The following is a 93,913-nucleotide window of genomic DNA, read 5'->3' on the forward strand; positions in this document are numbered from 1 at the left end:
ATAGTCGATCAGGTCCGGATCGCAGTTCGAATCAATGATCGCAACGACCGGGATACCCAGGCGCTTGGCTTCATCGATCGCGATCTTTTCCTTGTTCGTGTCGATGATGAACATCAGGTCCGGAGTGCCGCCCATATCGCGGATACCGCCGAGAGCCTTGTCGAGCTTCTCGCGCTCGCGCTCCAGATTCAGGCGCTCCTTCTTGGTGAAGCCCTGGGCTTCGCTGCTCAGAATCTCGTCGAGCTTGCGCAGACGCTGGATCGAGTTCGAGATCGTCTTCCAGTTCGTCATCATGCCGCCGAGCCAACGGGAATTGACGTAGTACTGGGCGGAACGCTTGGCGGAATCGGCAATGATTTCCGAAGCCTGGCGCTTGGTGCCGACGAAGAGCACACGGCCACCGCTGGCAACCGTATCGCTGACAGTCTGCAGCGCACGGCTCAGCATTGGAACCGTCTGAGCAAGGTCGATGATGTGAATGTTGTTACGATCGCCGAAAATGTACGGCTTCATCTTCGGGTTCCAGCGATGTGTCTGGTGACCGAAGTGAACGCCAGCTTCCAGAAGCTGACGCATAGAAAAATCAGGCAATGCCATGCCTCTTTACTCCTTTTCCGGTTAAACCTCCGTAGGGCGAACAGCATCTTCCCTGAAGATGCCACCGGCGGAATTGCCCGGATTTCTCCCGGACGATCCCATGCCCTGCGTGTGGAATGGGGCTGCCCTTACCCTTCCTTTCCCGAAAAATCAAGGCTTCGGCCGAAAATATCGAACCACTGACGGGATGCAAGCCGATGAGCAGCATCTCGGCCCTTAGAGAGGCTGTCTTTCATTCAGCCTCTCATTACCTCAAACGGTCAGGTTGAAGCTCATCTCATTGGCCAACTTAAATGGAATCGCCCGAACCGCTAGGCTTCGCGAGGCTTTCATCACGGAATGTGGAGTATCTGGAAGTGGGTGCTGTTCGCCGGGCATTTTTCATGGCTGCAATCGAGCAATATTCGCAGGTGGCCGTGAGTATCGCGATGATTGCCGTTCTGTCGCGTCTATTGGGCAGCAACGAAATCGGTATTGCTGTCATCGGTCTCGGAATCGGCACGCTTGCCTTCAACTTTCGAGAGTTCGTGACGTCGGAATATCTGATTCAGCGCCACAGTGTTTCACGAGAGGACGTACGCACCGCCTTCACGCTGATGTTCGGCTTTTCCGCGGTTATCGGGTGCCTGCTGTTCCTGTCCTCCTCATGGCTTGCGAACTTTTACGCGCAGCCAGGCCTTCACACCTTCATTCGCATCCTCGCATTGACGGGAATCATTGATGCATCGGTCTGCACGATCACGGCACTCCTGCGGCGAGACATGGAATTCGGGCGCGTCGCTCGTATCAATGCGCTCGGTATTATGACAAATGCTGCAGTCACGATGAGCCTGGCCTTTTTCCATTTCGGTTACATGAGCTATGCATGGGGATCTCTCGCGGCCGCAATCGTCAAATTGCTTCTTGGCTTCCACGCCCGGCCGATATTCTGGATGTGCCGTCCATGCCTTGTCGGATGGCGTACAATGATCAATTTTAGCGGCTTTAAGGGAGCCTCGACCGTTCTCGACCGCGCCTACGAAACAGTACCGCAGCTCATACTTGGTCGCTTCATGCCGCTGACCGCGGTGGGCACTTTCAATCGGGCTAACCTAGTATGCGGCATTCCAGATAAGTTTTTTCTGTCTGCTATCTTTTCAGTCGCCTTCCCGGCATTCGCCGCGGAGGTTAGGGCACAGAGAAGCGTCAAAGAAGCTTATCTGCGAACGATAAGCTATATCACGGCTCTCTACTGGCCGTGTCTTCTCTGCATGGCCGTCCTCGCCTACCCTGTTGTCGATATTGCTCTCGGCAGGGCCTGGGATGAGGTTGCACCAATCCTGCAGATATTGTGCGTCGCTGCGATATTCTGGTTTCCGAATATCCTGACATATCCGGTACTGGTCGCGTTCGGGGCCAATAGGGAGGCTTTCGAGGCAAACTTCATCGGACGCGGCATTTCGATCTTCATCATATGTGGCGCAAGCTTCTTCGGATTATACGCCTTGTCGCTCAGCCAGTTTATCGTGCTGCCGTATCAGATGACGCTTTCCCTGATCTACGTTCGACGGCATATATCGTTCTCCTGGAGTGAATTGCGGGCGATCCTCTACAAGAGCGGTCTGGTCACATTGGGCGCCATCCTGGGCCCTCTCACCGTGCTGGCAGCGAATGACCTTCAGTTCGACCTCTCGATCCTGCAGGCCTGCTTCGCCGGATTACTGTCGGCGATCGGCTGGCTCGCTGTGCTGATCCTGACCAGACATCCGCTCCTGGAAGAGTTGACGAGAATTGCCAATCTCGTTCTGCCCAAACTCCCACTGCTCAGAGGCAAGGCGACGGTCAAGGAATTTCCATGAAGTCTGTGGATGTCGTCATTCCCAATTATAACTACGGCCACTATCTGCGTGATTGCGCCGGCAGCGTTCTGTCGCAGGGTGTCGACCGATTGCGGGTGCTCATCATCGACAATGCCTCTACAGACGATAGTGCTCGCATCGCGAGCGAGATCGCGGCTTCGGATCCGAGGATCGAATTGCGATTGCGAGAGGTCAATATGGGGCCGCACGCCTCCTTCAATGAAGGCATCGACTGGGCTCGATCAGACTATTTTCTCATTCTTTGTTCTGACGATTTCCTGGCGCCAGGGGCCCTTGGCAGTGCTATCGATCTGATGGAGCAGCGGCCGGACGTGCATTTGACCCATGGGGCAACCAGCTTTCTTCTGGGAGACGCAAGCTTCGAGGAGACGTCCGCGCAGCCAGCCGCCTGGCAGGTGATGGACGGCCCATCATTCCTGAAGGATATTTGTCGCAGCGGCCGGAACTATATCAGCGGCCCTACTGCCGTCGTGCGCACCTCGGTGCAGAAGCGGATCGGCCACTACAATCCGGAGCTAACGCACACGGACGATCTGGAAATGTGGCTGCGTTTCGGACTTCACGGGTCGATCGCAGCGACCACCAGGGTTCAGGCGGCTGCCAGGGTTCACCCCTTCAGTCAATCGGCGACAGTGAGCAATCTGCGACAATGGAGCGTCGAGTTCGAGGCCGCCTTCACTTCCTTCCTGACGAAAGATGGCGCTTCGCTTCCGAATTCTGCGGAACTGCTGCAGTCCGCGCGCCGGACGCTGAGTGACAGAGCTTACTGGTCGGCAATTTCCCTATTGTGCCGAGGCGATCCTGGTTGGCGCAAGCTGTTTTGGCGCGCCCTGCAGCTCCGCCCGTCCGCGACCATTCTCCCGCCTCTCAGCTACCTCATCTATCGCAAGGATGCGACCTCACTGGTGAAATCCAGCCTGTCGGCCCTGGGGCGACGCATTACGAGGGCCGCCTGATCATGTCTCCGGACTGCCTTCGAATACGTTCGCGCCGCGGACTGATAACCCTGTCGAGCAAAAGCGCTTCCTGCTCGGACAGCTTCTCTTGCAGCGCACGATTGCAATTGTCGATCTGCAGTCTCACCGCGTCTATGTTTTCCATCACCGACTGCGTTTGGCGCTTCAGCTCTTCGACGTCGAATGTCTCAATGTTCTGGCAGTAGTGTTGCTGACCAAACTGCGCAAGCAGATAATCATTCTTCTTGTTATAGCTAAGCGAAATCGTCGGGCGGCCTAGCTTGAGAGCGCTGACGACATTGTGATACCGCGAAACGATCACGAAATCGGTCTGCGCAATGGTATCCATCAATTCGTGCAGCGATTGGCTACAGGTGCTAGTGATGCGTTCAGGAGAGACGTCCGATCCAGTTGCGGCAATCTTGTCCAGCACTTTTTTCACCGCCTTGCCGTCACGCAGATCCCCGGTCAGTAATCGGACATTATAGCCCTGCTCAAGCAGCCAGCCGATATAAGCTGCCAGCTTGCCGGTATAATTCTGATGGATGGCGTCCGCATCGGTGTCCGTCTTGGACCAGCCGTGATAGTCCATGACGCCAACACCGACGGTAATATGTGTGTCATTCTTGACGGGCAAGGGATCTGGCACGGGCAACCGGAAAGCGATGTCCGGATATCGCCAATCGCGGCTCACGTCTACCCCGATGCTCTCGACATATTGGAGCGAGTAATCGTCGCGATAGGAGCGATATTGCGCCATCTGCGCAGCCGCCTTCAGGAACCATCGGCTCAGGGGATGTTCAATCGGTCCGGCCCCGATGCTGACGAAAGCGATCCGAATTCTCCGCAAACGCGCCGCAAGGCACCATCTGAATACCACAAAAGGCCATCCAAAGGGATTTTCCTGGAAATCATCGAGAATTCCAGTCCCGGGAATGATCAACAGCGTCAAACCATCCAGTTGACCAAAAAGCGAGTAGAGCGTGAGAAAACGCCGGGGCACACCCGCGAGAACTCCGTTGATGCGCTGAAACCATCGTCCCTGCGCGATCGTCCCACCAATGCCAATCGCCTTTATCTTATATTGCTTTGCAATGGCGTCCGGATTGGAGCAGATGCACAGAAGTTCAGCGTCGCTCCTAGTTTTGCGCAGGAAATTCACCATGGCTTCGAGAGAGCCATCATTGCCGGTGTTCCCGCTGCCAAATTGACCCAACAAGCCGATCTTCATCCAAAGCCCCTCAATCGCCCTTTTTCCAAGCCGACGCAGGAATGCTTCGAAACACTCACCCCGTCTGGCTCAAGCCCGGGACGCCTCTCAAGCCCGCGCCCTTGAGAAGAGATGCCGACCCTCATGCGGACCCTTACCTCGAAATAACACAGGCCATCTGAACATGCGCGATGGACGAACGACGGGGGTACTCCTCCAAAAGGCTGTGCTGCTCACCCTTCTCTGCGAATTTTTCCCTGTTGCACTCTGCAGCTATGATCTCAGGAGAGGACCGGCGCCGCAGGGGTCAGAGATTCATGAGATTCGCCTATTTCGTTCGCCCCCATATCGGCGGCACCTATACCGTGTTCAAACAACTGCGCGCCGGTCTGGCCGACTTCGGGATCGATGTGCGCTGGCTTGCCATGGGGCGCAGCGAAACCTTCGGCGACCCGCAATGGTTTCCCGAATTTGCACTTGGTTCCGCCGTACCGACCGACCAGCTGCCGACGGAACGGGAACAGGCAAGGGCGCTGGCGGCAGCCCTGGATTGCGAGGGATACGACGGCGTTTTCGTCAATGTCCTAAGCGGCCGGATCGAGACCAATATCGCCCGTTACCTTCCGGAACGAATCCTGCGCGTCATGATCGTTCACAACATCACCCCCGGCACCTATGCCGCCGCTCGGTCGATCAAGGACCACGTTCATGCAACCGTCGGCGTCTCCGATCGCATCCGCAGCGACCTCGTTCAGGTCCTTAGTTTCCCGAAGGACAGGACCTTTGCGATCCCGCACGCTGCGGACACGCGGTTCGTGCCGGACCTGCCGCGCATGCCCGGCACGGCGGGGCAGCTACGTCTGCTTTTCCTCGGGCGGATCGAGGACGCCTCCAAGGGCGTATTCTGGCTGCCGGAAATCCTCGACAAACTGCCTCCTACGGTCCGATTGACCGTCGCCGGCGACGGACCGGATCTTGCAGCACTTCGATCCAAGCTCGCACGCCATTCGAGCCGCGTGTCGATCCTTGGAGCGGCGCATCCCAACGACGTCCCGGGGTTGCTGCTTCAGCACGATGTCATGATAATGCCATCTCGTTTTGAAGGCTTCGGCTTGACCCTGACCGAAGCTATGGCGGCCGGCTGCGTCCCCGTGGTATCACGTATTCGCGGCGTGACCGACAAGATCGTGGATGACGGCCTGAACGGGTTTTTGTTTTCGATCGGCAACAGCGAAGAGGCCGCCAGCATCATCACGAACATTGTAGCCAAGCCCGAAGCGCTGCGATCCTTGTCGAATGCTGCACTGCGCAAGGTAAGAGACGAATTCACGATCGATAAAATGGCTTCTGCCTACGCGACAGTGATAGAACAACTCGGTGTTCGCCCGCCTATGATCGCCCCACCGCTCGATATCGAGCGGTGGGCGCTGCCAAGCGGTCTGCGGCCCGGGCTGAGAACCTTCCTGCCAGCTCCAATCAAGAATTGGCTTCGCGTGATAAGAGAGCGGCGCCAGGCCTAGATGCAGGAAACCGAGAATATATTTATTGGCAGGGCTTCGGCTTGGCGTCGAGCAACTCAAGCTTGGTCAGCTTGCCGGTCAGGACGAAGTCACCGTAGTCCATCGTCAGATCGCGGGTGATGCCATTCTCATAGAGCTTGAAGGACATGCGATAGACGGGCAACGTGTCACCCATCGAACTGTCGTTGAAATAGGCGATCGTCACCGGCCAGAAGGCCGTTTTCGAAAATGCACCCGCCTTGTCGGCATCGATATCATTCGGCCCCGGCATCTCCTGCTTGCCGACGACGGTCGACGTCACCAGCGTCTTGTCGCCGTTGTCCGAGCCGTCGAAGACACGGGTTTCGAAGAAATTCCGGCCGCTCTTGGCGTTCTCAATGACATCCAGCATGTGTTCCGTCGGAAACCGGCTCTCAGCCAGATCGATCTGCTTGTTCGCAGGCTGATTGAGATCGACCTTGACGCCAGCGGGTACGTCCTGCGCTTCGCCTTCGACCTCCTTGTCGAGCTGCTCGTCGGTGAAGGATTTCGTCTCGAACCGGAATTTACGGGATCCAATATTCTCGAAAGTCTTTGTCTGCTGATCGCTGATACGTACCGTGTCACCGGTATCCACCTGCGTCACAAAGCGGAAGTTCGTGGTGAAGCCGTCACAATAGGAGCCATCGAATTCATAGACCATCCGTCCGTACATTCCGGTGATGCCAGAACGTTCCGTGGCATCCTTGAGTTCGAGATCATAGACGGCGCGGTGCGGAACAAGTCCGCTGGCGGTCGTCGCATTGGCTGTGGCAGCCGACAGGCTGGTCGCACTCGCACCGGCCAATAGAGCTGCGGCAAGACTCGAACGGAACATTCATTATCTCCTGTTGGACTCGCACGCGATGTTATAAGAACGCATTCGGCCAAATCGAGGCTATTTGCCCCAAACGGCAATTTTAGCCTTGATGCAAAATTTTTGAAGATTTTACAACAAACCGGAGACGAAAATGTCTGACGCCATCGAAGAGCGCCTCAAGGAAATGGGTATCGCCCTGCCGCAGGCCGCCGCCCCGGCTGCGAATTACGTTCCCTACGTCATCAGCGGCAATCTGCTCTATCTTTCCGGTCAGCTTTCTATCGAAAACGGCAAGGTGGCCGTCACCGGACACCTCGGCAAGGAGGTCGATGTCGCGGCGGGAAGCCGCGCGGCGGAATTATGCGCCATCAACATTCTCGCTCAGGCCAAGGCGGCGCTCGGCGGTGATCTCGGCCGTATCCGCAGAATCCTCAAACTCAACGGTTTCGTCGCCTCGACGCCGGAATTCGTCGAACAGCACCTTGTCATCAATGGTGCATCGAACCTGCTGGCGAACGTATTGGGCGACGCCGGCAAGCACGCCAGAGCCGCCGTCGGCATGGCTGCTCTGCCGCTCAATGCCGCAGTCGAAATCGATGCTATCATGGAAATTGCGTGATGAGCAAAGCTTCATGGATCATCGAGCGTCCAGTCGCGCATCGCGGCTACCACGACCTCAACAGGGAAATCTGGGAAAACACGCTTTCAGCCTTCGAGCGCGCGATAAAGGCGGGATTTGCGATCGAATGCGACCTGCATTATGCCGCAGATGGCGTGCCGGTCATTTTCCATGACGAGGATCTCGAACGGCTCTGCAGCATCAAGGGCGACGTGCGCGCACGCACTTCTGCGGAGCTCGGCCTGCTTGCGGTCGGAGGCACGAAGGATAGGATACCAAGCCTCAAACAGCTTCTGCAACTCTGCGGCGGCAGGGTGCCGCTCGTGCTCGAGCTCAAGGGTCGCGAGAAGGATGACGAGGGCTTCGCCGAAGCCGTGCTCGAAGTGCTGGAAGGCTATAAAGGCGACGTGGCGTTGATGAGCTTCGACCACTGGCTGCTCAAGGATCTGAAGACGCTCGAAAGCCCCTACCCGGTCGGATTGACTGCGGAAGGCAAGGACCCCGAGGCCTTCTTCAAACATGACGAGGCCATGCAACTCGGGCTCGACTTCATCTCCTATCACTATGGGCATCTGCCGAATTCGTTCATAACGGCGCAACGGAAGCGCGCTATTCCCATCATCACGTGGACGGTGCGCGACGAGGCGGCTCGCAAGCAGACATTTGCCAATGCCGATCAAATGACATTCGAAGGCTTCGATCCGCGTGCGCTCTGAAAGCATCGCTTTTTGGACAAGATCATGCGCAGAATAGAGGGCAGAATTTCATCAAATCCATAGATCCCGTTTTCGTTTAATGACAGACGAATTATCCATCCGGGTCGAGCGATCCTTCTCCGCGATTTCTCCGGCAAGCTGGTCAAAGCTCGCCGGTACTTCGCGGGGCGTTACATCCGAGATCTATAACCCGTTCATATCGCACGCGTTCCTTTCCGCTCTGGAAGAATCGGGCTCGGCCACCGCCGATACCGGATGGCTCGGCCATCATCTCCTTCTGGAAAACGATAAAGGCACATTGATCGGGGCAATACCCTGTTATCTGAAGAGCCATAGCCGGGGCGAATATGTTTTCGATCACGGTTGGGCCGACGCCTTCGAGCGCGCTGGAGGACGCTACTATCCGAAGCTGCAATGCTCGATACCGTTTACGCCCGCAACCGGACCGCGCCTGCTGGTCGCGGAAGGTTATGACCGGAAGGTTCTTCAGCCAGCGCTTGCGGAAAGCCTGAAAGAAGTGGCGCGCCGGATCGGCGTGTCTTCCGCGCATATCACTTTCCTGCCGGAAGCTGAAAGCTGCATCCTGGAGGCGGACGGCTATCTTCATCGCACGGACCAGCAATTCCACTTCATCAACGAGGGCTATGCGGATCACGACGCGTTTCTCGAAACGCTGGCATCGCGCAAGCGCAAGGCATTGAGGAAGGAGCGGCGTGTAGCGCTCGAGAACGGGATATCAATCGACTGGCTGACCGGCAGCGATCTCACCGAGCGCATCTGGGACGAGTTCTTCGCCTTCTACATGGATACCGGCAGCCGCAAGTGGGGTCGGCCCTATCTCACCCGGAAATTCTATTCGCTGATCGGCGAGCGCATGGCCGACGACATCCTGCTGGTCATGGCCAGGCATAACGGTCGCTATGTGGCCGGCGCAATCAACTTCATCGGTGGTGATACTCTTTATGGCCGCCATTGGGGATGTATCGAAGATCATCCCTTCCTGCATTTCGAAGTCTGCTATCATCAAGCCATCGATTTCGCGCTCGCCAAAAAATTGAAGCGGGTCGAAGCCGGGGCTCAAGGCGAGCACAAACTCGCGCGCGGCTATCTGCCGGTCGCCACCCATTCGGCGCATTTCATAGCTCATGCCGGGTTGCGGCGTGCTATTGCCGACTATCTCGAACACGAGCGCGCGGAAGTGGAGCAGATCGGCGAAATACTGAGCGAACACAGCCCCTTCCGCAAGGGCGAACGCCAGGAAGATTGACATCTTCGCGCGTCTGACCGATTCCATTTCCTAAAGCCTATCGCGTGAAAAGAGATTCACGCGATAGGCTTTAGGCTATTGTTTTCATGCATGTCGTTGCCGCAAAAACCGCTGCACACTTTTGCGCGACACGCATTAAGGGGAGATTTCCGAATGACCAATCCGGCCTACGACGACAACAATATCTTCGCAAAGATCCTGCGCGGCGAGATTCCGTCCTACAAAGTTTATGAAGATGAGCACACAATCGCCTTCATGGATGTCATGCCGCAGGCGCCGGGCCATGTGCTCGTGGTTTCAAAGGCGCCGTCGCGCAATCTGCTCGATGCCGATCCGGCAACTCTCGTCCGTATCATTCCCGTCGTCCAGAAGATGGCAGTCGCAGTCAAAGACGTCTTCGACGCGGATGGTGTCTTCATAGCGCAGTTCAACGAGCATGCTGCCGGACAGACGATCTTTCATCTGCATTTCCATGTCATTCCGCGTCATGAAGGCATGGCGCTGAAGCCGCACTCCGGAAAGATGGAAGACGGGTCTGTGCTTGCCGACAATGCCGAAAAGATAAAGGCTGCCCTCACCTAACGTCATGCACTTCGGCTTAATTGCTGAAAGCTCTGAAATGTAAATAAAAAAGGCCGCATCTGCGGCCTTTTTGGTTGCCTCAAGGCGAGCTCACTTCTTGCGCGGCACCTTGGGAACGGTGCTGCTCTTCTTCGGGACGCTCGTTGCTTTCGACTCGGCTTCCGCCGCTGCTTTCTTCATTGCCGCCTTCGTCTTCTTGGCAACGGTCTTCGTCTTCAATTCGCCGTCGTCACCGTCATCCGCTTCCGGATTGACGACCTCGGCCTCGGGCTTCGGCTTGATCGGCGCCGTTTCGGAAATGGCTTCGAGCAAGATGCCGGTCTTGCCATCTTCCTTCGTGCCGACGGTGACATTGACGACGCCGCCCTTCTTCAGCTTGCCGAAGAGGATTTCGTTCGCCAGCGGCTTCTTGATGTTTTCCTGGATGACGCGGGCGAGCGGACGTGCACCCATCTTCTCGTCATAGCCATGTTCAGCAAGCCATGCGATCGCATCCTCGTGCAGGTCGAAAGTGACATTGCGTTCGGAAAGCTGAGCTTCGAGCTGCATGATGAACTTCTGCACGACCTTGTGGATAACGACGGTCGGCAGCGACGCAAACGGAATGATCGCATCCAGGCGGTTGCGGAATTCCGGCGTGAAGAGACGGGTCAATGCCTCCTCGTCCTCGCCGGTACGCTTGGACGAGCCGAAGCCGATCGCAGCCTTGGCCATTTCCGACGCGCCCGCATTGGTCGTCATGATCAGAATGACGTTGCGGAAATCAATCTTCTTGCCGTTGTGGTCGGTCAGCGTGCCGTGATCCATGACCTGCAGCAGAATATTATAGATATCCGGATGCGCCTTCTCGATTTCATCGAGCAGAACCACGCAATGCGGATGCTGGTCGACGCCGTCGGTCAGAAGGCCGCCCTGATCGAAGCCGACATAGCCGGGAGGTGCACCGAGCAGACGGGAAACCGTATGGCGCTCCATATATTCCGACATGTCAAAACGCAGCAGTTCCACACCGAGCGAGGATGCAAGCTGCTTGGCGACCTCGGTCTTGCCGACGCCGGTCGGGCCGGAGAAGACATAGGCACCGATCGGCTTGTTCGGTTCGCGCAAACCGGCTCGTGCCAGCTTGATCGACGTTGCAAGCGCTTCGATGGCCGTATCCTGACCGTAGACGACCGAGCGCAATTCCTGCTCGAGATTGGCAAGAACCGCTTCGTCATCCTTGGAAACGGTCTTCGGCGGGATACGGGCCATGGTCGCAACCGTCGCTTCGATCTCCTTCTCGGTGATCAGCTTGCGGCGCTTGGACGGCGGCAACAGCATCTGGGCGGCACCGGTCTCGTCGATCACGTCGATCGCCTTGTCCGGCAGCTTACGGTCGGAGATATAACGGGCCGAGAGCTCGACCGCCGTCTTGATGGCGTCGTTCGAATAGCGCAGGTGGTGATACTCTTCGAAATAGGGCTTCAGACCCTTCATGATCTCGATAGCATCATCAATCGACGGCTCGTTGACGTCGATCTTCTGGAAGCGGCGGACCAGAGCCCTGTCCTTCTCGAAGAACTGGCGATACTCCTTATAGGTCGTCGAACCGATGCAGCGGATCGCACCGGAGGAAAGCGCCGGCTTCAAGAGGTTCGAGGCATCCATCGCACCGCCCGACGTCGCACCTGCGCCGATTACCGTGTGGATTTCGTCGATGAACAACACGGCGCCCGGATATTCCTCCAGCTCCTTGACGACCTGCTTCAGACGCTCTTCGAAATCGCCGCGATAGCGGGTACCTGCAAGCAACGTGCCCATATCGAGAGAAAAGATAGTGGCATCCGCCAGCGCCTCGGGCACCTTGCCTTCGACGATGCGCTTGGCAAGGCCTTCGGCAATCGCCGTCTTGCCGACACCGGGATCACCCACATAGAGCGGATTGTTCTTCGAGCGGCGGCACAACACCTGAATGGTGCGGCTGACCTCGGCGTGACGACCGATCAACGGATCGATCTTGCCGCTTCTGGCCTTCTCGTTCAGATTCACGCAGTAAGCCTTGAGCGCGTCCTGCTGCTTCTTGGCGCTTCCCTCCTCCTGCTCGTTGCGTGAAGACGGCTTGCTTTCGGCCTCGCCTTCTTCGGCGCCCCGCGGCGTGCGGACCTGGGAAGAGCCGGGGCGCTTGCCGATCCCATGCGAGATGTAGTTGACGGCGTCGTAGCGGGTCATCTCCTGCTCCTGCAGGAAATAGGCCGCGTGACTTTCCCGTTCGGCGAAAATCGCGACGAGAACATTGGCGCCGGTTACCTCTTCGCGACCGGACGATTGCACATGGATGACGGCACGTTGAATGACGCGCTGAAAGCCGGATGTCGGCTTCGAATCCTCGTCATAACCGGTGACCAAATTGGAAAGTTCATTATCGACATATTCAACGAGCGTCTTGCGAAGCGCATCGAGGTCGACGTTGCAGGCGCCCATAACGGCGGCTGCGTCTGCATCATCGATCAGCGCAAGTAACAGATGCTCGAGCGTTGCATATTCATGATGCCGCTCGTTAGCAAAGGTCAGTGCCTGGTGCAGCGCCTTCTCAAGACTAGGCGAAAATGTTGGCACGTTCAGTTCCTCACTTCTTTTCCATAACACATTGCAGCGGATGCTGGTGTTGTCGGGCAAAATCCATCACCTGACTCACCTTTGTTTCAGCTACTTCATATGTATATATGCCGCATTCGCCGACTCCATGATTGTGGACATGGAGCATGATGCGGGTGGCACTTTCATGATCCTTCTGGAAAAACCGTTCCAGAATATGAATGACGAATTCCATCGGCGTGTAGTCGTCATTCAAAAGCAGGACGCGATAGAGGTTGGGCTTCTTCGTTTTCGGCTTGACACGTGTAATGACCGAGGTGCCGCGATTTCCGTTGTCCCCATTCCTTTCGGTGTCGTTCTGCATTCGGATCGGCATTGCGATCATCTTCGTTGGTTCCTCAAATCATCCGGCCGGCGGTCGCATGCTACGGGGTTCGTCAGCCGGAAACCCGAACACTAACTTAGTTCATATTGGGCTGATTTTAAGCCCCCTGCTTCACACTGCAATCACTATTCGGCTTCCGCTCAGTGCAAACTATAAAAAAGTCCGAACGGAGACGTGACCTTTGCAAAATGAAAAGACCGGCTGCTTTCGCAGCCGGCCCTGATCTCTCTTGCCGACATATCGGCCCTGATTGCGAACCAATCGTTTATGCGGCTGCCGAAGCCACCGACGAGGAAGCCTTACCCGTCGCCTTTGCAATCGGAGCTTCGTAGGGCTTGTAAACCGTCTTGGCGAGATCGGCATACATCTCGCTCAGCTTGGTTGCCTCTGACACATAGCTCTCATAGGACGACTTCAGGAAATTCGACTGAAGCTCGAAGGCGGTTTCGAAACTCTTGACGCCGGAAAGCGTTTCCAGGTGCGTGACGACATCCTGGAAGGACTTCTTGGAATATTCGGCGGTTTCGGCAGCAATCGCCTGAAAACCCTTCGCCACATCGGAGTAGCTCTTCAGAGCCGCGTCCATCGCTTCCTTGCCCTTCTTGTTTGCTTCATCGAGATTGAACATCGGTACCCTTCCTCCTGTTGATCTCTGATGCGAAACTTAATTGCGATGCACAAAGAGTCAAGTAGTCTTGTGCGCCGCAATATTCCGCATAAGTTGTAATTTGAGGGGATCAGGGAAGATGGTTTCAGGAGGCACGTACCTCCTACTTTGATTTTTCAGACATATATCAGCGGACTGCAACCAGAGGCTTTTTCAGAAATATCCGAAAATCAGTATTTCAGGTTTGCCGCTTGAATGGGCAGACCGCCCAATAAAAAGCCGGCTTGCGCCGGCCTTCGCACTATCAAGGCGTTGAAACGCTTCAGAGATCGACGTCCAGGATTGCCATCGAGAAATTATAAGAGCGGTCACCGTCCTCATCATCGATATAGACGACGCCCAGAAACTCCTCACCCAGATAAACCTCCGCCGAATCGGTCTTGCGCGGACGTGCCTTGACCACGACCTGCGGGTTGAACGTGCGTTTGAAATAGGCGTCGAGCTTCTTGATTTCTTCAGGCTTCACAATTCGTCTCCGTGAGCGTTTCTCAAGCTGGCCGCTTCTCGCACAGGAAAAGCGGCGCTGTAAAGGTCGGATACGGAACGGCCGCCTCTCCACGGCATTGCCGCAACTCGCGCGTCGACAATCAATCCCACAGATTGTGGCTCAGATATCGGCGCCGATAACCTGATCCATAACACGTGACGGCTCTGAGCAACCGGCCTCGCCGACCACCTTGGCCGGAACGCCGGCAACCGTCGTTTTCGGCGGAACCGGCTTCAGCACGACGGAGCCAGCCGCAATACGAGAGCAATGTCCGATCTCGATGTTGCCGAGGATCTTGGCGCCCGCACCGATCAGCACGCCGCTGCCAATCTTCGGATGCCGGTCGGCGCCTTCCTTGCCCGTCCCGCCCAGCGTGACACCATGAAGGATCGAGACATTATCGCCGATGACGGCGGTTTCGCCAACCACCAAGCCGGTGGCATGGTCAAGAAAGATGCCTTTGCCGATGCGCGCGGCCGGATTGATATCCGTCTGGAAGACGCTGGAGGAGCGACTTTGCAGGTAAAGTGCGAAATCCCGTCGACCGCGATCAAGAAGCCAATGCGCAAGCCGATGCGTCTGCAATGCATGAAAGCCCTTGAAATAGAGAACGGCTTCCATGAAGCGCAGGCATGCCGGGTCGCGATCGTAGACGGCCTGGATATCGACGCGCAGAATGGAACTCCATTCCGGCCAATCGTCCATCATCTCTTCAAACGTCTGGCGCAGGAGATTTGCCTGCATGTCAGGGTGGTCGAGGCGTTCGCAGATCCGGTGAATGACACATTCTTCCAACGAGCGGTGATTGATGACCGTCAGATACAGAAACGCGGCGAGAAGGGGATCCTTTTCGGCAGCAGCGCGCGCTTCCTCGCGAAGGCTATCCCAGATCGGATCCATGATCTTGAGCTGGTTTTGCACTTCGACTGAGCGGACATCAGATTTTACGACCATTGGCGGTCTCCTCATTTCCCGTCGACAGGACATTATATAGATTAAAACGAACGCAACACAAATGGGTTGTCCGTCAATGGATCTTTGGCATGATTTTGCCGGCGGCATGCTCCGCGCACATTCCATAAACGCAATCGGAACGCTTTTCATCGACAATCCCACGCATAAAAATGCCATGACTGCGGCGATGTGGCGCGCCCTCCCGCAGGCGCTGCGCTGGTTGACAGATGAGACCCATGTCCGCGTGATCATCATTCGCGGCGCCGGTACCGGTGATTTCTGCGCCGGAGCCGATATCAGCGAATTCGAAACCGTCCGGAAGGATACAGCCTCTGCCCTCTTTTACGAGGGACAGAACAGCGATGCGTTCGAAGCAATACGACATTGCCGCGTACCGACGATCGCAGCGATCCGCGGCGTCTGCATCGGGGGCGGTTTCGGCATTGCGGCCGCCTGCGACCTGCGAATTGCCGATGAGAGCGCCCGCTTCGCGATCCCCGTAGCCAAGCTCGGCCTTACCTATCCCGCCGACGCCGTTCAGGACATCGTCAGCGCACTCGGCCCCCAGATGACGAAAATGGCGCTCTTTACCGGCGCTCCGGTTTCGGCAGGCAAAATGGCCGCAACCGGCTTTCTTCTCGAAACCGTTTCGGCCGACATGCTGGATGCGGAGGTCGCCGCGCTTGCCGAAACCATTGGCGCGAACGCGCCTATCTCGATCCAGGCGTCGAAAATCGCCGTGCGCGCCGTCACCGAGCAGGATAGCGACCTGCTGCGGGAGGCGGAAGTCATCGGCGCGAGCACCTTCGAAAGCGCGGATTACGCGGAGGGGCGTGCTGCTTTCGCGCAGAAGCGCAGACCACAATTCACCGGAAGGTGACAGTTAAATCCTGTTGGTGAGATTCTCGCCCAATACCGCTGCACAGTTTTGCGCGAGATGCGCTAGCATGACACACTGAGCCGCAAGTCACCGGTCGGCGACTTTTTCGTAGAATTCCAGAACCGCCTTCTTGAAGACCTTATCACCGACGGCGAGCATATGATCCCTGCCTGGTATGTCGAGCGCCTGGCCACGTGGCATGAGCTCCGCAAGCGCCTGCGGCGATCCGGCGATATCATCCTTCGTTCCAACTCCGATCAATGTTGGAGCGTCGATCTTGCCGATGTCCCGGCGGCTTATCAGGTCGCGTGAACCGCGGATACAGGCGGCAAGTGCCACGCGATCGCTTCTGGTTTGCTCGGCAAAAGCGCGGAACATACGGCCACGGGGGTGATCGACAAGATCGATTGACGGGGCCAGAAGCGCATCGGCGATGGGATCCCAGTCGCCGACGCCATCGGTCATGCCTATCCCCAGTCCGCCGAAGACGAGCGAGCGCACGCGCTCGGGACTGGCCATCGCCAGGAAAGCCGAAATACGCGCGCCCATCGAATAACCCATGATGTTCGCTTCAGCGATACCGAGATGATCAAGAAGGGCCACGGCGTCCGATGCCATGACCCAGGGCCGATAGGCTTCCGGGTCATGCGGCTTGTCACTGGCACCATGGCCGCGATTGTCAATGGCGATGACCCTATAGCCGGCATCACCGAGGGTCTTCAGCCAGCCTGGATGGACCCAGTTGACGTTGGCAGTCGAGGCAAATCCATGAACAAGAAGAACCGGTACACCGTTCGGATCCCCTTCGTCGAAAAACGCGAGGTTCACTCCGTCATGGACAAAGTTCGAGAAGGCAGGCGTATTCAGGTTCATGGCATCGGTCCTTTCGCGGCAGACCATATTTTATCGACCATCATCGGTGAACCCTGCGAGAGAGGAAAATCTGTGACTTGTCGCCGACTTTTCGCTCTACACATTTGAAGTGAAGAACTATAAAGTCCGCGCAAATTTCGGAAGCATTTGGAGAGCATCATGGCCGGCCATCACATTCCTCACTTTCAGAACGACGGCGGACATCGCGTTATCGAGATCGGAGTGAAGGAATTCATGTGCACCGGCGCGTCCGTGCCGTTTGATCATCCCCATATCTTCATCGATATGGGCGATGACAATGAGAAGGTCTGCTCCTACTGCTCGACTCTCTATCGCTTCAATTCTTCCCTGAAACCTGAGCAGACCAATCCGGCGGGCTGTGTCTTCCACATCAAGGCTGCCTGATCCTTCCCAGTCGCGATCGGATTTGCAGATGCCGGTCAAGAACACCGCGATCATCGGCGCCGGTGTGGCGGGCCTGACGACTGCGCTTGCGCTGGCCCGGCACGGTATCCGGTCCCATATCTTCGAGCAGGCCGCCGAGATGACGGAGGTCGGTGCCGGGTTGCAGATTTCGCCCAATGCGTCGCATATCCTTGACGAGCTGGGCATCCTTGAAACACTTGCTGGCATCTGGCTCGAACCGCGAGAGATCCGGCTCGTTTCCGGTATCTCGCTGCGGCAGATCGCTGCCGTTCCTTGCGGTGATTTTGCCAGAAGGCGTTGGCATGCACCCTACGGTGTCCTGCATCGCGCAACGCTGCAAAGGACGCTACTCGATGCAGTGGTCGCCAATCCGCTCTGCTCTTTGCATCTCGGACAACAAGTCGAAGCGGCTACCGCGAAATCTACCGCTGCGCGTTCGGGCAGCGAACCCGAGCTCATCATTGGCGCCGACGGCGTATGGTCGTCCATGCGCGATGCGGTGCCGGCGGCGCCCATGCCCCGGTTTTCGGGCAATGTTGCCTGGCGGTTCACTGTTTCGGAAGCGGCCGCGCCCGATTTTCTCGATCGGACCAGCGTCACCGCCTTTCTCGGTCCATCGGCACATCTCGTTTGCTATCCGCTCAAGGAAACGAACGGCTTCAACATCGTTGCAATAACCGCCGGCGGTGCAGCAGCGCATGAATGGGCGGCCATTGGGAGCCAGGCGCAGCGCGACCTCCTGATGCGATGCTTTTCAGACTGGGACAGGGCGGTCGCCACAGCAATGTCAGCGGTGGAGAATCCGACATTCTGGCCGCTCTACGAGGTCGGCGATGGCCGCTGGCACAATGGAAAGGATACCGTCCTCATCGGCGATGCGGCGCATGCCATGATGCCCTTTGCTGCGCAGGGCGCGGCGATGGCGATCGAAGACGCCTACGAGCTTGCGGGAGCACTGGCTCGAAGCCCCTTGCCTGAGGCCATCGAATTCTTTGAAAGGCACCGTGCGCCGCGCGTCGCGCGGCTGCGGCAGCGCGCCGCCTTCAACCGCTTCGCCTATCACGCCCGTGGCCCCTTCAAGCTCGGACGCGATCTGGTTCTGGCGTTTCGTCCGCCGCAAAGTCTTGCGGCGGATCTAGACTGGATCTACGGCTATCGCGCCGCCGTCTAATCAGACAGCGGCCGCCGCCGCAAAGCCCCTCTCGATGTCGGCCTTGATATCGGCCACATCTTCGAGACCGATCTGCAGACGGATGACCGGCCCCTCCTTGGGCGCCTTGCAGATGCGCCGGTCATTGAGATTCACATGGAGAGCAAGGCTCTCGAACCCGCCCCAGGAATACCCAAGGCCAAAGATCGAGAGCGCATCCAAGAAGGCGTGCGCCCTGGCTTTGAATTTTTCCGAGCTGTCGACCGCCAGGACGAAGGAGAAGATGCCGCTTGCTCCCGTGAAGTCCCGTTTCCAGATAGCGTGGCCGGGAAAGCTCGGCAGAGCCGGATGCAGCACGCGCGCGACCTCGTCCCTGCCCTCCAGCCATTGGGCGATTGCCAGCGCGCTTTCCTGATGACGTTCAAGGCGCACGCCCATGGTGCGCAATCCACGCAGGATCTGATAGGCATCGTCGGGCGCGCCGCAGATGCCGAGCGTGATGTTGGCCTCCCTGAGGCGATCCCAGTGCGCGGCATTGGCGGAGACCGTTCCCATAAGGATATCAGAATGGCCGGACGGATATTTGGTCGCCGCGTGGATCGAGATATCGACGCCATGGTCGAGGGGCCTGAAATAGACAGGTGTGGCCCAGGTGTTGTCCATTGTAACCACGCAGCCATGCCTGTGAGCCGCCGCCGAAATCGCCGCGATGTCCTGCATCTCGAAGGTGTTGGACCCCGGCGCCTCGGCGTGCACGAGCCTGGTGTTCGGCTTGATCAGGGCCTCGATTCCGGCGCCCACCAGTGGATCGTAGTAATCGATCTCGACACCCAGCCGCTTCAGCATCGCGTCACAGAAATGGCGTGTCGGCGCATAGACGGAATCGACGATCAACGCGTGGTCGCCGGCGGACAGGAACCCCAGAAACGGCACGGTCACCGCCGCCAGCCCCGTTGGAACGAGGATGGTTCCGGCGGAACCTTCCAACGCATCGATCGCTTCGCAAAGCGCATCGGTCGTCGGTGTGCCCCGGGTCCCGTAAGTATATTTCTGGGCGCGCGTTTCCATGGCGCGGGCATTCGGAAAGAGCACCGTGGACGCATGCACGACCGGCGGATTGATGAAGCCGTGGTAATCGGATGGGGTGTTTCCGATATGGGTCAGCCGGGTGTTGATGCCCGCGTTTTGCGGTGAAAACTTCTCGTCGTTCATTGTCGGATGTGCCTTTGGGCTATCGATACGAAAGTCGGATTTGCGACGATCCGGTGCAGCAGGTCAAGCCTGTCGATGGCCAGCCGTCTTTTGCCGATTCCTGAGGTGGAACAATGCGTTTGATGCGGCTTCCCTCAACCACGCGATTTTTTTTGGCAGAAGATTGCCTAGCTCATAGCCAAATGCCCATACCACCAGCGCTTTTTGGCAAAACATGGACTTATGCGATAATTATTAGGGGCCAACACTTGACCCTACGGAGATTTGCGACTGTGATAGGGTTTCTCGCGCCGGGAGGGTGTCGAGAAAACGGGGGTGCATATCGGTTTGCTTCAGCCAAATCCCCCTCAATAAAGACAACGGATAAAGATTGGGAAAAAAATGAAGAACACGCTTCTGTCGGCCGCAATCGGTGCAGCAATGTTTGCTCTGGGCGCATCGGCCGCTTCGGCGACCACGCTCGAAGATGTCAAAGCAAAGGGATTCCTCCAGTGCGGCGTAAACACCGGACTTCTGGGTTTTGCGCAGCCTGATGCCTCCGGCAACTGGGCCGGTTTTGACGTCGACTACTGCAAGGCAGTCGCCGCTGCGATCTTCGGCGACGCAACCAAGGTGAAATTTACCGGTCTCAACGCCACCAACCGCCTTCCGGCGCTGGAGTCGCGCGAAATCGACGTTCTCATCCGCAATACGACCTGGACCATCAATCGCGACACGGCTCACCCGCTCCTCTTCCGGGCGGTCAATTACTTCGACGGCCAGGGCTTCATGGTTCGCAAGAGCCTGAATGTGAAGTCGGCGCTCGAGCTTTCCGGCGCGGCAATTTGCGTTCAGGCCGGCACGACGACGGAGCTCAACCTGGCGGATTATTTCAAGGCGAACAACCTTCAGTATAATCCCGTCGTCTTCGAAAAGCTGGAAGAGGTGAATGCTGCCTATGAGTCGGGCCGCTGCGACGTCTACACCACCGACCAATCGGGCCTGTATTCGTTGCGTCTCACGCTGAAAAATCCTGACGAACACATGATCCTGCCGGAAATCATCTCGAAGGAGCCCCTTGGCCCGGTGGTCCGCCAAGGTGACGACCAGTGGTTCAACGTTGTGACCTGGACCGCCTTCGCGCTCATCAACGCCGAGGAATTCGGCATCACGCAGGCCAATGTCGACGAGATGAAGAACTCGACCAATCCGGACATAAAGCGCTTCCTCGGCACCGAGGCGAAGTCAACGATCGGTACCGATCTTGGTCTGACGAACGAGTGGGCCTATAATATCGTCAAGGCCGTCGGCAATTACGGTGAAGTTTTCGAGCGCAATCTCGGCCAGAGCAGCCCCTTGAAAATCTCCCGCGGCTTGAACGCACTCTGGAACAAGGGAGGCATCCAGTACGCGCCGCCGATCCGCTGAGACACTCAGCCATACCTGCGGAAAGGCGGCACTGCCGCCTTTCCGGCCAATACAAGAACAAGCCCAAAATGGGCGACAAGGGGAAATGGGCTACGCATGACACAAGAGGCCACCGCCACAACTGCGCCCGAAGCCGGCTGGAGCTTGCGCTCCCTTGCCTATGACCCGCAAGTCCGCGGCATCTTCTACCAAATTCTGACGATCGTACTTCTCGTGGCCTTCATATGGTGGGTCGGCAGCAATACGGCTGCACATCTTGCCATTGCCAATCAGAGTCTGGGTTACAATTTCATCAGCGGGAGGGCGGGTTTCAATATCGCCCAGTCGCTGATTCCCTATTCCAGTGATTCAACCTACGGAAGCGCCTTCCTCGTTGGAATCGTCAATACACTTTTCGTCGCGATTACGGGTATTATCGCTGCGACCATCATTGGCTTTATCGTGGGGATTGGGCGGCTTTCACACAATTGGCTGATCGCCAAGCTTTGCACCGTCTACGTCGAGGTGTTCCGGAACATTCCGCCGCTGCTCGTCATCTTCTTCTGGTATCTGGGCGTTCTGTCCGTTCTGCCGCAGCCACGCGATTCTGTGCACCTGCCTTTCAGCATGTTTCTCAACAATCGCGGTCTCGCTTTTCCACGCCCGATTTTCGGCGCCGGCATGTGGGCGGTGCTCGTCGCATTCGTCGTTGCAATCATCGCCGTCATCCTGCTTGCGCGCTGGTCATCCAAACGTCAGGCGCTGACCGGTAAGGCGTTTCCGACTATATGGACCGGGATTGCTGTTATCATCGGCCTGCCGATTCTCGCTTTCCTTCTCGCCGGCCTGCCGATCACTTTCGACTATCCGGTGGAGGGCAAATTCAACCTCACCGGCGGGTCGGTCATCGGCCCCGAATTCATGTCGCTTTTCCTGGCGCTCTCCTTCTATACCGCATCCTTCATCGCCGAGATCGTGCGCGGCGGCATCCGAGGCGTTCCAAAGGGGCAAACGGAAGCAGCCGGGGCACTCGGCCTGCACCCCTCCCGCATCACGCGGCTGGTGGTCATACCGCAGGCGCTGCGCATCATCATCCCGCCGCTTACGAGCCAGTATCTCAATCTCACCAAGAACTCGTCGCTCGCAATCGCCGTTGGCTACGCCGACATATTTGCGGTTGGCAGCACAATTCTCAACCAGACCGGCAAGGCGATAGAGGTCATCTCGATCACAATGATCATCTACCTCGTCATCAGCCTCGTTACCTCGCTGTTCATGAACTGGTTCAACGCCAAGATGGCCCTGGTGGAGAGATAAGATGTCGGTCGCAGAAAGGAATTTCGTCAGAACCGCCATGCTCGCACCGGAGCCCCCTCCGGCCAGCGAGAAAGGCGCCCTCCATTGGGTTCGAGCCAATCTTCTGGCCACTCCGCAGGATGTCGTGCTGACCTTGCTCGCCACCGTCTTCATCGTCTGGAGCCTGACACATCTCATCGACTGGCTTTTCGTAAAAGCCGTCTGGAGCGGAACGGACCGCAGCTTTTGCGCCACGAGAGCGCAAGGCGGAACGCAGCCTGACGGTTGGAGCGGAGCCTGCTGGGCCTTTGTCAATGCGAAGTTCGATCAATTCATGTTCGGACGCTATCCACCCGACGAGCGCTGGCGGCCGATCATGGTCGCCATCATGTTCGTCGCCCTGCTCGTTCCGATGCTCATACCATCGGTGCCGAGGAAGTCGCTCAACGCAATTCTGCTCTTTCTCGTGCTGCCATTCGTCTCTTTCTTTCTGCTTTACGGCGGATTCGGCCTGCAGATCGTCGAGACTCCGCTCTGGGGCGGGTTGATGGTGACGCTGATCCTGTCCTTCTTCGGCATCGTCGTCTCGCTTCCGATCGGCATTCTGCTGGCGCTCGGACGACGATCCAACATGCCGGTGATCCGCACCTTCTGCATTATATTCATCGAATTCATTCGCGGCATTCCGCTGATCACAGTGCTGTTCATGGCAAGCGTCATGCTGCCGCTCTTCCTGCCGACCGGCTGGACGGTGGACAAGCTCCTGCGCGCGCTTGTCGGTGTCTCGATCTTCGCCTCCGCCTATATGGCCGAAGTTATCCGCGGCGGCCTCCAGGCGATTCCAAGGGGACAATTCGAAGGCGCCGATTCGCTTGGCCTCAGCTATTGGCAGAAAATGCGGCTGATCGTTCTGCCGCAGGCCATCAAGCTGGTGATCCCCAGCATCGTCAACACCTTCATCGGAATGTTCAAGGATACCTCGCTGGTCTCGATTATCAGCATGTACGATCTGCTTGGCATCGTAAGGCAGAACTTCACCGACGCGAACTGGGCGAGCCCCGTGACGCCTATCACCGGCCTGATCTTCGCAGGCTTCGTTTTTTGGCTGTTCTGCTTCGGGATGTCACGCTATTCGAACTTCATGGAACGCCACCTCGACACTGGCCACAAACGATAAAAATGGGAAATGAGCATGGCTGACGTAAACCCCAAGAAAATGACCATTTCCGCGACTGATGTGGCAGTGGATATCATCAACATGAACAAGTGGTACGGCGATTTCCACGTGCTGCGCGACATCAATCTCAAGGTCATGCGCGGCGAGCGCATCGTCATCGCCGGCCCCTCGGGTTCGGGCAAGTCGACGATGATCCGCTGCATCAACCGCCTCGAAGAGCACCAGAAGGGCCGCATCGTCGTCGATGGGGTGGAACTGACGAATGATCTCAAGAAGATCGATGAAGTCCGGCGCGAAGTCGGTATGGTGTTCCAGCACTTCAACCTTTTCCCGCATCTGACGATCCTCGAAAACTGCACATTGGCGCCGATCTGGGTGCGCAAGATGCCTAAAAAGCAGGCCGAGGAAATCGCCATGCATTTCCTGAAGCGCGTGAAGATTCCGGAGCAGGCCAACAAGTATCCCGGCCAGCTTTCCGGCGGTCAGCAGCAGCGCGTGGCTATCGCCCGCTCGTTATGCATGAACCCGAAGATCATGCTCTTCGACGAGCCGACATCGGCGCTCGACCCGGAGATGATCAAGGAAGTGCTGGACACGATGGTCGGTCTTGCCGAGGAAGGCATGACGATGCTTTGTGTGACCCATGAAATGGGCTTTGCCCGCCAGGTCGCCAACCGGGTGATCTTCATGGACCAGGGCCAGATCGTCGAGCAGAACTCGCCGGCGGAATTCTTCGACAATCCGCAGCACGAGCGCACCAAGCTTTTCCTGAGCCAGATCCTGCACTAAGTCGCGCCGGCGCCGACGAGGCCTCTGTCGCGAGCGTTAAAGGCTTCTTTCGCCCCATCCCCTGCACGCCATCAGCATCTGCTGATGGCATTATTACCCTGCATTCCTCCAACGGCCACCGCGTCCGAGATGGCGTAACCGCCGCTCGCTGTCCGTCCGGCCGAATTCGGTCGCCTTCGAAGCCGCAAGCGGGCGAAAATCCAGTGAGGAAACGCAATTTTAGGAGTTGCAGGGCGAGTATGACTTGGTGTATCCCCGCACCGTTGTTGGCTCGGAGTGTAGCGCAGTCTGGTAGCGCATCTGGTTTGGGACCAGAGGGTCGGGAGTTCGAATCTCTCCACTCCGACCATTCTTCCTCGTGAAGAGGTGCACGCGGGAGAGCAGTTTTGATAGGCGAAAGGACGCTTTCGCCTCTATTTTGGAGCAGGTTCAGGCTATGTCTGCCAAGATCTATCGTCCCGCCAAGACCGCCATGCAGTCCGGCAAGGCAAAGACTCACCTCTGGGTTCTGGAATTCGACCAGGAAATACCGCGGAAGATCGATCCGATCATGGGGTATACTTCATCGGCTGACACCCGCCAGCAGGTGAAGCTGACCTTCGAGACCCAGGAGCAGGCAGAAGCTTACGCGCAGCGCAACGGCATCGAGTATCGTGTCATCGCGCCAAAGGAGCCAATCCGGCAGAACGTGTCCTACTCGGACAATTTCCGTTTCAACCGCATGCAGCCCTGGACACACTGACGGAGCGGTCATCTGCCCGTCACGCTTGCTGAAGACAATTGGAAACGGCGCGAATCGACAATAAGGCCCCTTAGCTCAGCTGGATAGAGCACCTGCCTTCTAAGCAGGTGGTCGCAGGTTCGAATCCTGCAGGGGTCGCCATCCTTCTATGGTCCGACCGGACACATAGGTAACGGAACGTACCTAAGACATCGGTAAACCGTCTGCAGGCCTCCTACAGGCGGCGTGAGCATTGGAACAAATCCGCGCGGTTGCAGTTTGCCCCACATGTCAACCATACAGGAGCAATGCCATGTTCACACGCATCCTTACGGCATCCCTTCTCGCGCTTGGTCTCGTAGCAGGCGGTGCCCTCGCTCAAGAAAACAACTCATCGGACCCGACGGGCAACCAGCGCGGCCAGACAAGTAATTGTCAGGGTCAAACCGACAACTCGGCATCACGCACGTCCGGAGGGGATGCAGCAAATTGCAACTGAATGCCTGTTTTAGGCCTCAGTCCCCTATATGCCCCGCCACAAGGCGGGGCGTGCTGTTCTCTCCCGATCCCAGATTCCTATGAGGCGATGCTTTAAAGCACGGCCCATGTCCTCTTGTCGTTATGCCCGACTTCCCAAAGCAACCGGTCGTGAACGAAGGCTGGCCGGAAATGCCGCAAACCGGGACATATACAGTGGATATTAACCTACTGTTATCCCTCTCCGATCATTCAAATGGAGCGCATCCCGTTAACGCTTCAGAAAGATATGGCCGTTTCGCTCACCCCAGCGGGCGGTGGGGTAGCTCGGTCGTTCCGCCCAGCCAACGCAGCGGCCGGCTGCCTCCCTACGAAGGGATCTCCGGAGAAAAAGGAAATGAACTTTGGGGACCTTCAGGACGTATTCGCAATGCGCCCAGACTGGTTGTCTATTGAGCCGCTCTTCGCATTGCCGGGCTGTCGACCCGGTCACCCGGTGCAATGCCGAGCTTGGCTGCCGTGCCCCCATTCAATTCGACGACGAACTTCACGTCGCCTTGCGAATCAATGATCGCCTCCGAAAACGGCTCGGCGTTTTTCTTGATATGGCGGATGGTTCCACCTGCATCGATGAACAGCATGTCCAAGGGCAGCGGTGTGTTCTTCATCCACATCATGACCGGCCGTGGATTGCCAAAGTCGAAGATCATGCCGCGATCGGGCGCCATGGTCTTGCGGAACATCAATCCCTGCGCCCGTTGATCGGCCGTGGCGGCAATCTCCACCGTGAATTCAAGCGTCTTTCCGCTGGCCGTCCGAACCGCAAGCGGGGCCGTGTCGAACTTCATTGTTTCCTGCGCCAGGGCTGGCGCGGCAAAGAAAAAAAGCGCCATGAGGGCGCTTTTGACGATGGTGAGCATCTCAACTCTCCGTATCAGTGGGACCGGCTCGCCGGGCTCGGAACATCGGGGTGAACCTCCGCCGCCATCAATCCCTTTTCACCAGTGCCGAAGCGCACCAGAACCACCTGTCCTGGCCGCAGTTCGGTCAGGCCGAACCGACGCAGCGTCTCCATGTGGACAAAAATATCCTCTGTTCCCTCGCCGCGCGTCAGGAAGCCGAAGCCCTTCGTGCGGTTGAACCATTTCACAAGTGCCCGCTCCAGCCCGCTCGTCGGCGTGACCTGCACATGGGTGCGTACCGGCGGAAGCTGCGAAGGATGGATAGCCGTCGACTGATCCATGGAAAGGATCTTGAAGGCCTGATAGCCGCGCTCGCGCCGCTGGACGAGGGCGACAATCCTCGTGCCTTCCAGAATCGTCTGGTAGCCGTCCCGGCGCAGGCAGGTCACGTGCAGCAGTACATCCTGCATGCCGTTATCCGGTACGATGAAGCCAAAACCCTTGGCAACGTCGAACCACTTTACCACGCCGGTAATTTCTATAAGGTCGACAGCATCGCCCGACAGCTCGTCAAGGTCGGTAAACTCCTTTGATGAAATCCTGTCAGCCATTTCGCCAGCCCCTTGATTACGCGTCACACTGTTACGGTTAACTGATTCTTGAAATCAAGATTAACATCTTGGTAACGCAAAAGCGCAAGTCCTAGTTTTCGATTATTCCCAGCTCTAGATTTTAGCGCGTTGACTTGCCTGAAGCTGACGTCTGCGCACATAACCCCGAGAAGGCAACATTGGAAGGAAACAGAATGCGTTACCTGCACACCATGGTTCGAGTGAAAGATCTGGACGCCTCGCTCCATTTTTACACAACCCTGTTCGGCCTCAAGGAAATCCGCCGCCATGAAAACGAGAAGGGCCGGTTCACACTGGTCTTCCTGGCGGCTAACGAAGATCTCGACGCTGCAACCAACAAAAAATCACCCTGCCTCGAGCTCACCTACAACTGGGACACAGAAGATTATACAGGCGGACGCAATTTTGGTCACCTCGCCTATGAGGTTGATGACATATACGCCATTTGTCAGCATCTGATGGACAATGGCATCACCATTAACCGCCCGCCGCGGGACGGTAACATGGCTTTCGTCCGCTCGCCCGACGGTATTTCGATCGAGCTTCTTCAGAAAGGCTCCAGTCTTCCGCCGGCCGAACCATGGACCTCGATGCCGAATACCGGCAGCTGGTAAAATCGAGGCTTTTCCGAAGCTTGCGGCATTTGCGAATTTCCGGCTCTCGGGTTTCTGCGCACTTGCCGCGCACGGTCTCATGACGACAATGACGGCTGACTCGTAGCATCTGATATGAATCCGGTGCGATCAGAATTGTCGGAGACCGGTCGTTGGAGAACTTGCCAAAACGAATGCCCTCGGCGGCCACAATGCTGGTCGCCGCTTCTTTGCTGGTCCTGCCGGGCTGCGTTACGGCAACCAAGCCCATCGCGGCAGCCGGTGCGACGGCATCGTCCGACACGCCGTCGGAGCAACAGACAGCCGACGCCGCGGTCCCTTCAACACCTTCCCGAAACAAGGCCTATCGCGATCCGCTCGTCAGGAACGTGTCGGCCGACGCAGCATCTCGGCCGAACACACAGGCCGCCGCCTCCGCCCCTTCCCCGTTGCCGGGCTCGGCAACGGGCGCACCGGCCAATATCGGCGGGCTGGCGCTGCAGCCAACCGCGATAAACGCACATACATTGAGCATCTACTCGGTCCCGAATTCGGCAATGCCTGCCCAGCCGGCCGCTGGGGATGCGACCGCCTATGCGCCGGGTCCTGGAATCAGCCCTGCTCGGGCGAGCGTCTTCAGCGCACCAGCGACACCATCCGCTCCGCCGCAATCCCAAAGCGATGCCGATGTCACGACGCCCGACCAGACATTGCAGAAACGTATCCCTCAGTCGCGGTCGCAGGCCGAAACCCAGCCTGCAACCATGCGATCAGCCAGCCTCCAGGGCGCGACTCGCAATGTCTTGTACAGCGCACCAAGGGTCCCTGCTGCAAATGGCCTGCTTAACCTCCTGCACAAGGTCGCCCTTCCCGGCCTGACGCGGACGGCACCGAACGGATTGCACGTTCAGAACGACACAATACAGGTCGGCTGCTTCCAGCCGGATCTCGTCAGGATGATCAAGAGCGCTGAGAACCATTTCGGCCGCCCGGTCGTTGTCACGTCCGGTTATCGTGACCCAAGCCATAATCGCCTCGTTGGCGGCGCGGACGAATCTCTTCACAAGTCGTGCGATGCGGCCGATCTGAAAGTGGAAGGCGTGTCCAAATGGGAACTTGCCTCCTATCTACGCAGCCTGCCCGGTCGCGGTGGTGTTGGAACCTATTGCCATACGGAATCGGTTCATCTCGATACCGGTTCGCAGCGCGACTGGAACTGGGCTTGCCGGGGTCCTGGTGCGTCTGAGACCGCCGAACAGGGTATTTGAGAAATGAACGAGATGTGAGCGCCCGTGTCGCCGCGCGCTCATGTGCTCTCGCGCAATGCGCCGGCCCGACTCTGATGAATGTTCAGCAGCTCATTGATTCTCCTCACCAATCCGCGTTGCAACGTCGGCTGTCGTTTTCTGTCATTTTTTTGAAAAAAAATCATCTTTCGCGCTTGCGAGATCCCAATCGCCTGACTATAAGGGCGCCACCACACGGCACGCGCCCTTCGTCTATCGGTTAGGACGACAGATTTTCATTCTGTAAAGAGGGGTTCGACTCCCCTAGGGCGTGCCATTTCCTTTCTTCGGATCTTGCGTCATAATGTTAGATGGCTTGTGGGATGTTCGTGCTTATCCTATCTAAGCGTTTGCCGGATGCGCCCTTCGTCTATCGGTTAGGACAACAGATTCTCATTCTGTAAAGAGGGGTTCGATTCCCCTAGGGCGTACCACCGGCTTCATCCCCTCGCATCATGCGTGGAGCGCTACGCGTTCGACAGGAACGCTCCATCATCCATGAAACTGCGCATGTACCCGAAGGTGATTGTTCTTTATTTTCAGGGAACAAGGCGAGGGCGTGATCCGCAAGGCTGCTTTTCCACAGTCGCCGAAGAAAATGTGTGGCACGACGACATTTTTTCTCGTTTTGCCGCTTGCGGCAACCAAAAGGCCTGACTATAAGGGCGCCACCACACGGCACGCGCCCTTCGTCTATCGGTTAGGACGACAGATTTTCATTCTGTAAAGAGGGGTTCGACTCCCCTAGGGCGTGCCACCTTCTGACCCGTACCGCCGACAAAGTTAATGCAACCGCTTCGAGCGGATTATCGCGTTGCGGCTGCATCCATGACACGCAGCTGCACCCGCCGTGCGCCTTGCCAGTGATCGGTATTGAGGCAGCCGGCGACGTGGAGCTGCGCGCCTCTGGAATTCAGCAGGAGATTGCCAAGCGGCGTCTCGGCGGCACGGAAGGCGATTCCGTCCAATCTGGCTCCATCCTGGGCCTCCAGGGTGATCTTCACGTGGGATTGCCCGACCATTCTGGAATCCCGCAGACGGTGAGACGGAATCGCAAAAATCGGCTGCGCGTGCCCCGATCCATAGGGCCCAGCGGTTTCAAGCCGGTCGACAAAGTCGATGGTGGCGCCGCTTGCGCCGACGGCGCCATCTATCTTCAGTACTTCGTTGGCGGTGAGCGCCATGACCGCCTTTTCTGCCTTCTCAGCAAAAAAGGTCCTAAGCTTGCCGAGATTGGCGCGTTCGACCGTGAGGCCTGCGGCCATGGCGTGACCTCCGCCCTTGACCAGGAGCCCCTCGTCGACCGCAGCCCGCACCATGCGACCCATGTCGAAGCCGTTGATCGAACGACCGGATCCGGTGCCTTTGCCGGAGGGATCGAATGCGATCGCGAAGGCAGGGCGCCGAAACTTCTCCTTCAACCGCGCCGCAATCAGACCAACGATGCCGGGATGCCAGTTCTCTCGCGCCGTAACGATAACCGAAGCTCCCTCGCCGTTGCCGTATTCGGCAAGCGCTTCTGCCTCGGCTTCCTGAAGCATGGCCGCCTCCATCGCCTGACGCTCACGGTTCAACTCGTCCAGACGCTCTGCTATCGCCTCGGCCTCTGCCGGATCATCGAGCGTCAGAAGGCGGCTGCCGAGCGCCGCATCGCCGATGCGTCCGCCGGCATTGATGCGCGGGCCGATGAGGAAACCGAAGTGATAGGGGGTGACAGGACCTCCAATTCCCGCCTTGCGGAACAGCGCGGCAAGACCGGCATTGCCCATATGGCGCGCCGCGATCAGCCCCTTGACCACATAGGCTCGGTTCAACCCCTTGAGCGGGACGACGTCGCAAACGGTCGCCAGGGCCACGATATCGAGCCAGGCGAGGAGATCGATCGTCGAGGCACGCCTGTTCCCCGTTTCGCGCAGCAACCGCAAGGTGGCGACCAGGACCAGTAGAACGACACCGGCCGCGCAGAGATGTCCCTGCCCTGACAGATCGTCTTCCCGGTTCGGATTGACCAGCGCGTGGGCGGACGGCAGCTCGTGAGCGACCTGATGGTGGTCGATGACGACGACATCGATGTTACGGCCGTTGGCGGCAGCGATCGATTCGTGGCTCGTCGAGCCGCAATCTACCGTAACGATCAGCTGGGCGCCGTTGTCGATGAGCTGGTTGATAGCCGCCGGGTTCGGGCCGTAGCCCTCGAATATGCGATCCGGAATGTAGATGTTGGCCTTGACGCCGAAATGCGTCAGAAAGCGATAAAGAAGTGCAGAAGAGGCCGCGCCGTCGACATCGTAATCGCCGAAAATGGCGACTTTCTCGCCGCTTCCGATCGCACGGGCGAGGCGCCTTGCCGCCTTCTCGCAATCCGTCAGCGTATGGGGATCGGGCATCAGGCTACGGATGGTCGGATCGAGAAAGGCCTGGGCATCGTCGACCGAAACGCCGCGGCCCGCCAGAACACGGGAAATAAGATCAGGCAACCCATGGATCTGCGACATGGCAAGCGCCCGGTTCTGCCCGGCCTGATCCAGTCGGGAGATCCATCGATTGCCAAGCGTCGATTTTTCCACGCCGAGGAACGCCCGCTGAACGGGATCGATCATGTCTGCCATGCCGCGAGTCCGCCCTTCTTCGTCTTCTTTTTCTACAGAAGCGGCGCAAATAGCAAAGCGGCAGATTCAGAAAATGGAGGTTTTACCCAAGTAATGCCCAGACAAGGAGGCCGACACCGATTATCTGAGCGAAGGCGATCGAAAGAAACACCAGAAACACCGCCCAATTGCGGTCTTCCCGCAGTTCGCCCTCAAGTGCCTCGTCAAGCTCGCGAAGCCGCTCGGCAACCCCGTTTACGCGACTATCATAGTCCTTTTCAGCATGGCTGTGTCCGAATACAGTGTTCATCACGCTCGGCTCCTAGAGCGCCATGCGTTCTAACGAAGGACGCTCTAACTATTTAATTCTAGAGCATCTTTCCGTGTTCAAACGTCTACTTGAACACCGGATGCTCCAGGGGCCCGTCTGGTCCCTTTCGCACAACATAACTGTATTTTCGAATTTGTTCATATAATATTTTAGGGGTAATTCAGACACGAAAAACCCGCCTTGAGTAACCAAGACGGGTTATGTCTGCGCTGCATGCTTTCCCGATTTTGCACAAGACCTTTGTAAAGATCGATCCGTTTCTGGAATATGTGCCGGATCAGGATTCCTCTTTCGGCCGTTCTATGCGAATGACCTGCGGTTCGCCGACGAGGTAGCCCTCCGTCGCGATGGCAGCGACCGCCTTGCGGACAGAATCCTCCATCGTCGCATGTGTCACCAGAATGATCGTCTGGTGATGCGAAGGTGCAAGGTGCTGCTTCGAACGCTGCACGATGGATTCAAGCGAGATATTGTTCTCGGCCATGTGGCTTGCGACATTGGCAAAAACACCGGTGCGGTCGAGAACCGTCAGACGAATGAAATAGCCGCCTTCGTGGCTCTGGATCTGCGCCTTCTTGTATGGCTTCAGCGCGGCAGCAGGATGGCCAAGCACCGGCACGCGTTGCGCTCCCGGCCGGCTCTTGGCGATATCGGCAATATCACCAAGGACAGCGGACGCCGTGGCATTGCCGCCCGCGCCCGGACCGACCATCAGGAGTTCGCCCAGCACATCTGATTCAATCGCCACGGCGTTCGTGACGCCGTCCACCTGCGCGATTACGGATTCGAGCGGCACCATGGTCGGATGGACCCGCTGTTCGATACCGGTCTCGGTGCGCTGGGCAACGCCCAGAAGCTTGATGCGGTAGCCGAGATCAGCGGCCGCGTGAATATCGTCGATCGAGATATTGCTAATGCCTTCCAGATAGATGTCATCGGCAGCGATCTGGTTTCCGAAGGCGAGCGTCGTCAGGATTGCGAGCTTGTGGGCCGTATCGTTACCCTCAATGTCAAAGGTCGGATCGGCTTCGGCGTAGCCGAGGCGCTGCGCCTCCTTCAGGCAGTCGGCGAAGGAGAGCCCCTCCTTCTCCATCCGCGTCAGGATATAATTGCAGGTGCCGTTCATGATGCCGTAGACACGCGAGACCGTGTTGCCCGTCAGCGATTCGCGAAGCGCCTTGATGACGGGAATACCACCGGCGACGGCCGCTTCGAAGTTGAGAAGCGAGCCCTTTTCCTCGGCAATCTGGGCAAGTTCCACGCCATGATAGGCAAGCAGCGCCTTGTTTGCGGTGACTACGTGAAGGCCACGGGCGAGTGCTGCGCGCACCGATGCATTGGCAGCCCCCTCGGCCCCGCCCATGAGCTCGACGAACACGTCGATATCAGCTCCATGGGCCAGGTCGACCGGCCCGCCGAACCATTCGATGCCCGTCAAGTCGATGCTGCGATCCTTGTTGCGGTCGCGCGCCGAAACGGCAACGATTTTGACCGGACGGCCGCAGGTGGCGGTGAGTTCGTCGCTGCGTTGCTGGATGATGCGGACAAGCGATGCACCAACGGTGCCCAAACCCGCAATGCCGATTCTGAGGGCATCTGTCATGAAACAATCCTGAGTGTTTGAGAACGGCAGCCGTGGTCGGCTGCCGCGAATTATCAGCGGTGGGCGTTCAGTGAAATCACGTTGTGCATCGTCTGCTCCGCCGTGGAGAGAAAGCGCTTGAGGTTGCGCGCCGCCTGACGGATCCGATGCTCGTTCTCGACGAGCGCGATGCGAACGTAGTCGTCACCCTGCTCGCCGAAGCCGATACCCGGCGCGACCGCGATATCGGCCTTCTCCACGAGGAGCTTGGAAAACTCCAGCGAGCCGAGGTGGCGGAACTTTTCCGGGATCTTCGCCCAGGCAAACATCGTCGCTGCCGGCGGCGGCACGTCAAAGCCGGCCTTGCCGAAGCTCTCAACCAGCACATCGCGGCGGCGCTTGTAGACGTTGCGGACCTCGGCAATATCCGAGCCGTCACCGTTCAGCGCGTGGGTGGCGGCGACCTGGATCGGCGTAAACGCGCCGTAATCGAGATAGGACTTGACCCGCGTCAAGGCCGCAATCAGCCGCTCGTTGCCGACGGCAAAGCCCATGCGCCAGCCGGGCATGGAAAAGGTCTTCGACATCGAAGTGAACTCGACCGTGACATCGATGGCGCCCGGCACTTCAAGCACCGACGGCGGCGGAAAATCATCGAAATAGATCTCGGAATAGGCAAGATCCGAGAGCACGATGATGTCATGCTTCTTGGCGAAGGCGATGACGTCCTTGTAGAAATCCAGCGTCGCCACATAGGCGGTCGGATTGGACGGGTAGTTCAGGATCAGCGCCAGCGGCTTCGGGATCGAATGCTTGACGGCGCGCTCGAGCGGCGGAAAGAAGTTCTCGTCCGGCTCGACCGGGATCGAACGGATGACGCCGCCGGCCATCAGGAAGCCGAAGGCGTGGATCGGATAGGTCGGATTCGGGCAAAGCACGACATCGCCCGGCGCCGTGATCGCCTGCGCCATGTTGGCGAAGCCTTCCTTAGAGCCAAGCGTTGCGACGACCTGCGTCTCGGGATTGAGTTTGACCCCGAAACGGCGGGCATAATAGGCGGCCTGCGCTCGGCGCAGTCCCGGAATGCCCTTCGAAGAGGAATAGCGGTGCGTGCGCGGATCCTGAACGACTTCGCAGAGCTTGTCCACGATCGCCTTCGGGGTAGGAAGGTCAGGGTTTCCCATGCCGAGATCGATGATATCGGCCCCGCCCGCTCGCGCGCTTGCTTTCAAACGGTTGACCTGTTCGAAAACATAGGGCGGCAAACGCCGGACTTTGTGAAACTCTTCCATCTCATTCCCCGTGGAATAGGCGGTCATTTCGACCATGATGAAGTTCGCTCCGTCTTCGGTCAGCCGCGACACGAACTCCAAAATCGCGGTGCCGTGATCATCTGTCCGAAGCGATGCGGTGAATCTTTGGCGAATCGCCGCAGTTTACGTCTCAGACCAGAGAAATATTCATTCCTTGAGATTTATCAGAACGCTTTGCGTCCAAATCCCCCGAAACGCAAGGCCTATCTGGAGATTTCGGAGAGCGTGTCGGGCCCATGCTGTGTAGCAAGGCGACGCATCTCTTCCATGCGCCGTTGATACTCGGCCTCGGAAATCGTGCCCGCGTGGCGCGCCGCCGTCAAACTGGTCAGCTGGTGCTGCTGATCGGCGGCCTGCTCATCGCTCATCTGCACGTTCGCAGCCGTGAGAGAACCTCCAAATGTCGGATAGCCGTCACGCGACTTCGGCAGCCCCTCCTGCACGGAAGTGGCGGCAGCATTCTGTTGCGTCATGACAACGGCCGTCGGCGCCGCGCGCCGCGCCGCGGCAGCCGCCTTCTCCTGCGGTGTCATTGCGCATCCCGTCAGCACGAGCGCCAAGGCGGCACAGGCCATCGCGCACCGGTTGATTCTTCCGATCCTGTTGTCGCCGTTCATTTCCATGCCCTGACTTCCATATTCGCCCCGCGCTACGACTGTTAAATTTGTCGCAGCGTCAAAGCAATAGCACCCTCAAGCTTCTCTGGAACTTGTATTCTCTTTCGGGCAGGATGTACAAACAGAAAACAAAAGAGTGCTGCCGCCGGAGGAAATCGCATTGACCGACGCCAAGCAGGAGGGCAAGGATCCCGGCAGAAACAAGCATGCCGGTTTTGATCCCGCATCGATGGAGCCCTACCTCGTCAAGGATCCCGAGAAGCTGGCGATGAATTTCGCCCGTGCTCTCGAGAATCTGGGCAAGGCTGCTTCCGCATGGATCGGTCCGCGCGAACGCGGCGAGATCGTGGACACGACCGCCGACCCCATGACCGACATGGTCAAGACACTCTCGAAAGTCACGGAATACTGGATTTCCGACCCACGCCGCACGTTCGAAGCTCAGACGCATCTGCTTTCCAGCTATTTCGGCATCTGGATGCGGACCATGCAGAAGATGAGCGGCGAAAATGCCGCCGCAGATGAGGCTGCAGATCAGAAGGCTGACAAGCGCTTCGCCGACGAGGATTGGCAAAAGAATCCCTTTTTTGATTTTCTGCGGCAGGCCTATCTCGTAACCACGGACTGGGCCGAAAAACTCGTGACCGATACCGAGGGGCTGGACGAGCACACGAAGCACAAGGCATCCTTCTACGTGAAGCAGATCACGGCGGCCCTTTCGCCGGCGAATTTCGTCATGACCAATCCTCAGCTCTACCGGGAGACCGTAGCGACGAGCGGAGAAAATCTCGTTCGCGGCATGAAGATGCTTGCCGAGGATATAGCTGCCGGCGGTGGCGATCTGCGCCTGCGCCAGACGGACATGACGAAATTTGCGATCGGCAAAAACCTCGCAATGACACCGGGCAAGGTGATCGCACAGAACGACATTTGCCAGATCCTTCAATATGAAGCAGCGACGGAAACGGTCCTCAAACGTCCGTTGCTGATTTGTCCACCGTGGATCAACAAATTCTACATTCTCGACCTCAATCCGCAGAAATCCTTCATCAAATGGTGTGTGGACCAGGGCCATACCGTCTTCGTGATATCCTGGGTCAACCCGGACGCACGTCATTCTAAAAAGGACTGGACCGCCTATGCGCGGGAAGGCATCGACTTCGCGCTCGAAACGATAGAGAAGGCGACCGGCGAGAAAGAGGTCAATGCCATCGGCTACTGCATCGGCGGGACGCTGCTTGCGGCGACGCTCGCTCTTCACGCCCAGGAAAAGAACAAACGCATCCGAACCGCCACGCTGTTTACCGCACAGGTGGATTTCACCTATGCGGGCGATCTGAAGGTGTTTGTCGATGAAGACCAGCTTGTTCCGCTCGAAGAGCAGATGAACGCCTTCGGCTATCTCGACGGCTCGAAGATGGCCTCCGCCTTCAACATGCTGCGCGCTTCCGAACTCATCTGGCCCTATTTCGTCAACAACTACCTGAAGGGACAGGAGCCCCTGCCCTTCGACCTGCTCTATTGGAACGCCGATTCGACGCGGATGGCAGCTGCCAATCACTCCTTCTATCTGCGCAACTGCTATCTCAACAACACGCTGAGCCGGGGGCAGATGGTGCTTGACGGCAAGACGATCTCGCTCAAGAACATCAAGATCCCGATCTACAATCTCGCGACCCGCGAGGATCATATCGCGCCAGCGAAATCGGTCTTTCTCGGCAGCAGCTTCTTCGGCGGGCCGGTCGAATTCGTGGTGACAGGCTCGGGCCATATTGCCGGCGTCGTCAATCCACCGGACAGACACAAATACCAGTTCTGGACAGGGGGGCCGGCGAAGGGCGATTACGATCAATGGCTTGTCGGTGCCACGGAGACTGCGGGCTCGTGGTGGCCGCATTGGCATGCGTGGATCGAGGCCCATAGCAACAAACGTGTGCCGAGTCGTATTCCCGGCGGCAACGCGCTCAATGCCCTCGAGGAAGCGCCGGGCTCCTTCGTGATGGAGCGTGCCTGACCGCCTTGAACAGGCGTCAGGCATCAACACGCTTGCCCAGCAAATCGAAAAACACGACAAGCTACCAATGATATTCGAGACACCCCTTGTCCCTGCCCGGCTGATTGCCCGCTACAAACGCTTCCTGTTCGACGCCCAACTGGAGAGCGGCGAAACCATAACCGGCTCATGTCCCAACACCGGATCGATGCGCGGCCTGACGACACCGGGCTCGCGGATATGGCTCTCCACTCATGACAGTCAAAAGCGGAAATATCGGCACGTGCTGGAACTTGTGGAGGCCGATGGCACGACGGTCGGTGTGAACACGGCCATGCCGAACCGCATCGCGGCAGAGGCAATCGCGGCCGGACACGTCGCCGACCTTGCGCATTATGCAACGGTGCGACGGGAACAGAGGTACGGACGCAACTCGCGCATCGACCTGCTGCTCGAAGATCCACTGAAAAAGACCGCCTACGTGGAGGTCAAGAACGTTCACTTCATGCGCCAAGCCGGGCTTGCGGAATTTCCCGACACGGTAACGGCGCGGGGCGCCAAGCACCTGGAAGAACTGGGCGACATGGCGGAAGCCGGCCACCGCGCGATCATGCTGTTTGTCGTTCAGCGGAGCGATTGCCGGTACTTCCGGATATGCGATGATCTCGACCCTTTCTATGCGGCAGCCTTCAAACGGGCGATCGGTCGCGGCGTGGAGGCTTTTGCCCTGACATGTACCATCTCGCCGGACGAAATAGCGCCATGTGCATTGATCCCGATGGAAGAACCCGGCATAGCTATATTATCTACAGACAAGACAATCCCCGCTTAAGGCTGATCCATGGTGAATTATATCGAAGCATCTTCCGCTCCCCTGAAGAATACCGGCGCCATAAGGCTTTACGGAGCGGATGACTTCGAGGGAATGCGCAAGGCCTGTCAGTTGACGGCGCGGTGCCTGGACGAGCTCGCTTCCGTCGTAAAGCCCGGCGTGCCAACCGACGTCATCGATCGTTTCGTCTTCGAGTTCGGCATGGACCACGGAGCCTATCCCGCCACGCTGAACTATCGTGGCTATACGAAATCGACTTGCACGTCGATCAATCATGTCGTCTGCCATGGAATTCCCAATGACAAGCCGCTGCGGGAAGGCGACATCGTCAATATCGACGTGACCTACGTGCTCGACGGCTGGCACGGCGATTCCAGCCGGATGTATCCGGTCGGAAGCGTCAAGCGTTCCGCCGAAAGACTCCTGGAAGTGACCTATGAATCGCTCATGCGCGGCATCGCGGCCGTTCATCCGGGGGCGCGCACGGGCGCGATCGGCGAGGCGATCCAGACATATGCGGAGGCAGAACGCTGCTCCGTCGTCCGCGACTTCTGCGGTCACGGCGTTGGCAGGCTTTTCCATGACTCCCCCAACATCCTGCATTACGGCCGCGCGAACGAGGGGCCGGAACTGCGCGAGGGCATGATCTTCACGATCGAACCGATGATCAATCTCGGGCGGCCGCATGTGAAGGTTCTGGGTGACGGCTGGACGGCAGTGACCAGGGACCGGTCCCTTTCAGCGCAGTACGAGCATACGGTCGGGGTAACGGCGACGGGCTGCGAAATCTTCACCTTGTCGCCGGCAGGGCTTGATCGCCCCGGTCTGCCATCACTCGACCGGTGACGATCCATGGCGAAGAGTCCCGCCCCTCACTTGGACAATGAAGAATCTTCATTAAAGGGAGAGGTTGACGCAGCGGAACGCGATGATGGCGCGCCGATCGACGAGAGGCTTCTTTTCCCCGTAATAGCTGCAAAGGCGGGCGCGCCGCGCAAATCCGCGCAGCTCAACCCGGAGGCTCACTATCACGGCCATCGCGAACGCCTGCGCCAACGGTTCCGCGACAATGGCGATACGGCGCTCGCGGACTACGAAATCCTCGAGCTCCTTCTTTTTCGCCTCATTCCGCGGCGTGATACAAAACCGATCGCCAAGGCCCTGATCGACCGCTTCGGAACGCTTGGGGGCGTCTTCGGCGCGCCGCCAGCGCTGCTTCAGGAGGTCAAAGGCGTCGGCGAATCCGTCGCCGTCGATCTCAAGCTGATTTCATCCGTCGCCCAGCGCATGCTGAAAAGCGAGATCAGAGGCAAACAGGTTCTTTCCTCCTGGTCGTCGGTGATCGCTTATTGCCATGCGGCGATGGCCCATGAAGCCCGGGAGCAATTCCGTATTCTTTTCCTCGACAAGCGCAACGCACTGATCGCAGACGAGGTCCAGGGATATGGTACGGTCGATCACACGCCTGTCTATCCGCGCGAAGTGGTCAAGCGCGCACTCGAGCTTTCGGCGACGGCCATCATTCTGGTGCACAACCATCCTTCCGGCGATCCATCGCCCTCGCGCGCCGACATCGACATGACGCAGACGATCATCTCCACGGCAAAGCCGCTCGGCATTGTCGTCCACGACCACATCATCATCGGCAAGGACGGTCATGCGAGCTTCAAGAGCCTGCGGCTGATGTGAAGTAGCGCCACGAGCCGCGGCTGGTACAGTCCCTGGTGGCACTATGAGAACGAGCCGGAGACGCGCGCGGTTATCGACCTGATCTTGTCCGGTCATTTCTCTCGTAACGAGCCTGCTATTGTCGATGCACTGCGCAACGTACTCCTTGATGGCGGTGACACATACATGCATCTGGCGGATCTCACCTCGTATCTCGAGGCGGCCTGCGCCTTCAATCACTCTATGACAATCCTCAGGCATGGACCCGAAAGGTAGTCCTCAACATCGCCAGCTCTGGCAAGTTTTCCAGCAATCGCACCATCGCCGAATATGCCAACGAGATCTGGAATGTCATGCCCTGTCCCGTGCCATAGAAAAAAATCGCACGGCTCGTCGTCCTTAACCAGCAACATAGTACGGAACAGGTAGATGATCGTACTCGATCTTATTCTTGAGATGATCGGCTATACGACGGCAAGGATCGTGTTGCCCCTCGTCACTTTTGGAAAGATGCGTGTGGAACGCATATCCTCCACCGAGGTCGGCTTCAGCTGGTTCGGATTCAAACGCGCCCCAGACGGCGCCCTGCTCTGCCAAGTTTCAATGGCGGGATGGATTGGATTGATTCCATGGATACTTGCAGTCGCAGTGATCGTAACTGTACCATCCATATTCTGACGGAAAACAAACTGTAACATTGACCCGCTACCTGTTCCCGCGCGACATTTGCCGCGTCGCAACATCGATTCCAATTGACTCATCGGAACTCTTTCAATGCACCAGTACGATCTCGTGGTTGTAGGCAGTGGGCCGGCAGGACGCCGAGGCGCAATCCAGGCCGCCAAGCTCGGCAAGAAGGTCCTCGTCATCGAACAGGGAAAGCGCGTTGGCGGGGTTTCTGTCCATACGGGGACAATTCCGTCGAAGACCCTGCGTGAAACCGCGCTGAACCTTTCCGGCTGGCGGGAGCGCGGCTTTTACGGCCAGGCCTATCGCGTCAAGCAGGAGATCAGCGCGGAAGATCTGCGCCGGCGTCTGCTTATCACGCTCGACCACGAGGTCGAGGTGCTCGAACATCAGTTTGCCCGTAATCGCGTGCAAAGCGTGCGCGGAAAAGCCAGCTTCATCAATCCAACCACGCTGCAGGTGGTCAAGGAAGACGGAGAGACCGTCGAAGTCACCGGAACGAGCATCCTGCTCGCCGTCGGCACGAAGCCATTCCGCCCCGATTACATCCCCTTTGACGGCAAGGTGATCCTCGACAGCGACGAGCTTCTGGAGATGGAGGAACTGCCGCGTTCGATGATCGTCATCGGCGCCGGGGTCATCGGCATCGAATATGCGACGATCTTCAGCGCGCTCGACACCCAAGTGACCGTTGTCGATCCGAAGGCGACGATGCTCGATTTCATCGACCGGGAGATCGTCGAGGATTTCACTTATCAGCTTCGCGACCGGAACATGAAGCTCAGCCTCGGCCAAAAGGCGGATAAGATCGAGAAATTGCCCGACGGCAAGGTCTCGGTCACTCTCGACAACGGGCGCCGCATCACGGCGGAAATGGTTCTCTTCGCCGCCGGGCGCATGGGGGCGACGGATACGCTCAATCTTCCGGTCGTTGGCCTGGAGGCCGATAGCCGCGGACGACTCAAGGTCAATCCGGAAACCTTCCAGACCTCGGTACCGCATATCTTCGCTGCAGGCGACGTCGTCGGCTTTCCAAGCCTCGCCTCGACCTCGATGGAACAGGGCCGCATTGCCGCGCGCGTCGCGATCGGCGCCATCGCCAAGGAACCGCAGAAATACTTTCCCTACGGCATCTATGCCGTTCCGGAAATCTCGACCTGCGGTCTCAGCGAAGAAGAGGTCAAGGAGCGGGGCATCCCCTATGAATGCGGAATCGCCCGCTTCCGCGAGACCTCGCGCGGCCATATCATGGGCTTGGATACCGGCTTGCTGAAGATGATCTTTTCGCTGAAGACGCGTCGCCTACTCGGCGTCCATATTGTCGGCGAAGGCGCGACCGAACTGGTGCATATCGGCCAAGCGGTGCTGAACCTCAAAGGAACCGTCGAATATTTCGTCGAGAACACCTTCAACTATCCGACACTGGCGGAAGCGTACAAGATCGCCGGGCTCGACGCCTGGAACCGTATGGGCGACATCAAGTCGGAACTATGAGAGATCCTGCACCGCGCCGTGCGTCTGAAAAGACGCAAGGCTAAAGCCTGTCGCGTGAAAAGGGATCCACGCGACAAGCTTTAGCCTATTATTTTCATGCATGTCGTTGCCGCAAAACCGCTGCACAGTTTTGCGCGACATGCATTAGACGATATCCGGCCGTCTTTGCTCGAGCAAAGAAAAAGGCCCCGCCACGAACGGCAGGGCCTCGATGGTCTCGAATGAGGGTCGAATTATTCGGCGCTGTCTTCGGAAGCCTTCTTCTTCGGAGCAGCCTTCTTCTTAGGAGCGGCAGCTTCTTCGCCCTCGCCTTCAGCAGCTTCAGCCTTGGCGGCCGCCTTCTTCTTCGGAGCCGCCTTCTTGGTCTCAGCCTTTTCAGCGCCTTCGGCTTCGTCGTCAGCCAGCAGTTCTTCCTTCGTCACGGTCTTGTCGGTAACGTTGACCTCGCCGAGCAGATGGTCGATCACCTTCTCTTCGAAGATCGGGGCGCGCAGCGATGCGGCAGCACCGGGCGTATTGCGGAAGAAGTCCAGGATCTGCTTTTCCTGACCCGGGAACTGGCGGAGTTGCTCATAGAGCGCGCGTTGCATCTCATCTTCGCTTACCTCGATGCCAGCCTTCTCGCCGATTTCGGAGAGAACGAGGCCCAGGCGAACGCGACGCTCGGCAAGCTGGCGATACTCTTCACTCGCCTTCTCTTCCGTGGTGCCTTCATCCTCGAAGGTCTTGCCGGACTGAGCAAGGTCGGTGCCGACCTGGCGCCAGATGTTGCTGTATTCCGCTTCGACCAGCGACGAGGGCGTGTCGAACTTGTACATCTCATCGAGCTGATCGAGGATCTGGCGCTTGACCTTCTGGCGGGTGACCGAACCATATTGCGACTCGATCTGGCCGCGGACGACCTCCTTCAGGCGATCGGCCGATTCGATGCCAAGCTTGGAGGCGAGCTCGTCGTTGATTTCAAGGTCGGCCGGAGCGGCGACATCCTTGACGGTAACGTCGAAGGTCGCTTCCTTGCCGGCAAGGTTCTTGGCCGGATATTCGGCCGGGAATGTCACCGTGATCGTCTTTTCATCGCCAGCCTTGGCGCCGACGAGCTGATCTTCGAAGCCCGGGATGAAACGGCCGGAGCCCAGAACCAGTTCCGCGTTCTGGTCGGTGCCGCCTTCGAAGGCTTCGCCGTCGACCTTGCCGACATAGTCCATCGTTACGCGATCGCCGTCGGCAGCCTTGCCGCTCTTGGTTTCGTAAGTGCGTGCGCTTTCGGCAATGCGCAGCACCTGCTCGTTGATTTCGTCCTCACCGATCTCGGCCACTTCGCGGATGACCTTGATGTCGTTGACCGGCTTCAGCTCGATCGGCGGGATCACTTCATAGGAGACGGTGAACTCGAAATCCGCCTGGGCGGTCAGAATCTTGTCGGCCTCGTCCTTGTCCTCCGTCATGGCGATTTCCGGCTGCGTCGCGGACTTTTCGCCACGGTCGCGCAGAATGGTCGTCGGCTGGTCGCGGACGATTTCATTGACCAGATCGGCCATGATGGACTTGCCATAGACCTTCTTCAGATGCGCGATCGGAACCTTGCCCGGACGGAAGCCGTTGATGCGGATCTTGTCCTTGACATCCACCAGACGCTCATTCATCCGGGTTTCCATGTCCTTGGCCGGGATCACGACCTTGATTTCGCGCTTCAGCCCTTCAGCGAGCGTTTCGATAACCTGCATCTCTTCTACCTCATTTCATGGCGGCCGTGCCCAGGCTGCCATTTGTTTCGATGAGCACGACGCCGGAACAACTTGCCGTGCGCGCCTTACTGCAATTCCTAAGCATTTTGCCAGGCAAAATGGCGCTGATCTCCCGGGTCATCAGGGAAAAATCGCAATCCGATCTCTCCCCGCTATACAGTCCTGGTGCGGGTAGAGAGACTTGAACTCCCACGCCTTGCGGCACCAGAACCTAAATCTGGCGTGTCTACCAATTTCACCATACCCGCATTCGCAGAACCGCATCGCAATGCCTGCGCATGAGGCCTTCCGGAGCGCGGCGTCTCTATATCATCCGTTTCAAACCGCGCAAAGGAAAAATGAACGGCCGATGACAGGGATCTTCGCGCTACAGCGCCGTGCGTCTTATCAGACGCACAAAGGACGCTGTAGCACTTTGTATCGCTGCATGTTTTTATCCTTAAATCGGCTCCGATTTAAGGAAACATGCAGTAGCGGCGCGATCTTCCGTCGGCTAGTAGAGCGGCTCCTCACAAACCGGCTGGCCGTCGAGAAGCAGGCTGCGGATCTGTGCCGAACCGTCCTCAGAAACGCGGGCTGCGATGGACACGCGACCATCGCTGCGGGCCGTTTCCAGCGCCCTGCCCTCACCCTCGGGTACGTAGTAGCGCTCGATGCCATAGTCGACGCGCGCAGTATCGTCGCGCTTCGTCGCGAAATTATAGAATGGCAGGCTGTGCAGGACAATGCTGTCCGGCGCAGGCGGAAGGTCGCCGAACGACGATTCGGCGACGGCCCAGAAGCCGTCATCCTGCTTTCTCAGGCGGACCGACAACACTTCTTCCCCAGGCTGTGCCGGAATTTCGCCTGTCAGCGTGCTGAGCGGTACCGAGGAAATATCGTAGTTCAGAGTGACGTAATCACCGCGCAGCAGATCGCGAGGATCGATGGGGGCGGTCTTGAGGAGTATCTCGGTGCCGTTCCTGAGGACAGCGGCGCGGCTTTCGATCATGTAGCCCAAGATCACCGTCTGCACTGCAGCGACGATGATTGCGCCCAGGAGATAGCGACGCGGACTGCCTTTGGCATTGCCGGTCATCCAGATCATGCCCCTGCCTCCTCTCGTCTCACAGAAAAGCGCCGCTCCATGCGCACGACGACCCAGGCGACAAGTGCGACGAACACGCCGGCACAAAGGAAGAAGCCTGATGTTCCGAGAATAGAGCCGATCGTGACGGAGGCCAGATAAAGAATTTCGGCTGCAAACACAGCATAGGCGAGATACCGGACTGCGCCGTTGTGCTTGCCTTGCAGCGCAATCGCAAGCACGGCGGCAGCAAGCGCGGCAATGGCGAGAACGATCAATCTCCAGCCTTTATCTATTTCCGTGTGAAGAAGGAAAAGGCCGATTGTGCTCAGGAGAAAAGCGTAAAAGGCCGGCGCAGGTCCTACATCCCGCATGAAGCGGCGAACCGAAGGGACGGGCAGACTGACCGCAATGAAGACCAGCATACCGACGACGAAGAAAGCCGCAGCGATCCGCGTGTCCTCATGCAGACTATAAAGCCATGTCAGCCAACCGATCAGCAGAAGATAGGCCAAATGCCGGGCACGCGCGGCATTGATGTAGCGGAGAAGGAGAAGCACGACGCCGGCCATCAAAGGCGCAGCCCAAGGCCCCAGGCCGACCCAGCGGATATCGTATCTCTGCAGGTACACGACGAAAGTCGCCCAGGACAGGAAGCCCGCCAATACGGTCAATGCCTCGGAGCGGAAAAGCAAAGCCGCAAGCACCGCAATGGCGAACCAGACGACCATCATCGTCAGCTCGTCCCCGGTCATATGATACATCTGAGCGACCAGCGATATGGCGGCGCCGAAGCTCAACGTCCCCAGAACCAGGAACGCAGTCGCTACCGCGAACTGGTTGCGTCGCAGAAGAGTAGCTGCGGCAAGATAGAAAGCCCAGATCAGGCCGATGATCCCTGCAACCCGCACAAGCCTCGGTATCGCCTCCCAGTTGGAAGCCACGAGCAACAGAATAGCCGTCGCAACAAGCAGCGCCGCTAGCACCATCAATACGCGGCTCAGGCTGAAACTTGCCGGCCGACTGTCATATTCGGCCAGCAGCGCCTCGGCAGACGCCGCATCCAGCATTCCCTTGCGAACCCAGAGCGTCAGGTCCCGCTCCAACCGGCCGCGATACATTCAGATCTCCCTCACCGCTCGGCACCATTGATCATCGTTATAAACGTCAGCGTCCGGTTCCGAAACGCCCTCCTTTTTCCATCGCTCCACCTGATCCGGCTCTATCGGCATCGGCAAAAACCTCCCACATTAACGCAGCATTTATCATTGTATGTTAGACATATAACACCAAAAGGCAACGCAACCGCCGAGACATGCACATCCCTCATACCTCGCATGAAATTATTGCACTGCAAAAATTAGAGGACCCATACTATCTAATTTTACAGACAAACGCAGGGATGGCAGCCTGCAGCGGCGGTTGCCGATAGCCTCGGGTCACACCGAAACGGAATTCGGAGCAGCATCCTCCTCCTCCCAATGCTGCCCGATCAGACTGACGATCCTCCTCCTCCCAATCGTCAGTCATTTTAAATGACGCCCACCGGATCCTCCCCCGGTGGGCGTTGTTTTTATAGCGGCGACTTAAACGTTTAGGCGCTTGGCTGTCCGGGAATTTCTTGAAAATGCACCGCTGGCTTTGCGGCACAGCCGACCTTCGCAAGGCGTGGAGGATGAAGGCGCCCAGCAAATCGGCAGTCACGCCAACTCTGCCTACTTTCGATAATTGGCGGCACGCAATGGGCACGCTCGCCAGCTCCGCAAGTTGCTTCCTTTTCGACCCAGCCACGTTTTCCCGGCAGATCTGAATTATTCGCATCCAATTAGATATGTTTTCTGCCTATTCATTGACCATCAAATGAAGGGGAACAGGGGCATTAAATCCATTAGAATTGCATAGAATGCATAGGTGGCATGAAACAATCACTCTGTTACTTTTCGCGCTGCAGCATATATTAGCAGCCATCAGATAGAAGTCAGCGCCGAGGAATGGCCGCTGGCACATCTCGAGCCCTAGGAAAGGGGAAAGAAAATGAACATCGCACGCTCTTTCAACAACTGGCGCAAGTACCGTCAGACCGTTACCGAACTCGGCCGCATGACCAACCGCGAGCTGCATGACCTCGGTATCGACCGTTCCGACATCCATCGCGTTGCTCGCGAAGCTGTCGCTCGCTAATCAAAGACGATCGCCTCCTCCCAAGCAGATCGTTCTGCCAAAACGCCCGTAGCTCACGCAGCGGGCGTTTTTCTTTGTGCGTTGCAAAGATTGCAGGGCGGCGACAAGCAAGCCGAGCGACAAGCTTAAGCGAACAAAAAATAGCTTATGTCCATAATTTCAGCATCATAATGCACAATTGCATAGCAGACGCCTTTTATTTGCACTGCAAAATATTCATCCGATCTCCTATATCAGCATCAAGCGTTGAAGCGGCAGTTCCGCCGCCCGCGATGGATATATCGAGGATAAGACCATGAACCCGATTCGCATTGCCAAGAGCTGGATCAGCTACCGCCGTACCATGAGTGAACTCGGCAGCCTCTCCAACCAGACCCTGTCGGACATCGGCATCAGCCGCTATGAGATCCGCAATATCGCAGCCCGTTCCTTCCGTTAATTACGGAACAGCGGCTGTTTTCAAAAGCGGCGCCCGCAAGGCGCCGTTTTGTTTTTTAAGCGTTTGATTTTTATTTATTTCCTCTCTCTGGCTTAATGGCCTTCGAAATTTTAGATGGTTGTGGCACATTCACCGATAACCTCGGCTTCATGGGCTCACCTCATGCCAAAGCGCAGCGCCGGCTTATTGATTTATCGCGGAAGCAGTAGCGATATCGAAGTTCTTCTCGTCCATCCCGGCGGACCGTTCTGGATGCGAAAGGACGAAGGCGCCTGGTCCATACCCAAGGGCCTGGTCGATCCCGGCGAGGATGAGCTAGAAGCTGCGAAGCGCGAAACGACGGAAGAACTCGGAATGGAGATTACCGGCCGCTTCGATCGCATCGGGGAATACCGGCAGCCAGGCGGTAAGATCGTCGTTGCTTGGTCTGTCGAGGCGGATATCAACGTCGACGCCGTAGTCAGCAACACCTTCACCCTGGAATGGCCGCCGAAGTCCGGCCTGTCGAAAGAATTCCCAGAAATCGACAAGGCAGGCTGGTTCAATCTGGCCGAGGCGGAGCGCAAAATCCTGAAAGGTCAATATCCGATCCTGCGCGACTTCGCCGCAAAGCGGGCCACCAAATGATCATTGCGCGATCGCTCCTTCGGGTGGCGGATTGCCTTTGCAAGGACTGAACCGGTGTCTTCGGGTACCTGACACATCAAACAGTCAGGTGGCGCCGCGCCTCCGGTGTGTCCAACGTCTCGGCAATGCCTTCATGCACGATCTCTCCGCGGTCCATGATGTAGACGTAGTCGGCGAGTTCGCGGCAGAAGTCCAGATATTGCTCGACCAGCAGGATCGCCATGCCGGTACTGTCGCGCAGATAGCGGATCGCCCGGCCGATATCCTTGATGATCGAGGGCTGAATGCCTTCCGTCGGTTCGTCGAGGATAAGGATCTTCGGCCGTGTCACCATTGCCCGGCCGATCGCCAACTGCTGCTGCTGTCCGCCCGAAAGATCGCCGCCGCGGCGCGACAGCATTGATTTCAGCACCGGAAACAGGCTGAAGATGTCATCGGGAATGCTCCGATCGCGACGGGTGAGAGGAGCAAAGCCGGTCTCTAGATTTTCCTTGACCGTCAGCAGGGGAAAGATTTCACGACCCTGGGGGACATAACCGATGCCCTTCTTGGCGCGAGCAAAGGGCGGCAGGCCGTCGAGCTTCGTATCGTTGAAGGCGATGGTTCCCGCCGAAAGCGGATGCTGGCCCGTAATGGCGCGCAACAGCGAGCTCTTGCCGACGCCGTTACGCCCCAGCACGCAGGTGATCTTTCCCATCTCCGCCCCGATCGAGATGCCGCGCAGCGCCTGTGCCGCTCCGTAGTGCAGGTTTGCGTTTTCGACTGTCAGCATCTCAGCGCCCCAGATAGTTCTCGATTACTTTCGGATCGTTGCTCACGAAATCGATCGACCCCTCGGCCAGTACGGATCCTTCCGCCAGGCAGGTGACCTTCACCCCGAGATCGCGGATGAAGCCCATGTCGTGCTCGACGACGACGACCGAGCGGGTCTTTGCTATCTCCTTGAGCAGGATCGCTGTTTCGGCCGTCTCCGCGTCCGTCATGCCGGCAACCGGCTCGTCGACAAGCAGCAGCTTCGGCTCCTGCGCCAGTAGCATGCCGATCTCCAGCCATTGTTTCTGACCGTGAGAAAGGTTGGCAGCCAGTTCATCACGGCGATGCGTCAGGCGCACGATGCCGAGAATTTCCTCTATGCGCGCCCTGTCTTCGGCTGAAAGCCGATAGAAGAGTGTCGAAAAGACGCTGCGCTTCCGGTTCAGTGCCAGTTCGAGATTGTCCCAGACCGTATGGCTTTCGAAGACGGTCGGCTTCTGGAATTTACGGCCAATGCCGAGCTGGGCGATATCGGACTCATCCTTCTTGGTGAGGTCGACTTGGCCATTGAAGAAAACCTCGCCCTCATCCGGCCGCGTCTTGCCGGTGATGATGTCCATCATGGTCGTCTTGCCAGCGCCGTTCGGACCGATAATGGCTCGAAGCTCTCCCGGCTCGATCACGATCGAAAGCGCGTTCAGCGCCTTGAAGCCATCGAAGGAGACTGAGACATTGTCGAGATAGAGCACGCTGTTGGGCTTTACGTCAGGGATCATGTCTCTACTCCGCTGCCTGGATTTTGACTTCGACACCCTCCTGCTCCGCAGACGGTGCGGCATTCGGGGCCGGCTTCTGCTTGCCGAGATATTGGGCAATGGTGCCGACGATGCCCTTCGGCAGGAACAGCGTGACGGCAACGAACAGGCCGCCGAGCGCGAAGAGCCAGAAGTCCGGGAAGAGACCGGTGAAGATCGTCTTGCCGCCATTGACGAGGATGGCACCTATGATCGGGCCGATCAGCGTCGCGCGGCCGCCGACCGCCGTCCAGATGACGACCTCGATCGAGTTTGCCGGTGCGAACTCGCCGGGATTGATGATGCCGACCTGCGGGACGTAGAGCGCGCCGGCAATGCCGGCCATCATCGCTGAAACGACGAAGGTGAAGAGCTTGTAGTGCTCTACGCGATATCCAAGGAAGCGCGTGCGGCTTTCGGCATCGCGCACGCCGACCAGGACCTTGCCGAATTTCGAGCGGACGATCGCCGAGGCGAGCAGAAGCGACAGAGCAAGGAAAATCGCGGTCGCGGCAAAGAGCGCAGCACGCGTTCCGTCGGCCTGCACGTTGTAACCGAGGATGTCCTTGAAATCGGTCATGCCGTTGTTGCCGCCGAAGCCCATATCGTTCCGGAAGAAGGCAAGCAGCAGCGCGTAGGTCATCGCCTGGGTGATGATCGAGAGATAGACACCGTTGACGCGCGAGCGGAAGGCGAACCAGCCGAAGACGAAAGCAAGCACGCCCGGCACCAGCAGCACCATCAGCGCCGCGAACCAGGATTGATCGAAGCCGTACCAGAACCAGGGCAATTCCTTCCAGTTCAGGAACACCATGAAATCCGGCAGGATCGGATCACCATAGACGCCGCGCGGGCCGATCTGACGCATCAGATACATGCCCATCGCATAGCCGCCGAGCGCGAAGAAGGCGCCATGGCCGAGCGAAAGGATGCCGCAGAAGCCCCAGACGAGATCGAGGGCCAACGCCAGCAGCGCATAGGTCAGATACTTGCCGAACAGCGACATAATATAGGTTGGGACATGAAGCGGGTTGTCCGCCGATGTCATGAGGTTCAGCATTGGAACCAGGACGGCGACCGCCAGAAGAATGGCGATGGCTATCGTAATCCTGCGATCGAGTGACCGGAGAAGGAAGGCCGTTATCATGCTTCCACCGCCCTTCCTTTGAGTGCGAAGAGCCCGCGGGGACGCTTCTGGATAAAGAGAATGATGAGGACGAGCACGAGGATCTTGCCAAGCACGGCGCCGGCGAAGGGTTCCAGGAACTTGTTGACGACGCCAAGCGACAGGGCGCCGACCAGCGTGCCCCAGAGATTGCCGACGCCGCCGAAGACGACGACCATGAAGCTGTCGATGATGTAGGACTGACCAAGGTTGGGCGAAACGTTGTCAATCTGGGACAGCGCGACGCCCGCCATGCCGGCAATACCCGAACCGAGCGCGAAGGTGAAGGCATCGACCCAGCCGGTGCGGATCCCCATCGAGGAGGCCATGCGGCGATTCTGCGTGACAGCGCGCATCTGCAGGCCGAAGGCGGAACGCTTCAGAAGCATAAGCAGAGCGACAAAGACAACCACCGCGAAGACGATGATCCAGAGGCGGTTCCAGGTGATCGAAAGCCCTCCAAATTCGAAGGCGCCGGACATCCAGCTTGGATTACGGACCTCACGGTTCGTCGGACCGAAAATGGTGCGCACCGCCTGCTGCAGGATCAGCGAGACGCCCCAGGTTGCCAGCAGCGTTTCCAACGGCCGGCCGTAGAGATAGCGGATGACGGCACCCTCGATCACGAGGCCGACGAAGCCGGTGAAGACAAAGGCCGCTGGAACCGAAAAGGCCAGGGAATAGTCGGCCATCCCCGGGAACGCGGAGCTTATGTATTCCTGGACGACATAGGTCGTATAGGCGCCGATCATCACCATTTCGCCATGCGCCATGTTGATCACGCCCATGACGCCGAAGGTGATGGCGAGGCCGATTGCGGCGAGCAGCAGGACGGAGCCCAGCGAGAGCCCGTACCAGACGTTCTGGGCGACGTCCCAAAGGGCAAGGTTCCGCTTGATCGAGGCGATATTCGACTGGATGCCAGGCTTCAGGTCATCCGGCGCCGTCGCCATTGCAGTGGTCAGAATGGTCAGCGCGTCGCGGTTGCCGCGCGCCGCAATCGTATCGATCGCTGCCTTCTTGTCCGCGACGCTGACATCGCTCTTCAGCATCATCACAGCACGCGCGGCCTCCATCGTATTCTTGATTTCGGCATCCCCTTCGTCCGCAAGCGCTGAGTTGAGGAGATCGAGGTTTGCCGGATCGGCGTCCTTCAGGAGGCCCTGCGCCGCCGCAAGCCGCACCGAACGATCCGAGCTCAACAGCGTCAGCTGGCTCATGGCGGTGGCGATGACGGTACGCACCGCATTGTTGATTTTGACCTTCGACATCATGTCGGGATCAACATCGTCGACCACCTCACCGGTGATCGGATCCGAATAGATCAGCTCGTCATCCGTGCCGCCCTGGAGCAGAACCGGGCCGCCCTCGGAATTGACGAAAAGCTGCCCATCGCTCAGCTGTTGCAGGAGTTGGCTGACATGCGGGTCCTTGGAAGCAACCAGCGCCCTGATGGCCGCTTCGCGCTCCGGAAAACCGCCGACGCCCAGAGCATCGACGAGGGCATGGACGTCGTCCTCAGCCCTCAGGCCAGTCGCGAGGCCTGTAATGCTCAGGCACAGCGTAAGAAGAAAAATCGTGATGGCGCGATACATCGGCTCTCTCGCCTGTTGGCACTGGAACAGAACTTCCGCCCGGATTCGGTCCGGACGGAAGCCTCAGGTACTCAACGGATGGGGTTCGTACTCAGGAGCCCTTGCCGCCGCACTTACCCGTTGCAACATTGAAGTTGCCGCAGGAAAGAGGCTTGCGCCAATCGGAGATCAGGTCCTTGGAGTCCGGCAGGTAATCGGACCATTCGTCACCGACAACCGCAGGCGTCTGCTGCACGATTTCGAACTGGCCGTCAGCCTGGATCTCGCCGATCAGCACCGGCTTGGTGATGTGATGGTTCGGCATGACGGTCGCGTAACCACCCGAAAGGTTCGGCACGGTAACGCCGATGATGGTGTCAAGGACGGCATTCGTATCAGTGGTGCCGGCGGCCTGAACGGCCTTGACCCACGCGTTGAAGGCGATATAGGCGGCCTCCATCGGGTCGTTGGTCACGCGCTTGTCGTTCTTCGTGAAGGCATGCCATTCCTTGATGAACTTCTTGTTGGCGGGGCTGTCGACCGACTCGAAGTAGTTCCACGCGGCGAGATGACCTACAAGCGGCTTGGTGTCGAGACCGGCAAGCTCCTCTTCGCCGACAGAGAAGGCGACGACGGGGATATCGGTTGCCTTGATGCCCTGGTTGCCGAGCTCCTTGTAGAAGGGAACGTTGGCGTCGCCGTTGATCGTCGAAACAACCGCGGTCTTCTTGCCGGCCGAACCGAATTCCTTGATCTTGGAGACTTCCGTCTGCCAGTCGGAGAAGCCGAACGGCGTGTAGTTGATCAGGATGTCTTCCTTCGGAATGCCCTTGGATTCGAGATAGGCTTCGAGGATCTTGTTGGTCGTGCGCGGATAGACGTAGTCGGTGCCTTCGAGCACGAAGCGCTTAACGCCTTCCGTGTTCATCAGATAGTCGACGGCCGGAATGGCCTGCTGGTTCGGAGCCGCACCCGTGTAGAAGATGTTGCGCGAAGATTCTTCGCCCTCGTATTGCACCGGATAGAACAGCAGCGAGTTCAGCTCTTCGAAGACCGGCAGGACCGACTTGCGTGAAGAAGACGTCCAGCAACCGAAGACGGCCGCGACCTTGTCCTTCTCGATCAGCTCACGCGCCTTTTCGGCAAAGAGCGGCCAGTCGGACGCCGGATCGACAACGACTGCTTCGAGCTTCTTGCCGAGAAGGCCACCCTTCTTGTTCTGCTCGTCGATGAGCATCAGCATGGCGTCCTTGAGCGTCGTCTCGGAGATCGCCATGGTGCCGGAGAGCGAATGCAGGACGCCAACCTTGATCGTGTCGTCGGCAGCAATCGCGCCATTGAATGCAGCAGACGCTGCCATGACGGCACCGAGTGCGGCGCCGCTGATATAGGATTTGAGATTCATCTGGTTGATCCCCTCTTCTTGTCCGCAACAGGCCGGAAGGGCGAAACTAACTGTTGCTTCGCGGACTATTCGTTGGTGCAGCGCGAAAACACATACGTAGTTTGACGTAGCCGATGGGGTGAAATGTGCAGCTTTGTGCACTGCGGCACTCTTAAGCCGCCGGACGATCCGTGTTACGAAAGCGTCATAAGGGGAACAAAAGGGCGAACAGGAAGGTATGGCAGCGCGGCAACGTATCATCCCGGTCAGGCGTGAGTATAATCGCTGGGTCGCCAATCAGACGCTTGAGGATTATGCGCTGCGCTTCACCGCCGAGAGCGCCCGGCGCTTTTCCTCGCAGCGCATCTCGCAGACGGCGATCGGCGCAATTTCCTTTCTGGCGCTGGAAGCGATCGGTGGCGCGATCACCCTTTCCTACGGCACGACGAACGCCTTCTATGCCATCATCGCCGCCAGCATTGCCATGCTCGCGATCGGCCTGCCGATCAGCCGTTACGCGATCCGCCACGGCGTCGATATTGATCTTCTGACGCGCGGTGCGAGTTTCGGCTATATCGGCTCGACCATCACCTCGCTGATCTATGCCAGCTTCACCTTCATGCTGTTTGCGATCGAGGCTTCGATCATGTCCGGGGCGCTGGAGCTGACGCTCGGTATTCCGCTCTGGATCGGCTACATCATCAGCGCCGTGATGGTGATCCCGCTGGTGACGCACGGCGTCAGGCTGATCAGCAAATTCCAGCTGATGACCCAGCCCTTCTGGATCATCCTTAACATCCTCCCCTTCATCTTCATCGCCTTTTTCGACTGGGAGAAATTCGATCTCTGGCGCGCCTTTGCCGGCATCCGCCATGCCTCCGGTCCGCCAGGCACGGTCGCCGATTTCAATCTCCTGGAATTCGGCGCTGCCTCTGCGGTCATTCTGGCGCTGATGTCGCAGATCGGCGAACAGGCCGATTTCCTGCGCTTTCTGCCACCCGATCCGCAGCGCAAATGGCAGCACCGGCTCGCCGTCTTCCTCGCGGGTCCCGGCTGGGTGATCATCGGCGCCCCGAAGCTGCTGGCCGGCTCGTTCCTCGTCGTGCTCACCTTCAGCGCCGGCGTGCCGGTCGACCGCGCCGCCGATCCGGCGCAAATGTACCTGACCGCATTCGGCTATATGATCCCCTCGCACAATGCAGCGCTTCTGCTGATGGCAGCCTTCGTGGTCGTCTCGCAGCTGAAGATCAACGTGATGAACGCCTATGCGGGCTCTCTCGCCTGGTCGAATTTTTTCTCGCGGCTGACCCACAGTCATCCGGGCCGCGTCATCTGGCTCGTTTTCAACGTCGCGATCGCCCTCCTCCTGATGGAACTCGGCATCTACCGCCTGCTCGAAGAGACACTAGGGGTCTTTTCGATCATCGCCATGGCATGGCTCTGCACGATCTCGGTCGATCTCTTCATCAACAAGCGGCTCGGGCTTGCTCCACCCGGCATAGAATTCAAACGCGCCCATCTCTATGACATCAATCCGGTCGGCGTCGGCGCCATGACGATCTCGGCGACGATCACGCTGATCGCCCATTTCGGCGCCTTTGGCGCAACCGCCGCCTCGCTTGCCCCCTACATCACGCTCGTCATCGCTCTCCTCGCCTCGCCTCTGATCGCCTGGGGCACGAACGGCAAATTCTATCTCGCCCGAAAGCCGCGCGCCAAATGGAAGGAGCAGGCGACGATAACCTGTTCCATCTGCGAACATCCCTTCGAGCCGGAGGATATGGCCTGGTGTCCTGCCTATGCCGCGCCGATCTGCTCGCTCTGCTGCTCGCTCGACAGCCGCTGCCATGACATGTGCAAACCGAAAGCGCGCTTCAACACACAGCTCGGCGTCGTCGCCAGGACACTGCTGCCGGAAACGATGGTCGAGCAATTGAAGACGCGCCTCGGCCGCTACGGCATCGCCGTTGCGCTGGCGTTAACGGCGATCGGCGCAATCCTCGCCATGATCGCTCATCAGGTTGCCTCGGCCTCGCCGGAAACGGCGGAGGTCGTCAATCGCACAATCCTTATCGTCTTCTTTGTCTTCTCGATCATCGCCGGTGTCGCCTGCTGGTTCTACGTGCTTGCCCATGACAGCCGCGTGGTCGCCGAGGAAGAATCCTCTCGCCAGAATACATTGCTGCTCAAGGAAATCGCTGCCCATAAGAAGACCGACGCAGCCCTTCAGAATGCCAAGGAAACCGCCGAAGCCGCCAATCGCGCCAAGAGCCGCTATGTCGTCGGTCTCAGCCACGAACTGCGCACGCCGCTCAATGCCGTCCTCGGCTACGCCCAGATCCTAGAGCGCGACGAAACGATCCCGCCGCCACGCCAGTCCTCCATCAAGGTCATCCGCCGCAGCGCAGAGCATCTTTCGGGCCTGATCGACGGCCTGCTCGACATTTCCAAGATTGAAGCCGGCCGCCTGCAGGTCTATTCCAACGAAATCAACATCCAGGATTTTCTCGACCAGATCGTTGACATGTTCCGACCGCAGGCGCAAGCAAAGGGGCTTGCCTTCAATCCTGATCGCTCGGTAGCCCTGCCCCAGTTCGTGCGAACGGACGAAAAGCGATTGCGTCAGATCCTCGTCAACCTGCTCTCCAACGCGATCAAGTTCACCGATGAGGGCAGCGTCACGTTCGATGTCGGCTATCGCAGCCAGGTTGCGACCTTCACCGTCTCCGATACCGGACGCGGCATCGCGGAAAAGGATCTGACACGTATTTACGAGCCCTTTCAGCGTGGAGAGGCGGACAACATCCGCCCCATGCCGGGGCTCGGCCTTGGCCTCACCATCACTCAGCTTCTGACGAATACGCTCGGCGGCGAGATTTCGGTCGCGAGCGAAAAGGACAAGGGCTCGACCTTCCGCGTTCGCCTGATGTTGTCGGCCGTGATGCGCGACATGGTGGCCCCGCCGCAGGAAAAGAAAATCGTCAGCTATGACGGCCCGCGGCGCACCATCGTCGTTGTCGACGACAATGAGGACCATCGCGACATGATGCGCGAAATCCTTGTACCGCTCGATTTCGTGGTGCTCACGGCGGCAAGCGGTACGGATTGTCTGACACTGATCGAAGGCATCCAGCCGGATCTTTTTCTGGTCGATATCTCGATGCCTGGCATGAACGGCTGGCAACTCGTCTCGCGCCTGCGAGAAGCCGGACAGGTGGCGCCGATTCTGATGCTATCGGCCAATATCGGCGATGCGGCCGCAGCAAGCGACAGCGACGACAGCCATAATGATGCGATCGGCAAGCCTGTTGACATCAAGCAACTTCGCGACAAGCTGGCGCTGCATCTTGGCCTGAAGTGGATCTATGCCGATTCGGCGCAAGTGGTGTTGCCTCAGGCTGAAGTGCCGATGCGGCATCCCGGTGCCGCCCATGTGCAGGAGCTACTGCGACTTGGCGAGATTGGCTATATCCGCGGCATCGAAGCCAAGCTTGCGGACCTGGCCAGAGACGAGGCCAATCGGCGGTTCACAGAGGAACTCCGCTCCTACGTTGCCGCCTTCGATCTGACCGGTTTCATGAATTTCCTGCACGATTTCGACAAAAAGGTAGAATCCATTGGCTGAACCGGCGCTTCCTCGGGATATCGTATTGCTGGTCGACGATTCGCCGGAGACGCTCGGGTTTCTGACCGACGCGCTCGAGCAATCCGGCTTTTCCGTGCTGATCGCCACGTCCGGAACGGGCGCACTGAGCATCGTCGAGCGCATCACGCCCGATCTCATCCTCCTCGATGCGATCATGCCCACGATGGACGGCTTCGAGACCTGCCGCAGGCTGAAGAGCAACGCGATCGTCGCTCAGGTGCCTGTGATCTTCATGACCGGCCTTACCGAAACGGAACATGTCGTCCATGCACTGGAATCTGGCGGCGTCGACTATCTGACCAAACCGATCAATATCGATGAATTGCGCGCACGCATCCGAGTGCATCTTCGCAATGCCCGCTCCGCCCAGAGCGCCCGCGTAGCGCTCGATGCCGCCGGACGTCACCTGCTCGCGGTCAAGGGCGACGGCAGCATTCTCTGGTCGACGCCGCAGGCAATGCGCCTGATCAATGCAGCGACCGGCAGCGAGGATGGGATCGACATCGTCGTCAGGCATATCGCCGGCTGGATGTCGACACGCGAAGGTTCCAAAGTGCTGCGCGAGAACACTTTTTCGGTCGACAGCGGCGGCCAGGCCGCCCTGCAAGTCGCCTTCCTTGGCATCATCGGCCCGGAGGAATATCTCTTCCGCTTGGCCGCCTCGGACCGGCGCAGCAACGAGGACGCCTTGCGGCAGCATTTCGCCCTGACGCAGCGTGAGTCCGAGGTGCTGCTGTGGATCGCCAAGGGCAAAGCCAACCGCGATATCGGCGAAATTCTTGGCCTTTCCGCCCGAACGGTGAACAAGCATCTGGAGCAAATCTACGTCAAGCTCGGCGTCGAGAACCGGGCGTCGGCAGCGGTCAAGGCTGCGCAGGTGCTGCATGAAATGTGAAGGCCGCCACGATCGGCGGGAAGGGCTGCATCAATAATTGAGCTCACCCAACGGCAGCTTACGTAGCGCGACCGAAAAAAGCGAAACGCGTTGGCGGCGACGATAGACGTGGCACGACGACGAGCTGCTTAATTTCGCCACGCTTGAAGGCGGCGAGGAAACGACGATAGTCTTTAAAGGATACGCAGCCATTCGAATCTCCACGCGGACCAAGCATGTAGGTGTGGGCAAGGAGGCCGTCTCGGCCATATATCTTACTCGCGTCGACGGGAAGAAGACGAATCGCTGCAACGCCATGGAACAGCTTTTCCCGCATGACGAGATCGTAGGTGTGAGGCGGCGTCGGTCCGCGGTTCTTCTGGTTGACATATCGCGGATTGTCGAGCATGCCGCCCAGCCCGGAATGCGCTTCCAGCCGCTCGCCATTCGGCAGGTAGACCATGTGCGCCGAAATGTCGTAGATGGCCGCGGCGCCACGGCTCCGGGGGCTGAACAGCGGCCGCGGACCTGGGTCATCCTCATCGTCGCCCAAAGGATTTTCCGGCCGCGCATAAGCGAGTGCCTGGCCAGCCGAAGGTTTCGCTTGTCCTTCCGGACCCTCCGTAATGATCTTGGGCAATCCGCGCGGGCGCGTTGTCGGCAGCGGCACATCGTCCGGCAGATCCAGGTCCAGCTCGGGTTCGATGCTTGCAAGTTCCGTCTCTGAAGGCCGATCTCCAGTATCTGCCGGAGCAGGAGAACGTTCGAGCGGTGCCGGAGTCGGCAGCGGCACCGCGATAGCTTCAGAGGTCTTCTCCGGCGAGACCTCCGCGGGTGCGGCAGCAGCAAGTTGAGCCGCAGCGGAGGGCGCCGGCAGCACGACGGGCGCATTCCTCACCTCCGCCGGCATGAAATGCATGGGCGGCGCCGAAGGATTGGTCGCAGGTAGCGCTATGCTAGCCACGGAGAGATCGGTCGAACCATCAGAGCCGAGGACGGGAACGGCATCCCTGCCGAATGAGGGCAGTCCGTTCTTAGGAGCAATCGGCCGTTTGGCAGGCCCAGCAGCTGACGTCGCACTGCGGTTTTCGTTGATCGATACCGTGGGATTTGCCAGCAAGCCGGTCTGCTGCTTGTCTGAAACCTCTGAAGGAGCGGGATGGCTTTCGAAGGAAGTCCCAGGGAGTGCACTTGCGGAAGCAATATTTACGGGCGCCGGTGGCGCACTTGCCTGAGCAGGGATCAGAGGCCTATTCGAGGAAGCATCGGCAAGCCGCGATGTGCTTTGACCAGCAGCAACGGCGCTGCCCTCAGGCGATTGCGCAGAACTCCCAACGCCAGGAACGATCGGCCGCTCTCTCGGTTCCGCGGCCGCGGATGCCTGTGCCACGATGCGATCCGTCTTTGCTGACGCCCGTGAGCCATGGAGGGAGGCGGTGTTCCTGAAATGCTCAACAAGAGCTGCAACCGACAACGCTGTCCCCATCGAAGGGGCATGCTCCAGCGGAGCGGCGGCGAAACGTCCGGTATCCGCGATTGGGCTGCTCTTCCAAACACGACCGCCCTTCGTTAACGCAGAACTAAAGAAAGTCCCGGTAGGCAGCTGCTTTTCATAGAAGTTTGTCAGCGCAATGTCCTTCGCGCCGAACGCAGTGTGCGAAGAAATGGCAGAACCCGAGCCGATCGACATACCCATCGTCTGCATCGTGACAAACGTTGCCACCATCCATGAGAAGGCAACGGTTCCGAGACCGACCAGAGCGGCCCCGGCTATGACGCCGCGCGTGGCGGCTGGGCGAAAGCGAAATCGTACAAGGGGATTGACGTCACTGAACGTCTCGGTCGCAAACGCCATGCTACTCGTCTTCCAAACTGTGACTCAACCCGGCGGCTGGTACGGTACGCGTCGCTCGTCGGACCGGGAAAATGACGACGACGCGCCGAATCTGATCGCGTCTCGACATCTGCCGATGTTCGGAAGAATGAAGAACTATGGTAACTAATTCCTTTACGTGCGCTCGATTTGGAGCATGAGGCGCGCAGAAGCCAAGTTCGACAGCATCAAACTACGTACTTCCGGCTATGGGACCGGTTTTCGACTAGTCTGCCTAATATGGCCGACGAGCCGAGTGCAGGCAGCATTGGCCATACAAGATGGACAGGATCAAGGCGGGAATCCGGCGGCATTGCGGATGTGGCTCGCAGAATCCAGCGGTGTGATCGCCGCCTGAACGCCGTCTTTAATTCCGGTTGGAACCATTCGCTGACCATGATAATCAGCCGCACATGAAAGATACGTCCCCTTATACCCCCATTCATGTCGTCGGCGGCGGACTTGCCGGGTCCGAAGCAGCCTGGCAGATCGCCAATGCGGGCGTGCATGTCATCCTTCACGAGATGCGCGGCGTACGCGGCACCGAGGCCCATAAGACCGACAGCCTTGCCGAACTCGTCTGCTCGAATTCCTTCCGGTCCGACGATGCGACAAGCAATGCCGTGGGTGTCATCCATGCGGAAATGCGTCTGGCGGGCTCGCTGATCATGGCCTCGGCCGACAAGCATCAGGTGCCGGCGGGCGGCGCTCTTGCCGTCGACCGCGAGGGATTTTCCGCCGCCGTGACAGAGGCTATCCAGAACCATCCCCTGATCAGCATCGTTCGCGAGGAAGTCTCCGGACTACCTCCCAAGGAGTGGGATCTTGCTATCATCGCGACGGGACCGTTAACTGCGCCGTCGCTTGCCGGCGCCATTCAGGCGGAGACCGGCGAGGATTCGCTTGCCTTCTTCGACGCAATTGCACCGATCGTCTATCGCGACAGCATCGACATGAACGTCTGCTGGTATCAGTCGCGCTACGACAAGGTGGGACCGGGTGGAACCGGCAAGGACTACATCAACTGCCCGATGGACGAGGCGCAGTACAATGCCTTCGTCGATGCCCTGATCGCTGGCGACACCATCGGCTTCAAGGAATGGGAAGGCACGCCCTATTTCGATGGATGCCTGCCGATCGAGGTCATGGCCGAGCGCGGACGCGAGACGCTGCGCCATGGGCCGATGAAGCCCATGGGGCTGACGAATGCACACAATCCGGCGGTCAAGCCCTACGCCATCGTGCAGCTTCGCCAGGATAATGCGCTCGGCACGCTCTACAACATGGTCGGCTTTCAGACGAAGCTGAAATATGGTTCCCAGGCCGAGATCTTTCGCATGATACCTGGGCTAGAAAATGCCGAATTCGCCCGGCTCGGCGGTCTGCACCGCAATACCTACATCAACTCGCCAGTCCTTTTGGATCGTTCTCTGACGCTGAAATCGCGGCCCGGCCTGCGTTTTGCCGGCCAGATCACCGGCTGCGAGGGCTACGTCGAAAGCGCCGGTGTCGGATTGTTGGCTGGACGTTTCGCCGCCACCGAAAGGAAGGGCCAAGCGATCGCGCTGCCGCCGGATACGACCGCACTGGGAGCGCTGCTCAACCATATCACCGGCGGGCACATCGTCACCGACGACGAGCCCGGCAAACGATCCTTCCAGCCGATGAACATCAATTTCGGTCTGTTTCCGGAACTGGAGCCGGGTTCCATCGTCAAGCCGGAAGGGGTCAAGCGTTTTCGCGGCAAGGACAAGACGATCATGAAGCGGCAGCTGGTTGCCAAGCGCGCCTTGACCGATTGCGCCGCCTGGCTCGGCGAAGCCAGATAGCTGCTTTAAGTCCTATTGATTGTTCGCGGCCGGTGCGCTGTTTTCCGGCGGTGTATTGCGATCGCCCTCGCCGACATAATTTCCAAGCAGCCAAAGGGAAACCTCGGCTGCTTCTGCTGGCGAGGGAAACTCGTAAGTGCCGTTATGGTAGGGCGCATCAACGAATTCAATGGAAAGTCCCCGCCCGGTCGCGGAGCTCGTCACCCGTACCGTTCCCGGCTCGATCAGGTGGCAGGCGAAATGGCTGCGCATGTTGCGCATGAAACCTGCCTTGTTGTCATGCAGTCGGACGAAGACCGCCTGGCCGTTTGCGGTCGTCTGCAATTGACGGATCGCTTCGTTGGGGAAAGCCCGCCCGAATTCGATGATCGCAAGGCCCGTGTCGTGAAGACCGTCTTCCTTGGTCTGCGCAGCCATGCGCGTCGTCACAAAGGCGAAAAAAATGACAATGGCGAATATGACCAGCCAAACGATCAAACCCACGCCGCTTCTCCTTCAGCGTTTCCAAGCTTCACAGCGACCTTTGTGCGTTTGATGGGACGCATGGCGCTGTAAACGACGGTGCCAATCTACCGTTCGAGACTTGCGCGAGTTTGACTACTGCATGTTTCCTTAAATCGGAGCTGATTTAAGGATAAAAACATGCAGCAATCCAAAGTGCTGCAGCGACCTTTGTGCGTCTTATAAGACACACGGCGCTGTAGTGTCAGATTTTCTTTCGCAAGGCTGCCAGTGCCATGCGCATCTGACGGCGCCACTGCGATGGTTGGATCGGCCGATCGAAGAGGCCCGCGCCGCGTTTCTGCGCTTCGATCAACACCGGCTCCGAAAGTACTGCCGGCAAAAATGCGGGAAAGAGTGCCGGAGGTATTACGCCCGCTCCCCTCGCCTTTGCGAGATGCTCGCGACCGAGGCCTGCAAATGCCTCTATCGCCGTCGAGATGCGTCCCTTGTCCTCGCCGGACAGGAAGGCTTCGCGGTCGAGACCTGTTGCCGCGAGGATCTCCAGCGGCAGATAGAGCTGGCCGCGATGGCGGTGAAGCGGCATCAGCAGGACTAATCCCGCAATCGCCTGAGCAACGCCGGCGTGGCCGGCGGCATCGGCGGAACTGCCTGCCTCCTGTGGTGAAAGGATAAGGCTTGCAAGCTGGATCAGCGCCGACGCGGTCTCGCCGGCATAGCCCTCCAGCGCAAGCCGCGTCTCCATTGGATCGTCATAGAGATCGAAAATACGGACATCGATCATGTCGATGAGGACCTGACGCGGCAGGTGATGATCCGCGATTGCCGCAAGAAGCCCTGATGCAAGCGGATTGGCCTCGGTAGATCCGCGCGCGGCTCCCTCCAGCACATCACGCCAGTACTGCATGCGTACTTCACCTGGTAAAGGCTCATGAACGAGATCGCGAACACGCGCGAGCTCAGCATTGAAAGCATAAAGGGCAGCAAGCGCGCCGCGCCTGCCTGCCGGAGAAAGCAGACAGGCAAGATACCGGTCGCGATCGGTATCGCGTAACGTCCTCAGGCAGATATCCTGAGGCTCCCGTGCTGAATTGCTCGGCTCCATCGCGTCGTCCGGGTTTTCTCAAACGGCAATCAGAGCTGCCGCGACGGCGCGCGATTCCGACAGCATGATATTGAATGTACGCACGGCTGCCCCCGTGCTCATCGGATCGGATGATATACCGCGCGCCTTCAAGGCTGCCTTCAGCTCCGCTGGGAGCGGCCGAAGTTCCGGTCCAGTGCCGACAAGCAGTACCTCGATCGTGGCTGCCTCATCGAGCACCCGCTGGAAATTCGCGGGGATCAGAGGTTTCGTAACATCCATGTCCCAGCCGTAGATGCCGGAAGGAAGGCAGAGGATCGAGCCACGATGCGACATGTCCGCGAAACGGAAGCCGCCATTGCCGTATGTATCGATCGGCGCCCGGCCGGGAAAATGTGCCTCGCGGATTTCTATGCCTTTAGCCATGTCGTCATACTGCCGGTTTGCTGGATTGAATATCGGTATCGGTCGCCGCTTTATTTCCCTCCTCGTCGGAGGCATCGGGCCGCAGCTTGAAGAGAATGAGGAGCGGTGCGGCGATGTAGATCGAGGAGAACGTCGCGACGGCAACGCCGAAGAGCATCGTGAAGGCGAAGGAACGGATCACCTCTCCACCGAAGAGATAGAGCGCCAGCAGCGCCAGCATAGTCATCACCGAAGTCAGGACCGTGCGCGATAGGGTTTGATTTATCGAAGCGTCGATCAGAATTGGCAAAGGCATCCTGGGATAGCGACGCAGATTTTCGCGCATTCGGTCATAGACGACGACGGTGTCGTTGAGCGAATAGCCGGCGATGGTCAGAAGCGCGGCGATGCTGATCAAGTTGAACTCCATCCCCGTGAGCACGAACAGACCGAGCATCAGGATGACGTCGTGGAGCGTGGCAATGATTGCGCCAACAGCAAACTGCCATTCGAAGCGAAACCAGATGTAAACCAGGATCGCAGCCAGCGAAGCGAGAACACCGAGCGTCGCCGTCAGCGTCAGTTCGCCGGAAACGGCGGGACCAACCACTTCCACACGTCGGAATTCGTAATCCTGATCCAATTCACCGCGTATGAGAGTGACGGCCGATTGCTCCGCGTTTTCCCCGCCTCCCTGAGACTGAACTCGGATGATAGCACTCGACCGGTTGCCGATGCTATCGACGCGGATTTCACCCAGATTGAGATCGGCGAGCCGCGATTGGATGTCCTGCAGATCGGCAACGCCCTGCTTTGCTCTGACCTCGATAATCGAGCCGCCGGTAAAATCGATGCCGAGGTGCATTCCGACCGCAGCAAAGGCCAGCATTATCGCGACAGACAAGGCGGCCAGTATCGAGAACGTATAGCGCCGGATCGCCATGAACCGGATACTCGCACCGTCGAAAATGCCGCTTCTAACACCGGCGAGCAGAGCTCTCGGCCTGCGGCGAGAAATGCAGATGTCAATGATCGATCGGGTAACCAGACAGGCCGTGAAGAACGTGGTGAAAACGCCAATGACCAGGGCAGCCGCAAAACCTTGAACGGCGCCGCTGCTGGCATAGAGAAGCACGGCTGCGACGATCAGAACCGTGAGATTGGCATCGGCGACAGTGGACGCTGCCCTGGAGAATCCTTTTCTCAGGGCGGCGACAAGAAGGTGAGTTTTCTTTTCCTCTTCCCGAACCCGCTCGTAAATAAGGACATTGGCGTCAATTGCCATACCGATGATCAAGACGATTGCGGCGATGCCCGGCAATGTCAGCGTGATCCCGAGGGCACTCATGATCGCCAGGACCATGATGATATTGATCACCAGGGCGATGGTGGCGACGATACCCAGCAATCCGTAGAATAGGACCATCGATGCGGCAACGAAGCCTGCGGCGGCAAGGCAGGCTATGATACCGGAGCGGACTGTCTCGTTACCCAAGCCCGGCCGGACAGTCCGTTCTTCCACCGTGGTCAATGCGGCAGGCAAAGGACCCGAACGCAGCAGAATGGCAAGGTCCTGAGCGCCCTGTGCGGAAAAATCGCCTGCAACCTCGCTGTTTCCGTCAAGGATAGGCGCGCGAAGCACTGACGTGGAGACGACCTGATCGTCGAGGACAACGGCGATGGACTTGCCGAGATTAGTCTGCGTCGATTGCGCTATATGATTGGCTGCCTCTGCATTCAGCCTGACACGGACGACACCTTCATTGTTTTGCGGGTCGAAATCCGCCCGGGCGTCGGCAATATCGCGGTTTGAGAACAGGGGCTGCCTCTGCACGAGATAGGCGATGGGCGGATCGTCCATCGAATAGAGAATCTGAGAGTTGGCCGGCGGACGTCCGAGCGCCTGCTGCGGCGCCATGCTCCGATCGAACAGCCTGAAGGAGAAATCCCCCGGCTGGATCAGAAGGTTCTTCAGTCTTTCCAGATCGATGGAGCCGGTCATCTGAACGATGATGCGATCGGCGCCGCGGCTTTCGATGACCGGATCCTCGCTGCCAAGTTCGGCAATGCGACGGCGGACCACGTCTACCGACTGTGCAATGGCGGAAGACAGACTGGAATTGATCCCTTCATCGGTAATTTCAAGTATCAGTCGCCCCTGATCCGCCTGCAAAAGTGTTGCCGGCTGCACTGGACGGCCGGAGGCTCCGGTCCTGACGGGAGCCGTCAACGGCGTCAGGGCGTCAATTGCGGCCTGAACCTGATTTGGATCGCTGATGCGAACCTCAACCGTCTGTCCGACGCCGGCAAGGCCCGCGTAGGGGATATGGGCATCCCGCAATCGGGTACGCACATCACCCACGGTTGCTTCAAGCCGGCTCTTGACGACATCGGCGCGCTCAATCTTGAGCATGATACGCGAACCGCCCTGGAGATCGAGACCAAGGTCAAGGCTCCTGTGCGCCAGCCATTCCGGTAAGGACGCGAGTTGTCGATCACTGAGGAAATTCGGGGCCGCGGCAACAGCGCCCAAGAGCACCGCAAACCAGATCAGGAAAGTCTTCCAGCGGCTGAAATGTAGCATGAAGCTCTCGAAACTCCAGTGGCGACACGTTAGCGGTTTCAGCCGTCGGTCGTCTACTGCTTAGGCTGCGTCTGCCTTGACCGGTTCGCCCTTGACGCGGACCTCGGAGATACCGGTGCGAACCACGCGAACACGGACGCCTTCTGCAATCTCAATCTCGACTTCCTTGTCATCAACGACCTTGGTCACCTTGCCGACAATACCGCCGCCGGTGACGACCTGATCGCCGCGGCGGATGTTCTTCAAGGTCTCCTCGCGGCGCTTTGCCTGAGCGCGCTGCGGACGAATAAGCAGAAAATACCAAACGACCATCAACGGGACAAACAGGAAGATCATCTCCAGGCCGGAGCCGATCCCCGGAGCGGTGTCTGTTGCGGTCTGGGCAAATGCCTCGGTGAACATTGGAAACTCCTCAAACTTCTGGATGGACGGATCAACCGTCTTCCCGCAGGTCGCCGGACTATAGTTGCGATCATGACGAATGCAACAGAAACAGCGGCAAACCGTACCGGTATCCGTGCCTCTTAACCTTTTCGCCTCAGAAACGCCATGCTACCGGCAACGAAAAATAAAACCTATCTCCTTCCGTTCAATTTCAAAGGAGCACCATCGTGGCCGAAGATATCAATAGCGCGATCCTGACCGAACTGCAGCGGCTGGCCGACGCCATCGACCGGCTCGCGGGACCGCCGCCGGCGGTCAACGACTGGACGGCTGCGGATTGCTTTGTCTGGGCGCCGGCGCGTCTTCATCTGCAGCCGGTGCCGCGGCCGAACCGCATCGCACTGAAACTCATTCGCGGTGTCGACCACGTCCGTGACATCCTGCACGAAAACACGGAACGTTTCGCGGGAGGCTTCGCCGCCAACAACGTGCTTCTCTGGGGCGCGCGCGGCATGGGCAAATCCTCGCTCGTCAAGGCAGTACACGAGGATGTTCGGCGTGAAAGCGGAGTCTCCCTGAAACTGGTCGAAGTCCACCGGGAAGATATCGCAACCCTCCCCATTCTTCTCGACCTTGTCAAAGACGCCCCGCATCGCGTCATCATCTTCTGCGACGATCTCTCCTTCGACCACGACGACACTGCCTACAAGTCGTTGAAGGCTGCGCTCGACGGCGGCATCGAAGGCCGGCCGGACAATGTCGTCTTCTACGCCACCTCCAACCGGCGTCACCTGCTGCCCCGCCATATGATGGAGAACGAACAGTCGACGGCCATCAACCCTTCGGAGGCGGTCGAGGAGAAAGTCTCCCTCTCCGACCGGTTCGGCCTCTGGCTGGGCTTCCACAAATGCAGCCAGGAAGACTACCTGCAAATGGTCGACGGCTATGCCGATCATTTCAAACTGAAGCTTGATCGCGAAAAGCTTCACGCCGAAGCTCTGGAGTGGGCAACAACGCGCGGCGCCCGTTCCGGTCGCGTCGCCTGGCAATATATCCAGGATCTTGCCGGGCGACTGCGCAAGCCACTCGAGCGGGAATAGGACGCGCCCCCACTTTCCGCATGCAGTCGCCGAAAAAATACAAAAGCCCGGTTTTTGGCCGGGCTTTTGCACGTTCCTCAAGACGCTTTACCTACTCGAGGAATGTCATCGGGTTGACCGGTGCGGCATCCTTGCGCACTTCGAAGTGAAGCTGTGGCTGCTTTGCGTTGCCGCTCATGCCTGATGTGGCGAGCGTCTGTCCGCGCTGGACCTTTTGACCGCGGGCAACGTTCAGCGCGTCAGCATGGCCGTAAACCGTTACTGTACCGTCGTCGTGGCGCAGCAGAACCGTGTTGCCGAGTTCCTTCAGACCATTGCCGGCATAGATGACGACGCCATTTTCAGCAGCCTTGATCGGCGTGCCTTCCGGGACCGAGATGTCGATACCGTCATTGCGGTTGCCATCGACATTGGCGCCGTAGCCGGCAATCACCGCACCGCGAACCGGCCAGCGATATTTGCCGATACCGGTCGATTCCGGAGCGGCGACCGCAACGTCGGTCTTCTTTTCGACATCGGAGATGCTCTGGCTGGCGCTGGCGACCGGCGGCTTGTAGGGCGCAGGTTGCGCGCTGACAGCCTCGCTAGCCGGTGCAGAAACCTTCGTGACAGCCTTTGCAGGGATTGATGCGGTCTTGACGGTATCCGAACCGGCGGGAGCAGTGCCTGGCACCTTCAGAACCTGGCCGATGCGGACCGTGCCGGCAGTCAGACCATTAGCGGCCTTAAGATCATCGATCCGCGTGCCTGTCGCTTTCGCGATCTTGGCAAGGGAATCGCCGGGTTTGACGACGTAGGTGCCGCCGGCACCATTTGGATCCTTGCCGGCGCCGGCAGCGAGCTTGTCGGAAGGCGCCGGAGCCGCCTGCGACTTGTCGCGGATGGAGTTGCCAGCGGGGAGGACTGCAACGTCCTGCGTCGGCGCCTTGCTCGGTTCGGGAAGATTGCCACCCTTCGAGAGATCAGCGGCCTGCGAAGCCGCCTTCGCGGCGTTGCCGCCATTGAAGGTGGGGATCAGGATCTGCTGGCCAGGCTTGGCCGCCGCCGAATTTTTCAAGCCGTTGACGCGCAGGATCTCCTTCTCCGGAACGCCATAACGCTTGGAGAGGGTTGCAAGGCTTTCACCCGGCCTGAGCGTCACGCTCGGCGCATTGGTGGAAGACCACCCGGATACCTTCGGCGTGGTGCCTGTCTTAATTGGATCGGGTGCCGCCTTTGCAGCCTGGACCGGAGGCGCCTTTTTCTCCGAGGGGAATGGCTGCGCCAATGCCGCCTCGCGCTCGCCGGAACGCGATGGAGAGGGAGCGGCAAGCTCCGATCTCTGTACGGAAACCGGCGCCGTCGCCATGCGTGCACTGGATCTTACAGCAGTCGATGAATTGTAGCCGCCGTTTGCGGGCTGCGCAGGATAAGCCTGGCCGGGATAGGGTTGGCTGGGATATGGCTGGTTCAGCGCTTCCTGGCGGCCGGAATAGCCAGGCTGCATCATCGGCCCGCCGGAGGCGACGTCCGCGCGGGGCGTCGGCTGACTGCCGCTTGAGCCTGAATAATTCTGATTCGGGATTGAATTGGTGGTTATCTGGTCGGAACCGGAGGAATAGCCTCCGAACCGCATGACATCCGAGCTGCAACCCGTAACGATGCTCGCCAGAAAGACCGCGACCAGCACATTACCTGTCGACTTCCCGTACTCTGGCGAAAGACTGAAACGCATGACTCGACCCACTGAAAGACGCAACCATTTGTGAGTCGATTAAAACCCGTTAGTATTACCATGCGGTTAAAGTGTGCCTATTCGCCTTATTTTTGTGAGAATTTGATAACCATAACCGGCAATCGTCCAGGAAAGCGGTTTGCCGCACGCGCTCACAGAAAGGATGCGAGCCGAGGCACTATCGGGAGATAGGGCACGTCGAAGAGCTCTTCCCGTTCGAAGCGGCTGCCTGTCTTGGTCAGCCGCACCATCCGGCAATTTTCTTCCGAAATCATCAGAGGAGCGATCATCGAGCCGCCGGAAACGAGTTGATCGGCATAGAAGCGGGGCATCGCGTTGAAGGCGGCCGTCACCAGGATACGGTCAAAGGTCCCCTCTCCCTGCAATCCGGCGCTGCCGTCGGCGTGGCGGATGACGACGTTGCGCAGCCCCAGCGATTCCACGCGCCGCTGTGCACCGGTCACCAGTGTCTTATAGCGCTCGACTGTCAGGATCCGTTCGGCCATTCGCGCCATCACCGCGGCCGTGAAGCCGCTTCCCGTTCCCACTTCCAGCACACGATGGCCGGGCTTGACCTTGAGGTTGTGGAGGATGCGGACCACCAGATCCACGCCCTCCATGAAGGCGCCGCACTCGATCGGAATCGTGCGGCTGGAATAGGCGTCCTCGGAATACTGCGGCGGGGCAAATAGGGAGCGCGGCGTCTGTTCGACCGCCGTCAGAAGATCGATGTCGGAAATGCCCTCCGCACGCAGCCTGAGGACAAGTGCCGCAAACCCCTCTTTCTCGAGCAGCCGAGCTGTCACTTCATTACTCCATATCCGAAAGAGCCCGCGCTACGCGATCCTGGACGGAATAATCGGTGAGATCCAGTTTCAACGGGGTTATTGAAATCCTGTTATGCTTGAGGGCATGGACATCGGTCCCCTCGCGAAAGGCGCCGGCGCGTTCGCCGAATTTCAGCCAGTAATAGGGAAAGCCACGACCGTCGCTTCGTTCCTCCACCTGAAGATTGAAGCCGATCTTGGCCTGGGCGGTCACTTGCGCCCCGGTGACCTCTTCAGGCCGACAATTCGGAAAATTGAGATTGAGGAATGTACCATCCGGAAGATCGATATCCATGAGCCGGCGCAGAAGTGCCGGCGCGCGGCTTTCCGCAACCTCCCATGGAACGATGCGAGCGCCGTCCTCATAGAGGTAGGCCTGGCTCAAGGCAAACGAGCGCACCCCCTGCATCGTGCCTTCGATCGCCCCGGCAATCGTACCTGAATAGGTGACGTCGTCGGCGACATTCGATCCCGAATTGACACCGGACAGCACCAGATCCGGCTTGGCATCCAGCACCTGTCGGATGCCCATGATGACACAATCGGTCGGCGTGCCGCGCAACGCGAAGTGCTTTTCCCCGACCTTGCGCATGCGCAAAGGCTCGGAGAGGCTCAGCGAATGGGCAAGTCCGCTCTGATCGGTTTCCGGAGCCACGATCCAGACGTCATCCGACAGAGTCCGGGCGATACGCTCCAGCGTAGCCAGGCCTTCGGCATGTATGCCGTCGTCATTGGTCAGGAGGATCCGCATCTTTCACCCCACGCCTGCATCCAAGTGATTCGATCTTGGATGCAGAATAGCCTAGGCCGCCCGTTCGATCTTCTTTAAACCGCCCATATAGGGCAGCAGAACGTCCGGAATTGTGACGGAACCGTCTTCGTTCAGGTAATTTTCGAGAACTGCGATCAGGGCACGACCGACGGCGATGCCGGAACCATTCAGAGTGTGAACGAATTTCGTTCCCTTATCATCCTTGCCACGATAGCGGGCGTTCATCCGGCGCGCCTGAAAATCGCCGCAGACAGAGCACGACGAGATTTCACGGAAGGTGTCCTGCCCCGGCAGCCAGACCTCGAGATCATAGGTCTTGCGTGCTCCGAAGCCCATGTCTCCGGTGGAGAGCGTCATGACACGATAATGCAGGCCGAGGCGCTTGAGGACTTCCTCGGCGCAAGCGGTCATGCGTTCATGTTCCTCGATGGAGCTTTCGGCATCGGTGATCGAAACAAGCTCGCATTTCCAGAACTGGTGCTGGCGCAACATGCCGCGGGTATCGCGCCCGGCGGATCCCGCTTCCGAACGGAAGGACGGTGTCAGAGCCGTAAAGCGCAAGGGCAGTTTCTCCTGGTCGAGGATTTCTCCCGACACGAGATTTGTCAGCGTTACTTCCGCCGTTGGGATCAGCCACCGGCCGTCCGTCGTCCTGAACAGATCTTCGGCAAATTTCGGCAATTGCCCTGTGCCGTACATCGCGTCGTCACGCACCATCAGGGGCGAGCTCACCTCTGTGTAGCCGTGCTCACGGGTGTGCAGGTCCAGCATGAACTGACCAAGCGCGCGCTCAAGACGGGCCAACTGGCTCGTCAGTACCGTGAAACGCGCGCCGGAAAGCTTCGCTGCACGCTCAAAATCCATATAGCCGAGCGCTTCGCCGATTTCGAAGTGCTCCTTGGCCTGATGATTCCAGCGCGGCTTCGCTCCAACGATGCGTGTGACGACATTGTCGTGCTCGTCCTTGCCGACCGGCACATCATCGAGCGGAATGTTTGGGACGCGTGAGAGTGCATCGTTCAATGCAGCCGTCAGTTCGCGCTCCTCCTCCTCGGCGGCGGGAAGCGTGGCCTTGATCTCTGCAACTTCCGCCTTCAGCCTGTCGGCAAGCTCCATGTTCTTCTGGGCCATCGCCGCGCCGATTTCCTTGGAAGCGGCGTTGCGACGGGATTGCATGTCCTGCGCCTTTTGCACGACGGATCGGCGCTTCTCATCCAGGGCAATGAGGTTTTGCGACTGAGGCTCAGCACCGCGCTTGGCCAGCGCCGTATCGAAAGCTTCGGCATTCTCACGGATCCATTTGATATCGAGCATCGTCGTCCCAGATGGTTGAAAACGGCAGGAACCCGTCAAAGCAGGTCTAAGCCTTGACGGGGAACTTACCGGCGTGACTCGACAGGAAAGACCGGGGCCGCTCAGACGCTGTCCGACTTGGCAACGTCCGTAGACCCTGAGTTCTCCTCGAGTGCCTGCCGGGCACGCTGGCGCTCCACGAGTCGCGCAGCATAGATGGAAATCTCGTAGAGAAGGATCGTCGGCAGCGCAAGGCCGATCTGGGACATGGGATCCGGGGGAGTCAGGACAGCCGCAACGACGAAGGCTATCACGATCGCGAATTTGCGTTTTTCGGCAAGCCAGGCCGAGCTGATGAAGCCGACGCGTGCGAGCAGCGTGGTGATCACCGGAAGCTGGAAGACGAGGCCGAAAGAGAAGACCAGCGTCATGATCAAGCTCAGATATTCTGAAACCTTCGGCATCAGCGAGATCGCCACCTCATCCTGACCCGGCGCCTGTTGCATGCTCAGGAAGAACCACATGACCATAGGGGTGAAGAAGAAATATACGAGTGCAGCGCCAAGAAGGAACAGGATCGGCGATGCTATCAGGAATGGCAGAAAAGCCGCGCGCTCGTTCTTGTACAGCCCCGGAGCGACAAACTTATAGATCTGTGCGGCGATGATCGGAAAGGAGATCACCAGCGCGCCGAACATGGCGACCTTGACTTGGGTGAAGAAGAATTCCTGCGGCGCCGTATAGATGAGCTCGGATTTCGAGACGTCGAGATGCGCCCAAACGACCGCCCATTTATAGGGATAGACCAGGTAGTTGAAGAGGTGCTTGGCGAAATAGAAGCAGACGATGAAGGCAACAAAGAATGCGACCAACGACCAAATCAGCCGCGTGCGCAACTCCATCAGGTGCTCGATAAGCGGCTGCGGCTTGTCTTCGATATCACCGCTCATGCCTTGTCCTTCTTCTTTGCTGCCGTGGTCTTTTTCGGGGCCGCGCTCGTTTTTGACCCGGCACGCTTCGGCTTTTCAACCAGATCGACGGCAACCGGGGATGCAGTCGCGCTCGCCGCCGTTTTTGTCCGGGGCTTTCTGGCCGGTTTCGGCTTCTCGGCAACGGCCACCGCGGGTTCCGCTACAGCCGACACCGGCACAACGGATGCGACCGACGGTTCGGATACGCTGGCCGTCGGCGCAATGGCGGCGGCCGGCGGCGCAACGACGGGTGGCGTTTCCGGCAGGCTCATAGACGGCTCGGGCGCCGAAACCGCGGGCGTCGCCGCCACCTCTGTTTTCGTCTCGACCGTCGTCGCCTTCTGCAGATCCGCCTTTATCTCGTTGCCCATCTGACGCAGCGGGTTCATGGCCTCGCGCAGAGTGTTGACCGGATTGAGCTTCTGCGCGTCATCGATCGTGCGGCGCACGTCATCCAGCTCGGCTTCCCGCAGCGCTTCATCGAACTGTGAGCGAAACTCACCGGCCACCTTGCGCATGCGCGCCGTCATTTTGCCGAAGGCACGCAGCATCGGCGGCAGATCTTTCGGACCGACAACCACGATCAGGACGACCGCAATGACCAGCAACTCGGTCCAGCCAACATCGAACATCAATAGGCTCCTGGGGCGGACACAGCGCTCTTCAGGCTGCCATGCGCCCGAACGTGGTTACTTCGTCTCGTCGGCCTTGTGCTCGACCGTCTTGGCCTGCTCCGGGGCATCCTCGTCGTTCATGCCCTTCTTGAAGCTCTTGATGCCTTTGGCGACATCGCCCATCAGTTCCGGAATCTTGCCGCGGCCGAACAACAACAGCACGATGACCAGAACGATCAACCAGTGCCACATGCTAAAAGAACCCATTACGCTAACTCCCTGTTGCGGTGTTCCCTCGATGTAAGCCGTTTAGACTTCATTTTCAAACACCAAATCCCCGGTGAACTGTTGTTATTGTCACGCCCCCGCCGGAGATGGCAAGCAATCTTCGTGTCGGGATGATGATATCTCATCTTCGTGAATAGTGATGGCAAATCCAAGACCGACGAAAAGGATCAACGATAGGTTATACCGCCAGCTCAGTCCCCCGATGCACCGCTTGGCGCTAGCAGGCCGAGCTCTTCAAGATCCAGCTGCGTAATCGGATCTTCTTCCTCCGTAAGCTCATCGCTCATCAGCGGCGAAGGAATGTTGAAATTCGCAGGGATGCGCCCTGAGAGCAAGCCCGCGCCCTTCAACTCTTCGAGACCGGGCAGATCACGCAATTCCTCCAAACCAAAATGATCAAGGAAATCCTTCGTGGTGCCGAGCGTCACAGGCCTGCCCGGTGTGCGTCTGCGACCACGGAAGCGAACCCAGCCCGCCTCCATCAGGACGTCGAGGGTACCTTTGGATGTCTGCACGCCGCGGATATCCTCGATCTCCGCACGCGTCACCGGTTGGTGATAGGCAATGATCGCCAGCACTTCGAGTGCAGCGCGTGAGAGCTTTTTGACCTCGTTCTCCTCGCGGCGGATAACGAATGAGAGATCTGCGGCGGTCCGGAAAGCCCAGGCATCGCCGACCTGCACCAGATTGACACCACGCGGCGCATATTGCTCCTTCAGGCGCAGCATGATTGCCCTGATATCGAGACTGCGCGGAAGCCGCTCGGCGATGTAGCCTTCGGAAACAGGCTGGGCGGAAGCGAAAACCAGCGCTTCGGCGATCCGCTCCGCTTCGTGCGCAATCCGGACATGGTCCAGATCGGCAACGCCGTCCGCGGTCTCCTCAAACAGGTCGTCTTCATTACGCGCATCAGCCAAACAGCACTCTCCTATTCCACAGCTTGAACCGGCGAATGCTTCGGTCCCCGGCGCATGTAAAGCGGCTGGAAGGCGCCTTCCTGTCGGATCTCGAGCTTACCCTCGCGGACGAGCTCCAGCGACGCCGCGAAGGCGCTGGCGATCGCGGTCACCCGCTCCTGCGGCGAGGTCAGGTAGCGCAGGAGATAATGCTCCAGCGCCGTCCAGTCAGCGATCTCGCCGATCATGCCCGTCAAAAGCGTACGCGCGTCGGTCAGCGACCAGACACGTCGGCGCTCGATGGTGACCTGGGTCGTCGCCTGACGCTGGCGCAGCGTCGCATAGGCCGTCAGCAGGTCGTAAAGATTGGCGTCGTAGGCCGATTGCTGACGATCGGGAATATGCTCCGGCGCGCCGCGTGCGAAGACGTCGCGACCAAGGCGGTTGCGGTTGACGAGGCCGCTTGCGGCATCGCGCATGGCCTCAAGACGTTTCAGGCGGAAGGCCAGTGTTGCAGCCATTTCCTCGCCGCTCGGGCCGCCATCGTCCTTCGCCTGCTGCGGGATGAGCAGCTTCGACTTCAGATAGGCAAGCCACGCCGCCATGACCAGATAATCGGCGGCCAGCTCGATGCGGATCCGGCGGGCGCGCTCGATGAACTGCAGATATTGCTCAGCAAGCGCCAGAACCGAAATACGGGAAAGATCAACCTTCTGATTGCGGGCAAGATATAGCAGCAGGTCCAACGGGCCTTCGAAGCCGGCGACATCGATGACAAGGGCGGGTTCGTGCAAAGCGCGTTCAGCGGCGCCGTCCTGCCAGAGCTGGTCCATCGGCGTTGCCGCCGTCGGGGATATTTCCTTACCCATGACCTTGTTCACTGGATACCACTCCGCTCCAGACCACTACCCAACCAGGGTCAACATGGCGTCGAATTCTGCGCGCAACGCCGCTTCGTCTGCGCCGTCGCCGTTGCCAAAGGCCGCCTCCGCTGCCCTGGCCCGCGCAAGCGAGGCATCCGCAAGAGGCGGTACGTTCTCGACCACCTGCCTCATCTCCTCCATCGCACCATTGCAGTGCAGCACAATATCGCATCCGCCCGTGATGATATTAGCCGCCCTTTCACCGATTGTTCCCGCGAGTGCATTCATCGACGTATCGTCGGAAAGAAGCAAGCCTTTGAACCCGATGTGATCACGAATGATGCCGTCAATGACCTTCCGCGACGTCGTCGCCGGATTGTCCGGATCGATCGCGGTGAAAACCACGTGGCACGTCATCGCCATCAATTCGTCCCGCATCTCCATGAACGGCGGGAAGTCATGCTGTTCAAGCTCTTCCCTCGAAACGGCGACGACCGGAAGCTCGTGATGGGAATCAGCAAAGCCGCGACCGTGCCCCGGCATATGCTTCATGACAGGCAGCATCCCGCCCGCCTTCACGCCCTCACAAGCCGCGCGGCCCATCTCCGCTACGGTAACATGATCGCCGCCATAGGCACGATTGCCTATAACATTGCTGCTTCCTTCCACCGGCACGTCGAGCACCGGCAGACAATTTACATTGATGCCGAACTTCGTCAGATCGAAGGCATGCAGTCGCGACATCAGCCATGCCGCCCGCAATCCCGCCTGTCTATCCCTGCGATAGAGGTCGCCAAGCGTCTTCGCGGAAGGATAATGCGGCAGGATCGGCGGACGGATGCGCTGAACACGCCCCCCTTCCTGATCGATCAGCACAGGCGCATTGCGCCCCACGCACTCCCTCATCGCCGCAACGAGATCGGAAATTTGTGCCGGCTCTGAAATATTGCGTGCAAAAAGGATAAAGCCCCACGGCCTTTCGGCCCGGTACAAAGCCTTTTCGTCGGAAGTGAGGGTCAGGCCGCTGCAGCCTAGGATCATTGCTTTTGATTCGGTCATATCCGAATCATAATAGCCAATGTGCGAAATGCGAGTGACGTCAAGCAGATGCTCACAAAAAAGAACGGCGAGGCTCAGCCTCGCCGCTCGTCGACAGGATCAATCCCTGCCTTATTTCGAAATCAGGCAGCTTCCGCCGGCCTGACGGTAGCGCTCGCAAAGTGCTGCCGCTTCATCCTTCGAGCCGGCAGGGATGCGGACACGATAGTAAGTTCCCTTGCCTGCGATCTCTGCCTTGCGAATTTCCACGCCACGGCCTCCGATCACGCTCGCAAACTTGTTCGAGAGGTTGGCGTAGGACTTCTTCGCTTCATCTTCCGAGGGAAGCGAAGCGATTTGGATGCCATAGCCGCCGGACGAGGAGGCGGTTGCCGCCGTAACCGATGGGGTTGTCGCAGCAGCCGGTGCCGGAGCAGGTTCGGTCGGCTGCGTCCGCGGACTTGCGGCAGCAACCTGAGCCGGCGCGGCGGGGGCTGGAGTTGACGGCCTTGCAGCAGGGCGCGCGGCCGGAACTGGCGCGGTATCTGATACCGCCGTCGTCTTTACGCTGCGCACGGGAGGATCGCCGGCGGCCGGTGCACCATTAGCGCTTGTTGCAGCCGGCGCTGCGGGCGCCGCGACCGGCGGCGTCCGCCCAACAGGAGCGGTCGAAGGATCGGCGGAAGCGACTTCCGTATCCGCTGCCGGGAAGCTCGCGGCCGTCTGCGTTGCCGCAGCCGGCGGAGTAGCCGGCTGTGTCGGAGATCGCGGAGCAGTCTGCGCCTGAGCGGCGCCCGCATCAGGGGCCGGCTCCTCGCGTGCAACAAGGGAACCGTCCGGCTTGACGATCATGGTGCGGACCTTGCGCGGAGAAACCATCGGTCCGTTGTCCGCGTCGTTTGACGTCGCTGCGACATTATCCTGATCCGGAAGCAGGCGCGGATCTTCCGTTTCCCCAACAGGGGTCGGCGTGATATCACCGGTTGCACCGTTGTCATTGTCTTCCGGGAGATTCTCCGGAATCAACGTCTTTTGGACGACATCCACCGGCTCCTCGTCCGAGGAAACCAGGGTCTTCTGCTTCGGCTGAGCGCTTGCAGCACCGGCGACTTGGTCGTAGACCGCCTTATCCTGGTTCGGCACGGTCTTGCCGCCGGGATTTTCCGGTGGGATCTTTACCGGTTCCTTGTCGGCCGTAATCACACGCGGCTCGCCCGCCCCTTCGCCAAGCGGCATGCCGCCGGACATCCAGGCGTAGACGCCATAACCGCCGAAGCCGAGTATCGCGATCAAGGCCGTCGCCGTGAGCATGCCGCGCATGGAGCGTGCACGCTTTCTGCCCGCAGTCACGCTTGCCGCTTCAAGGGTCATCCGCGTGACGTTCTGCGGCCGGTGAACCGGCTCGTGAACACTGCGCCTGAAATCTTCTTCGAGCGCTTTTTCGAATTCATCAAGATCTTCGGCAGGTTTCGTCCGGGATGCTGCGGCGGAAGCACCTGCCCCGATGGCGGCGATGGCGGGATGATCGGCCATCTGACGCGCTGCCTGGGGCTGCACTACGGCTTCACGCGTCGCCTGCTGCGGCTCGAAAAGACTCGCCAATTCCGCATCGATATCGAAGTCATATTCCGGCGGAACCGCAGCAGGTTCCTCCTGCTCGACATGCGGCAGCGCAGGCACATGCATGTCCTCGACCGTTTCCGGATGTTCTTCCGGGTCCGCTATCAACGAAGGATCAAACCCCGTCGATTGCTCCGCCTCGGAAGCGCGTTCCATCGCCGGAGCAGCCGCTTCCACGAGCCTTGGCTGCGGGGTGACGACGAGGGGCGGTGCCGGAGGGGTCCGGGGCGCGGCAAAGACGTCACTGGTTTTGACCGGCTGAACCGGTGCCGGCTGACTTGCCGCAGCGGCAGACTTCTTCGGCTCGCTGAAATCGAGATCCGCCAGTTCCAGCTCGATCCCTTCCAGATCAAGTTCAAAATCGTGACCGGCGAAGGGATCATCGGCATCCGGTTCCGGGCGCGCGGCTTGCCGCGACGTCGTGGCGGTCGCTCTTGATGGAACGACAGATGATTGTGGCGTAACCACAGGAGGCTGCGGCGCCTGCTCGATCACCGGCTCCGGCTCGAACGCACGCGCCATCACCGCATCATGTTCCGCCCGGACATCGTGTTCCGTCTGGACCGGCGATGTGCTGCCTCGTTGCGGAACGGGATAGCGCGAAACATCCGCCAGCAGATCATCGATGTCGAAAACCGGAGGCGCAGACTCCTCGTAAGCCGGCTCGGTCAGTGCCGCATCGGTCGGAACGGAGCCCTCTTCGGTCGCAGCGACGAGATCGAAGCCCGAGGGCTCCGCGCTTGGGGATTCCGGCTCCACCTTGTTTGTGTTCTGGGGAGCAACGTCATGACGGTCGTGCTCTGGAAGGAAGCCGAGATTCTGCGGACTGGAGAATTCAGGCTCCTGAGCAAGCTCAACCTGCACCGGCGCTGGCGCAATCTCGGTGCGCGACGGCTCGGGCTCAGGCTCCACCGAAACCGGCGCCAGCTCGGGCTCCGGTTTCACCTCGGCGGGAACAACCGGTTCTACGGGGAAAATCGGCTCGCGGCGTGGAGCGTTGAAATTTGCCAGCGGCAACTTGATGCTTGCGGCCGACCATTGCGGCGCCCTGCTGATCGGCGGCGGCGCTATGGGCGTTGCGACAGGTGCGTTTCCGATGGAGAGCTCCAGCTCATCCATGAGATCGCCGGCATTGTCGACTTCAGCCGTTGCGGGATCATGGCGCAGGTCAGCGTCTTCGACTACCAGTTCGTGCCGTATGTCAACCGGCTCCGGCACAACATCCTGAAGCAGAGAGAGTTCGTCCGCCCCAGCCTCTCCGGTATCCGCCGCATCAACGGCAGGCGTGGGAATCTCGTCCCAGGCAGGATGCTCCGGCAGGGCATCCAGATCCTCAGGCATCTCCAGGCGAGGTTCAAAATCGACCTCGGTTGCGTCTTGCTGCAGCGGTTCGGCGAACTCCGGCTGGACATCGAACTCATCGTTCTGCACGAAAGCCGCGTGATCGTTCGCCGAAGGAATGCCGTCGGCCTCGATGTCGACCACCGGCTCCTCGACAAGTTTCTCTGGTGCACGCGACTGAACCGGCCGAGGCGCGTCATAGCGCTCGAATTCGCGCAAAAGCTCGTCTTCGAGATCGAAGGCGGGTTCATGCTTTTGAACCGCGGGAGCCGTATTGACAGCTGCCGGTGGCTCGAAGCCGACAATGCGGGCAAGTTCAGCCAACGGATCGTCGTCAGCAAAGAAGTCCGAATCCCGGCGATACGCCAATTGTTTATCTGCCATACCCATCCACTCGCAACTGCAACAGGTTTATTGCCAGCGCATTGTGGGGAAATGGTGACGTTTATCGCATTTCATCCGGTGCGGCAGTCCCGGTAATAGCGAGACCTGACTTCAAAACCGACGCGACAGCGTACACCAGCCCAAGTCTGGCAATACTTGATTCTCGGTTCTTATCGTTAACAAATCGTAATTCAGGTTGATCTTTACCTTTGTTCCAATGTGCATGGAAGGAACTTGCCAGATCATACAGGTAAAATGCGATGCGATGCGGCTCCTGCGACTGCGCCGCAGCCTCGACCACACGAGGGAATTCCGCGAGCTTTGCGACAAGCTGCAATTCAGCCGGATCCGAGATCTCTCCCGCCACCGCGCCAGCCAGATCCTGCGCTCCCACATTGAGGCCGGGGAACGCTTCGTTTGCCTGACGGAAGACGGACATACAGCGCGCATGAGCATACTGCACGTAGAAGACAGGATTATCCTTCGACTGCTCAGTAACCTTGGCAAAATCGAAGTCGAGCGGCTCGGAATTCTTTCGATAGAGCATCATGAACCGCACCGGATCGCGACCGACTTCGTCGACCACATCACGTAAGGTAACGAAGTCGCCGGAGCGCTTCGACATCTTGACCGGCTCACCGTTGCGGAAGAGTTTAACCAACTGGCAGAGCAACACGGTCAGCTTGGACTGCCCATCCGAAACACCGCGCGCCACGGCTTCGAGCCGCTTCACATAGCCGCCGTGGTCGGCGCCGAGCACATAGATCATCTCGTTGAAACCGCGATCGAACTTGTCCTTGAAATAGGCGACGTCGGCGGCGAAATACGTGTAGGAGCCATCCGACTTGATCAACGGCCGATCGATATCGTCGCCCACTTCCGTCGAGCGGAAGAGCGTCTGCTCGCGATCCTCCCAATCCTCCGGCAACTGTCCCTTCGGCGGCGGCAACGTCCCCTTGTAGACGTAGCCCTTGAAGGTCAGGTCATTGATCGCCTTGCGAATAGACGCCGCACCATCAGCATGCAGGGTCCGCTCGGAGAAGAAAACGTCATGCTTGACGTTCAACGCCGCTAAATCCTCTCGAATCATCGCCATCATCGCGTCGATGGCCCGGTCCTTGACGATCGGCAGCCATTGCTCCTCCGGCATGACACGCAGCTTCGTGCCGAACTCCTCGGCAAGCGCCTTTCCAACCGGAACGAGATAGTCGCCGGGATAGAGACCCGGCGGAATTTCGCCGATGTTTTCCCCCAGCGCCTCGCGGTAGCGAAGGAAGACCGAACGCGCGAGCACGTCAATCTGAGAGCCGGCGTCGTTGATATAGTACTCTTTCGTTACCGCATAGCCGGCAAAGGCGAGCAGGTTTGCGAGCGCGTCGCCGACAACGGCGCCACGGCAATGGCCGACATGCATCGGGCCTGTCGGATTGGCCGATACGTATTCAACGTTGACCTTCTTGCCCTCGCCGATCGCCGACCGGCCAAAGTCTATGCCGGCAGAAATCATCGAGGCGAGGAGCCGCTGCCAGTAGCCGACGGAAAGCCGGATATTGATGAAGCCGGGACCAGCCACCGACACCTCGGCGACGTCGGCATCCTCCTTCAGCTTCGCGGCAATGACTTCGGCCAGAGCGCGGGGGTTCGTGCCGAGCGGCTTTGACAGCACCATCGCAGCGTTGGTCGCAACATCGCCATGGCTTGCGTCGCGCGGCGGCTCCACCCCGATGCGACCGAAATCGAGCTCCGGTCGCTTCTCCTTGATCAAATCGATCGCATCGAGGGCGTCCTTAATTCTGGCTTCGAAATCAGTGAAAAGGTTCATCGTATTTTTCCACGCATAGGCTGAGCTCCAGGCAGGTTCCGCCAGGGCGCCCGCTGCCTATCGCAAATCGGGTGTATGGTCAAACAATCGCCTGTGGGCACTGACCGCGTAAGTGTCGGTCATGCCTGCCAGATAGTCGCCGACATGGCGCGCTTTGGCCACCTCCTTGAGACCCGCAATGTGATCCACCCAGTAATGGCTCTGCATCTGCCGGGGATCACTCATGTAGGCACCGAAAAGATCTGTAACGATCTGCGCTGCACCCGCGCGAATGCGCATGATGTCGGCGTTGCGATATATGTGCTTGAAGAGCATTCGCTTGATTTGCCTATCCGTCTCCGCCATCGCCTCGGAAAAGGTGGCGACGACACGATCGGCATTGCGGATTTCCTGGGCGCTCTCGGGCTTCAGCTCCGCCAGGCGCTCCTGAGCCACGGAAATGACGTCCTCGACCATACGGGTGATCTGCCGCCGCATGATTTCGTGCGTGAACCGGCTATCCTCAAGGCCAGGATAACGATCGCGCACCTCCTGCATCAATCCGGCAAGGAACGGAATCTCTTCCAGCATCTCGAACTTCAGGTAGCCAGATCGCAGACCGTCATCGATATCGTGTGTATTATAGGCGATATCATCGGCAATCGCGGCCGCCTGCGCCTCGAGGCTGGCAAAACTTGCCAGTTCCAGGTCGTTGAGCTCGCAATAGTCGAGGATAGGCTGGGGAACAGGACCACGCGTGCCCTGCCCGTCCGCCGTCAGCAACGGACCATTGTGTTTCACAAGGCCCTCGAGCGTTTCCCATGTCAGATTAAGGCCGTCGAATTCGGCATAGCGACGTTCGAGCTTGGTCACGATGCGCAGCGATTGCGCGTTGTGATCGAAGCCGCCATAGGGCTTCAGAACCTCATGCAGAGCGTCCTCACCGGTATGTCCGAACGGTGTGTGACCGAAATCATGAACAAGCGCTACGCCTTCCGCCAGGTCTTCGTCGAGTTTGAGCGCTCGGGCGAGCGCTCGGGCGATCTGGGCAACCTCGATCGTGTGCGTGAGCCGCGTGCGGTAATGATCGCCGTCCTGCGCGATGAAGACCTGCGTTTTGTGCTTCAGCCTTCGGAATGCCGTCGCGTGCACGATGCGATCGCGATCGCGCTGAAATTCCGAGCGCGTCGGGCTCGATGCCTCCGCAAAAAGCCGGCCACGCGTTGTCCATGGATCGGCGGCGTAGACCGCCCGCTGACCGTAACCAAAACCCAATACCTGCCTGTCGATCGTCATTCTCTGTCCTATGCCGGCGACTGCCCATTGACGCCGCTTCGCTGTCTTCATACCTATTGTCCTGACAAACAGCAAAACGGCGCCTTCTCATAACGCGCTGCCCACTGTTCCCGTTCGCAGCCAGATGCTAAAATGTTTCAATATCAGGCGTTTGAATTGCGGACGTTAAATTCAATTCTCTCCGGATCTTGACCCCGGCAGGAGGAAACATGGCAGAGACAAGTGTAACCCTATCGGATGCGGCCGCAAAGCGAATCGCGGCTATCGTCAGCTCGGAGGCAGGTAAGAGCGCGCTTCGCGTGTCCGTCGAAGGCGGCGGCTGCTCCGGTTTCTCCTACAAGTTCGACCTCGCCGAAGCGGCCGACGATGATGATGTCGTTGTCGAAAAAGGCGACGCAACGGTTTTGATCGACAAGCTCTCGCTGATCTACATGGCCGGATCCGAGATCGATTTCGTCGATAATCTGCTTGGCCAGTCCTTTCAGATCAAAAACCCGAACGCAGTTGCAAGTTGCGGCTGCGGCACCAGTTTCTCGATCTGACGTTACAACACCTACGCAAAGTGAAGCTCATCGGGCGGATACGGTCGCTGCATCCGCCCGATTTTTCCACGCATCAATGATGCGCTCTTTGAAATTCGAGTGGCCAGCGCCGACACCTGCCGATAAAAGAATTGCCGAAGCAGAGGAGCGCGCGCCGCATGAAGATTGCCACCTGGAATATCAATGGTGTGAAAGCTCGAATCGACAATCTCTGCCAGTGGTTGAGGGATTCGAATCCCGATATCGTCTGCCTGCAGGAAATCAAGACAGTCGATGACGGCTTTCCTCGCCTGGAGATCGAAGCGCTCGGCTATCATGTCGAAACGCACGGCCAGAAGGGCTTCAATGGCGTTGCGATCCTTTCCAAGAGCAAGCCTGACGAGGTTACCCGCGGCTTGCCGGGCGATGATGCCGACGAACAAGCACGCTTCATCGAGGCCGTGTTTTCGGTTTCAGGCCGTGCACTTAGAGTCTGCTGCCTTTATTTGCCGAACGGCAATCCGGCTGAAACGGAGAAATATGTCTATAAGCTCGCCTGGATGGAGCGGCTAAAGGATTTTGCGGTCGAGCGGCTTGCATTGGAGGAACCGCTCATTCTCGCAGGTGACTACAATGTGATCCCGGAACCGCATGACTGCTTCGATCCCAAAGTCTGGGAAAACGACGCGCTCTTCCTACCGCAGACGCGCCGGTCGTTTCGCCGGCTCGAAAATCTCGGCTTTACAGACGCCGTCCGAGCCGCCACGGACGGCACACAGCTCTATTCGTTCTGGGATTATCAGGCCGGTGCGTGGCAGAAGAATAACGGCATTCGCATCGACCACCTGATGCTGTCGCCGGAAGCGGCTGACCGGATGACGTCAGCCGCCATCGAAAAACATGTCCGCGCCTGGGAGAAGCCGTCCGACCACGTGCCGGTCGTCGCCCATTTCAATTTCCCCGCCTGATACTGACTTCCGATGGTCGTGTAAGACGGAACGATCTTTAGTCGGCGCCGCTGACATCGAGGCTGTGCGACAGGGCAACTGCTGTGCGCCGGTCCTTCTCACTGGAGATCGAGAAGGCTTGTTCCTGCAGCGATTCCATCCAGTCGCAATCCTTCGGCTTGCACTTGTCGAGAGCAGCCGTCATGAAGGCGAGACCGCGCGGAACCTGACCTTCCTGGAAAAGGATGTTTCCAAACACCGCCATGGCGCCAGGATGCCCGCTCTTGCGCGCCTGGTTCAGCCATTTCTTTGCCTGCTGCACATTGGGATTGCCGCCTTCGCCGGCAAGCATCATCTGGGCCAACTGGAATTGCGCCTCGGCGACACCGAATGTGGAAGCAACCTGGAAATAGAGCTGGCGTGCCTGGCTGAGATCAATCTTGACCGGGCTGCCCGGAATGCCGTGCTTGTAATAATTCGCGAGAGCGAGCAATGCGTTTACAAAAAAACCCGTGTCTTCCGACCCGGGTTCGACGCCCTGCTGGGCAATCTCGCTGTAGATCTTGAAGGCCTCGAAATCATCCTGAGCCACGCCGTCGCCATAGGCATACATATTCGCGAGCGCCCAGCGCGAACCGGTATGGCCCTTCTCTGCGGCGTATTTGTAAGCCTCGACGGCTTCTTCCTTCTGTCCGTTCTTGTAAGCCTTGAAACCGAACTTGAAGAGATCGAAGGGGCCGGATTCCTTCGTGACGCCGGCATTGATGTCAAATGCGTGCGCCGGGCCGGCAAGCGCTACCAGAATGGCGAGCGACATGCCTAGGGCCATTGTTGTCACTGATCTGTACTCAGATGTAAGCATAGCAGTCGGTTTCTTTCCCTCCATCCGGCAGGCCGCCAATCCTTTTGCTGGCGGGCCCGCGGAGGTATTTCCTGACGGCGAGCGACTTTGCGTGGCGGGCTGCACGCCCCGCCCTTCCGCGTCGCTTCAAGCCATTTTCCGCCCTTGCGAGGGGCAAGGTCCCTGTGCATCTCCCTAGACCGCCCAACATGCGGCGCAGCCCATCTGCGATGCCTGCGGCATCATTCCGACGGCACCAATCTTCAGCTCGCCGATCGTCATCCTGACCGTAAACAACAATTGTGTCCAAACGTGCACTTTTGTGAATATGATCCGTTCGAGGGCGCTTGAGAGCCCCATCCGGCCTCGGCACGAACCGCCTCAGTTCGGTTCGTTGGAGATCTGAATATCTGGGCCGAGCACCTTGCAGAAAAAGCGAAATTTCCGCTTCCGCGGCCATACCGCCAGAAGATCCAGAATATCCGTTAAGCCTAAGTGGAATCCGACCCATAATACCTGTTTACGCACGTTCTACGCCTGGCTTGCCCCTCGCCCGCCAATATCGCTGCGCCCTGTTTGTGGCGGGAAATGGACAAATTTTGCCCACTGCCATCATAGGTAAACTCTCGTAATAAACTGTTGCTGAAACGTCACAAAATGGAGTGGCATATTATCTGAGGACACTAGAAACTAATTTTGTAGGAACCTGAAAATGCCAGCACCCAATCTTCTCCTGCGGTCGCATCGAAATTGGCGCCTTTGGCAACCGACTGGCTGCCCCCTTCCATGTAGGTGACGCCCACGCCGAATCTAAGCTCGCCGAGTTCCGTCTTGATCGATGTACCGGCACCGATCGTCCACATGTCCGTCATGATGTCCACACCAGTGCCGACGCCCCGATCCCAGGTCAGATTGATCGTTCCAGCCACTTTGTCGGTGAATGCGTGCGCGACGCCGCCCTGGATCGTCCAACCGTCCTTCCAGAAGAAGTCGATCTGCTGGTCGCCCAATGGATTTTCGATTGTGTAGTTGAGCGTTTGCAGAACGCTCCAGTCCGTCCATTTGACGGAACCATAGACAAGCCATCCGGGAGCAACGCCGCTTTGCAGGTTCAATTCGAGAGACTGCGGCAGACTGCCGGAACCATGTGCGAAGGCTGTTTGATTAACCCCGAGGAAGGGGAACCGAGCCAGAAAATCGGGCGAAAAGTCGCCTTCCGCTTTCTGGTGCACCTCCGAGCGGTACATCAACTGGGCACGCATCGCATATTCGGGAATCTCGTAAGCAATTCCCGCCCGGTATCCCGGTGCGCCGTCATCCTCCAGATGGAGCTTGCCGTAAAGCGTATCCTGCGTGTACGAAAAGGACTGCACAAACCCGCCGCCGATTAGGTGCAGATCGCCTGGGCCAGCGGAGAAGCTTATGTCGCAGGTAGCCCCATATTCATGGGTCGTGAATTCCTCGTGTTTTTTGTAATTCCCCGGCAAGACAAAACCGCCTCCCAGATCCCAAGGATCAACTGCCCCATCGGCTGCCTGCGCTTGCGGGCCATAGGTGGATGATCCACCAAAAGGCTGGGTATAGGTGGCGGCGCAGGCCAGATTTTCGCTGATCCTGAACTTTGCCGCTACGCTAGGAATGAAATAATCGTCGGAAAAGACGCCGTCGCTTGCGGGTGCGCCGTTAATCGTCTTGAAATCACGCTGAGGATATACGCCAATGATGCCGGAACGGACGACGACATTGCCGTCCTCGAACAGAATATCGGTGTCAGCCTCTCCGCGTGAAAAGCCGCCAGCCAACGTGGAAGCGGGCAGCGCCGAGCAGAAGGCAAGCGCCAGTACCCCCTTGAAAAACAAACGCAATGTCATCGTCTCCCCAGCATGCGACAAATTGCGCGCAGTCTGGAGGGCAAGCTGACAAATGGCAACTTGGCCTCCCCGTCTTCCCCAGCCCTCGTCGCGTCCGATGACTTACGCAAAAACTTGCGCAGCCGACAAATCATAGGTTAAATGGGAAAAATTTTTCCTAATATTCATTGCTAACCTGCCGTTAACAGGTTTTTATTTCTCCGAGAAAAGGAGATGTAACAATCCCACAACAGTCAGATTTTAAGGATGATCTCCCTTGGGCGCGACGGATTTCCTACAATTTATGCGATAAATCCCGCGTTTCCACGCTTAATATTCGACTTATATTAGCAATAACTTATCAAATAGACCTCGAATCGGCCTGAGCGGAAGGGCAGGTATCGCTCGCGCGCCCAACTACCCTGCGGCCGAAAGCGAGCGTCCACGGCTTCCGCCTGCGGCGTAGCGCAGGCTTAACTCTGTAGCACGTTTGGCTTCGACTTCAGCCCGCTTCGCTCACCCGCGAAAGCGCGACGAGAAGACTCGCCCGCTGGCTTTCGAGCTCGGACAGACGTTCGCGCTCGGCGGCGACCACATCCGGATTGGCGTTGGCGACAAACTTCTCATTGGCAAGCTTGCCGGAGATCCGCGCCATCTCGGCATCGGCCTTTGCGATTGATTTCTCAAGCCGGGCCTTTTCGGCCGCAAGATCAATGAGATTACCGAGCGGCAGGCAAACTGTCGCCTCGCTGACGACAATCTGTGCCGATCCTTTGGGAGCAGCGGACGCCAACGAAATCTCCTCGACACGCGCAAGCCGCCGGATTGCCGCATCATGCCGCAAGAGCCGCTCGCGTGTCAGGCTGTTGGCGCCGACCACGACCAGCGGTGCCGTCGCGGCCGGTGGCACGTTCATCTCCGCCCGCACGGAGCGGATGCCGGAGACGAGATCGATCAGCCAGTTGATTTCGTCAGCCGCCGCATTGTCGGCATAGGAGGGAGCCGGCCAGGCTGCATGGCAGAGCAGCTGGTTGCGCGACATTCCCTCACCTGCCGTATGCGCCCAGAGTTCCTCCGTCATGAAGGGCATGAAGGGATGCAACAGCTTATAGGTCTCTTCCAGCACGTAAGCGCTGCAGGACTGCGCTTCGGCCTTGGCGCCTTCGTCGTCGCCACTGAAGACCGGCTTCAGGAGTTCCAGATACCAGTCGCAGAACTGGTTCCATATGAAGCGGTAGAGCGCGCTCGCCGCATCGTTGAAGCGGTAGGCCTCGAGCGCTTCCGTAACGTCACGTTCCGTGCGGGCAAGCTCTGTCAGAATCCAGCGGTTGATGGTCAGTTCCGCCGCTTCCGGCACGAAATGCGGATCGCTCTTGGCGCCGTTCATCTCAGTGAAGCGAGTCGCATTCCAAAGCTTGGTGCCGAAGTTGCGATAGCCGGCGATGCGGGCCGGATCGAGCTTCACGTCGCGGCCCTGGGCCGCCATGATCGCAAGCGTGAAGCGCAGGGCATCGGCACCATACTCGTCGATCAGTCCCAGCGGATCGATGACGTTGCCCTTGGACTTCGACATCTTCTGCCCGTTCTTGTCGCGCACGAGCGCATGGACATAGACGGTATGGAAGGGTTCGGCCGGATTGCCGTCTTCATCCTCCATGAAATGGAGGCCCATCATCATCATGCGGGCAACCCAGAAGAAGATGATGTCGAACCCGGTCACCAGAACACTCGTCGGATAATAACGTTCGAGTTCCGGCGTTTTCTCCGGCCAACCAAGCGTCGAGAAAGGCCAGAGCGCCGAGGAGAACCAGGTGTCAAGCACGTCCTCGTCGCGCGTGAGGATCTCACCCGGCTTGAAGTTCTCCAGCAGATCCTCGACATAGGCCTTCATCGGGCCCTCATGGGCGAGATAGTGCTGGATAGCTGCCTGCAGGGCCTCTTCTTCCGTCTTCTCGACGAAGACCTGACCGTCGGGCCCATACCAAGCCGGAATCTGATGTCCCCACCAAAGCTGGCGGGAAATGCACCAGGGCTGGATATTTTCCATCCACTCGAAATAGGTCTTTTCCCAATTCTTCGGGACAAAGTTCGTTCTGCCCTTGCGGACGGATTCGATGGCCGGCCGCGCCAGCGTCAGCGCATCGACATACCATTGCTCGGTAAGCCGCGGCTCAATCGGCACGCCGCTGCGGTCACCATGCGGGACTGTATGCTTATGAGGCTCCACCTTGTCGAGAAGGCCGGCATCTTCGAATATGCGCACGACGATCTTGCGGGCCTCGAAACGGTCCTGGCCTTCGAGCTCGTCCCAGGCTCCATGAAGTCCGCCGGCATTCGGCAGCCCTTCGAGGAAATCCTCGTTGTCCTTAAGGGTGATACGGCCTTCGATCGTCATGATGTTGATTGCCCGCAAGCCTCTGCGCTTGCCGACATCGAAGTCATTGAAATCATGTGCAGGCGTGATCTTGACGGCGCCGGTACCGGCCGTCGGATCCGGATATTCATCGGCGACGATCGGAATACGGCGACCGGCAATCGGCAGGATGACATGCTTGCCGACGATTGCCTTGTAGCGTTCGTCGCTCGGGTGAACAGCGATGCCCGTATCGCCGAGCATGGTTTCCGGACGCGTCGTCGCGACGACCAGATAGTCGCGGGTTTCCCAATCCGTCGGCTTGCCGTCTTCGTCGAAGGCGACCGGATGACGATAGGTGACGCCTTCTTCCAAGGGGTAACGCAAATACCAGAGATTGCCGTTGACCTCGTTCTGCTCGACTTCCAGGTCCGAAATTGCCGTCAGGAGCTTCGGGTCCCAGTTCACAAGGCGCTTGTCCTTGTAGATCAACCCTTCCTTGTAAAGCGTGACGAAGACCTCACGGACAGCCTCCGAAAGCCCCTCATCCATAGTAAAGCGCTCGCGCGACCAGTCGCAGGAGGCGCCAAGGCGCTTCAATTGATTGAAGATCAATCCGCCGGATTCCGTCTTCCACTCCCAGACCTTCTCGATGAAGGCTTCGCGACCCATCTGGAGGCGATGCTGCTGCGTCTCCATGAGCTTGCGTTCGACCACCATCTGTGTGGCGATACCGGCATGATCCATACCTGGCTGCCAGAGAACGTCCTTGCCGCGCATACGCTCGAAACGGACCATGATGTCCTGCAGCGTGTTGTTCAACGCATGCCCCATATGCAGCGACCCGGTCACATTCGGCGGCGGAATGACGATCGTGAAAGTCTCGGCGCCGGGCTTGGCATTTGCGCCGGCGCGGAAGGCATCCTCCTCATCCCATATCTTGGCGATCTTCGGTTCGACGGCGGCTGCATCATAGGTCTTGTCGAGCATATTGGAACCAACTTCGAAATTATGGATGCGGGTTGTAAATAGGATGGCCGAAAGCAAGTCAATAAAAAAGCCGCCCCGGAAAGCCGGAGCGGCGCTTCATTGAATTTCCGCATTTTTCAGCGGCGCGGACCGCGGGCAACCCGTTCGATCTCTTCTCGAACTAGGCGTTCCACCAAGCTGGGCAGATTGTCATCCAACCACTCCTGCAGCATCGGGCGCAGCATTTCCTGCGCGATTTCGTCGAGCGAGCGACGTTCGGCGCCATCGATGGCAGCCGCCAGCTCTCCGAAGGATCGGGCCACCTGGGCGCCGGCAACCGGCGACAGAAGCGGCTGGCGCGGCTCCTCTTCCTGAACTTGCGGCTGGAAATCTTCCACTTCGATAGCCGGCTCTTCGAAGGCTGCATGCTCAGACGCGACCGGCTCCGTCACCGGGGTCACGGCGATGGCTTCAGTAACAACGGACTGATAGGCGACGGGCTTTATTTCCTCAAACTGGATGGGGGCCGCCATGACTGACGAAACGGCAACAGGTGATTCCGCGGCAATTTGAACCGTCGGTGCAGACACCGGCGCCTCGACAAGGCGCGAGGCAAGCGCGGCGGGCACCTCCCGCGGCGCAGATACGTCCCGTTGCTGAACGAGCTGCGCGGCATTGCGCTCGGAGGCAGCACGGACGCGCGCTGCAACGTCGGCGAGCGAAAGAGTGCGAGAGGGCCCCTCTGACTGACGTACGGGACCGGGAGAATTTGCTGCGACGAAACGCGGATCAGGGGATGCATTTCCCTGGAACGGAGCGTCCACATAGTCGTCAACAGTCAAGTGAATCTCGTCGTCCTCTTCCTCGTCGCGCTCCGCATAGACGGCTGGGACGGCCGTTGAAATATTCTTTCCCGCACCGGGTTCGTTGCTTTCGATGATCCGGCGAATAGACGCCAGAATCTCTTCCATGGACGGTTCACGCGCTACACTTGGCTGAGCCATATTCATCCCCGCAATCCCTGAAACAACGATCCGAAGGCATGAAGCGGCATCCGAATCGCCGCTACCTTAGGATACTCTTCCACTGAAAAAAATCACAACGAATCAACTCATTTACATGATGCACAGATTTGTTGCAGAGACATGGCCGCAGGGAAAATTAAAGTCCGTTTCACGAAAAATTCGACTGCATGATTCCGTGGAGGGGGTCAGCTTTTCATAGAATCGCAGAACCCCTCCAGCTTCTTGTTTTACGCAATTCCGAACGGAAAACCGCTTCGCACTTTCCTGGATTGCTCGAAATCGGGATCGATTTAAGGATAAACCACGCAGCAGTTCAAAGCGCTACAGCGATCTTTGTGCGTCTGAAAAGACGCAAGGGGCTGTGGTGACAAAAATATAAGGGCGCCGATCGGCGCCCGTCCGATACATCCTGAATGCGAGCTGATCAGAAAACGAATTCCCGCACCTTGGCGAAGCCCGGTAGTGGTTTGACCGATGCGTTGAAGAATGAACTCCCGGAGAAGGCGCCCCGCTCGCGCACGAAAACCTTCGCGCGGGCAGAATGTCCATAGCCCTGAACGGCGACGAGACGGCCGCCATCGTTGAGCTGCTCAAGTACGACCGCCGGCACCTCCTCAATGGAACCGTTGATAAAGATCAGATCGTATGGAGCCTTATCCGGATAGCCCTTCTCAAGCGGTCCGGTCGCGACCGTCACATTGCCGTAACCGAGTTCGGAAAGCGTCGCGGTCGCAGCGGCGGCCAGCTTTTCGTCGCATTCCAGCGCAACGACCGATCCAGCCAGCATCGAGAGGAGTGCTGCGGCATATCCCGTTCCACAGCCGATTTCGAGGACCGTGTCCTCCTTGGTCACCGCTGCGAGCTGGAGCAGCTTGGCAAGCGGCGAAGGCTCCATCAGGTAGCGAGCCGGCTTGCCTTCTTCGGCGGCAGAGATTTCGATATCGTTATCGATATAGGCAAGCAGCTTGGACTTTTCTGGCACGAAGGCTTCGCGTGGAACCGTCAGGAAAGCGGTCAGGACAGAGTGCGACGTCACGTCCGTCGTGCGGATCTGGTTATCGACCATCTTGAACCGTGCAGCTTCGAAATCCATCATGTCCTGTCGCCCTCAAAAAGCGGGATTGTCTCTTTCCCGTCTCTTAATCTTGAGAGGCACGGCTTTCAAGGCTTGGATATCGACGTCGCATAAGAATCCTGCGCAGGCGGCGTCCAGTTCTGTCGCACCGGCTGTCACGCAATCCGCACTTGGCTCTGGGGATCGAAGAAGACGGCCTTGTCGAGATTGAAGGCGAGCCGGGCGCTTTGGCCCGCCTGAATGCGGGCATCGGCGCGAAGCCGGGCCACGACTTCCTTGCCGCCTAGCCGCGTTACCGCAAACGTGTCGGAGCCGGCCGGTTCGACGACCTCGATCGTGCAATTGCCTTCGGCAAGGGATTGCGCGTTGCGATCGGCGCCGTCGGGATCGGTGAGAGCCTCCGGACGAATGCCGAAGACCACCTGCTTGCCAGCATAGGCGGCAAGGCTGTTGTTGCCGGGCGCCACCGGCAGTCTCAAGACGTCCGCATTCGAGCGTTCGAGCGAGAC

The 93,913-nt window shown here is 58.6% G+C and carries 83 protein-coding genes, 6 tRNA genes and 1 pseudogene (1 of these 90 running past the window's edge); 39 read left to right on the plus strand and 51 right to left on the minus strand.

The genetic code is table 11. The annotated features are described in order from the left end of the window. Window positions 1-597: the 5' portion of a 30S ribosomal protein S2 gene (rpsB, locus tag AAE029_RS28520; protein WP_371076286.1), read on the minus strand. It extends 177 nt beyond the left edge of the window; 597 of the gene's 774 nt are visible here — the first part of the coding sequence; the start codon lies at window positions 595-597; its stop codon lies off the left edge, out of view. A gap of 383 nt (window positions 598-980) precedes the next feature. Between rpsB and AAE029_RS28525 the strand changes: the two genes are divergently transcribed. Together AAE029_RS28525 and AAE029_RS28530 are read left to right on the plus strand one after the other, a co-directional pair. Continuing rightward, window positions 981-2,435 carry an oligosaccharide flippase family protein gene (locus tag AAE029_RS28525; RefSeq protein WP_371076287.1) on the plus strand — a complete coding sequence of 485 codons (1,455 nt, stop codon included), beginning with the start codon at window positions 981-983 and terminating at the stop codon, window positions 2,433-2,435. Next, window positions 2,432-3,412: a glycosyltransferase family A protein gene (locus tag AAE029_RS28530; protein WP_371076288.1), complete on the plus strand. Its 981-nt coding sequence runs from the start codon at window positions 2,432-2,434 to the stop codon at window positions 3,410-3,412. The genes AAE029_RS28525 and AAE029_RS28530 overlap by 4 nt, the downstream gene beginning before the upstream one ends. Here AAE029_RS28530 and AAE029_RS28535 read toward each other — a convergent pair. Continuing rightward, a complete protein-coding gene (locus tag AAE029_RS28535) occupies window positions 3,396-4,643 on the minus strand; it encodes a polysaccharide pyruvyl transferase family protein (RefSeq protein ID WP_371076289.1) in 1,248 nt (415 codons plus the stop codon). The two genes, AAE029_RS28530 and AAE029_RS28535, sit on opposite strands and share 17 nt — an antisense overlap. Window positions 4,644-4,939: 296 nt before the next feature. Between AAE029_RS28535 and AAE029_RS28540 the strand changes: the two genes are divergently transcribed. Then, window positions 4,940-6,142, plus strand: a complete 1,203-nt coding sequence (locus AAE029_RS28540; protein WP_371076290.1) for a glycosyltransferase family 4 protein — start codon at window positions 4,940-4,942, stop codon at window positions 6,140-6,142. A 22-nt stretch (window positions 6,143-6,164) separates the two neighbouring features. Here the strand turns inward: AAE029_RS28540 and AAE029_RS28545 are convergent, their stop codons facing one another. Further along, entirely contained in the window at window positions 6,165-6,998 is an 834-nt protein-coding gene (locus tag AAE029_RS28545; RefSeq protein WP_371076291.1) for a cell envelope integrity EipB family protein, read from the minus strand. Between the two features lie 133 nt (window positions 6,999-7,131). Here AAE029_RS28545 and AAE029_RS28550 point away from each other — a divergent pair, with 133 nt between their 5' ends. The 4 genes from AAE029_RS28550 (at window position 7,132) to AAE029_RS28565 (ending at window position 10,164) form a co-directional block, all read left to right on the plus strand. Beyond that, the gene (locus AAE029_RS28550; RefSeq protein WP_371076292.1) at window positions 7,132-7,599 is read left to right on the plus strand and encodes a RidA family protein; all 468 of its coding nucleotides are present in this window, start codon (window positions 7,132-7,134) and stop codon (window positions 7,597-7,599) included. Next, window positions 7,599-8,315, plus strand: coding sequence for a glycerophosphodiester phosphodiesterase (locus tag AAE029_RS28555; RefSeq protein WP_371076293.1), 717 nt, complete (start codon window positions 7,599-7,601; stop codon window positions 8,313-8,315). The genes AAE029_RS28550 and AAE029_RS28555 overlap by 1 nt, the downstream gene beginning before the upstream one ends. 79 nt (window positions 8,316-8,394) lie before the next feature. Then, window positions 8,395-9,582 (plus strand): GNAT family N-acetyltransferase, encoded by a 1,188-nt coding sequence (locus AAE029_RS28560; protein ID WP_371076294.1) that lies wholly within the window; start codon window positions 8,395-8,397, stop codon window positions 9,580-9,582. A 153-nt stretch (window positions 9,583-9,735) separates the two neighbouring features. Then, window positions 9,736-10,164 carry an HIT family protein gene (locus tag AAE029_RS28565; protein ID WP_371076295.1) on the plus strand — a complete coding sequence of 143 codons (429 nt, stop codon included), beginning with the start codon at window positions 9,736-9,738 and terminating at the stop codon, window positions 10,162-10,164. Between the two features lie 90 nt (window positions 10,165-10,254). On the opposite strand, the gene clpA is transcribed toward AAE029_RS28565, so the two are convergent. The 5 genes from clpA to cysE form a co-directional block, all read right to left on the minus strand. Next, window positions 10,255-12,759 (minus strand): ATP-dependent Clp protease ATP-binding subunit ClpA, encoded by a 2,505-nt coding sequence (gene clpA / locus AAE029_RS28570; protein WP_371076296.1) that lies wholly within the window; start codon window positions 12,757-12,759, stop codon window positions 10,255-10,257. Window positions 12,760-12,769: 10 nt separating this feature from the next. Next, window positions 12,770-13,123, minus strand: coding sequence for an ATP-dependent Clp protease adapter ClpS (clpS, locus tag AAE029_RS28575; protein ID WP_371076297.1), 354 nt, complete (start codon window positions 13,121-13,123; stop codon window positions 12,770-12,772). A gap of 265 nt (window positions 13,124-13,388) precedes the next feature. Then, window positions 13,389-13,751, minus strand: a complete 363-nt coding sequence (locus AAE029_RS28580) for a phasin family protein (RefSeq protein WP_371076298.1) — start codon at window positions 13,749-13,751, stop codon at window positions 13,389-13,391. A gap of 301 nt (window positions 13,752-14,052) precedes the next feature. Further along, entirely contained in the window at window positions 14,053-14,256 is a 204-nt protein-coding gene (locus AAE029_RS28585) for a DUF3126 family protein (protein WP_371076299.1), read from the minus strand. 141 nt (window positions 14,257-14,397) lie between these two features. Beyond that, a complete protein-coding gene (cysE, locus tag AAE029_RS28590; RefSeq protein WP_371076300.1) occupies window positions 14,398-15,231 on the minus strand; it encodes a serine O-acetyltransferase in 834 nt (277 codons plus the stop codon). 76 nt (window positions 15,232-15,307) lie between these two features. Between cysE and AAE029_RS28595 the strand changes: the two genes are divergently transcribed. Then, window positions 15,308-16,111 (plus strand): enoyl-CoA hydratase-related protein, encoded by an 804-nt coding sequence (locus AAE029_RS28595; protein WP_371076301.1) that lies wholly within the window; start codon window positions 15,308-15,310, stop codon window positions 16,109-16,111. Window positions 16,112-16,198: 87 nt separating this feature from the next. On the opposite strand, the gene AAE029_RS28600 is transcribed toward AAE029_RS28595, so the two are convergent. After that, a complete protein-coding gene (locus tag AAE029_RS28600) occupies window positions 16,199-16,984 on the minus strand; it encodes an alpha/beta fold hydrolase (protein ID WP_371076302.1) in 786 nt (261 codons plus the stop codon). 159 nt (window positions 16,985-17,143) lie between these two features. Between AAE029_RS28600 and AAE029_RS28605 the strand changes: the two genes are divergently transcribed. Further along, window positions 17,144-17,389 (plus strand): zinc-finger domain-containing protein, encoded by a 246-nt coding sequence (locus tag AAE029_RS28605; protein WP_371076303.1) that lies wholly within the window; start codon window positions 17,144-17,146, stop codon window positions 17,387-17,389. 28 nt (window positions 17,390-17,417) lie between these two features. Further along, window positions 17,418-18,581 (plus strand): FAD-dependent monooxygenase, encoded by a 1,164-nt coding sequence (locus tag AAE029_RS28610; RefSeq protein WP_371076304.1) that lies wholly within the window; start codon window positions 17,418-17,420, stop codon window positions 18,579-18,581. Here the strand turns inward: AAE029_RS28610 and AAE029_RS28615 are convergent, their stop codons facing one another. Next, window positions 18,582-19,772 (minus strand): cystathionine beta-lyase, encoded by a 1,191-nt coding sequence (locus AAE029_RS28615; RefSeq protein ID WP_371076305.1) that lies wholly within the window; start codon window positions 19,770-19,772, stop codon window positions 18,582-18,584. Window positions 19,773-20,153: 381 nt separating this feature from the next. On the opposite strand from AAE029_RS28615, the gene AAE029_RS28620 reads away from it, so the two are divergent. From AAE029_RS28620 to AAE029_RS28650, 7 genes are all read left to right on the plus strand, one after another. Continuing rightward, window positions 20,154-21,179: an amino acid ABC transporter substrate-binding protein gene (locus AAE029_RS28620; protein WP_371076306.1), complete on the plus strand. Its 1,026-nt coding sequence runs from the start codon at window positions 20,154-20,156 to the stop codon at window positions 21,177-21,179. 96 nt (window positions 21,180-21,275) lie between these two features. Then, window positions 21,276-22,475: an amino acid ABC transporter permease gene (locus AAE029_RS28625; RefSeq protein ID WP_371076307.1), complete on the plus strand. Its 1,200-nt coding sequence runs from the start codon at window positions 21,276-21,278 to the stop codon at window positions 22,473-22,475. A 1-nt stretch (window position 22,476) separates the two neighbouring features. Beyond that, a complete protein-coding gene (locus AAE029_RS28630; protein ID WP_371076308.1) occupies window positions 22,477-23,631 on the plus strand; it encodes an amino acid ABC transporter permease in 1,155 nt (384 codons plus the stop codon). A 15-nt stretch (window positions 23,632-23,646) separates the two neighbouring features. Beyond that, on the plus strand, window positions 23,647-24,420 hold the full coding sequence (locus AAE029_RS28635; RefSeq protein WP_371076309.1) for an amino acid ABC transporter ATP-binding protein: 774 nt from the start codon (window positions 23,647-23,649) through the stop codon (window positions 24,418-24,420). Window positions 24,421-24,692: 272 nt separating this feature from the next. Further along, a tRNA-Pro gene (locus AAE029_RS28640) sits at window positions 24,693-24,769 on the plus strand. 87 nt (window positions 24,770-24,856) lie between these two features. Further along, on the plus strand, window positions 24,857-25,162 hold the full coding sequence (locus AAE029_RS28645) for an ETC complex I subunit (protein WP_371076310.1): 306 nt from the start codon (window positions 24,857-24,859) through the stop codon (window positions 25,160-25,162). Window positions 25,163-25,226: 64 nt separating this feature from the next. Then, window positions 25,227-25,303 (plus strand) — tRNA-Arg (locus AAE029_RS28650). 764 nt (window positions 25,304-26,067) lie between these two features. Here the strand turns inward: AAE029_RS28650 and AAE029_RS28655 are convergent. Both AAE029_RS28655 and AAE029_RS28660 read right to left on the minus strand, forming a co-directional pair. After that, on the minus strand, window positions 26,068-26,538 hold the full coding sequence (locus AAE029_RS28655) for a DUF192 domain-containing protein (RefSeq protein ID WP_371076311.1): 471 nt from the start codon (window positions 26,536-26,538) through the stop codon (window positions 26,068-26,070). A gap of 14 nt (window positions 26,539-26,552) precedes the next feature. Further along, window positions 26,553-27,131, minus strand: coding sequence for a cold-shock protein (locus tag AAE029_RS28660; protein ID WP_371076312.1), 579 nt, complete (start codon window positions 27,129-27,131; stop codon window positions 26,553-26,555). A gap of 194 nt (window positions 27,132-27,325) precedes the next feature. Between AAE029_RS28660 and gloA the strand changes: the two genes are divergently transcribed. The 6 genes from gloA (at window position 27,326) to AAE029_RS28690 (ending at window position 29,788) form a co-directional block, all read left to right on the plus strand. Then, window positions 27,326-27,766 carry a lactoylglutathione lyase gene (gloA, locus tag AAE029_RS28665; protein ID WP_371076364.1) on the plus strand — a complete coding sequence of 147 codons (441 nt, stop codon included), beginning with the start codon at window positions 27,326-27,328 and terminating at the stop codon, window positions 27,764-27,766. A gap of 191 nt (window positions 27,767-27,957) precedes the next feature. Further along, window positions 27,958-29,013 carry a D-Ala-D-Ala carboxypeptidase family metallohydrolase gene (locus AAE029_RS28670; protein WP_371076313.1) on the plus strand — a complete coding sequence of 352 codons (1,056 nt, stop codon included), beginning with the start codon at window positions 27,958-27,960 and terminating at the stop codon, window positions 29,011-29,013. Window positions 29,014-29,233: 220 nt separating this feature from the next. Then, window positions 29,234-29,308: transfer RNA gene (locus AAE029_RS28675), tRNA-Glu, on the plus strand. An 82-nt stretch (window positions 29,309-29,390) separates the two neighbouring features. After that, window positions 29,391-29,465, plus strand: a tRNA-Glu gene (locus AAE029_RS28680). Window positions 29,466-29,529: 64 nt separating this feature from the next. After that, window positions 29,530-29,688, plus strand: a complete 159-nt coding sequence (locus tag AAE029_RS28685; RefSeq protein WP_371076314.1) for a hypothetical protein — start codon at window positions 29,530-29,532, stop codon at window positions 29,686-29,688. A 25-nt stretch (window positions 29,689-29,713) separates the two neighbouring features. Next, window positions 29,714-29,788 (plus strand) — tRNA-Glu (locus tag AAE029_RS28690). A gap of 49 nt (window positions 29,789-29,837) precedes the next feature. Here the strand turns inward: AAE029_RS28690 and recJ are convergent. The 5 genes from recJ to AAE029_RS28715 all read right to left on the minus strand — a co-directional run bounded on the left by recJ (window position 29,838) and on the right by AAE029_RS28715 (window position 35,468). Continuing rightward, entirely contained in the window at window positions 29,838-31,640 is a 1,803-nt protein-coding gene (recJ, locus tag AAE029_RS28695) for a single-stranded-DNA-specific exonuclease RecJ (protein WP_371076315.1), read from the minus strand. Window positions 31,641-31,722: 82 nt separating this feature from the next. Further along, complete coding sequence (locus AAE029_RS28700) at window positions 31,723-31,929, minus strand: hypothetical protein (protein ID WP_371076316.1); 207 nt, start codon at window positions 31,927-31,929, stop codon at window positions 31,723-31,725. A 298-nt stretch (window positions 31,930-32,227) separates the two neighbouring features. Next, window positions 32,228-33,553, minus strand: coding sequence for a homoserine dehydrogenase (locus tag AAE029_RS28705; RefSeq protein ID WP_371076317.1), 1,326 nt, complete (start codon window positions 33,551-33,553; stop codon window positions 32,228-32,230). A gap of 53 nt (window positions 33,554-33,606) precedes the next feature. Next, the gene (locus AAE029_RS28710; RefSeq protein WP_371076365.1) at window positions 33,607-34,824 is read right to left on the minus strand and encodes an LL-diaminopimelate aminotransferase; all 1,218 of its coding nucleotides are present in this window, start codon (window positions 34,822-34,824) and stop codon (window positions 33,607-33,609) included. Between the two features lie 224 nt (window positions 34,825-35,048). Then, window positions 35,049-35,468: a hypothetical protein gene (locus AAE029_RS28715; RefSeq protein WP_371076318.1), complete on the minus strand. Its 420-nt coding sequence runs from the start codon at window positions 35,466-35,468 to the stop codon at window positions 35,049-35,051. Between the two features lie 223 nt (window positions 35,469-35,691). Between AAE029_RS28715 and AAE029_RS28720 the strand changes: the two genes are divergently transcribed. The 7 genes and pseudogenes from AAE029_RS28720 (at window position 35,692) to sthA (ending at window position 42,136) form a co-directional block, all read left to right on the plus strand. After that, the gene (locus tag AAE029_RS28720; protein ID WP_371076366.1) at window positions 35,692-37,476 is read left to right on the plus strand and encodes a PHA/PHB synthase family protein; all 1,785 of its coding nucleotides are present in this window, start codon (window positions 35,692-35,694) and stop codon (window positions 37,474-37,476) included. Between the two features lie 67 nt (window positions 37,477-37,543). Further along, a complete protein-coding gene (gene sfsA / locus AAE029_RS28725) occupies window positions 37,544-38,287 on the plus strand; it encodes a DNA/RNA nuclease SfsA (RefSeq protein ID WP_371076367.1) in 744 nt (247 codons plus the stop codon). A gap of 9 nt (window positions 38,288-38,296) precedes the next feature. Further along, window positions 38,297-39,133 (plus strand): type I methionyl aminopeptidase, encoded by an 837-nt coding sequence (map, locus tag AAE029_RS28730; RefSeq protein ID WP_371076319.1) that lies wholly within the window; start codon window positions 38,297-38,299, stop codon window positions 39,131-39,133. 6 nt (window positions 39,134-39,139) lie between these two features. Next, a complete protein-coding gene (radC, locus tag AAE029_RS28735) occupies window positions 39,140-39,976 on the plus strand; it encodes a DNA repair protein RadC (protein ID WP_371076320.1) in 837 nt (278 codons plus the stop codon). A 24-nt stretch (window positions 39,977-40,000) separates the two neighbouring features. Further along, a pseudogene (locus AAE029_RS28740) lies at window positions 40,001-40,329 on the plus strand (glycogen/starch/alpha-glucan phosphorylase); the annotation flags it as partial. A 55-nt stretch (window positions 40,330-40,384) separates the two neighbouring features. Then, a complete protein-coding gene (locus tag AAE029_RS28745; protein ID WP_371076321.1) occupies window positions 40,385-40,633 on the plus strand; it encodes a hypothetical protein in 249 nt (82 codons plus the stop codon). Between the two features lie 96 nt (window positions 40,634-40,729). Continuing rightward, entirely contained in the window at window positions 40,730-42,136 is a 1,407-nt protein-coding gene (gene sthA, locus AAE029_RS28750) for a Si-specific NAD(P)(+) transhydrogenase (protein ID WP_371076322.1), read from the plus strand. A gap of 233 nt (window positions 42,137-42,369) precedes the next feature. On the opposite strand, the gene tig is transcribed toward sthA, so the two are convergent. From tig to AAE029_RS28770, 4 genes are all read right to left on the minus strand, one after another. Further along, entirely contained in the window at window positions 42,370-43,860 is a 1,491-nt protein-coding gene (gene tig, locus AAE029_RS28755) for a trigger factor (protein ID WP_371076323.1), read from the minus strand. A 184-nt stretch (window positions 43,861-44,044) separates the two neighbouring features. After that, window positions 44,045-44,129, minus strand: a tRNA-Leu gene (locus AAE029_RS28760). 245 nt (window positions 44,130-44,374) lie between these two features. Beyond that, window positions 44,375-44,959, minus strand: a complete 585-nt coding sequence (locus tag AAE029_RS28765) for a GDYXXLXY domain-containing protein (protein ID WP_371076368.1) — start codon at window positions 44,957-44,959, stop codon at window positions 44,375-44,377. 5 nt (window positions 44,960-44,964) lie between these two features. Beyond that, window positions 44,965-46,068 carry a DUF2157 domain-containing protein gene (locus AAE029_RS28770; protein WP_371076324.1) on the minus strand — a complete coding sequence of 368 codons (1,104 nt, stop codon included), beginning with the start codon at window positions 46,066-46,068 and terminating at the stop codon, window positions 44,965-44,967. Between the two features lie 913 nt (window positions 46,069-46,981). Here AAE029_RS28770 and AAE029_RS28775 point away from each other — a divergent pair. From AAE029_RS28775 to AAE029_RS28785, 3 genes are all read left to right on the plus strand, one after another. Then, window positions 46,982-47,128 (plus strand): DUF1127 domain-containing protein, encoded by a 147-nt coding sequence (locus AAE029_RS28775; RefSeq protein WP_371076325.1) that lies wholly within the window; start codon window positions 46,982-46,984, stop codon window positions 47,126-47,128. 295 nt (window positions 47,129-47,423) lie between these two features. After that, on the plus strand, window positions 47,424-47,567 hold the full coding sequence (locus AAE029_RS28780) for a DUF1127 domain-containing protein (RefSeq protein WP_371076326.1): 144 nt from the start codon (window positions 47,424-47,426) through the stop codon (window positions 47,565-47,567). A gap of 162 nt (window positions 47,568-47,729) precedes the next feature. Further along, complete coding sequence (locus AAE029_RS28785) at window positions 47,730-48,194, plus strand: NUDIX domain-containing protein (RefSeq protein ID WP_371076327.1); 465 nt, start codon at window positions 47,730-47,732, stop codon at window positions 48,192-48,194. A 76-nt stretch (window positions 48,195-48,270) separates the two neighbouring features. Here AAE029_RS28785 and urtE read toward each other — a convergent pair whose 3' ends face one another. The 5 genes from urtE to urtA all read right to left on the minus strand — a co-directional run bounded on the left by urtE (window position 48,271) and on the right by urtA (window position 53,885). Further along, window positions 48,271-48,966 (minus strand): urea ABC transporter ATP-binding subunit UrtE, encoded by a 696-nt coding sequence (gene urtE, locus AAE029_RS28790; RefSeq protein WP_371076328.1) that lies wholly within the window; start codon window positions 48,964-48,966, stop codon window positions 48,271-48,273. A gap of 1 nt (window position 48,967) precedes the next feature. After that, complete coding sequence (gene urtD / locus AAE029_RS28795; protein ID WP_371076329.1) at window positions 48,968-49,723, minus strand: urea ABC transporter ATP-binding protein UrtD; 756 nt, start codon at window positions 49,721-49,723, stop codon at window positions 48,968-48,970. A 4-nt stretch (window positions 49,724-49,727) separates the two neighbouring features. Continuing rightward, entirely contained in the window at window positions 49,728-50,888 is a 1,161-nt protein-coding gene (gene urtC / locus AAE029_RS28800; protein WP_371076330.1) for an urea ABC transporter permease subunit UrtC, read from the minus strand. Further along, window positions 50,885-52,501 carry an urea ABC transporter permease subunit UrtB gene (gene urtB / locus AAE029_RS28805; RefSeq protein WP_371076331.1) on the minus strand — a complete coding sequence of 539 codons (1,617 nt, stop codon included), beginning with the start codon at window positions 52,499-52,501 and terminating at the stop codon, window positions 50,885-50,887. The genes urtC and urtB overlap by 4 nt, the downstream gene beginning before the upstream one ends. Before the next feature lie 91 nt (window positions 52,502-52,592). After that, on the minus strand, window positions 52,593-53,885 hold the full coding sequence (urtA, locus tag AAE029_RS28810; protein WP_371076332.1) for an urea ABC transporter substrate-binding protein: 1,293 nt from the start codon (window positions 53,883-53,885) through the stop codon (window positions 52,593-52,595). Window positions 53,886-54,102: 217 nt separating this feature from the next. Between urtA and AAE029_RS28815 the strand changes: the two genes are divergently transcribed. Continuing rightward, window positions 54,103-57,489, plus strand: coding sequence for an ATP-binding protein (locus AAE029_RS28815; RefSeq protein WP_371076333.1), 3,387 nt, complete (start codon window positions 54,103-54,105; stop codon window positions 57,487-57,489). Beyond that, window positions 57,482-58,405 carry a response regulator gene (locus AAE029_RS28820; RefSeq protein WP_371076334.1) on the plus strand — a complete coding sequence of 308 codons (924 nt, stop codon included), beginning with the start codon at window positions 57,482-57,484 and terminating at the stop codon, window positions 58,403-58,405. The genes AAE029_RS28815 and AAE029_RS28820 overlap by 8 nt, the downstream gene beginning before the upstream one ends. Before the next feature lie 58 nt (window positions 58,406-58,463). On the opposite strand, the gene AAE029_RS28825 is transcribed toward AAE029_RS28820, so the two are convergent. Further along, on the minus strand, window positions 58,464-60,239 hold the full coding sequence (locus tag AAE029_RS28825) for a tlde1 domain-containing protein (RefSeq protein ID WP_371076335.1): 1,776 nt from the start codon (window positions 60,237-60,239) through the stop codon (window positions 58,464-58,466). Between the two features lie 431 nt (window positions 60,240-60,670). Here AAE029_RS28825 and trmFO point away from each other — a divergent pair, with 431 nt between their 5' ends. Further along, a complete protein-coding gene (gene trmFO, locus AAE029_RS28830) occupies window positions 60,671-62,086 on the plus strand; it encodes a methylenetetrahydrofolate--tRNA-(uracil(54)-C(5))-methyltransferase (FADH(2)-oxidizing) TrmFO (RefSeq protein WP_371076336.1) in 1,416 nt (471 codons plus the stop codon). Window positions 62,087-62,098: 12 nt separating this feature from the next. On the opposite strand, the gene AAE029_RS28835 is transcribed toward trmFO, so the two are convergent. The 5 genes from AAE029_RS28835 to yajC all read right to left on the minus strand — a co-directional run bounded on the left by AAE029_RS28835 (window position 62,099) and on the right by yajC (window position 67,023). Then, the gene (locus tag AAE029_RS28835; protein ID WP_371076337.1) at window positions 62,099-62,569 is read right to left on the minus strand and encodes a hypothetical protein; all 471 of its coding nucleotides are present in this window, start codon (window positions 62,567-62,569) and stop codon (window positions 62,099-62,101) included. Window positions 62,570-62,792: 223 nt separating this feature from the next. Continuing rightward, entirely contained in the window at window positions 62,793-63,653 is an 861-nt protein-coding gene (locus AAE029_RS28840) for a phytoene/squalene synthase family protein (protein WP_371076338.1), read from the minus strand. Between the two features lie 18 nt (window positions 63,654-63,671). Further along, window positions 63,672-64,058 (minus strand): Mth938-like domain-containing protein, encoded by a 387-nt coding sequence (locus tag AAE029_RS28845; protein WP_371076339.1) that lies wholly within the window; start codon window positions 64,056-64,058, stop codon window positions 63,672-63,674. 4 nt (window positions 64,059-64,062) lie between these two features. Further along, window positions 64,063-66,621, minus strand: a complete 2,559-nt coding sequence (gene secDF / locus AAE029_RS28850; RefSeq protein WP_371076340.1) for a protein translocase subunit SecDF — start codon at window positions 66,619-66,621, stop codon at window positions 64,063-64,065. Between the two features lie 60 nt (window positions 66,622-66,681). Continuing rightward, the gene (yajC, locus tag AAE029_RS28855) at window positions 66,682-67,023 is read right to left on the minus strand and encodes a preprotein translocase subunit YajC (protein ID WP_371076341.1); all 342 of its coding nucleotides are present in this window, start codon (window positions 67,021-67,023) and stop codon (window positions 66,682-66,684) included. Between the two features lie 209 nt (window positions 67,024-67,232). On the opposite strand from yajC, the gene AAE029_RS28860 reads away from it, so the two are divergent. Continuing rightward, window positions 67,233-68,105: an ATP-binding protein gene (locus AAE029_RS28860; protein WP_371076342.1), complete on the plus strand. Its 873-nt coding sequence runs from the start codon at window positions 67,233-67,235 to the stop codon at window positions 68,103-68,105. A 91-nt stretch (window positions 68,106-68,196) separates the two neighbouring features. Here the strand turns inward: AAE029_RS28860 and AAE029_RS28865 are convergent, their stop codons facing one another. The 13 genes from AAE029_RS28865 to AAE029_RS28925 all read right to left on the minus strand — a co-directional run bounded on the left by AAE029_RS28865 (window position 68,197) and on the right by AAE029_RS28925 (window position 83,823). Next, the gene (locus tag AAE029_RS28865) at window positions 68,197-69,819 is read right to left on the minus strand and encodes a peptidoglycan DD-metalloendopeptidase family protein (protein ID WP_371076343.1); all 1,623 of its coding nucleotides are present in this window, start codon (window positions 69,817-69,819) and stop codon (window positions 68,197-68,199) included. 152 nt (window positions 69,820-69,971) lie between these two features. Next, on the minus strand, window positions 69,972-70,625 hold the full coding sequence (locus AAE029_RS28870) for a protein-L-isoaspartate(D-aspartate) O-methyltransferase (RefSeq protein ID WP_371076344.1): 654 nt from the start codon (window positions 70,623-70,625) through the stop codon (window positions 69,972-69,974). Between the two features lie 4 nt (window positions 70,626-70,629). After that, window positions 70,630-71,397, minus strand: coding sequence for a 5'/3'-nucleotidase SurE (gene surE / locus AAE029_RS28875; protein WP_371076345.1), 768 nt, complete (start codon window positions 71,395-71,397; stop codon window positions 70,630-70,632). A gap of 51 nt (window positions 71,398-71,448) precedes the next feature. Then, window positions 71,449-72,732, minus strand: coding sequence for a serine--tRNA ligase (serS, locus tag AAE029_RS28880; protein ID WP_371076346.1), 1,284 nt, complete (start codon window positions 72,730-72,732; stop codon window positions 71,449-71,451). Between the two features lie 101 nt (window positions 72,733-72,833). Next, window positions 72,834-73,661 (minus strand): twin-arginine translocase subunit TatC, encoded by an 828-nt coding sequence (gene tatC, locus AAE029_RS28885; RefSeq protein WP_371076347.1) that lies wholly within the window; start codon window positions 73,659-73,661, stop codon window positions 72,834-72,836. Then, entirely contained in the window at window positions 73,658-74,314 is a 657-nt protein-coding gene (gene tatB, locus AAE029_RS28890) for a Sec-independent protein translocase protein TatB (protein ID WP_371076348.1), read from the minus strand. The genes tatC and tatB overlap by 4 nt, the downstream gene beginning before the upstream one ends. 57 nt (window positions 74,315-74,371) lie before the next feature. Continuing rightward, the gene (locus AAE029_RS28895) at window positions 74,372-74,563 is read right to left on the minus strand and encodes a twin-arginine translocase TatA/TatE family subunit (RefSeq protein ID WP_371076349.1); all 192 of its coding nucleotides are present in this window, start codon (window positions 74,561-74,563) and stop codon (window positions 74,372-74,374) included. A gap of 212 nt (window positions 74,564-74,775) precedes the next feature. Then, complete coding sequence (gene scpB / locus AAE029_RS28900) at window positions 74,776-75,474, minus strand: SMC-Scp complex subunit ScpB (protein ID WP_371076369.1); 699 nt, start codon at window positions 75,472-75,474, stop codon at window positions 74,776-74,778. Between the two features lie 38 nt (window positions 75,475-75,512). Beyond that, window positions 75,513-76,349, minus strand: coding sequence for a ScpA family protein (locus tag AAE029_RS28905; RefSeq protein WP_371076370.1), 837 nt, complete (start codon window positions 76,347-76,349; stop codon window positions 75,513-75,515). A gap of 36 nt (window positions 76,350-76,385) precedes the next feature. Continuing rightward, window positions 76,386-77,402, minus strand: a complete 1,017-nt coding sequence (nagZ, locus tag AAE029_RS28910; protein ID WP_371076350.1) for a beta-N-acetylhexosaminidase — start codon at window positions 77,400-77,402, stop codon at window positions 76,386-76,388. A gap of 111 nt (window positions 77,403-77,513) precedes the next feature. Further along, entirely contained in the window at window positions 77,514-80,726 is a 3,213-nt protein-coding gene (locus tag AAE029_RS28915; RefSeq protein ID WP_371076351.1) for an SPOR domain-containing protein, read from the minus strand. A 61-nt stretch (window positions 80,727-80,787) separates the two neighbouring features. Then, entirely contained in the window at window positions 80,788-82,548 is a 1,761-nt protein-coding gene (gene argS / locus AAE029_RS28920) for an arginine--tRNA ligase (protein ID WP_371076352.1), read from the minus strand. 57 nt (window positions 82,549-82,605) lie between these two features. Then, a complete protein-coding gene (locus AAE029_RS28925; RefSeq protein WP_371076371.1) occupies window positions 82,606-83,823 on the minus strand; it encodes a deoxyguanosinetriphosphate triphosphohydrolase in 1,218 nt (405 codons plus the stop codon). Window positions 83,824-84,032: 209 nt separating this feature from the next. Here AAE029_RS28925 and erpA point away from each other — a divergent pair, with 209 nt between their 5' ends. Beyond that, window positions 84,033-84,365 (plus strand): iron-sulfur cluster insertion protein ErpA, encoded by a 333-nt coding sequence (gene erpA / locus AAE029_RS28930; protein ID WP_371076353.1) that lies wholly within the window; start codon window positions 84,033-84,035, stop codon window positions 84,363-84,365. Between the two features lie 158 nt (window positions 84,366-84,523). Further along, a complete protein-coding gene (gene xth, locus AAE029_RS28935; RefSeq protein WP_371076354.1) occupies window positions 84,524-85,312 on the plus strand; it encodes an exodeoxyribonuclease III in 789 nt (262 codons plus the stop codon). Window positions 85,313-85,349: 37 nt separating this feature from the next. Here xth and exoR read toward each other — a convergent pair whose 3' ends face one another. The 6 genes from exoR to AAE029_RS28965 all read right to left on the minus strand — a co-directional run. Next, a complete protein-coding gene (exoR, locus tag AAE029_RS28940) occupies window positions 85,350-86,153 on the minus strand; it encodes an exopolysaccharide production regulator ExoR (RefSeq protein WP_371076355.1) in 804 nt (267 codons plus the stop codon). A 662-nt stretch (window positions 86,154-86,815) separates the two neighbouring features. Beyond that, window positions 86,816-88,003 (minus strand): OmpP1/FadL family transporter, encoded by a 1,188-nt coding sequence (locus AAE029_RS28945; protein ID WP_371076356.1) that lies wholly within the window; start codon window positions 88,001-88,003, stop codon window positions 86,816-86,818. Between the two features lie 481 nt (window positions 88,004-88,484). Continuing rightward, entirely contained in the window at window positions 88,485-91,325 is a 2,841-nt protein-coding gene (locus AAE029_RS28950; RefSeq protein ID WP_371076357.1) for a valine--tRNA ligase, read from the minus strand. A gap of 116 nt (window positions 91,326-91,441) precedes the next feature. Then, window positions 91,442-92,308 carry a DUF2497 domain-containing protein gene (locus AAE029_RS28955; RefSeq protein WP_371076358.1) on the minus strand — a complete coding sequence of 289 codons (867 nt, stop codon included), beginning with the start codon at window positions 92,306-92,308 and terminating at the stop codon, window positions 91,442-91,444. 445 nt (window positions 92,309-92,753) lie between these two features. Continuing rightward, window positions 92,754-93,425 carry a protein-L-isoaspartate O-methyltransferase gene (locus AAE029_RS28960; RefSeq protein WP_371076359.1) on the minus strand — a complete coding sequence of 224 codons (672 nt, stop codon included), beginning with the start codon at window positions 93,423-93,425 and terminating at the stop codon, window positions 92,754-92,756. A 134-nt stretch (window positions 93,426-93,559) separates the two neighbouring features. Next, window positions 93,560-93,913: TOBE domain-containing protein (locus AAE029_RS28965; RefSeq protein WP_371076360.1), on the minus strand; the 354-nt coding region annotated here is incomplete at its 5' end.

The sequence above is a fragment of the Sinorhizobium sp. CB7 genome, assembly GCF_041357635.1.
Classification (GTDB): Bacteria; Pseudomonadota; Alphaproteobacteria; order Rhizobiales; family Rhizobiaceae; genus Rhizobium.

Bases quoted from the DNA above. Each gene is read 5' to 3' on its own strand.
- AAE029_RS28595 (WP_371076301.1), top strand. From the start codon at position 15,308: ATGGATCTTTGGCATGATTTTGCCGGCGGCATGCTCCGCGCACATTCC.
- AAE029_RS28560 (WP_371076294.1), top strand. From the start codon at position 8,395: ATGACAGACGAATTATCCATCCGGGTCGAGCGATCCTTCTCCGCGATT.
- AAE029_RS28895 (WP_371076349.1), bottom strand. From the start codon at position 74,563: ATGGGTTCTTTTAGCATGTGGCACTGGTTGATCGTTCTGGTCATCGTG.
- urtC (WP_371076330.1), bottom strand. From the start codon at position 50,888: ATGATAACGGCCTTCCTTCTCCGGTCACTCGATCGCAGGATTACGATA.
- AAE029_RS28530 (WP_371076288.1), top strand. From the start codon at position 2,432: ATGAAGTCTGTGGATGTCGTCATTCCCAATTATAACTACGGCCACTAT.
- AAE029_RS28945 (WP_371076356.1), bottom strand. From the start codon at position 88,003: ATGACATTGCGTTTGTTTTTCAAGGGGGTACTGGCGCTTGCCTTCTGC.
- AAE029_RS28685 (WP_371076314.1), top strand. From the start codon at position 29,530: ATGAAACTGCGCATGTACCCGAAGGTGATTGTTCTTTATTTTCAGGGA.
- AAE029_RS28905 (WP_371076370.1), bottom strand. From the start codon at position 76,349: ATGGGTAAGGAAATATCCCCGACGGCGGCAACGCCGATGGACCAGCTC.
- AAE029_RS28565 (WP_371076295.1), top strand. From the start codon at position 9,736: ATGACCAATCCGGCCTACGACGACAACAATATCTTCGCAAAGATCCTG.
- AAE029_RS28785 (WP_371076327.1), top strand. From the start codon at position 47,730: ATGCCAAAGCGCAGCGCCGGCTTATTGATTTATCGCGGAAGCAGTAGC.
- cysE (WP_371076300.1), bottom strand. From the start codon at position 15,231: ATGGTCGTAAAATCTGATGTCCGCTCAGTCGAAGTGCAAAACCAGCTC.
- AAE029_RS28840 (WP_371076338.1), bottom strand. From the start codon at position 63,653: ATGGAGCCGAGCAATTCAGCACGGGAGCCTCAGGATATCTGCCTGAGG.
- urtB (WP_371076331.1), bottom strand. From the start codon at position 52,501: ATGTATCGCGCCATCACGATTTTTCTTCTTACGCTGTGCCTGAGCATT.
- AAE029_RS28655 (WP_371076311.1), bottom strand. From the start codon at position 26,538: ATGCTCACCATCGTCAAAAGCGCCCTCATGGCGCTTTTTTTCTTTGCC.
- nagZ (WP_371076350.1), bottom strand. From the start codon at position 77,402: ATGACCGAATCAAAAGCAATGATCCTAGGCTGCAGCGGCCTGACCCTC.
- yajC (WP_371076341.1), bottom strand. From the start codon at position 67,023: ATGTTCACCGAGGCATTTGCCCAGACCGCAACAGACACCGCTCCGGGG.
- urtA (WP_371076332.1), bottom strand. From the start codon at position 53,885: ATGAATCTCAAATCCTATATCAGCGGCGCCGCACTCGGTGCCGTCATG.
- AAE029_RS28865 (WP_371076343.1), bottom strand. From the start codon at position 69,819: ATGCGTTTCAGTCTTTCGCCAGAGTACGGGAAGTCGACAGGTAATGTG.
- tatC (WP_371076347.1), bottom strand. From the start codon at position 73,661: ATGAGCGGTGATATCGAAGACAAGCCGCAGCCGCTTATCGAGCACCTG.
- AAE029_RS28625 (WP_371076307.1), top strand. From the start codon at position 21,276: ATGACACAAGAGGCCACCGCCACAACTGCGCCCGAAGCCGGCTGGAGC.
- AAE029_RS28815 (WP_371076333.1), top strand. From the start codon at position 54,103: ATGGCAGCGCGGCAACGTATCATCCCGGTCAGGCGTGAGTATAATCGC.
- sthA (WP_371076322.1), top strand. From the start codon at position 40,730: ATGCACCAGTACGATCTCGTGGTTGTAGGCAGTGGGCCGGCAGGACGC.
- AAE029_RS28775 (WP_371076325.1), top strand. From the start codon at position 46,982: ATGAACATCGCACGCTCTTTCAACAACTGGCGCAAGTACCGTCAGACC.
- AAE029_RS28700 (WP_371076316.1), bottom strand. From the start codon at position 31,929: ATGAACACTGTATTCGGACACAGCCATGCTGAAAAGGACTATGATAGT.
- exoR (WP_371076355.1), bottom strand. From the start codon at position 86,153: ATGCTTACATCTGAGTACAGATCAGTGACAACAATGGCCCTAGGCATG.
- AAE029_RS28620 (WP_371076306.1), top strand. From the start codon at position 20,154: ATGAAGAACACGCTTCTGTCGGCCGCAATCGGTGCAGCAATGTTTGCT.
- gloA (WP_371076364.1), top strand. From the start codon at position 27,326: ATGCGTTACCTGCACACCATGGTTCGAGTGAAAGATCTGGACGCCTCG.
- xth (WP_371076354.1), top strand. From the start codon at position 84,524: ATGAAGATTGCCACCTGGAATATCAATGGTGTGAAAGCTCGAATCGAC.
- AAE029_RS28715 (WP_371076318.1), bottom strand. From the start codon at position 35,468: ATGGAAATGAACGGCGACAACAGGATCGGAAGAATCAACCGGTGCGCG.
- AAE029_RS28545 (WP_371076291.1), bottom strand. From the start codon at position 6,998: ATGTTCCGTTCGAGTCTTGCCGCAGCTCTATTGGCCGGTGCGAGTGCG.
- erpA (WP_371076353.1), top strand. From the start codon at position 84,033: ATGGCAGAGACAAGTGTAACCCTATCGGATGCGGCCGCAAAGCGAATC.
- AAE029_RS28745 (WP_371076321.1), top strand. From the start codon at position 40,385: ATGATCGTACTCGATCTTATTCTTGAGATGATCGGCTATACGACGGCA.
- AAE029_RS28580 (WP_371076298.1), bottom strand. From the start codon at position 13,751: ATGTTCAATCTCGATGAAGCAAACAAGAAGGGCAAGGAAGCGATGGAC.
- AAE029_RS28925 (WP_371076371.1), bottom strand. From the start codon at position 83,823: ATGACGATCGACAGGCAGGTATTGGGTTTTGGTTACGGTCAGCGGGCG.
- urtE (WP_371076328.1), bottom strand. From the start codon at position 48,966: ATGCTGACAGTCGAAAACGCAAACCTGCACTACGGAGCGGCACAGGCG.
- AAE029_RS28720 (WP_371076366.1), top strand. From the start codon at position 35,692: ATGGAGCCCTACCTCGTCAAGGATCCCGAGAAGCTGGCGATGAATTTC.
- sfsA (WP_371076367.1), top strand. From the start codon at position 37,544: ATGATATTCGAGACACCCCTTGTCCCTGCCCGGCTGATTGCCCGCTAC.
- urtD (WP_371076329.1), bottom strand. From the start codon at position 49,723: ATGATCCCTGACGTAAAGCCCAACAGCGTGCTCTATCTCGACAATGTC.
- AAE029_RS28550 (WP_371076292.1), top strand. From the start codon at position 7,132: ATGTCTGACGCCATCGAAGAGCGCCTCAAGGAAATGGGTATCGCCCTG.
- clpS (WP_371076297.1), bottom strand. From the start codon at position 13,123: ATGATCGCAATGCCGATCCGAATGCAGAACGACACCGAAAGGAATGGG.
- trmFO (WP_371076336.1), top strand. From the start codon at position 60,671: ATGAAAGATACGTCCCCTTATACCCCCATTCATGTCGTCGGCGGCGGA.
- secDF (WP_371076340.1), bottom strand. From the start codon at position 66,621: ATGCTACATTTCAGCCGCTGGAAGACTTTCCTGATCTGGTTTGCGGTG.
- map (WP_371076319.1), top strand. From the start codon at position 38,297: ATGGTGAATTATATCGAAGCATCTTCCGCTCCCCTGAAGAATACCGGC.
- radC (WP_371076320.1), top strand. From the start codon at position 39,140: ATGGCGAAGAGTCCCGCCCCTCACTTGGACAATGAAGAATCTTCATTA.
- AAE029_RS28635 (WP_371076309.1), top strand. From the start codon at position 23,647: ATGGCTGACGTAAACCCCAAGAAAATGACCATTTCCGCGACTGATGTG.
- AAE029_RS28960 (WP_371076359.1), bottom strand. From the start codon at position 93,425: ATGATGGATTTCGAAGCTGCACGGTTCAAGATGGTCGATAACCAGATC.
- serS (WP_371076346.1), bottom strand. From the start codon at position 72,732: ATGCTCGATATCAAATGGATCCGTGAGAATGCCGAAGCTTTCGATACG.
- surE (WP_371076345.1), bottom strand. From the start codon at position 71,397: ATGCGGATCCTCCTGACCAATGACGACGGCATACATGCCGAAGGCCTG.
- AAE029_RS28605 (WP_371076303.1), top strand. From the start codon at position 17,144: ATGGCCGGCCATCACATTCCTCACTTTCAGAACGACGGCGGACATCGC.
- AAE029_RS28610 (WP_371076304.1), top strand. From the start codon at position 17,418: ATGCCGGTCAAGAACACCGCGATCATCGGCGCCGGTGTGGCGGGCCTG.
- recJ (WP_371076315.1), bottom strand. From the start codon at position 31,640: ATGGCAGACATGATCGATCCCGTTCAGCGGGCGTTCCTCGGCGTGGAA.
- AAE029_RS28540 (WP_371076290.1), top strand. From the start codon at position 4,940: ATGAGATTCGCCTATTTCGTTCGCCCCCATATCGGCGGCACCTATACC.
- AAE029_RS28770 (WP_371076324.1), bottom strand. From the start codon at position 46,068: ATGTATCGCGGCCGGTTGGAGCGGGACCTGACGCTCTGGGTTCGCAAG.
- AAE029_RS28660 (WP_371076312.1), bottom strand. From the start codon at position 27,131: ATGGCTGACAGGATTTCATCAAAGGAGTTTACCGACCTTGACGAGCTG.
- AAE029_RS28645 (WP_371076310.1), top strand. From the start codon at position 24,857: ATGTCTGCCAAGATCTATCGTCCCGCCAAGACCGCCATGCAGTCCGGC.
- AAE029_RS28765 (WP_371076368.1), bottom strand. From the start codon at position 44,959: ATGACCGGCAATGCCAAAGGCAGTCCGCGTCGCTATCTCCTGGGCGCA.
- AAE029_RS28845 (WP_371076339.1), bottom strand. From the start codon at position 64,058: ATGGCTAAAGGCATAGAAATCCGCGAGGCACATTTTCCCGGCCGGGCG.
- AAE029_RS28525 (WP_371076287.1), top strand. From the start codon at position 981: ATGGCTGCAATCGAGCAATATTCGCAGGTGGCCGTGAGTATCGCGATG.
- AAE029_RS28825 (WP_371076335.1), bottom strand. From the start codon at position 60,239: ATGGCGTTTGCGACCGAGACGTTCAGTGACGTCAATCCCCTTGTACGA.
- AAE029_RS28915 (WP_371076351.1), bottom strand. From the start codon at position 80,726: ATGGCAGATAAACAATTGGCGTATCGCCGGGATTCGGACTTCTTTGCT.
- AAE029_RS28710 (WP_371076365.1), bottom strand. From the start codon at position 34,824: ATGGAAGAGTTTCACAAAGTCCGGCGTTTGCCGCCCTATGTTTTCGAA.
- AAE029_RS28705 (WP_371076317.1), bottom strand. From the start codon at position 33,553: ATGACAGATGCCCTCAGAATCGGCATTGCGGGTTTGGGCACCGTTGGT.
- argS (WP_371076352.1), bottom strand. From the start codon at position 82,548: ATGAACCTTTTCACTGATTTCGAAGCCAGAATTAAGGACGCCCTCGAT.
- AAE029_RS28950 (WP_371076357.1), bottom strand. From the start codon at position 91,325: ATGCTCGACAAGACCTATGATGCAGCCGCCGTCGAACCGAAGATCGCC.
- AAE029_RS28535 (WP_371076289.1), bottom strand. From the start codon at position 4,643: ATGAAGATCGGCTTGTTGGGTCAATTTGGCAGCGGGAACACCGGCAAT.
- AAE029_RS28555 (WP_371076293.1), top strand. From the start codon at position 7,599: ATGAGCAAAGCTTCATGGATCATCGAGCGTCCAGTCGCGCATCGCGGC.
- AAE029_RS28615 (WP_371076305.1), bottom strand. From the start codon at position 19,772: ATGAACGACGAGAAGTTTTCACCGCAAAACGCGGGCATCAACACCCGG.
- tig (WP_371076323.1), bottom strand. From the start codon at position 43,860: ATGCAGGTTATCGAAACGCTCGCTGAAGGGCTGAAGCGCGAAATCAAG.
- AAE029_RS28670 (WP_371076313.1), top strand. From the start codon at position 27,958: ATGCTGGTCGCCGCTTCTTTGCTGGTCCTGCCGGGCTGCGTTACGGCA.
- tatB (WP_371076348.1), bottom strand. From the start codon at position 74,314: ATGTTCGATGTTGGCTGGACCGAGTTGCTGGTCATTGCGGTCGTCCTG.
- AAE029_RS28780 (WP_371076326.1), top strand. From the start codon at position 47,424: ATGAACCCGATTCGCATTGCCAAGAGCTGGATCAGCTACCGCCGTACC.
- AAE029_RS28600 (WP_371076302.1), bottom strand. From the start codon at position 16,984: ATGAACCTGAATACGCCTGCCTTCTCGAACTTTGTCCATGACGGAGTG.
- AAE029_RS28630 (WP_371076308.1), top strand. From the start codon at position 22,477: ATGTCGGTCGCAGAAAGGAATTTCGTCAGAACCGCCATGCTCGCACCG.
- AAE029_RS28955 (WP_371076358.1), bottom strand. From the start codon at position 92,308: ATGGCTCAGCCAAGTGTAGCGCGTGAACCGTCCATGGAAGAGATTCTG.